At 70.7% G+C, this 115343-nt stretch carries 100 protein-coding genes and 1 tRNA gene (1 of these 101 running past the window's edge); 33 read left to right on the top strand and 68 right to left on the bottom strand.

The annotated features are described in order from the left end of the window. Positions 1-82 precede the first annotated feature (82 nt). From FHU40_RS15805 to FHU40_RS15770, 8 genes are all read right to left on the bottom strand, one after another. Positions 83-1855: an ABC transporter ATP-binding protein gene (locus FHU40_RS15805; protein ID WP_183593233.1), complete on the bottom strand. Its 1773-nt coding sequence runs from the start codon at positions 1853-1855 to the stop codon at positions 83-85. Further along, entirely contained in the window at positions 1852-3618 is a 1767-nt protein-coding gene (locus FHU40_RS15800; protein WP_183593232.1) for an ABC transporter transmembrane domain-containing protein, read from the bottom strand. The genes FHU40_RS15805 and FHU40_RS15800 overlap by 4 nt, the downstream gene beginning before the upstream one ends. After that, the gene (locus FHU40_RS28335) at positions 3608-4798 is read right to left on the bottom strand and encodes an alpha/beta hydrolase-fold protein (protein ID WP_183593231.1); all 1191 of its coding nucleotides are present in this window, start codon (positions 4796-4798) and stop codon (positions 3608-3610) included. Before FHU40_RS28335 ends, FHU40_RS15800 begins: the two co-directional genes overlap by 11 nt. Continuing rightward, on the bottom strand, positions 4795-5568 hold the full coding sequence (locus FHU40_RS15790) for an ABC transporter ATP-binding protein (protein ID WP_343057886.1): 774 nt from the start codon (positions 5566-5568) through the stop codon (positions 4795-4797). Before FHU40_RS15790 ends, FHU40_RS28335 begins: the two co-directional genes overlap by 4 nt. Positions 5569-5660: 92 nt before the next feature. After that, on the bottom strand, positions 5661-6719 hold the full coding sequence (locus FHU40_RS15785) for a FecCD family ABC transporter permease (protein WP_183593230.1): 1059 nt from the start codon (positions 6717-6719) through the stop codon (positions 5661-5663). Continuing rightward, complete coding sequence (locus FHU40_RS15780; protein ID WP_343057885.1) at positions 6716-7759, bottom strand: FecCD family ABC transporter permease; 1044 nt, start codon at positions 7757-7759, stop codon at positions 6716-6718. Before FHU40_RS15780 ends, FHU40_RS15785 begins: the two co-directional genes overlap by 4 nt. Continuing rightward, positions 7756-8613: an ABC transporter substrate-binding protein gene (locus FHU40_RS15775; RefSeq protein ID WP_221199858.1), complete on the bottom strand. Its 858-nt coding sequence runs from the start codon at positions 8611-8613 to the stop codon at positions 7756-7758. The genes FHU40_RS15780 and FHU40_RS15775 overlap by 4 nt, the downstream gene beginning before the upstream one ends. Before the next feature lie 173 nt (positions 8614-8786). Continuing rightward, the gene (locus FHU40_RS15770; protein WP_183593228.1) at positions 8787-10652 is read right to left on the bottom strand and encodes a siderophore-interacting protein; all 1866 of its coding nucleotides are present in this window, start codon (positions 10650-10652) and stop codon (positions 8787-8789) included. A gap of 177 nt (positions 10653-10829) precedes the next feature. Here FHU40_RS15770 and FHU40_RS15765 point away from each other — a divergent pair, with 177 nt between their 5' ends. Next, the gene (locus tag FHU40_RS15765) at positions 10830-12356 is read left to right on the top strand and encodes a helix-turn-helix domain-containing protein (RefSeq protein WP_183593227.1); all 1527 of its coding nucleotides are present in this window, start codon (positions 10830-10832) and stop codon (positions 12354-12356) included. 143 nt (positions 12357-12499) lie between these two features. Here the strand turns inward: FHU40_RS15765 and FHU40_RS15760 are convergent, their stop codons facing one another. From FHU40_RS15760 to FHU40_RS15745, 4 genes are all read right to left on the bottom strand, one after another. Further along, positions 12500-12937 carry a hypothetical protein gene (locus FHU40_RS15760; RefSeq protein WP_183593226.1) on the bottom strand — a complete coding sequence of 146 codons (438 nt, stop codon included), beginning with the start codon at positions 12935-12937 and terminating at the stop codon, positions 12500-12502. Further along, complete coding sequence (locus FHU40_RS15755; protein WP_183593225.1) at positions 12934-15054, bottom strand: integrase; 2121 nt, start codon at positions 15052-15054, stop codon at positions 12934-12936. Before FHU40_RS15755 ends, FHU40_RS15760 begins: the two co-directional genes overlap by 4 nt. After that, positions 15039-16796 (bottom strand): hypothetical protein, encoded by a 1758-nt coding sequence (locus FHU40_RS15750; protein WP_343057884.1) that lies wholly within the window; start codon positions 16794-16796, stop codon positions 15039-15041. Before FHU40_RS15750 ends, FHU40_RS15755 begins: the two co-directional genes overlap by 16 nt. Positions 16797-16879: 83 nt before the next feature. Beyond that, complete coding sequence (locus FHU40_RS15745; protein ID WP_221199857.1) at positions 16880-18439, bottom strand: site-specific integrase; 1560 nt, start codon at positions 18437-18439, stop codon at positions 16880-16882. Between the two features lie 79 nt (positions 18440-18518). Here FHU40_RS15745 and FHU40_RS15740 point away from each other — a divergent pair, with 79 nt between their 5' ends. The 3 genes from FHU40_RS15740 to FHU40_RS15730 all read left to right on the top strand — a co-directional run bounded on the left by FHU40_RS15740 (position 18519) and on the right by FHU40_RS15730 (position 20702). Then, on the top strand, positions 18519-18839 hold the full coding sequence (locus FHU40_RS15740) for a thermonuclease family protein (RefSeq protein ID WP_183593835.1): 321 nt from the start codon (positions 18519-18521) through the stop codon (positions 18837-18839). 391 nt (positions 18840-19230) lie between these two features. Then, positions 19231-19788, top strand: coding sequence for a type IV toxin-antitoxin system AbiEi family antitoxin domain-containing protein (locus tag FHU40_RS15735; protein ID WP_221199856.1), 558 nt, complete (start codon positions 19231-19233; stop codon positions 19786-19788). Then, positions 19785-20702: a nucleotidyl transferase AbiEii/AbiGii toxin family protein gene (locus tag FHU40_RS15730; protein WP_183593222.1), complete on the top strand. Its 918-nt coding sequence runs from the start codon at positions 19785-19787 to the stop codon at positions 20700-20702. The genes FHU40_RS15735 and FHU40_RS15730 overlap by 4 nt, the downstream gene beginning before the upstream one ends. A gap of 404 nt (positions 20703-21106) precedes the next feature. Here the strand turns inward: FHU40_RS15730 and FHU40_RS15725 are convergent, their stop codons facing one another. The 12 genes from FHU40_RS15725 to FHU40_RS15670 all read right to left on the bottom strand — a co-directional run bounded on the left by FHU40_RS15725 (position 21107) and on the right by FHU40_RS15670 (position 32669). Further along, positions 21107-24343 (bottom strand): LysM peptidoglycan-binding domain-containing protein, encoded by a 3237-nt coding sequence (locus FHU40_RS15725; RefSeq protein ID WP_183593221.1) that lies wholly within the window; start codon positions 24341-24343, stop codon positions 21107-21109. A 25-nt stretch (positions 24344-24368) separates the two neighbouring features. Then, the gene (locus FHU40_RS15720; RefSeq protein WP_183593220.1) at positions 24369-24794 is read right to left on the bottom strand and encodes a pilus assembly protein TadG-related protein; all 426 of its coding nucleotides are present in this window, start codon (positions 24792-24794) and stop codon (positions 24369-24371) included. After that, positions 24791-25507 carry a TadE/TadG family type IV pilus assembly protein gene (locus FHU40_RS15715; protein ID WP_246390613.1) on the bottom strand — a complete coding sequence of 239 codons (717 nt, stop codon included), beginning with the start codon at positions 25505-25507 and terminating at the stop codon, positions 24791-24793. Before FHU40_RS15715 ends, FHU40_RS15720 begins: the two co-directional genes overlap by 4 nt. After that, positions 25504-25917, bottom strand: coding sequence for a TadE/TadG family type IV pilus assembly protein (locus FHU40_RS15710; protein WP_183593219.1), 414 nt, complete (start codon positions 25915-25917; stop codon positions 25504-25506). The genes FHU40_RS15715 and FHU40_RS15710 overlap by 4 nt, the downstream gene beginning before the upstream one ends. Positions 25918-25967: 50 nt before the next feature. Next, on the bottom strand, positions 25968-26165 hold the full coding sequence (locus FHU40_RS15705) for a hypothetical protein (protein WP_183593218.1): 198 nt from the start codon (positions 26163-26165) through the stop codon (positions 25968-25970). Between the two features lie 36 nt (positions 26166-26201). Next, the gene (locus tag FHU40_RS15700; protein WP_221199855.1) at positions 26202-27101 is read right to left on the bottom strand and encodes a hypothetical protein; all 900 of its coding nucleotides are present in this window, start codon (positions 27099-27101) and stop codon (positions 26202-26204) included. Positions 27102-27106: 5 nt separating this feature from the next. After that, complete coding sequence (locus FHU40_RS15695) at positions 27107-27982, bottom strand: type II secretion system F family protein (protein WP_183593216.1); 876 nt, start codon at positions 27980-27982, stop codon at positions 27107-27109. Beyond that, the gene (locus FHU40_RS15690) at positions 27982-29478 is read right to left on the bottom strand and encodes a TadA family conjugal transfer-associated ATPase (protein ID WP_221199854.1); all 1497 of its coding nucleotides are present in this window, start codon (positions 29476-29478) and stop codon (positions 27982-27984) included. The genes FHU40_RS15695 and FHU40_RS15690 overlap by 1 nt, the downstream gene beginning before the upstream one ends. Next, the gene (locus FHU40_RS15685) at positions 29478-30314 is read right to left on the bottom strand and encodes a hypothetical protein (RefSeq protein ID WP_183593214.1); all 837 of its coding nucleotides are present in this window, start codon (positions 30312-30314) and stop codon (positions 29478-29480) included. Before FHU40_RS15685 ends, FHU40_RS15690 begins: the two co-directional genes overlap by 1 nt. Beyond that, positions 30314-30934: an SAF domain-containing protein gene (locus tag FHU40_RS15680; protein WP_343057883.1), complete on the bottom strand. Its 621-nt coding sequence runs from the start codon at positions 30932-30934 to the stop codon at positions 30314-30316. The genes FHU40_RS15685 and FHU40_RS15680 overlap by 1 nt, the downstream gene beginning before the upstream one ends. A 158-nt stretch (positions 30935-31092) precedes the next feature. Further along, complete coding sequence (locus FHU40_RS15675; protein WP_183593212.1) at positions 31093-32052, bottom strand: hypothetical protein; 960 nt, start codon at positions 32050-32052, stop codon at positions 31093-31095. Continuing rightward, entirely contained in the window at positions 32031-32669 is a 639-nt protein-coding gene (locus tag FHU40_RS15670) for a hypothetical protein (protein WP_183593211.1), read from the bottom strand. The genes FHU40_RS15675 and FHU40_RS15670 overlap by 22 nt, the downstream gene beginning before the upstream one ends. Before the next feature lie 527 nt (positions 32670-33196). On the opposite strand from FHU40_RS15670, the gene FHU40_RS15665 reads away from it, so the two are divergent. Then, positions 33197-33547, top strand: coding sequence for an ArsR family transcriptional regulator (locus FHU40_RS15665; protein ID WP_183593210.1), 351 nt, complete (start codon positions 33197-33199; stop codon positions 33545-33547). A 552-nt stretch (positions 33548-34099) separates the two neighbouring features. On the opposite strand, the gene FHU40_RS15660 is transcribed toward FHU40_RS15665, so the two are convergent. Next, positions 34100-34447: a hypothetical protein gene (locus FHU40_RS15660; protein ID WP_183593209.1), complete on the bottom strand. Its 348-nt coding sequence runs from the start codon at positions 34445-34447 to the stop codon at positions 34100-34102. 163 nt (positions 34448-34610) lie between these two features. On the opposite strand from FHU40_RS15660, the gene FHU40_RS15655 reads away from it, so the two are divergent. From FHU40_RS15655 to FHU40_RS15630, 6 genes are all read left to right on the top strand, one after another. Next, positions 34611-34778: a hypothetical protein gene (locus FHU40_RS15655; protein ID WP_183593208.1), complete on the top strand. Its 168-nt coding sequence runs from the start codon at positions 34611-34613 to the stop codon at positions 34776-34778. Then, the gene (locus FHU40_RS15650) at positions 34775-35515 is read left to right on the top strand and encodes a hypothetical protein (RefSeq protein ID WP_183593207.1); all 741 of its coding nucleotides are present in this window, start codon (positions 34775-34777) and stop codon (positions 35513-35515) included. The genes FHU40_RS15655 and FHU40_RS15650 overlap by 4 nt, the downstream gene beginning before the upstream one ends. Before the next feature lie 321 nt (positions 35516-35836). Beyond that, the gene (locus tag FHU40_RS15645; RefSeq protein WP_183593206.1) at positions 35837-35989 is read left to right on the top strand and encodes a hypothetical protein; all 153 of its coding nucleotides are present in this window, start codon (positions 35837-35839) and stop codon (positions 35987-35989) included. 259 nt (positions 35990-36248) lie between these two features. Then, positions 36249-37310 carry a DUF4192 domain-containing protein gene (locus tag FHU40_RS15640; RefSeq protein WP_183593205.1) on the top strand — a complete coding sequence of 354 codons (1062 nt, stop codon included), beginning with the start codon at positions 36249-36251 and terminating at the stop codon, positions 37308-37310. Positions 37311-37329: 19 nt separating this feature from the next. Then, a complete protein-coding gene (locus FHU40_RS15635) occupies positions 37330-37488 on the top strand; it encodes a hypothetical protein (protein ID WP_183593204.1) in 159 nt (52 codons plus the stop codon). Between the two features lie 191 nt (positions 37489-37679). After that, entirely contained in the window at positions 37680-38606 is a 927-nt protein-coding gene (locus tag FHU40_RS15630) for a hypothetical protein (protein WP_183593203.1), read from the top strand. 220 nt (positions 38607-38826) lie between these two features. Here FHU40_RS15630 and FHU40_RS15625 read toward each other — a convergent pair whose 3' ends face one another. Continuing rightward, positions 38827-43602 (bottom strand): DEAD/DEAH box helicase, encoded by a 4776-nt coding sequence (locus tag FHU40_RS15625; RefSeq protein ID WP_183593202.1) that lies wholly within the window; start codon positions 43600-43602, stop codon positions 38827-38829. 91 nt (positions 43603-43693) lie between these two features. Further along, on the bottom strand, positions 43694-44986 hold the full coding sequence (locus FHU40_RS15620) for a DUF1173 domain-containing protein (RefSeq protein WP_183593201.1): 1293 nt from the start codon (positions 44984-44986) through the stop codon (positions 43694-43696). Positions 44987-45343: 357 nt separating this feature from the next. Here FHU40_RS15620 and FHU40_RS28330 point away from each other — a divergent pair, with 357 nt between their 5' ends. The 7 genes from FHU40_RS28330 (at position 45344) to FHU40_RS15590 (ending at position 56159) form a co-directional block, all read left to right on the top strand. After that, positions 45344-45610, top strand: coding sequence for a hypothetical protein (locus FHU40_RS28330; protein WP_246390611.1), 267 nt, complete (start codon positions 45344-45346; stop codon positions 45608-45610). Positions 45611-45747: 137 nt separating this feature from the next. Beyond that, the gene (locus FHU40_RS15615; protein ID WP_343057882.1) at positions 45748-50907 is read left to right on the top strand and encodes an SNF2-related protein; all 5160 of its coding nucleotides are present in this window, start codon (positions 45748-45750) and stop codon (positions 50905-50907) included. Between the two features lie 156 nt (positions 50908-51063). Continuing rightward, a complete protein-coding gene (locus tag FHU40_RS15610) occupies positions 51064-51405 on the top strand; it encodes a hypothetical protein (RefSeq protein ID WP_183593199.1) in 342 nt (113 codons plus the stop codon). A gap of 789 nt (positions 51406-52194) precedes the next feature. Further along, positions 52195-52689 carry a hypothetical protein gene (locus FHU40_RS15605; protein WP_183593198.1) on the top strand — a complete coding sequence of 165 codons (495 nt, stop codon included), beginning with the start codon at positions 52195-52197 and terminating at the stop codon, positions 52687-52689. 113 nt (positions 52690-52802) lie between these two features. Further along, positions 52803-54209: a hypothetical protein gene (locus FHU40_RS15600; protein ID WP_183593197.1), complete on the top strand. Its 1407-nt coding sequence runs from the start codon at positions 52803-52805 to the stop codon at positions 54207-54209. A 324-nt stretch (positions 54210-54533) separates the two neighbouring features. After that, on the top strand, positions 54534-54875 hold the full coding sequence (locus tag FHU40_RS15595; protein ID WP_183593196.1) for a helix-turn-helix transcriptional regulator: 342 nt from the start codon (positions 54534-54536) through the stop codon (positions 54873-54875). Between the two features lie 102 nt (positions 54876-54977). Beyond that, positions 54978-56159 carry a tyrosine-type recombinase/integrase gene (locus FHU40_RS15590; RefSeq protein WP_183593195.1) on the top strand — a complete coding sequence of 394 codons (1182 nt, stop codon included), beginning with the start codon at positions 54978-54980 and terminating at the stop codon, positions 56157-56159. Positions 56160-56356: 197 nt separating this feature from the next. Here FHU40_RS15590 and FHU40_RS15585 read toward each other — a convergent pair. The 7 genes from FHU40_RS15585 to FHU40_RS15555 all read right to left on the bottom strand — a co-directional run bounded on the left by FHU40_RS15585 (position 56357) and on the right by FHU40_RS15555 (position 63104). Next, positions 56357-56430, bottom strand: a tRNA-Met gene (locus FHU40_RS15585). Between the two features lie 51 nt (positions 56431-56481). Next, positions 56482-59673, bottom strand: a complete 3192-nt coding sequence (locus tag FHU40_RS15580; RefSeq protein WP_183593194.1) for a UPF0182 family membrane protein — start codon at positions 59671-59673, stop codon at positions 56482-56484. 39 nt (positions 59674-59712) lie between these two features. Beyond that, positions 59713-60294 (bottom strand): PPA1309 family protein, encoded by a 582-nt coding sequence (locus tag FHU40_RS15575; RefSeq protein WP_215524938.1) that lies wholly within the window; start codon positions 60292-60294, stop codon positions 59713-59715. Further along, positions 60291-61346 carry a YlbL family protein gene (locus FHU40_RS15570; protein ID WP_183593193.1) on the bottom strand — a complete coding sequence of 352 codons (1056 nt, stop codon included), beginning with the start codon at positions 61344-61346 and terminating at the stop codon, positions 60291-60293. Before FHU40_RS15570 ends, FHU40_RS15575 begins: the two co-directional genes overlap by 4 nt. Before the next feature lie 42 nt (positions 61347-61388). Further along, positions 61389-61631, bottom strand: a complete 243-nt coding sequence (locus FHU40_RS15565) for a hypothetical protein (RefSeq protein ID WP_183593192.1) — start codon at positions 61629-61631, stop codon at positions 61389-61391. A gap of 45 nt (positions 61632-61676) precedes the next feature. After that, complete coding sequence (locus FHU40_RS15560; RefSeq protein WP_183593191.1) at positions 61677-62102, bottom strand: molybdenum cofactor biosynthesis protein MoaE; 426 nt, start codon at positions 62100-62102, stop codon at positions 61677-61679. A 9-nt stretch (positions 62103-62111) separates the two neighbouring features. Beyond that, positions 62112-63104 carry a zinc-binding dehydrogenase gene (locus tag FHU40_RS15555; RefSeq protein WP_183593190.1) on the bottom strand — a complete coding sequence of 331 codons (993 nt, stop codon included), beginning with the start codon at positions 63102-63104 and terminating at the stop codon, positions 62112-62114. Positions 63105-63202: 98 nt separating this feature from the next. Here FHU40_RS15555 and FHU40_RS15550 point away from each other — a divergent pair, with 98 nt between their 5' ends. Next, the gene (locus FHU40_RS15550; protein WP_183593189.1) at positions 63203-64516 is read left to right on the top strand and encodes a zinc-dependent metalloprotease; all 1314 of its coding nucleotides are present in this window, start codon (positions 63203-63205) and stop codon (positions 64514-64516) included. Then, positions 64513-65064 (top strand): NUDIX domain-containing protein, encoded by a 552-nt coding sequence (locus FHU40_RS15545; protein WP_183593188.1) that lies wholly within the window; start codon positions 64513-64515, stop codon positions 65062-65064. Before FHU40_RS15550 ends, FHU40_RS15545 begins: the two co-directional genes overlap by 4 nt. A gap of 135 nt (positions 65065-65199) precedes the next feature. Here FHU40_RS15545 and FHU40_RS15540 read toward each other — a convergent pair whose 3' ends face one another. From FHU40_RS15540 to FHU40_RS15530, 3 genes are all read right to left on the bottom strand, one after another. After that, positions 65200-65739: a M48 metallopeptidase family protein gene (locus tag FHU40_RS15540; RefSeq protein ID WP_183593187.1), complete on the bottom strand. Its 540-nt coding sequence runs from the start codon at positions 65737-65739 to the stop codon at positions 65200-65202. Positions 65740-65748: 9 nt separating this feature from the next. After that, positions 65749-66777, bottom strand: coding sequence for a PHP domain-containing protein (locus FHU40_RS15535; protein ID WP_183593186.1), 1029 nt, complete (start codon positions 66775-66777; stop codon positions 65749-65751). Between the two features lie 340 nt (positions 66778-67117). Continuing rightward, positions 67118-67912, bottom strand: a complete 795-nt coding sequence (locus tag FHU40_RS15530) for an enoyl-CoA hydratase/isomerase family protein (RefSeq protein WP_183593185.1) — start codon at positions 67910-67912, stop codon at positions 67118-67120. A 211-nt stretch (positions 67913-68123) separates the two neighbouring features. Here FHU40_RS15530 and FHU40_RS15525 point away from each other — a divergent pair, with 211 nt between their 5' ends. Then, the gene (locus FHU40_RS15525; RefSeq protein ID WP_165821076.1) at positions 68124-68282 is read left to right on the top strand and encodes a DUF5679 domain-containing protein; all 159 of its coding nucleotides are present in this window, start codon (positions 68124-68126) and stop codon (positions 68280-68282) included. A 141-nt stretch (positions 68283-68423) separates the two neighbouring features. After that, positions 68424-69185, top strand: coding sequence for a hypothetical protein (locus tag FHU40_RS15520; RefSeq protein WP_183593184.1), 762 nt, complete (start codon positions 68424-68426; stop codon positions 69183-69185). A 16-nt stretch (positions 69186-69201) separates the two neighbouring features. Here FHU40_RS15520 and FHU40_RS15515 read toward each other — a convergent pair whose 3' ends face one another. The 6 genes from FHU40_RS15515 to FHU40_RS15490 all read right to left on the bottom strand — a co-directional run bounded on the left by FHU40_RS15515 (position 69202) and on the right by FHU40_RS15490 (position 72920). Further along, positions 69202-69366, bottom strand: a complete 165-nt coding sequence (locus tag FHU40_RS15515) for a hypothetical protein (protein ID WP_183593183.1) — start codon at positions 69364-69366, stop codon at positions 69202-69204. A gap of 169 nt (positions 69367-69535) precedes the next feature. Further along, the gene (locus FHU40_RS15510) at positions 69536-69742 is read right to left on the bottom strand and encodes a hypothetical protein (protein WP_183593182.1); all 207 of its coding nucleotides are present in this window, start codon (positions 69740-69742) and stop codon (positions 69536-69538) included. Positions 69743-69779: 37 nt separating this feature from the next. Beyond that, the gene (locus FHU40_RS15505) at positions 69780-69944 is read right to left on the bottom strand and encodes a hypothetical protein (RefSeq protein ID WP_183593181.1); all 165 of its coding nucleotides are present in this window, start codon (positions 69942-69944) and stop codon (positions 69780-69782) included. 61 nt (positions 69945-70005) lie between these two features. After that, positions 70006-70344: a WhiB family transcriptional regulator gene (locus tag FHU40_RS15500; protein WP_183593180.1), complete on the bottom strand. Its 339-nt coding sequence runs from the start codon at positions 70342-70344 to the stop codon at positions 70006-70008. Between the two features lie 124 nt (positions 70345-70468). Further along, on the bottom strand, positions 70469-70702 hold the full coding sequence (locus FHU40_RS15495; protein WP_183593179.1) for a hypothetical protein: 234 nt from the start codon (positions 70700-70702) through the stop codon (positions 70469-70471). Between the two features lie 166 nt (positions 70703-70868). Then, on the bottom strand, positions 70869-72920 hold the full coding sequence (locus tag FHU40_RS15490; protein WP_246390606.1) for an ATP-dependent helicase: 2052 nt from the start codon (positions 72918-72920) through the stop codon (positions 70869-70871). Positions 72921-72971: 51 nt separating this feature from the next. Between FHU40_RS15490 and FHU40_RS15485 the strand changes: the two genes are divergently transcribed. Then, positions 72972-73226, top strand: a complete 255-nt coding sequence (locus tag FHU40_RS15485) for a mycoredoxin (protein ID WP_183593178.1) — start codon at positions 72972-72974, stop codon at positions 73224-73226. Between the two features lie 851 nt (positions 73227-74077). Here the strand turns inward: FHU40_RS15485 and nudC are convergent. The 6 genes from nudC to FHU40_RS15455 all read right to left on the bottom strand — a co-directional run bounded on the left by nudC (position 74078) and on the right by FHU40_RS15455 (position 80861). Continuing rightward, on the bottom strand, positions 74078-74986 hold the full coding sequence (gene nudC / locus FHU40_RS15480) for an NAD(+) diphosphatase (protein ID WP_183593177.1): 909 nt from the start codon (positions 74984-74986) through the stop codon (positions 74078-74080). 75 nt (positions 74987-75061) lie between these two features. Beyond that, positions 75062-76114, bottom strand: coding sequence for an LLM class flavin-dependent oxidoreductase (locus tag FHU40_RS15475; RefSeq protein ID WP_183593176.1), 1053 nt, complete (start codon positions 76112-76114; stop codon positions 75062-75064). Between the two features lie 34 nt (positions 76115-76148). Next, a complete protein-coding gene (locus FHU40_RS15470; RefSeq protein ID WP_343057881.1) occupies positions 76149-77690 on the bottom strand; it encodes an APC family permease in 1542 nt (513 codons plus the stop codon). After that, positions 77687-77980: a hypothetical protein gene (locus FHU40_RS15465; protein WP_183593175.1), complete on the bottom strand. Its 294-nt coding sequence runs from the start codon at positions 77978-77980 to the stop codon at positions 77687-77689. Before FHU40_RS15465 ends, FHU40_RS15470 begins: the two co-directional genes overlap by 4 nt. Beyond that, entirely contained in the window at positions 77977-79488 is a 1512-nt protein-coding gene (locus tag FHU40_RS15460; protein ID WP_183593174.1) for an FAD-binding oxidoreductase, read from the bottom strand. The genes FHU40_RS15465 and FHU40_RS15460 overlap by 4 nt, the downstream gene beginning before the upstream one ends. After that, entirely contained in the window at positions 79485-80861 is a 1377-nt protein-coding gene (locus FHU40_RS15455; protein ID WP_221199853.1) for a (Fe-S)-binding protein, read from the bottom strand. Before FHU40_RS15455 ends, FHU40_RS15460 begins: the two co-directional genes overlap by 4 nt. A gap of 193 nt (positions 80862-81054) precedes the next feature. Here FHU40_RS15455 and FHU40_RS15450 point away from each other — a divergent pair, with 193 nt between their 5' ends. The 3 genes from FHU40_RS15450 to FHU40_RS15440 all read left to right on the top strand — a co-directional run bounded on the left by FHU40_RS15450 (position 81055) and on the right by FHU40_RS15440 (position 84006). Continuing rightward, positions 81055-81804 carry a GntR family transcriptional regulator gene (locus tag FHU40_RS15450; protein WP_221199852.1) on the top strand — a complete coding sequence of 250 codons (750 nt, stop codon included), beginning with the start codon at positions 81055-81057 and terminating at the stop codon, positions 81802-81804. A 12-nt stretch (positions 81805-81816) separates the two neighbouring features. Beyond that, entirely contained in the window at positions 81817-82551 is a 735-nt protein-coding gene (locus tag FHU40_RS15445) for a cache domain-containing protein (RefSeq protein ID WP_183593172.1), read from the top strand. A gap of 162 nt (positions 82552-82713) precedes the next feature. After that, positions 82714-84006 carry an FAD-dependent oxidoreductase gene (locus FHU40_RS15440; protein ID WP_343057880.1) on the top strand — a complete coding sequence of 431 codons (1293 nt, stop codon included), beginning with the start codon at positions 82714-82716 and terminating at the stop codon, positions 84004-84006. Here FHU40_RS15440 and FHU40_RS15435 read toward each other — a convergent pair. Then, positions 83967-87188: an ATP-dependent helicase gene (locus FHU40_RS15435; RefSeq protein ID WP_343057879.1), complete on the bottom strand. Its 3222-nt coding sequence runs from the start codon at positions 87186-87188 to the stop codon at positions 83967-83969. The genes FHU40_RS15440 and FHU40_RS15435 overlap by 40 nt on opposite strands. Beyond that, positions 87185-90433, bottom strand: coding sequence for an ATP-dependent helicase (locus FHU40_RS15430; RefSeq protein ID WP_183593171.1), 3249 nt, complete (start codon positions 90431-90433; stop codon positions 87185-87187). The genes FHU40_RS15435 and FHU40_RS15430 overlap by 4 nt, the downstream gene beginning before the upstream one ends. Positions 90434-90547: 114 nt before the next feature. On the opposite strand from FHU40_RS15430, the gene FHU40_RS15425 reads away from it, so the two are divergent. Further along, positions 90548-91714: a CaiB/BaiF CoA transferase family protein gene (locus tag FHU40_RS15425; RefSeq protein WP_183593170.1), complete on the top strand. Its 1167-nt coding sequence runs from the start codon at positions 90548-90550 to the stop codon at positions 91712-91714. Positions 91715-92114: 400 nt separating this feature from the next. On the opposite strand, the gene bar is transcribed toward FHU40_RS15425, so the two are convergent. From bar to FHU40_RS28325, 5 genes are all read right to left on the bottom strand, one after another. Further along, the gene (gene bar, locus FHU40_RS15420; RefSeq protein WP_183593169.1) at positions 92115-93209 is read right to left on the bottom strand and encodes a barbiturase; all 1095 of its coding nucleotides are present in this window, start codon (positions 93207-93209) and stop codon (positions 92115-92117) included. Positions 93210-93236: 27 nt separating this feature from the next. Further along, complete coding sequence (locus FHU40_RS15415; RefSeq protein ID WP_183593168.1) at positions 93237-94172, bottom strand: carbamate kinase; 936 nt, start codon at positions 94170-94172, stop codon at positions 93237-93239. 64 nt (positions 94173-94236) lie between these two features. Further along, entirely contained in the window at positions 94237-95544 is a 1308-nt protein-coding gene (locus FHU40_RS15410) for an ArsB/NhaD family transporter (protein ID WP_183593167.1), read from the bottom strand. Beyond that, positions 95541-97046, bottom strand: a complete 1506-nt coding sequence (locus FHU40_RS15405; RefSeq protein WP_343057878.1) for a potassium/proton antiporter — start codon at positions 97044-97046, stop codon at positions 95541-95543. The genes FHU40_RS15410 and FHU40_RS15405 overlap by 4 nt, the downstream gene beginning before the upstream one ends. Beyond that, entirely contained in the window at positions 97033-97575 is a 543-nt protein-coding gene (locus FHU40_RS28325) for an SPFH domain-containing protein (RefSeq protein ID WP_246390604.1), read from the bottom strand. Before FHU40_RS28325 ends, FHU40_RS15405 begins: the two co-directional genes overlap by 14 nt. Before the next feature lie 147 nt (positions 97576-97722). Between FHU40_RS28325 and FHU40_RS27735 the strand changes: the two genes are divergently transcribed. Further along, positions 97723-98658 (top strand): sensor histidine kinase, encoded by a 936-nt coding sequence (locus FHU40_RS27735; protein WP_252274674.1) that lies wholly within the window; start codon positions 97723-97725, stop codon positions 98656-98658. After that, positions 98655-99332, top strand: coding sequence for a response regulator (locus tag FHU40_RS15395; protein WP_183593164.1), 678 nt, complete (start codon positions 98655-98657; stop codon positions 99330-99332). The genes FHU40_RS27735 and FHU40_RS15395 overlap by 4 nt, the downstream gene beginning before the upstream one ends. A gap of 4 nt (positions 99333-99336) precedes the next feature. Here FHU40_RS15395 and FHU40_RS15390 read toward each other — a convergent pair whose 3' ends face one another. Beyond that, positions 99337-100080, bottom strand: a complete 744-nt coding sequence (locus tag FHU40_RS15390; RefSeq protein WP_183593163.1) for an SDR family oxidoreductase — start codon at positions 100078-100080, stop codon at positions 99337-99339. A gap of 227 nt (positions 100081-100307) precedes the next feature. Here FHU40_RS15390 and FHU40_RS15385 point away from each other — a divergent pair, with 227 nt between their 5' ends. After that, positions 100308-100484 (top strand): hypothetical protein, encoded by a 177-nt coding sequence (locus tag FHU40_RS15385; RefSeq protein ID WP_183593162.1) that lies wholly within the window; start codon positions 100308-100310, stop codon positions 100482-100484. On the opposite strand, the gene FHU40_RS15380 is transcribed toward FHU40_RS15385, so the two are convergent. After that, entirely contained in the window at positions 100477-100977 is a 501-nt protein-coding gene (locus FHU40_RS15380) for a deaminase (protein ID WP_183593161.1), read from the bottom strand. The genes FHU40_RS15385 and FHU40_RS15380 overlap by 8 nt on opposite strands. Before the next feature lie 321 nt (positions 100978-101298). Here FHU40_RS15380 and FHU40_RS15375 point away from each other — a divergent pair, with 321 nt between their 5' ends. Together FHU40_RS15375 and FHU40_RS15370 are read left to right on the top strand one after the other, a co-directional pair. Then, positions 101299-101667, top strand: a complete 369-nt coding sequence (locus tag FHU40_RS15375; RefSeq protein ID WP_183593160.1) for a VOC family protein — start codon at positions 101299-101301, stop codon at positions 101665-101667. 193 nt (positions 101668-101860) lie between these two features. Then, a complete protein-coding gene (locus tag FHU40_RS15370; protein WP_183593159.1) occupies positions 101861-102538 on the top strand; it encodes a TIGR00266 family protein in 678 nt (225 codons plus the stop codon). 21 nt (positions 102539-102559) lie between these two features. Here the strand turns inward: FHU40_RS15370 and FHU40_RS15365 are convergent, their stop codons facing one another. The 6 genes from FHU40_RS15365 to FHU40_RS15340 all read right to left on the bottom strand — a co-directional run bounded on the left by FHU40_RS15365 (position 102560) and on the right by FHU40_RS15340 (position 110314). After that, positions 102560-103237, bottom strand: a complete 678-nt coding sequence (locus FHU40_RS15365; protein ID WP_183593158.1) for an SDR family oxidoreductase — start codon at positions 103235-103237, stop codon at positions 102560-102562. A gap of 9 nt (positions 103238-103246) precedes the next feature. Next, positions 103247-103924 carry a hypothetical protein gene (locus tag FHU40_RS15360; RefSeq protein WP_183593157.1) on the bottom strand — a complete coding sequence of 226 codons (678 nt, stop codon included), beginning with the start codon at positions 103922-103924 and terminating at the stop codon, positions 103247-103249. A 268-nt stretch (positions 103925-104192) separates the two neighbouring features. Next, positions 104193-106175: a hydantoinase B/oxoprolinase family protein gene (locus FHU40_RS15355; RefSeq protein WP_183593156.1), complete on the bottom strand. Its 1983-nt coding sequence runs from the start codon at positions 106173-106175 to the stop codon at positions 104193-104195. Next, the gene (locus tag FHU40_RS15350; RefSeq protein WP_183593155.1) at positions 106175-108262 is read right to left on the bottom strand and encodes a hydantoinase/oxoprolinase family protein; all 2088 of its coding nucleotides are present in this window, start codon (positions 108260-108262) and stop codon (positions 106175-106177) included. Before FHU40_RS15350 ends, FHU40_RS15355 begins: the two co-directional genes overlap by 1 nt. A gap of 49 nt (positions 108263-108311) precedes the next feature. Then, positions 108312-109544, bottom strand: coding sequence for an amidohydrolase family protein (locus tag FHU40_RS15345; RefSeq protein WP_183593154.1), 1233 nt, complete (start codon positions 109542-109544; stop codon positions 108312-108314). A 104-nt stretch (positions 109545-109648) separates the two neighbouring features. Then, the gene (locus tag FHU40_RS15340) at positions 109649-110314 is read right to left on the bottom strand and encodes a lysophospholipid acyltransferase family protein (RefSeq protein ID WP_183593827.1); all 666 of its coding nucleotides are present in this window, start codon (positions 110312-110314) and stop codon (positions 109649-109651) included. 919 nt (positions 110315-111233) lie between these two features. Here FHU40_RS15340 and FHU40_RS15335 point away from each other — a divergent pair. After that, positions 111234-111890, top strand: coding sequence for a hypothetical protein (locus FHU40_RS15335; RefSeq protein WP_183593153.1), 657 nt, complete (start codon positions 111234-111236; stop codon positions 111888-111890). 11 nt (positions 111891-111901) lie between these two features. Here the strand turns inward: FHU40_RS15335 and FHU40_RS15330 are convergent, their stop codons facing one another. From FHU40_RS15330 to cutA, 4 genes are all read right to left on the bottom strand, one after another. Next, positions 111902-112480, bottom strand: a complete 579-nt coding sequence (locus tag FHU40_RS15330; protein WP_183593152.1) for a DinB family protein — start codon at positions 112478-112480, stop codon at positions 111902-111904. Between the two features lie 424 nt (positions 112481-112904). Further along, on the bottom strand, positions 112905-114290 hold the full coding sequence (locus tag FHU40_RS15325; RefSeq protein ID WP_183593151.1) for an amidase: 1386 nt from the start codon (positions 114288-114290) through the stop codon (positions 112905-112907). Between the two features lie 115 nt (positions 114291-114405). Further along, positions 114406-115059 (bottom strand): SRPBCC family protein, encoded by a 654-nt coding sequence (locus FHU40_RS15320; protein WP_183593150.1) that lies wholly within the window; start codon positions 115057-115059, stop codon positions 114406-114408. Continuing rightward, a protein-coding gene (gene cutA, locus FHU40_RS15315) for an aerobic carbon-monoxide dehydrogenase large subunit (protein WP_246390602.1) crosses the window boundary here: on the bottom strand, positions 115056-115343 show its 3' portion. The gene runs 2178 nt beyond the window's last position; 288 of the gene's 2466 nt are visible here — the last part of the coding sequence; its start codon lies off the right edge, out of view; the stop codon is at positions 115056-115058. Before cutA ends, FHU40_RS15320 begins: the two co-directional genes overlap by 4 nt.

Here is a 115343-nt window from a genome sequence, read left to right as displayed (position 1 = left end):
CTCCATGCGCGCCGACGCCGCAGAGGGGAGGCCGGGAGGGTGGCCTACGACGGACCTGAGAAAGCGCATGAGCATGGCCGTTTCACCGCCCGGACACCCACGCTGCCCACAACCCGGCGTACACGCCGCCGGCAGAAACCAGTTCATCTTGGGTTCCTGATTCGATTATCCGGCCGTGCTCCATCACCACGATCCGGTCGCAGCTGGCAGCCTGGGAGAGCCGGTGCGCGATGACCAGGCCGGCCCGTCCCGCCAGGACGGCGAGGACGGCGCGGTCCAGCTGCTGGGCGTCGGCGGAGCCGGCCTCAGCGGTGGCCTCGTCGAGGACGGCCAGCTCTGGGTCGGCGAGCAGCACCCGCGCGAGGGCGAGCTGCTGGGCCTGGGCGTCGGTGAGCGGGTGCCCGCCGGTGCCGACGACGGTGTCCAGTCCGTCGGGCAGCCGGGCGAGCAGGCCCGCAGCACCGGTGGCGTCGAGCGCAGCGCGGATGTCGCGGTCGGTGGCGCCGGGGGCGGCGAGGGTGAGGTTCGCGCGCACGGTCCCCGCGAACACGTGCACCTCCTGGGTGATCACGGCGACGTGACCGGGTCTGGCGACGTTGCCGGTGTTTGGAGGGTGGATGCCCGCGATCACGGCGGCGAGCGTGGTCTTGCCGGCTCCTGAGGCGCCGACGACGGCTACGTGCTGGTGCTCGCGCAGGTCCAGTGTGATGTCGTCGAGGACGAGGGGACCGTGGTCGTAGCTGAAGGTGACGTCCGTGAGCCGGACAGCGGTGCCGGCCACCGCAGTGCCCGCCATCGCAGTGCCCGACACCGCGGTGGCGGTCGGCTCGCTCGCGTCGGGGACCGTGAGGACGCCGATCATGCGACTTAACGACGCGAGGGCGGACTGGAGGGTGTCGAACACGAGCAGCAGCTGGTTGAGCGGTCCGAGCAGGCGCAGAACGAGCAGCATCGCGGTGGTGGCGCCGCCGACGCTCGAGTCTCCACGCTCGATGAGGACGAACCCGACGACGAGCACTGCGGCGAGGCTTAGGAACTCGCCGAGGTTGAGGCGGCCGCTGAGCATGCTCTGTACGGTGCGTGCCCGCATCGATTGCAAGGCGACAGCCCAGGACGTCGTCAGCACAGCACGATGCCGCTGCTCGGCGAGCCCGAAGCCGAGGACGGTCTCGTAGCCACGCTGGGACTCCAGGATCTGCTGGGCGCGGGTGCTCATCGCCGCTCGCTCGGCGCGGTACGCCTGCGGGCCGGCCCGGTGGTACCACCGGAGCGCGACGGCGTAGACGGGCAGTACGACGGCGAGGGCGGCCGCGTAGGGCCACTCCAGTGCGGTGAGCCCGCCCAGCGACACCACAATGGTGAACACCGTGACGGTGAGCACCGGGATCACGGCGGGAGCGGCATCCGCGACGGCGGTGACGTCGTCGCTCGAGCGGGAGATCAGGTCTCCGGTGCCGGCTCGTTCGACGAGGTGCTGCGGGAGGGTGAGCGCGCGTTCCACCAGCCGCTCACGCAGTGCGGCCAGGATGGTGTGGTAGGTCCGGGTGCCCAGGACGATCGTCAGCGCGGTACCTGCCGTGCCGAGGACCGCCGAGAGCGCCATGACCGCTGTCGCGGTCAGTACGGTGCCGAGGCCCGCGGTCCCGTCCTGCACGCGATCGACGAGCAGCCCGATGGCGACGGCCGGGATCAGATCCACGGCGGTGCTGACGATCCCCAACGCCGCCACCGCGACGAGCTTGAGCCGGTGGCCGCGGCTGAGCCTCCAGACCTCGGCGGCCGTCGCACGGCCGTCCGCGACGGGAAATCCGCCCTCGGGTGGCAAGGTCCCGGTCGCCGTATCGGCGTCGCTCATCGCGTCGCCCTCGCCGGCACGGGTGCGGTGTCCAGCAGGTCGACGACACGGTCGCAGCAGCCGAGCAGCGCGGGGGAGCTGGCGATCAGCAGGGTCGAGCGGCCTGCGCGTACGCCGGGCAGCCGTCGTGCGATCGCCTGTTCGGTGACCGAGTCGACCGCGGTGGTCGGGTCGTGCAGCACGAGCACCGGCGCATCGCTCGCCAGCGCACGGGCGAGTGCGACCCGCTGCCGCTGGCCGCCGGAGAGGCGGTTGCCGCCCTCGCCGACCGGGACGTCGAGATCGTCCGTGAAGTCGTCGCACGCGGCGGCCGCGAGGGCGGCGACCAGCAACTCGGGCCCGGCGTTGCTGGTGGGGGTGGCGAGGTTGTCGCGGAGTGTGCCGCTGAACAGGGTGGCGCGATGCGGGGCGACGGTCACCCTCGAGCGGTACGCCGCCGGGGACATCTCGCCTGCCGCGATCCCGTCGAGTCGCGTGTGCACGCCGTCATCGACGCCGTCGTTGACCCCGTCGTCGAGGCGGGGGTCTAGCAGCGCCTCGACGATGCGGGCGGCGGTCCGGTCGTCGGCATGTACGCCCACGAGTTCGCCGGGCTCCACTCGGATCGTCGTACCGCGCGCGGATAGGTCCAGCACGGGCGGTGCCGCGCCGGCGGACAGTGGCGCGACGGCCCGGCGAGTGACGTCGGGACGGCGGGTGCGGGCGGCATTTCCCTGGAGCAGCTCGAGGAGGCGCGCCGACGAGGCTCGGGCTCCGGCGAGGTTGGGGATGGAGGTGCTCGCGATGAACTGGATCTGCGGGAGCAGCGCCTGGGTGAGGCCGACCGCGGCGATCAGCTCACCGACGCTGAGCTGACCGTCCACGGCGAACCAGCCGGCCAGACCCATCACGGCGGCGACGAAGGTGCCGCTGACCACGCCCGATCCCAGGAGGAATCGACCTAGCAGCCCGGCGTTGCGCCGGGCGCCGACGAGCGTGTCCTGGCTGGCCGCCCGGTACCGCCGGGTTGCCTCGGCCTCGGCGCGCACCCCCTTGACAACCCGGTAGCCGGCGACCAGGTCCGAAGCCTGTCCGACCGTGGAGGCCAGCAGGCCCTGGTACTCCCGGGTGTCGTGCGAGAGCCGCTCGCTGAGCACGCCCATCATCCAGACTGCCACTGGAGCGCCCACCACCACGACGAGTCCGAGCGGCCAATGGGTCGCCAGCAACGATGTGGCGATGAAAGCGATCGCGGCGATCCGCGAGATCGGGATGACCAGCAGGATCACCGCGTTGGCCAGCCGGGCTACGTCGCTGGTCATCACGGAGACGACGCTGCCGTCCGGCGCTCGGGCGGCACCGCCGACCGGATGCAGCACAGCCGTGGACAGGGTGCTCCGGAGCCGGTGCTGCAGCAGCTGCACCGCATAGGCGGTGAGACGGTTCGAGAGCCTGGCCGCCACGGTCAGCGCGACGTACAGGGCCAGGAGCACGCCGAGCCACAGCGCGAGCCGCCCGGCGTTCCCGGTCGCCAGGGCCTGGTCGATCGCCAGGCCCATGACCACCGGGACTGCCGACTCGCCCACCTGCCACACGATCGCCGCCAGCATCGCCGGGACGGTGACTCGCTTCACCGACCCGATCACGCGGAGCAGGAAACGGTCCGCCGTGACCCTCCCGACCTCGAAGGTCGGCGCCTCCGCCGGCTCGGCGGGGCCATGCAGGAGCACCGGCAGCCAGCGGGTCAGCGGTCCGCGGCCGAGCCCTGCCGGATCACTCTGCATGGCGCGGGAAACACCAGAGGAGGGCGTCGGCGAAGAGTCCGCGCCACCAGGCGTAGTCGTGCCCGCCGGCGAACTCCCGGTACCTGGTGTCATAGCCCTTCTCGGTGAGCACGTGGTCCATCCAGCGGCTGTGGGTGATTGAGCCCTCCAGTTCGCCGACATCGTGGAAGACGCGGACCGGTGCGGTCTCTGCGGCCAGGAAGTCGGCGATCAGCGTCGGGACGGGTGAACGGCGCAGCAGCTCGCCGGCGCCGGTGCCCCACGTGAGGTCGGGGTGGTACCCGCACGAGGGGGACTGGAGGATGGCGTTGCCGAACGTCGTCGGGTGATGCAGCGTGGTCCATCCGGCGCACAGCCCGCCGTAGCTTTCACCGGCCAGTGCCACGTCGCACGGGTCCGTTGAGAGCGGATACCTATCGCGCAGCCAGGGCACCAGCTCCTCGACCAGCATCCGGGAGAACGCCGGATCGCAGAGCAGCTCTGCGTAGCGCTGCAGTCCGAGCGATTCGAGGAGTACCACCACGCAGGGCCGGATCAGTCCCGCCCGGACCAGGGCGTCGCGGACGCTCGGTGCGCTGTGGTCCGGCGTTCCGTCAAGGTGGATCACGAACGGCAGTGCGCTCCGGTCCGAGAACTCACCGGGGGGCATCGAGACCCAGATGCGGCGTTCGTTGCCCAGGATCTCGCTTGCCAGCACGGCGGTATCGATGGCAGGGGCCGGCTGCGCCTCGGCCTCATCGAGACCGGGCAACGGCGCGGCATCGGGCAGCACCGTCACCGAGGCTCCGGAGAACCTCTCCACCGCGCACTCAGAGAACCTGGGGGGCGGATTGAATGGGTCCGGCACCTGTTCCTCCTCCCCCTTTGGACCACGTCGCGTGAAGACGTACGAGAAGCGCAGGTCGGAGCGCATCCGCAGGGTGAGGGTCCGCAACGGCGTCCCTGGCACCGCCGAGAATTCCGTGTCGATCGCGTTGAGGCCGATCCTGGGACCGATCACGACCGAGATGGTGACTGTCGTGTCGTCCCCCGGCTCGTCGACGAACGTCACCTCCACCTCGCCCGCCGAGGCCTCCTCGACAAGCGGGGCACCCATCTCCTTGAGATGCCGTTTGAACCTTTCCGGACTCCACTCACCGGTGAGGAGCTTCTCGACGAACGGATTGATCGTTGGGCTCACAACGTCTCCTCCCTCCGAGCGAGAGCGTGGGCGGCATCGCCAACGGACTTCGGTCGGCTTCGTTCGCGGCCGAGCGGTACCACCTGTGGGCTCCGGGCCACCGGATCGGGCACCACCAGGCAGCGCAGACCGAACACCTCCTCGACCAGCTCGGCCGTGACAACCTCGTCCGGAGCGCCCTCGGCGACAACCTGGCCGTCCTTCATGGCGATCAGGTGGGTGCCGTAGCGAGCAGCCTGGTTCAGGTCGTGCAGTACGGCGACCAGGGTGTGGCCGACGAGGTGCAGGTCGGTGAAGAGCTCCATCAGCTCAATCTGGTGAGTGATGTCGAGGAAGGTGGTCGGTTCGTCGAGGAGCAGGATGTCGGTGTGCTGCGCGAGCGCCATCGCAACCCACACCCGCTGCCGCTGGCCACCCGACAGCTCGTCCACCAGACGACCGGACAGGTCGTTGACCGCGGTCTGGTGCATGGCCCTGAACACGGCCTGTTCGTCGGCCTCGGTCCACTGCCGCATGAACCCCTGATGCGGATATCGGCCCCGGGCCACCAGTTCGGCCACTGTGATCCCGTCTGGGGCGATCGAGGTCTGCGGCAGCAGCCCGACCCGCCGCGCCACCTCCTTGGTCTTGAAGGAGTTGATGTCGGCACCGTCGAGGACGACCTGCCCAGCCGATGGCTTCAGTAGTCGGGACAGGCCACGCAACAGGGTGGACTTGCCGCATGCGTTCGGCCCGACGATGACCGTGAACGACTCGTCGGGGATCGCCACCGAGAGGTGCTCGGAGATGACCCGCTTGTCGTAGCCGATTGTCGCCGACTCCACGTGGAGGCGAGCAGTGCCGGTCGGGTCGGTCGTTGCGCTCACAGGCGTCTCCTCGCTTCGGTGAACAGCAGGTATCCGAGGTAGCCGCCGCCGAGCACGACGGTGACGATGCCGACCGGCAGTGGGGTGGGTGCGACGTGCTGGGCGAGGTAGTCCGCCGCAAGGCACACCAACGCACCGACGAAGGCGGCGGGAGCGAGCGTGATCCCGGCGGTTCGGGCAAGTCGGCGTCCGATCTGCGGGGCGACCAGGGAGATGAACGCGATCGGCCCCGACGCGGCTGTGACCGTCGCCGTCAGCGCCACGCCCACCACGATCAGGCCGAGGCGTACGGGCGAGACGCGAATCCCTTGCGAGGCGGCCGCGTCGTCACCCAGCTCCATCTGCCGCAGCGGCCGGCTCAACATTCCCGCCAGCAGCAGGAACACGAGAACGCAGGCGCCGCCGACAAGCACCTGGCTCCAGGACACCCCGTAGAGCGACCCGGCACCCCACGCAGCGGCGGCCATCGCCTGATCCAGGTCCGCCTTGATCATCAGCCACGTGTTCAGGGACCCGAGCAACGCCGAGACCCCGATGCCGACGATGATCAGCCGGAACCCCTGCACCCCTCGCCGGTAGGCGAGCATGTAGACGGCCACTGCGGTGGCCATCCCGCCCAGCAACGCCCCGCCGACCAGCTGCAGGTAAGTGCCGTTGACGACCAGGATCACGATCAGCGCGCCGGTGTAGGAGCCCTGGGAGAATCCGATGATGCCGGGGTCGGCGAGCGGGTTGCGCAACAGGGACTGGAAGACCGCTCCGCTGACCCCCAGGGCAGCGCCGAACACCACCGCCGCGGCGACTCGGGGTAGCCGCCACTCGACCACGATGGCATGGATCAGTTCGGACTCGCCGCCGGCGAGCGCGGAGACGACCTGGGCGGCGCTGAGGTGGTAGGAGCCGGTCATCAGCGCAAGCACCGCCATGCAGGCGACCGCGGCCGCGAGTACCGCGCAAACAATGACCGAGCGCCGGTCGAGGCGTACGGCGAACCGCCGGCGTCGCAGCACCAGCACCCGATGCCCGAAGTCGACCCGCGGACTGTCTGCGCTCATAGTCCGCTCGCCTTCTTCCGTCGCGCCAGCGCGATCAGAACGGGGGCGCCGACGAAGGCGGTGACGATACCTACGGGGATTTCGCTCGGTCGCATCACGATGCGGCCAAGGATGTCGGAGACGAGGAGCAGGCTCGGGGCGAGAAGGATGCTGTAGGCGAAGATCCAGCGTTGGTCCGGGCCGACGATCCAGCGAGCCACGTGCGGCACCATGAGCCCGACGAATCCGATGGGGCCGGCGATCGCGGTGGCTCCACCGGCAAGCAGGGTGAGGGCGAGCACCGAGAGAGCCCGGGTGCGCACCAACTGGACCCCTTGGGCGGCCGCCAGTTCGTCACCCAGAGCCATGGCATTGAGCGGTCCGGACGCCGCGAACGCGAGGACGAGCGCCACCGCGAAGAACGGCAGGATCGGCCACACCACATCGAGCGGTCGACCCACGACCGAGCCGGCGTTCCAGTACCGCATCGCGTCGAAGGCCTCTGGGTTGGTCAGCTGGAGCGCCTCCCTGGCGCCGCCGAGAACCGCGCCGATGCAGACGCCGGCGAGCACGAGGACCACCGGCGAGGAGCCCTGCCGCGTCGACCCGAGTGCGAGCACCATCAGCGTGACAATCAGCGCCCCTGCGAACGCGAACCACATGTAGCCCTGGACGTCGCGGACGCCGAGCAGTCCCACAGCCACTGTCACCGCGAAGGACGCACCGGCATGGACGCCGAGGATGCCCGGATCGGCCAGTGGATTGCGGGTGAGCGCCTGAATCAACGCGCCCGACAGGCCGAGCGCGACGCCGACGACCAGGCCCACGATCGTGCGCGGCAGCCGGTAGTCGCGGATCGCGAACTCGTCGATGCCGGACGAGGAGTGGAACAGCGCATCCCACACCACTGACGGCGCGATCGACGTCGATCCGATCATGACGCTCAGGACCAGCAGTACCGCCAGCAGCGCCAGCGCGACGGCCAGGCCGAGCAGCCGACGACGCGGTCCGGGCACCGCCGAGGTGCCCGGACCGTCTTGCCTCAGAGCGAGGGCGGTCACTCCTCGGCTGGGAGGGTCGCCAAGGCGCTGTCGAGCGAGTCGAGGTAGCGGATCGCGGCGCCATAGGAGTTGTTGCCGGGGCAGAAGACTCCGAGTGCGCGACCGGACTTCACAGCATCCAGCGCCTTCCACGTGTTGCTCTCGACTACCGGCACGAAGGGCTCGGTCGGCTGGCCCTCGGCGTCGACAGGGTAGGTGATCACCTCGTACTTGGACAGCTCACCGATCTGCTCGAACGACAGGGACTCGTAGGCCAAGGGGTCCGCGCCCTCTGCGGCCTCAGGGAGGTCCAGGCCGACTTCGTCCCGGGCGATCTCGGAGCAACCGATGTCCGCGATGTAGAACGTTCCGGGATCGTTGAAGTCCCCGCGGGAGATGTCGACGAACGAGGTGCCGTCGATGACCTCGCCGTAGGTCTCCTGGATTTTCGCGACCTTGTCCCCGAACTCCTTCTTCTGCTGGCTGAGCGCATCCGCCACGTTGCCGGCATCCGCGATTCCGTCAGCGAGGGCCTTCCACTCGGCGTCGAGCCCGAAGAACACGGTCGGGGCGATCAGCTCCAACTGCTTCTCGATCGCCTCGAACTCAGCATCGGGGATCTGGACCAGGATGAGGTCCGGCTTCAGGGTTGCGAGTTCCTCCAGGTCGACCTCGTCGGCGCTGGTAGCGAGGATCTTGGCTGACGCGTACGTCGCCTGCTGGTCCTCGGGCAGCCGTGCGACATTGGTGGCCGACTCCTCCGTGACGCCGATCGGTTCCCCTCCGAGGTCGATGAACGGCAGTGTCGTGTTGCCGATCGTGGCGACACGCTGCGGGTCGGCGGGAACCTCGATCGTGCCGTTGTCGGCCTGCACGGTGCGGGTCTGGGCGGTCGGGTCGCCGGTGTCGTCAGCGTCGTCACCGTCACTGCCGCAGGCGGTGAGGACGAGCGTAGTGCTCAGGAGTGCGGCAACCAGGGCCGCGCCGCGCCGTCTCAGGGGTGTCGTGGTCATGCGGTGTTCTGCTTTCTCTTATTTGGGTGGTGGGGTCAGTGGGTGTCAGCTGGTACGAGTTCGTGGACGGTGGTGCCCCACCCGACCGTGTGTTTGGTGCTCCGAGAGAGCCCGGCTTTGGTGATCACGGTGTCGAGCTCGGTGGGTGTGCGGAGGCCGGAGCCGTGGACGGTGAGGGCGAGCAGGTCGGCTTCGCCGTCGTGTTCGTCGAGGTCGTCGGTGTCGAAGGTCTCCTCGATCAGCAGCACGCGGCCACCGGGGAGGAGGTTCTCGGCCGCTCGGCGCAGCGCGTGGGTGGCATCGGCGTCGGGCAGGGACTTGAAGGCGCGGCTGACGAGCACCAAGTCCGCTGCGGGGCTGGGTTCGAAGACGGACTGCTCGACCACGCTGACCCGCGCGCGGTGCGCCTCGTCGGGGATGGTGTCGGGCAGGTCGCGGTGCAACCAGTCGGCCTGGGCGGGCAGGGCGCAGATCGTCACGCGCAGGTCGTCGTGGGCGGCGACGAGTTCACCGGCCAGGACGCCCGCGCTGCCGGAGTGGATCACCACGTGCCGGGCCCCGGTGAGCAGGTCGGACTCGGCGATCGACAGGGCCAGTGCGGGTGCGAACCCGGCCAGGCGTTCGAGGTAGCGGTCCTCGTAGTCCTGATAGGTGCGCACCTCGGCGAAGGTCTGACCCGTGACGGAGGGATAGGCGGCACGGCCCGTGCGGATCGACTCGGTGAGCCCATGGATGCCGAGTGCCTCCCGACCGACCACCCCGGTCGAGTGCAGGGCGTCGGCGAAGAAGTCGACGGTCAACACCTCACCCAGGGAGGTCAGGCGGTAGTTCCCGGGTTCGGTCTCGGCGAGGAGGTCGATCGTCTGCAGGTAGCGCAGCAACTTGCCCAGTGCCCGCTCGTCGGCATCGGCCTTGACGGCAAGGTCCGGCACGCTGGTGACGCCGCGGGAGATCAGCTCGGGAACGCCGAGCTCGACGGCGGTACGGATCGCGATCGGACGGATCAGCTCGGTCAGGTCGTGAACCTTTTCGAACGGGGTCTTCGTCTTATCGGGGTCGGGCACGGCGCCGTCGGTCTCCAGGACGACGACCTCGCCGCGACGCCAGTACCCGGAGAACTCGACGTCCTCCTTCCGCACTCCCCGGTCCTCGACCAGATGGCGGCGCAGGTCCCGCACGGCGGTGCGCTCCCCGGCCACCCAGGCGAACGGTCGGCCGTCCCACCAGTCGGTGTTCTTGACGGCATCCACGAGGTGGGTGGTGGTGCCCGCCTCGGCGCCGTCGCGTACCAGCCAGGTGACCTCGACGTGCGGCAGCGTTCGCAGTTCCAACCGGTGGCCGTCCTCGGCGACTTCGATGAACACCTGCGCCCGCACGTCGTCCGGGAGGTCCTCGAGCAGGCGGGCGATCGCCGGGATCGCCGTGTCGTCACCGGCGACAAGGAGCCAGTCCGCATCGCGGGGCAGCGCCCGCGACGAGGAGGGGCCGTAGAAGTGGATGCGGTCGCCGATCTCGGCGCGGTAGGCCCAGGTGGCGCCCACCCCGATGCCGTGCTTGACGACGTCCACGTCGAGCTCGCCCGACTCCGGATCCCACCGACGCACGGTGTAGGTCCTCGACAGGGGTCGGGGATCTCTACGCAGGTCCAGGCGGTGCTCCTCCTGCACCGGCAGTACCGGGACGTCCTGGCCGGGGTAGCAGAACACCAGACTGATGTCGTCGTCGAAGCCGGACGATTCGAACGCCGGCTGCGGAAATCCGTTCGCCGAGGTGAACGCGCGCAGCTGCTCGCCACCTAGCGTGACCCGCCGCATCCCCGGCGTCAGATCGGCCATCCGGACGACCTCGACCTGGCGCAGCGTCGGCGGGTGCACGGTGAGCCGGCGTGAGGTCTTGGGCATAACGGGAGTGGTCTTCCTACGTCTTGAGAACAAGGGCGCTGCTAAGGTTAGGCAAGCCTCGCCTACAACGGGGTGCGCAGCCTGCCATATGGTTAGGACGTGACGCGCGTCTCCTCGTACGCTCCCAAAGCAGGCAACCCGCAGCCGATCCCGGCAGCCCGGTTGAGCGGGACCCGCGTGCCAGCCCGCTCACTCCTGCTCTGGGTCCGCGCCGGTACGGCACACGTCCACCTCGATGGCAGGGCCGCCCTCCGCCTGTCCGCCGGCACTGGCGTCTGGATCCCCGCCGACGGCTGGATGGACCGCGACATCGTCACCGAGCCCGGCACCGTCGCGTTCCCGCTGTGGCCGCACGCCAGCGTCGGCAGCCCGGGGTTGTCGGCGCCGACCCAGTTCGATGTCCCCGAGAGGTGGCAGGACTGGCTGATCCAGCTCTTCAACCTGCAGGTCACGCCATTCAACGGCCGCGGGTACTCCCCGGACGCGATCACCGACCTCATCCGCCGACCCGCCTCACGGCCGCCGGCCCCCGCGCCGATCGAGCACGCAGCCACGTTGCCCGGTCCTGCACTAACGGTCATACCGCGAGCCCGCGGAGCACGTGCCGTGGCCGAGGAGCTCCTCCGCGACCCGGCGCTGGACCTCACAGTCGAGCAGTGGGCGGCGCAGGTCCTGACCAGCCCGCGCACCCTCCGCCGCGACTTCATAGCCGACACCGGGCTCACCTTCGACCAGTGGCGGTCGGGGTGCCGGTTGGGCGCTGCGGTCGAACTCCTCGCCGCCGGGTACGACACCGACCAGGTCGCCGCACGGGTCGGCTTCGCGAGCCGCAACGGCCTGACCCGCGCGTTCAAGGGTCGGTTCGGACTGACCCCTCACGAGTTCGGCCGACAGTTCTCAGCCCGTCCAGCCTCGGGGGACATGACGCCGCGCGCACGGGCTGCGCGCCAGGCCGACGACCTGATGCGACTGATGCGCGGGGACGACACCCCGGCCGCACCGGAGATGCTGCCCGCGACCTCGACCCCTTCGCACACCAACGACATCCACGTGCTCAGCTGGGTGTACCGCGGCAGCGGGTACCTGGACATCGGCGCGGACCGCTACGAGCGCGAACGAGGCGTCGCAACGTGGATCCCGGCCGGACTCGAGCACGTCACCGGCCTCCGCGAGAACTCCATCTCCCTGCCCCTGGGCAACGCCAGCACCGCCGACCTCCAGTTGACCGGTCCCATGCAGGTGCGGTTCCCCTCGGCCTGGGACGACTTCCTGATGTTCTGCTCGGTCAGCGCCCGGTCCGGGCTGCGGCCGCCCGACCACGACCCCGCGCATGTCGTCGACCTCTTCACCGACCAGGTCGCGGCCCAGCGCGCCCTGTCCGTGCCGATGCCCACCGATGCACGCGCACACTCTGCGGCGATGGACTACCTGCGCAGGATCGGCTCCTCCGACCTGCCCGGCCCCGACGTGCCTCCCGACATACACCGAGCGTTCCGCGAGGAGACAGGCATGACGGTGACCCGGTGGCGCTACGCCGCCCGCATGCGCGTCGCCCGCGACCTTCTCGCCAGCGGCGCCAAGCCCCACACAGTCGCCCGCCGCGTCGGCTACGCCCACCTGCCGACGTTCAGCACCGCCTTCTCCCGCTTCCACGGACTCTCTCCACGCGAATACCAAGAACGCGACGCCGAGGGTGACCGCTAGACGATCGACATCTGGCGCGCGGCCCCGTTCAGCTCGGGTGTTGGAGACGCCAAGCTGCCTGGCCCCCGTCGGTCCGCTCGGCGCGCTGATCCAGCGGGTGCACCGCGACATGCAGGGCACAGCCGGTCACTCGGCGAATCCCGTCAGGCCCCAGCGCGCTGGGCCGACGAATGCGCGCCGATGTGTGGGACCTGTTGTAGTGAGGTGAGTCCTTCGCGTGCTTGGTGGAGTTCGAGGGAGAGTTCGCCAATGATCTTGGTCAGCGTCTTGGTGGTCTCGTGCTCTTCGGCGAGCTGGCGCTTGAGAGCATCGTTTTCGTCCCTGAGCGCGCGGTTCTTGTCGGCGACTCTTGCGATCGAGCTGGGCGTGGCGTGCTGCGCTTTGACGCGGGCCGTGAAGTCGTCGACGAGGTTCTTGTGGTCGCCGTAGACGACGTCACGTCGTAGACCGGACTCGGTGATCAGCTGTGTGCCGTTGAGTTTGCCGGTGGTCGAGCGCAGCGGGGTGCCGGCCAGGAGCCGGTCCGCGGCGGCGGCCAGGTCGCGGCGTTCGGCGTCAAGGTCGCGTCGCCTGCGGGTCATGGTGTGCGCCCTTCGGTGGGTGCTGCCTGGTGTCGTGTGAGGACGGTGCGGATCTGCTCGGCTTGGGCGCCTGCGCGGTCGCGCAGCGGCGTCGGCGCCATCGAGTCGTCTGCGGCGGTATTGAGGACGGTGAGTCGTTCGGCCAGGCGGGCGATGTCGCGGTCGGTGTAAGCCAGGTTGACGCACCCCGCCTGGCATTCTGCCTCGAGGGGGCCGTCATCGATCGGCAGTCCTTGGGCTTGGCGGCTGGTGCGGCAGACGGCAGTCTCGGCTCGGTACACGCAGGTCATCCCGTCGCCGTGGTGGATGCTCGGGTCGGTGTGTTGCAGGAGGCGTTCGACGTTACGGACGCGGTTGACGACTCGCCCGGCGAACCGGTGGGCAGCCGCGACCCGGTCGCGATAGTCGGTGGCGGCGGGGCCGCTGACGTGTTCTCCAGCGGCCAACAGCGCGTGGTCGTGCTGGTTGTGCTCGAGGATGGCCTCCAGGCGTTCGACGGCCAAGTCGTCGAGCCACCCGGTGTCGGCCTTGCCGCTATAGCTGAGTGTCACGGTGGTGGACACGTGCCCGTACTGAAGTGCGGCGGCGATCAACCCGCGGGGACGACGCACGATGAAGTAGGCCAGGGTGCGGCGAAACCGGCTGGCGTAGATCCGACCGGCCGGATCAGGTGGGATCACGGCGTCGCCGTCGAGCCGGCTGAAGGTGGCATTGACCCAGGCGATGAAGTTTCCCAGGTCGCGGGTCATCTCGCCGTTTCGGCGGGCATGCCGGTCGGCGGGTCGGATCGCGTGCGGTTTGTGGAGGCTGGACGGGAACAGGAAGGGTGAACCGTCGGTCAGCCGCTCGAGCAGAGCGATGGCTTGGTGGACAGGGCGCACCACCACCCAGGTGCGCTCCCAGGGGTCGTCTCCGAGGGTGGGGCGTGGAGTGCGGGCGTGCCCTTTGCCGTAGCGGCCGGCCACCAGAAGCTGGCCGGTCGTCTCGTCCTGGCGGGTGCAGCCGCGGCGTAGGTTGAGGACTTCGCCGGGTCGCATGCCCGACAGGTAGCTGATGATGACGAAACAGGCCACGGACAGGTGAGAGACCAGGCCGGGGAGCTCGTGTGTCGTCAGGGGCCGTTCGCGCCACGGGTGGCCCTGGACGAGGCCGGTGATGGTACCCACGGGTGAGCCGTCGTCGATGGGAAGGCCGCTAGCGAGGATGACCGGCTGCAGGCTGGGGGGTACGTGGCGTTGCGGCAGTTGCAGCATCCTGGCGAGCTGGCTCCAGTTGATCCGTGGTTGTTCCTGCGAGTTGCGGCGGGGATGCCCGGGCAGGGCATGACCCCGCTGGATCGCGTCGGCTGCGAACGCCTGGAGCCGTTGCCGGGAGGTGAGCCCGTCGAAGGCGCGTTGGCTGGGATGGGTGCCGGCCTCGATCTGGTCCTGTTCGGCGCGGGCCGCCACGATGTCGGGGCCGATCACCTCGACCATGCGCAGGCTCCAGGCCAGCAGGGCTTCCATGGTGGCCGCGGCGACGCGCGGGGTTGTGTTCTCCGTGCCCGCCGGCCGGGACGCTGCCGCGGCCAGCCGAGCCGGCGGCATGCCGCCCCACGGACTGTGGGTGTTCAGGCGACAGTGTGGGGGAAGGCGGCCGCGGTAGTCCCACACGGTGCGGACCGCGATGAACAGGTTGCTCTTGTGGTGGGTGCTGGCCTCGAGGCGGAGCACGTGCTGGCGGTAGCGGTCCAACTGCTGGTCGGTGACCTCGTGCAGGTTGGGCAGGTGTTGCTGGCTCATCCACTCGGCGAACTCGCGCAGCATGCGGAGCCGGTACGCAAGGGTGCCGATGCTCATCAGGTCTCCGTCGCTGGTGACGGTGACGCTGCGCGGTGTGGGGTGTTCCAGGAAGGCCAGGGTGACGGGCTTGAACACGTCGACCAGCTCGGCGGGCCAGTGGTCCCATCGGATCGCGTTGATCTTTGCGTGGGCGTCGGGGTGGGCGGGGGCCAGGTGCCAGACCGCGTCGTCGAAGCGGGACAGCTTGCCCGGCAAGGTCCCGGGGCGCACGGTGCGCTGGCGCAGGATGAGCTCGCCGAAGCGGCCGGCATCATCACTCGTCAGTGGACGTCCCATCGGCCCTCCAGGAGATCGTTGATGCGGTGACGATGCTCGTCGGTGATCTCGGCCTTGGCTCGGTCGATCTCGGCAGGCTGGAAGCCGGTGGTGATGTCTTGCAGCTGGTCCAGGCGGGGCGCGTACCGGCGCGCCCACAGGGCCGGGGGGAGGTGTGGACGCAACTGCTCCAGTGCGTCGATCGCGGCCAGCTGGATCGGTAGCTGGTGCGGCAGGACGCGGGCGTTGGCGCAGTCCAGGCAGGCCAGGAAGGACGCCGAGCAGGCGACCCCGGGCGGCTCGTACGGGCTAGCCCGGTGGTCTTGGCAGGACGCCAGGACGGTGTCTTGACTCCCTTCGATCAGCCCGGCCAGCTGTCGGATGGTCATGCCGGCCCGTGTGGCGGCGGACTGTGGGTCGCGCCGGGCGAGGTCGACGAAGCTCTGGGTGAAGACCGGGACACGGGCATGGTCGCGGGCCTTGCTCACCTCGTTGTCCAGGGCGGCCGCGACAATGGCGTGGGACTCGGCCTGGACGGCGGGTTGGGGCATCAGGTAGCTATCGCGCATGGTGGTCGCCGTGTGCGCCACTGGGCGACGGCGCCGCTCGATCGCGGTCAGCCGCAGCCTCCTCACGGAGACCACCGGCTTCCCGGCAGGGACCGCGAAGGTGGAAGTGGGGAAACCGCGGGCGGCGGCCCACCGCTGCACATGCTGGCTAGTCAGCGTGGTGATCCATGGGCTTGGAGTATGAACGGTCTTCTTGGCGATCCGGCCGACGAAGAGCCCTTGGCTGTTGCTCAGGCGGCGGGCGGTGTCGCCGAGGTCGAGCAGCATTCGGTACACCCGCAGCGGCGACCGGGACCATCGTTGGTCGGGGTCGCCGCCGGTGACGAGGTCTTCCAGCGCGATGACCATGTGTTCCCGGTCGGGTCCGCGGCGCGGCTTGCAGGCCTCTACCAGGGCCAGGCCCTCGTCGGTCAGCCCGCCGTCGGGGCGGAAGTGCGCCGCCGGCCAGGCCGCGATCGTGCCGTAGTTCTGCCCGGTGAGGGAGATCAGGAGCAGCGCGAACGCGGCGAGTTCGTCCGGGGATAGGCACAGCATGCCGGCGACCTTGACCAGTCCGCCACAGCGGTGCACCTCCGGCGTGGCGTTCGTGTCGAACTTGCGGGGCAGCTGGCCGGTACGTTCGAAGCCATCCAACAACCGGCCAAGTGTCATGTCCTCGCTGCCGGTCGGAAGCTCCCCGCTCCGATACCGGACAAGGAGTCGCCGCGCGGCGTGGATGCGGTCGCGGGCCGCCCGCACGTCGTGTCGTAAGGCGGTCAGGATCTCCTGCCACTCGGTGTCGGTGTAGCCCCGGTTGCTGATGTCGCGGCGACTCATCCCGCGTACCCGGATCGCGGCCAGCCCGGCCCGCGCGTCGGAGCTGAGACGCTCGTCGTCGCGCAGCAGACCTCGCAGGTTCTCCACGTAGCCGCTCATCGTTCGTGGTTTCAGGTGCTCGTATCGGCGCCGGAAGTCCAGCATGTGCTCGCCGACGACGTCCTCCGGCTGCCGGACCGGGTGCTCGGAGAGCACGACCGCGAAATGGCGAGCGGTGTCCACCAGCGACCTGGCGGAGGGCAATCGCTTGACCGTCGAACGGGTGGTGAGCCGGCGGGCGACACGCTCGGCCAACCACCGGCGGAGAGGTTCGGCCACCGGCAGATCGGCGAACTCGAACAGCGTGCTGCGTCCACTGGATTCGTCAATGAACAACACACTTTGACCATCGGGCCCCAGGCGTGGGCGCGGCGCCCACCCGGCGGGTGGCAGGGCCGCGGGTTGTCCTCCCTGCGCGCCGCTCACCGGGACACCTCGCCGGTGATGGTGATCGGCTGCACCGTGCGCCCGCCTCCGTGGGCGAGGGTGCGCAGCAACGCATCGACTCCGACGGTCTCCTCCTCGTCCAACATGGCCATCAGGTAGTCGATTTCCAGGCCGGCGAAGGGTTCGAGATAGATGTCTCGCGTGGTCATCGGGTGGGCGTGGCCCATCAGCGTGGCCAGTTGATACCAGATGTCACCCAGCTGGTCGCGCAGGTCACGTGTCTCCTCCTCGGACAGGCCCGTGACCCGGGTCCGCCAGACCGCCGAGAGTATCGAGTACCACTTCAGGCAGAACGAGTGCCGCAACATGTGCGGCCGCGCCCACAGCGGGCACTCGTCCGCGTCCCTCCCGTCACCGACGGTCTCGGCCCACGCTCGGGCGATGCGGTGATTGGCGTGATCGAAGGTGTCCTCCCACCCGTAGGGCTTCTTCGGCAGCCCATTCGGGGCGAGCCACAGCCACAACGGCGCAGTCCCGTCCGGGGTGCGTCGGAACAAGCGGCGTCGCTCGTCCGGGCCGAGCACGTCCAGCGAGACCGGCACCGGGTCGCCCGGGCCCTCGATCAACAGCCGCCGACTGTGCGCGCGGTAGCCGGCCACGACCCGGATGCCGGGCAATTGCTGGTAGCGGCCAGCCCGCTGAGCCCGTCGGACAACCTCAGCCCGGGAGCCCTCTGCCGGGTCGGTGTAGGCGGCTACCGCATGCAGCACGCTGCGCGGGATCCGATACGTCCGGCCGGACTTGCCACCCTTGAGGCATGCCGCCGAGAGATGCGCCGGCGCGAACCGGGCCGCGCCCGGTGTGGGGATCTCCACGTCGAGGACGCTGGCCCACTCCGCCAACCGCAGGCCCGTCCCGTACAGGCCATCGACGAACGCCGCATCCCGGTCCTCATTGATACCGCGCCAGCCAGGGCGGCGCAGTCCATCGAAACCGTAGCCACACAGCCCGATGTCGCGCCACTGCTCGAACGCCGACCGGAGCATCCACTTGACCTGCCGCCGCGTCGAGCCAGCGGGCCGCAACGGATCCCGGCCCACCGATAGGCGACGCAGCGCCTCTTCGCCTGGCCGAACGCTGCGTCGGGGGCCCACGCCGGCGGTAGCGACCGGATTGGCCACGCCATACCGCTGGCCGGCCCACGAATAGAAGGAGTTCAACGCCGACCGATCCGTGTCGAAGCTCGTCGGCTGCACCCGCCCGGCATTATCCAGCGACGTCAGCCGCCACTCCTTGAACGCTTCCACGTCACTGACCGTCGCCTCCACCCAACCACGGCCGACCACGTGCAGATAGTTCAGCCACACCACCAGGGCGTAGGCATACCGGCGCCACGTTCCTGGACGGGCCTCGGCCATCGGCCCGGTGCGGAAGAAGAGATTGACCCGCGGGTCAGGCCACCCACCCGGCCCGATCAGCACCGGTGTGCCGTGCCGGGCACCATTGGCCGCAGCGCGAGCATGCACCTCCCCGAAGCCCGACAAGGACTCAGCGTCGGGGGTGGTCACGGACGCAGTGAAGTCGTAGAACGTCACCGTCCACCCTTCCAAACCAGCAGGCAAGAGCGCTCCCCAACCAGGTCATGACCGACAGTTCGGGAGAGCCTAGAGAAGGATCAGCGCTCCCGAGATCCCGCATCCGGGCAAGCCAGCGGAGTGCTACGGCTCTGCGTCCACGCGATACCTCAGGCAGCTCCTGCCGGTCGGCACGCAGGTCACCCTCGTGAGCGACCCGACGCAGGACGACGTCGACAGCTACGCGCGCTGGCTGCGCTACGTCGAGGCAGGTGGGCGCGACATCGGACGGGCGCAGATCCGGTCCGGTGCCGCCGCGGCCCGGGACAGCTCAGACCCCGTCTCGCGCCACGCAGCGTACTTGCAGGTCGAAGACCAGGCCCGGGAACGCGGGGCGGGGATGTGGACGGCATGTCGCTGACCAACACGCCGGGACTGATGACCGCGAAGGGGTTGCAAGCGGTATAGGGGAACTGTCCGGCCGGCGCACAGGATTGACGTCTGAGCGTCGTGGTGCTCTCGGAGGAGATCGACGGCGCCTGAGTGCAGGTCGACGGGACCTGCGAGGGGATCGACCGCCGGTATAAGGAGGGTTCACCTCAGCGGCGCGGGTAGCAGGAACAAGACGACGAGGATGACCAACAGGAAGTAGAAGAGCGGCACAAACACGTTGAGGAACGCGCGGGCGGGTCGGTCGTCCGTCGCGGGCGCGCGCTCGGTGCGTCAGCGGAGCCATCCCATTACCAAAGGTGGCGGAACAAACTGTTTACAGGTATGGTTATCTGTGCACGGAATGATTCAAGGGGGAAGCGATGGAGACCCTGCACGCCAAGCATGCCGGAAGCCTCGGCATGTCCCGCAGTGCGCTGTACCGCGCCATCCGGGCGGGCGAGTTCGACCGCATCGCCCGCGGGATCTACCGACCGGCCGACGCCCCGCCCGCCGACTTCGACTGGATCGAGGCCGCCACTCGACGACCGGAGGCAACGATCTGTCTGACCTCCGCGCTGGCCCACTACGACCTCACGGACGCCATCCCCGCCGCCTTGGACATCGCGATCCCGAGAGGGACACGGGCGCCCGCCACCACGTCGGCCATCGCCTGGCACCATTTCGCAGCCGAGACCTTCGAGCTCGGGCGCACCGAGACCACGATCCCCGGCTCCGAGCTCACCATCGGCATCTACTCGCCGGCGCGCTGCATCGCGGATGCCTTCCGGCTGCGCGGGGACTTGGGCTACGAGATCGGCCGCGACGCTCTTCGCGAGTGGCTGCGCCAAGGCGGAAAGCCCGCCGAGCTCATGGCGATCGCTTCGAAGCTCCCGCGGTCCAAGAGTCCGATCCTGCACGCATTGGAGCTGCTGTCGTGAGAGACGGCGATGAGGTCTTCCGCAAGATCCAACGGCAGGCCCGCTCCATCGCCGACACCGAAGGGCGGCCCGCCCCCACATCCGAGCTTCTGACGCGGCATGCACTCGAATCCTTCCTGGACCGGCTCACACAAACTGACCATGCCGACGACTTCGTGCTGAAGGGCGGCATCCTGCTCGGCGCCTACGACGTTCGGCGACCCACCAAGGACGTCGACGCCGAGGCGGTTAGCGCCGAGGTGTCCGCCGAGCACGTCGCCCAGGTCGTGCGCGACCTGTCGGAGGTCGACGCCGACGACGGCCTGCTCTTCGACCTCGGCTCGCTGAGCGTGCAGGAGATCCGTGAGCACGACGAATATCCGGGCCTGCGCGTCCGGGTGAAGGCCTGGCTCGGCACCCAGACCTGTCAGATCTCCTGGGACATCTCCACCGGTGACCCTATTGTCCCGTCGCCGCGGCGCGTGCGTGTCCCGCGCGTGATGGGAGCAGACGTGGAGATGTGGGGGTACGCCCCCGAGACGATCATCGCCGAGAAGGGCGTCACGATCCTCGAACGAGGCATCACCAGTACCCGCTGGCGCGACTATGTCGACATCGTGCGACTGGCCGACACCCAGGAGCTGGACCCCGACGAACTACGCCGCTCCGCCGAAGCCGTTGCCCGCCATCGAGGCGTGGATCTACAACCCATCGGGGACGCCGTCGACGGGTACGGGGCCGTCGGTCAGGCGAAGTGGGCGGCCTGGAGACGCAAGGAGAGGGTGGAAGGCATCAGCGAAGCGGACCTCGACGAGCAGATGGCCCACGTCGCGGCCGCGCTCGATCCGATCTTCGACAACGACCCCGCCCCGGCGTCCCAGGACCCGGCGCTCGCGCCGATGGTACGGGTACTGCCACCACCGACCGCGACCTGAGGCGCAGCCGACGAACGACGGCGGATGAGGCCACGGACTGGCACAGCGAAGCCAGCACCCCAGATCTCGTCCTTGAGCGCCTGCGTGTCGCAGGCTGAGCCATCACCCGCCGTGGGCACATCAGGGTTCCTGCACGTCGAGGACCACAGGTACTTGGGCAAGAGCTGACCATGCGGATCTTGCGACCTATCTGCGGGTGTTGCCGCTGAGCGTAAACCTCGCCGGAGGCACGTGGGCGCGCGGCTTGCTGACCGGCCTGCCTACGACTGCACCGTCACGAGTCAACGGCGCTTCGCGTCGCTGCGCGACGGCCTCCGGCCGCCCTGGATTCGCGAGCCTCCGCGCCCTCGTGCTCGCAGGCCGAAGCCATCCTGAGAGTCCGTCGGTCAGCAGCCAGCGCTCAGTTACCCGGTGGCACCCCACTCGCGCTGTTCCACGACGGCCTCCGAGCGCGGCGGCAGGTCCTCGTCGTACCGGTCGAGGACCTGCTCGCGGATGAGCTCGCCGGCGGCGTCACGACCGCTCTCGGCTTCGGTGGCCGCGGCCTCGTCGAGCCACGCGATGTCACTATGAGGGCTGGCCTTCCGGGCTGCGTCGCAGGCCACCCGGACCAGGTCGGTCCGGCCAGCGGTGACCGCCCGCGTCGCCAGGATGTGGGCCGCGTCATGGATGGCTCCCACCAGGATCTCGTCCCACCGCTGCTGCCCCGGCTTGAACAGCCACTTGAACCGGTGCTCGGTGGCCGCCTCGAACGGGGCACCAGTCACCAACGACAGCGCGGTCACGAGGTCCTCCTCGCAGCCGTCGTCACCACGGCGCTCGGCGCGGTGCTTGAGCCGAACGAACAAGTCCGCACTGTTGAGGACCCCGCCGGTCCCCCGCACCAGCTCGTAGGTGGGGCTGCTGCCCAGCTGAGCGCCAGCGCTCATGCTTGCGTCCGGCAGCCAGTCGCTCCCGTCGGGCCGGGTGCCCAACAGGAAGCGGGCGTTGGTGGCACGGTTCTGAACCGTCTTCTGCGTCTTCCATCCGCACGCTACGGCGGCACGCTCCCCGGTGACCCCTTGGTCTTGAACGGCCAGGTAGGCGATGAAGGAGACCGTGCCTCCCGCGTTGTCGATCGACGCGGGGTCGCCACCGTTGAGGGCGGTCACCGCGACCGGCCCGAGCAGGTGCACCTTGGGCCGCGGCGAAGACTCGTCGAACCAGTCAGCGACGTCTTGGTCCAGCGTCGGATCGAGTGCCGCGATTTCAGCGCGGACCTCCTCGGGAACACTCGGCGCGGCCGCGGCGAGGTCCTCGGCGGTCGTAGCCGCGGTGGCCAGGTAGACCTCGTCGGCATCGGGGAGCATCGAGGATGGGTCGTTGCCCGCTGTGCGGCGCGGCTCGGTGTACTCCTCCCGCAGCGACCCGTCGGCCCGGGCGTACTTGCCCAACGGCCCTTCGTCGGACTGGGCGGCCGGGACCGGCTGGTCCTCGAGGTTGCGGGTCGAGGCCATTAGCGCCGCCATGGCCTCCGCGTCGGATCTCGGCAGCGTGGAGGCCTTGACGCTGATGCCCCACATCGGCAGGAACGCCATCCCATCGCCGGTCAGCTCGACGGCCGGCGACTCCTCATCACCGTGCACGACCACGACCCGGGAGCGGTCCCGATCCTGGATGTCGGCGACGAACTCGCCCTCAGGGCGGGAGGACACCACGACCACCACCGGGTTGGTGCTGTCCAGCAGCAGCCCGTCTCGGCGACGAGTCAACACGTCAGCATCCAGGTTCTGCTCGACCTCGCCCATCTCACCGGTCAGCACCGCGGCCCGGGCCAGGGCGTCGCTGCGCTGGACCTGCCGCAGACGGGCGGGGTTGAGACCGATCGTCTCGGCGCCGAAGTGGTCGGCCACCAGCACCTCACTGCCCTCCGACCATGCGTTGACCGCCAGCTCGGCCACCATGAACCGCGCCAGGTCAGCCACCTGCTCGGGATCGCCGCCGATCCCGCACATGCCCAGCGTCTCCAGGTCAAGCAGCCAGGTACGACCGCCCTCGTCCTGCCCGATGCTCACCAGCGCCGGGTACGGGGCCGGCTGGCTCTCGAGGTCCTCCTCGAGGAAGGTCCAGCGCGGCAGCATCCAGGCGCGGGCGTCATCGGTCGCCGTCCAGCCCTCCGGCACCTCCCCGGGCGCGGGGTGGGTAAAGAGCAGCGTCAGGTCCTCATCGCCCAACACGGCGGCGCCCAGCTGGGGAAGCCGGCTGCCGGCCACCTTGCAGGCCCCGGCCACGTGCCGAAGCGCCCGGTCGAGGAACGCGACATCTTCCTGCGCCTCGGAGCCGTGCTCGATGATCGCCTGCTCCACCTCCACGAGCTCGTCGGGCGTCGAGGCAATCGTGCGACCGATCCTGCGGCGACGGAACTGGCGCCGCCGGTTGGCCGCCACCAGCCCCAGGGCTCCGACCGACAGACACGCGGCGGTGGCCAGCAGCGCCCGCAGGCCCGTGATCCCGCCCTCGTCGCTGGCCTCCTCCGCACCGTCGGCTGCGGCCGGCATCTGCTCCGTACTGCCCGGGGCCTCCTGAGCCGATTCCTGCGACGGTGCGATCGGGATAGCCGGCTCCGCGGGCGTCTGCTGTTCGTCCTGCCCAGCCGCGTCGTCGGCTCCCGAGGATCCGTCGGCCCCCGTGTCGTCCGCCTGCTCGTCCTGGCCGCTGGTGGACTTGCCGGGCACGTGCTCGCGCTCTCGCTGCGGCGCCCGGTCCGTGCCCGGGTCGACGTCACCAGTGCCCGGCAGAACGAGGACCTGCCCGGGGTGGATCAGGTCAGGGTCGCTGCCGATCACGTCCTTGTTGGCCTCGTACAGCGCCTGCCAGTTGTCGGAGGAACCAGTGGCCTCCTCGGTAATCCCGGTCAGCGTTTCACCAGGCGCGACGACGTGCTCGGACTCGGGGGCCTGGTCGCCGGGCAGGTTGGTCGCATCGGCGGGCAGCAGCAGCTCCCAGCCAGGCTCAATGCTGCGCGGGTTGTTGAAGGTGCGTCCGTCGGCCATGCCCCGCCCCTGGTTCAGGTCCGCGATCTCCTGCCAGCGGAACCCGTCGCCCAAGTGCTTCTCGGCCAGGCCCCACAAGGTGTCGCCCTTGTCGGTAACGATCCTCGGAGGGTCGGCCCGGTGGCCCTGGGTGGTGTCCGGGGCGGACGTGACCGGCGAGGCGGCGGGACTGGTCTCCGGGTTCACGGCCGGAGCCTCGTGCGCCACATGGGTGACAGGCAGCCGTGTGGCCGGGGCAGCCTCAGAGGTGGCTGTGTGCGAACCGAGCAGCGTCGTCGAGGTGACTCCGACCGCGAGCACGGTGTGGACCAGCACCCGGATGAACCTCTGCTGGCCACCGACCGCGATCGGCAGCCTCGAGGCCCCCTCGGTCTCGTGGCGCAATGCGGGCGGGATCTCCCACAGGGTGCACAGCAGCAGCTGTGCCCACACGAACCAGCCCACCAGCGAGACGATCCCGAGCACGGCCGAGTTGCTCATGAGCGACAGCTCGTTCAACCCCCCGTCGGGCCACGGGTTGCCCACAGCCGCGAGCAGCAGGGCAGGAAACCCGACGAGGAGGCCCAGCAGCAGTGCGAGGGCTCCGAGTCGCTTGACCAATCCCAGCATGATGTTTCTTCTCTCTCCCGGGAACCTAGTTCGGGCCCGTGATGGACGTTGCGGTGCCGGTCTCGTCGACCGGGAAGCTTGTGAAGCCGAGGACGTTGAGGAACGCGTTGTCCGATTTACCGGTCACCCTCACCGTGACGTCGAGGCCGTCGATGTTCACGGTGCCGCTCCAGCCGGCCTGCTGCAGGATCTGGTTGGCGCGGGCCGTCGCGGTCGCCTGGTTGATTCCTTCGGTGCCGTCACGGACGCCGCGCATCTCGTCGGCGGCCGCACGAGCGGCCTGCTCCGCGGCGCGGTGGGCCGCGATCCGCTGATTCATGGCGTTGCCGCCGTCATAGACCAGGCCAAGCAGCACCAGGAACACCCCCGAGGCCATGAGGATCGTCCACGTAGAGACCACACCCCGCTCATCGCGCCGACGCCGCAGCCGTCGGATCAGCCGCGAAATCATGGGAGCCGCCGGTACTGCTCGATGGGGACCACGGCCGTGCTGGTGAAGTCCTTGGCGCCAGGCAGGCCGAACCCGACGACGTCGCTCAGGTTCGCGTGGCAGGTGACCTCGACCCTCACGTGGCCCGAGGTGCGGAAGTCGGTTCCCGCGAACGACACGGTCAAGCGGGTGCAGGCCTTGCCCCGATCTGCCAGCGCATCCTCCGCAGCGTCTCGGCCGGCGATCTGTCCGGCATCGAAGCTCGATTCCAGGGATGCTGCCCGCGCGGCCGCGTAGGCAGCGTCATCAACCTGGCTGTTCGAGTCGACGATCCGGCCGCCGCCGACGACGACGGTGATGAAGCCGACCAGCACGGTCGTCATCGCCAGCAGCTCGACGGCAGCGTAGCCGCGCTCGTCCCGGGGTGCGCGAAGACGCCCTCGCCAGGAACGGCCGTGGCGCGGGTAGCGGTGGCGGGAGGAACGGAGCGACTGGACCACGACCCACGGCGAGGCAAGGTTCCTGTCACGTCCGACGCGCCAAGACCCATCTGTCTGGCGGGTGACGCTCTCCCCGCCGATCTTCAGCGGCTCGTCGTCGGGCGTCAGCTCCTGGAGGGCCGCCATCAGGTCCGGATGCTGGGCTGCGAGCACTTCATCGCCGCCGGGGCCGTCGTGGCTGAAGGAATCGATGGCGTCTCGCCAGTCTGCTGTCGCGCTCGTCGGCCGGGTCATTCTGCGAACCTCTCCCTTGGCACGGTGGCAGTGGCGGAGACCCGCTTGGTGAAGCCGGGCAAGAGAGTCATCACCTCGCCGGAGACGGTGACGGTGACCTCGGTCGCCCCCACCTTGATCTTGACGCTGGTGTTGGACAGGTCGCTGCCGGAGTCGGCCAGGTACTCGTTGGCGGTCTGCCTGCCTGCGTCTTCGGTGCCTTCCCAGGAGGCGGCGTCGACCGCTGCCTCACGGGCCGCGGCGTGCACGATCCGGTCGTTGTACAGCTGCACCGACCACTGCACCAGCATCAGGAGGATCAGCATCACCAGCGGCATGACGACCACGAACTCCGGGGCCGCGATGCCGCGCTCGTCGCGGCGGCGCGGCAGCAGGCCCCACAGGGGCCGGAGGCGCTTCGGGATGGTCATGGCTGGTCTTCTCGTTCGGCGGTGTCCAGTAGCAGGGTGGCTTTGCGGCCCTACTTGCCGTTGAGCTCGTTGCCCTTGTTGGTGACGAAGGTGCGCACCGCGATGATCGCCAGCGCCGCGATCGCCAGGATGCCGAGCAGCAGCACCAGGTACTCCGGTGCCGAGGCTCCGCGCTCGTCTCGCTGGGCGACCTTCCAGCGGGAGCGCCAGTACTCGAGCACCATCTGCAGTTGGGTGAACTCGTTCATGAGGTGGTTCCCTTCTTCAAGGAGTGAACGTTTGGGTTAGGCGGTGAACAGGAACAGGACGCGGGCGAGGATCACGTAGGCGGCGGCCACCAGCGCCATGACCATCAGGTTGTTGCGCATCGCGTCGGTGGACTTGTTCGCGCGGGCGTGGGCATCGGCGAGGCGGGCATCGCGCATCGACTGGGCGCGGGCGATGAGGGTGTTGCGGATGCTGGAGCCCTCGTCCTGAGCCAGGTTCAGCGATGCCCGCAGATCGAGGAGCTCGACGACGCCGAATCGCTCACCGACCTCGCCCAGTGCCTCCCACGGGGTCATGCCGTTGGGTCGGGCGTTGTCGATCGCGTCGTAGAGGGCGTGGAAGGCCCAGCCGGTGCCGATCTGCGCGACGGTGGGCAGCGCGTCGGCGTGGCTGCGGCCGCCCTCCATCGACATCACGACCAGGTCGAGGAAGTCTGACAGCGCGTCGCACAGTTCGGCGCGTCGCTTCGCAGCGTTCTCCCGTAGTTCCCTGACCTCGCCGATCACCGCGACAACGGCACCCACGAGACCCAGTGCGGGAGCAGCAAGCATCGGGATCCCGAGGCCGGCGGCGTTGCCCAGCAGGACCAGGGCGATAGGGCCGAGCAGTCCGATCAGGAACCACACCAGCAACTTGGCCAGCCACTCCTCCATCGGCTGACCCGTGACCGCGAGGTCACGCTCGTAGGTCTGCATGTCGTCGGGTCGGCGCGTTCGCAGATTCTCGGCGAACCACTCCGCGGCCCGCTTCGACCAGGTCTGGTCCTCGGGGGCGATGTCCAACCGGGCGCGGCGGCCGGCCCGGGCGCGTGCCCGCTCCCACCGTGCCGCCTGGTCGGCCAGCGGCGGCGCGGCGGGGAACGCCAGCCGGTACAGCCGCAGCAGCCCCACGCCCGCCACCGCCGAAACGACCAGCATCGGAATCACCAGGCCACCTCGCGTCCCGTGGCCTGCGCCAGAGCCTCCGCCCCGGACAGGAATCTGGGGTGCGGCTCGGGTTCGGCCAGACGCTGGAGCCGGACGAGCAGGCCCACGTAGACCGCGGCCAGCACAGCGAGGACCATCTGCCCGTACACCGTGCTGTAGGGCTCGACCCAGCCGCGCAGGAAGACTGCCTGCAGGCCTGCCACGGCGAGCAGGCCGAGAGCGACCTGGTTGGACTGACGTCGTACCCCGTTGCGCTCGGTGAGCACCTTGCGGCGCATCTCTAACTCGGCGCGAGTGTTGGCGGCCAGGGTCGTGAGGACCCGCTTGAGGCTTCCGGCGCGCTGCTGGGCGGTCAGCGAGAGGGCGATCACGACCTTGTCGGCGCCGCGGTCGTCGACCTCGTCGGCGAAGTGCGCCAATGCGACCGGCAGCGGCGTACGCAGGTCCAGGGCGTTGACTAGGTTCCGCAACGGTCGGCGCAGCAGCGCCGGCGCACCGTCCAGGGTTGCCGGCAGCGCCTGCTCCAACCCCGACTCGGATGCTGCGGCATCGCGTAGCGACTCGGTCCAGTTCGCGATCGCCTCGATCTTGGCGACGCTGTGCTTCTCGACCGCACCCGACCGCGCCAACTTCGGCCACAAGATCACCACGGCGACCGCCATCAGGCCGGCCACCGGCCAGCGGGTCAAGATCCCGACTGCGACGCCGACGATCAGCGCGATCGTGCCCTGCCGGGCGGTCTGCTGGGGGTCGGCCACCTTACGTCGGGCGGTGGTAACCCGGGCCGGGAGCAGGTTCTTGCCGTGGGAGGCGCGGATCACCCCGATGATGCCGAGGCATACCGCCAGGATGCAGGCGACGAAGGAGGTCATCAGATTTGCCACCCCTCATCGCCGTTGGTGCCGGTCGGCTCGGCGAACCTGTTCAGGTCCGTCGCGCCGTCGGGGTCCCATCCGACATCGAGGAGCGCCTCCTCGCGGATGATCGCCTTACGGGTGAACTCGGTACGGCCGGTGGCCTTGTTGTACTTCCACAGCTCGGTCGTCTTCACGCCGTCCTCATCACGCCCGGCGACCTCACGGATCGACTCGATGATTCGGCGCTGACCGCCGTCCTCGGTGCGGATCCGGCGAAGGAACACGATGAAGTTCAGTGCGTTCGCGATCAGGCCGTTGGTGGCCTCGAACGGCAGCCGCTCTTGTGCCTGCAGCGCGTAGGTCTGGATCTTGGCAATGACGTCGCGCGATGAGTTGGCGTGGATAGTACTTAGCGAACCGTCGTTGCCCTGCTGCATGGCGTTGAGCATCGTGATGACCTCATCACCCAAGACCTCGCCCACGATCACCCGAGAGGCGCTCATCCGCAGGGAGTCGCGCACCAGGTCGGCCAGGGAGACTGCGCCCTCCCCCTCGACGTTCGCCAGCCGCTCCTCGAGCGGCACGATGTCAGGGTGTCGCTCGGGGTCCTCGTGCAGGCCGAGCTCGATGGACCGCTCCACGGTGACCAGACGCTCGATCGGGTCGATCTCGGAGGCCAGCGCCCGCAGGAGCGTGGTCTTCCCCGCACCCACCGCCCCGGCGATCATGAGGTTCTGACGCGACTTCACCAGCGCCGACAAGAACGCGGCGAGGTCATGGTCAACGGTCCCCTCACTCAGCAGGTCCTTCGTGCACAGCGACGCCGGGACGCCGGCGGCTCGCTCCCGCTCGGCCAGCCCGGGAACCGGAAGCAAGGTGGCCCTCAGGTGGCGGTGCTTGCGGATCGAGATCGACAACCCGTTCGCGCTCACCCCCTGGACCGCGTGCAGACGTGACCCGTCGGGCAGCCTGAGGGTGACGTGATAGTTGATCAGGTCGAAGGGCCGGGTCGACAGGCCGTCGTGAGCCGAGATGGTCTTGACGATCTCCTCGAGCTCCTTGTCCGAGGACGCCACCGGCGGAAGCTGCGCCTTGCTGCCGTCGGCGTAGGTGACGAACACGCTCTGCCAGCTGTTGATCACGATGTCCTCGACCTCGGGATCCTCCAGCAGCTGGTCGAGGTTGCCCGCGCCGAACAGCTGCGCCTTCAGCGCAGCCTCGAGCCGGTCCCGGGCGTCTTCCTCCAGCGGCGGGCGGCCGTCCTCGACCAGGTCGGACTCGTACTCGGCCAGCACCGAGGCCAGCAGTGCCTCGGTGTGCTGCCGAGCGTCCTCCCCCTTCGGGATCGGCTGGCCTTTGCGGCGGAACTCCTCCAACGCCTTCCCGCGACGAGCACCCACCCGGGACTGGAGACGCTTGACCAGCACCTGGTCAACCGGCACGAGCTGCTTCAGCTGCATCCCGTTCACGGGCGCACCGCGCCCGTTCGAGCTGAGGCCGTTGGTCTCCATCACGCCTCTTCCCCGTGGCCGGCATACGCGTCGACCTGTGCGGCCTCAGGCGTGCCGTACGGCCCGACACCCGCGGCTTGGTTGATCTGGTCGTTGAGGACGCCGGCAGACTTCAGCAACGGCGTACGCGCGTTCTTCTTGCCGCCGACCTGGCCGGCGTGCATCGCCTCGACCCCGGTCGGGTCCAGCGCGATCCAGCCGATCCCGGCGATCACGCCGGCGGCGTTACTCGGCGCCAGCATCCGACCGACGTGCTCGAGCACCGCCCCGGCGAACCGCTTCGGCGTCACCACCACCGGCACCACCACCGGCGGTGCGTTGCGGATGTTCGCCAGCACCGGAGCAAGCCGCTCCAGCCGGTCCTTGAGGTGCATCACCGCACCCACCTCCGGGCGGGTCACCATCACGACCACATCAGCGGCCGCCGCGACCGGGATGGTCGGCGAACTGGAGTGGATCCGCCCCAGATCGGCAACCACCCGCGACGCGGAGGCGCGCAGCGCCTCCGCCAACGGAGCCCAGTTCTTCACGCCTGCGGCCTGCTCGGCCGAGAAGTGCCCCGGCACGACCCGTGTCGACCCAGTGAACTCGTGCGCCTTGCCGGCCGCCAGGCCGGGGGTCACCGTCGTACGGGCCTCGGTCGCCAAGGTCAGCACCGTCGGAGTCGGCGGGAACGCCTCACCATGGCCACCGGGTGCGACACACCGCAGCGCGAGGTCACCGCCATACGGGTCAGCCTCGACCACGATCGTCGGCTCCGGCGTCGAGACGCCCAGCGCCAACGACGTCGTCGTCGACCCCGGGGCGCCACGGTCGCAGCACACAGCGATCAGCATCAGCCCTGCCCCCCGGTGGTGGTCCCATCGTCCTGCGGGGCGGAGTCAGCCGGATCACCCTCGGTGATCGGGGCCTGCAGCAGGGTCAGCTGCCCCACCGCGCCGTACGCCGCCACCGTCTTCGCATCGGTCTCCGAAATCAGGATCGTCACCACCACCGTGCCGTCCGGCGACGTCTTCGAGGAGTACACCGTGGCGCCGGCCGAGAGCACCACCGGGTCATCGAGAGCCTTCGGGTCGCCCGCCTGGCCCTCCTGCGGCACCGCGATCGCGTCGACCACCGAACCAGGAGCCAGGGTCTCCGGAACGCGACCTGCCGGGAGGTTCACCGCGATCAGGCGCTTGCCCTCCTGCGGCAGCAGATCACCGGTCAGCGAGTCCTCGGTCAGCACCTGACCCGGCAACAGTGCGACCGTGGTGCGCTGCCCGAACACCGAGTCCACATCGGAGACCAAGATCGCCCCGTCGACACCGGAAACGCTCCGTGAGACCAACAGCGGATCCCTGGACGTGCGGACGTCGTCTTCCGTGATCGGATGCCCGACCGGGATCGGCTGGGCCACCACCAGCACCTCCGCCACGCCGCCCTTGTTGACGTAGAGCCAGCCACCCGCGATCACTGCCGCGATCACGACCAGGAAGCTGATCAGCATCTGCCCGTACCTGCGCGGAGCCTTCGACACAGCCTTCGAGAGTGAAGCCGCACCGGGCAGGCCACCCGCCGGCGGCGCCGCACGTCGGTCGTCGGCCCGTCCTGAGGTCCGAGAATCCAGGCTCGTCACTTCTTCTTCACCACCGTCTGTCGCTGGTACACCGTGATCGCGGTCGAGTCACCGGCCGCGGCAAGCTGCGAGCCGAGGTCTCCACTGGTCGCGCCGCCACAGTTGCCCGTGCACGTCCACGCCAGCGTGTAACTGATCTGCGCCGACACGGTCCACGTGTCGCCCTCGGGGTCTTCCATCTCGTCATAGGCGTACGAGCAGTTCGTCGGAGCGTTCTCCGGCATCCCCTTCAGCCACTCACGCCCCGGACCGACACAGGAGGCCGTGTCGCCGTTGCCCATCGTCCACTCGACGTAGGACGGGGTCGCGATCAAGGTGACCGTGGCTCCGCGCAGCGACTCGGTTGCCGAGACCGTGTGCCACTGCCCGGACTCGACCCACAGCCAGTTCTTGTAAGAGATGTAGGTGTGATAGGTCGGCGGCGGCGCGATCTTCGCGTCCGCGAGCTCATACGGGATGGTCACCATCAGCTGGCGGGCGACCGCAGCCCCATCTACCGGCGCCACACCTCCGCTAACCCACCAGACCGCAAAACTCACCGAGGTCCCGCTTGCGCCGGTTTGGCAGGTCCACCACATGCCGTTCTCGTCCTCATGGCCTCGAGGCGGTGGGCCCTGTGGATCGTCGGGCTCGGCGTAGCACCAGTGCGGGCTACCCCACCACGTCAATCCGTCCTTCGTGCACGACACCTCACTGCCGTCCTTGTCGCGGCACACTGTCTCGCCCCCGCCGGGGTTAGGCGCCTCGCCGGGACCAGGCGTTTCCTCGCCAGGGATCTCGATCTGGATGCAAGCCCCGAGGTTTGCGTTCCATCCCGTGCCAGGAGGGCAGTCTTCCGGACCATCTGCCCAGGCGCTTTGGCTGGACGACGTGGCGAGCAGGAGCGCGGCCGCAGCGAGGGCGAGGCAACTGGTCGCCGTGGTCGCGGCCTTCGTCAGGGTGCTGTTGGCGTGCATGCCTTCACTCCGCTGTTCACGTATCCCCGCTTCTTCCAGCCCTCAGACGTCTTCTCCATCTGCACCTCGATGAGGCGACGGCTCGGATCGCTGATCTGGGTCACCTGCCCGTTGGTGGTGATTCGAGCGTCCGTGTAGTCGAGGCAGTAGTTGAAGATGACCGTCGTCCGTCCGATCTTCGATGCGCTGGTCCAGAGCACTTTCGGCGGTACTTCCATCCGGGCGCCCCCGCGGACGTAGGTGTCAAGGAACTCTGAGCGCTCACCTAGCGGGCTCAAGGAGTACTTCTCGAACATCGCCTTCAGGCCAGGGGTGTCAGCACCCGTGCGGGCGGCCGCGGTGTAGGCCTCCCAGAACTCCAGCCAGCGGTCGCGTGCGGCGCGGTAGCGCTTGAGTTGTGCGGGGCTGTACTTGTCATCCCACGTCGGCTCGGGCGTAGAGGTCTCGGAAGCCGAAGGCGAGGCCGATTGCGTTGGTCTAGGGTCTACCTTCGGCTCGTCGTCACCCCCGCATCCGGAGAGAGTTCCCGCCAGAGCGAGAGCGGTTACAGCAATGAGAATGAGTTTCATGAGCGTCCTTCCTGAGCCCGAGTCGCCCGACGCGTTGGCCTCGGGCACCAGTCCTGACGAGATGGCCGACAGCCTGCCGACCTCGCCGTATTGCGAGTCTGGTTCAAGGTGACGTCCTTACATCCGGGTTGCGCTCTACCTAGTGAAGGCAACCGCCAGCGGAGCGGATCGGACATCGGCGGGCACTTCTCGTCGGGACGAGCGCTAAAGCGCGTCAGTCGAAAGGGGCGACGCAGTGACGGTTGGATCGTCGAGTCGCCAGGCTTGAGCGGCAGCGGGGGGCTGTCTCTGTCAGCTCTCCGTCGATCTGCAAACGGGGAGATCGACGCGCCGCGATCCGCCGTGGGCGTCTGCGCCCCCGGTGGCTTCTGCTGACGCATGCCCATGACGGCGTTCTCTTCTCTCCCGGCCCGAACCGGAACATCCATTCTGCGTTGCGTCGTCAAGCCCGACGCCCCTGGCGTGACTTTGCCGGCTTCTGCCGCCAGGCCGAGTTCCGCACTACCAAGCATGCCATATGAACGGCGCTAACGGCAGTTCTGGCCGCAATCTCGCGCTCTTCGCGGTCCGGCACAATGCGGCTTGTGCCACGACTGTCGAAGCCGCCGAACATGCCTGGGGAGGTGCTGGGGATCATCGGCGCGATCGGTAACAGCGCGCGCACCGAGATCCTGCGGTGTCTCTCGGTGCGGCCGATGAGTACGACAGAGTTGGCCGAAATGATCGGGATTGACCACAGCCGGGTGCTTCGACACTTGGCCGTTCTCGAGGACCTCGCCCTCGTCGCTGCCGACCACCCCCGCGGCTCACGTCGTGGCGTCGGGCGCGTGGTGAGGTGGCACACGAATCAAGAGCGCGTCAACGAGGTCGCTCAGATGTGGAGGGCGTACTCAACCAGCCATGCAGACCCGCCCAGGGACGAGTAGGAGTCATCGGGGCACGCTCAGCCCTTGCGCGAGTCCGGCGACATCGGCCGGTCGTCACGGCCGGTGACCCACCCCCGTGAGAAACCCATCTGCGATTGCGTTGCGCTGGGCCATGCGCAGCAAAGACGTCTTCCCCGGGCCGCAAGGGGCATGGAAGGCGAGCAGCGGTCCGCCGGGGGGACCGAGCATGCTCAGCCGCGAGACCTTGTCGCGGATCCGATCGCGCTCGCGGCCGCGAGGTACCCCGGAAGAGAACCGGGTGCGTGCGGACTCGGCTCCATGGGCCGCACCTCTCGCATAGGTCCGTATAGCTCACCCGAGGTATACCCACCTACACGGGGCCGGATGCAGATCCAGCACCCAAGCCGCGCCGCGACCCAGATTGTCGTGACGCTGTCGCGAGAATGAACGGTCCGCCCCCCGGCCTGGATCGACCTGTTGGGGCCTTTGCTCGTCGTGAAGGGCGGCTTCGGCGAATGCCGGACGTGTGTCGGTGGGTCGTGCGATGCCCCCGCATGAGAGCCCGCTGGCGACCCGAGACGCCGCGGGCTCTCAGCCCATCCAAGTACCAGCCGAGGAAGACAGTGCGGTCCGGGTGCTCGCACTCCCCAACGATGTGCTTCCAGCGTGGGACGCGGCAGCGGCATCGGCGGGCGCCGCCTTTCGGATCTGGGCAGTGACGTGGGCGACGACCTCGTCCAGCGTGAGCGGTGCCGAGTTATCTGCCAGCTGGTCGAGCAGTTCTTCGGCGGGTTCTTCGAGTTGCGGGCCGGCGTAGGCATCCCACTCGTCAGTGGCAGCGACGAAGCGGCCGTAGGCCTCGGTTTCGGCCTTCGCGTGGCGCCAGGCGGATGCCGCCATGGCCACGTGCCGCTCGAGTAGGACCGCCTCGTCATCCATGGCCAGCAAGTGTCGACCACCCGTCGCCGCTGCGGAAGACCCCTTGCTCCCCGCCGGCCCGCCTGCTGCCGTGGGCGATGTTGTTCCGCTGTGGTTGTCCGATCCAGGGCGCGACCGGTTGCTTCTCCACGCCAGAGCACACATCTCACGAGGAGAACGACCGATGAACCAGTTCCCGAACAACTCGTCCGGCGCCGCCGGTAATCCACAGGCTCATCCGGTGGTCGCGCTGCGCGACCAGCTGACGCAGACCATGACGGCGGCGAACCAGCTCAAGTCCACCCTCGCCACGGTCGATGACCCCGGGCGCAGGTCCGGCGAGATCCGATGAAAGGGCGCGAAGTGCTCGCGGCCGCCGACGCCGTCTTCGACGCGGAGCGGGCGCTACGGCGCGCGGCTGAGACGGTGGATGAGCTCAGCGACGTCGCAGCTTCGTCGCTACGGGTCCTGCACGACGCCGCCTCCGACGCCTTCTACGCCCACCAGGAGGAGCGGAGGGACTTCCATCTGGAGTCCGCCGGCGAACACTTGGGGCGGCTTCGCAACAGGTCCGGCGTGATGAACGAGCTCGGCGACGACCTCACCCGCCATCTCACCGCGGCCAGCGGCGCGATCGAGCGCGCCGGCGACGAGCTCGGCCGCGGCAACGACGTCGACGACCGTGACGTCGAGATCCGGGCTTTGCGGACTCAGATCGACGTCCTCGCCGAGGTCGTGGCGCTCGCGCGCCCCGTGGCAGATCAGATCACCCGCCACGCACAGCATGCGGCCGAGTCGGCGACGGCGACCGATGCGCTGATGCTCTTGGATTCGCGTGTCCACGACGTCAGCCAGGAGGTGACCCGGGCCGACCAGAGCGTGTCGATGATGCGCTCGGTGATCGAGAGCGCGCAGTCGAGGGCGCGGACCTCAGCCGCACTGGCCGGGTCACTGAGCTACGCGGCCGCCCATGCGCCTGCCTGCACGTCGGGGGGCCGGGACACAACCAGTCAGCCGTGGTCCAGCAGCGGTCCCCCGCAGCAGACCCACCAGCCAGACAAGCCGGGCCACTCCGGCATCACCATCTGAACCACGGAGAGAGGTCCTCGTGTCGTGGGGGATCGCACACCGATTGAAGCCATCGTCTACTCCTGCCCGCCGGAGCGGGTGAATGCCCTCCTCGAGGTCTTCGAGGAGTTCGGGCTGGGACACGAGTTCGTGCTCCCCTGGCGACCCAGCGCCGGGGCCCGCCAACGCCAGCCGCCAGCCGCCAGCGCAGGCTCGAGTTATGCCGCGGGTACGTCCACAGCGAGATCTCGGCCGGCTCCAGCGCGGAGATCGCCGAGACACTGCCCTCCGACGCAGCATGGAAGGTCTGGGGAGGACCCGAAGTTCGAGCACCTCGGCGAGGTGCACCTCAATCACCACCCCGACCTGGGCCTGTTCGTCGCGGACTGCGACGCGCAGGGTCGCCCCGTGTTCACCAGTGACGCGATCGACCGCCTCGTCGAGCGCACCGACGCCGACCGCGTACAGCTGGGGCACCTGACAGGCCGCACCTGAGGGATGGCGCTCGAGCAGCTCGGCGCGGCGAAGAAGGGGATCGTGATCCCAAGCGATGCCCCTCCCGGATCGGCGCCTCTGCAAGCTGTCGCGCTCAACCAGCTCGCGTCCGGACCATCGCGGTGGATGCCCGCCGACGCCCCCGGACAGGCCCGGTCGACAACGGCCCCAGATCGGTAGCGGCCACCTGTCCGATCCGGCGCGTAACCGGTTGCTTCTCCGTATGAACGTGCCCTCCAACCCGAGCAGGTGATCGTCGATGACCAACGTTCTCAAGATCAGCTCGCACGACGAGCTGATCTCGTCCATCCCCCACACTCTGGGATTCACCCCCGTATCGAGCATGGTCTGTTTGGCTCTCGGGGACGGTCCCACCGCCCGCCTCGACATTCCCGAGTCCCCCGAGGAGATAGGTGAGTTCCTCCAGGCGCTCACCGACGTCTACCTCCACCGACACCACCCTGACCGCGTCGCCCTCGTGGCGTACGGCGAGGACGGCCGCGCCTGCGTCCAGGCGCTGGCTGCCTTGGGTGAGGCTCTGGTCAACAGCGAGGTCCGCGGCCCCGACGTAGGGCCGATGCTGTGGGTCAACGGCGAGGAGTGGACCGACGTTCTCGAAGGCACCCACGGAACCGTCGACCCCGGCGCCCGCACCCGGATCGACGCGGAGTTCGCACTGATGGGCCGGGTCATGCCCGTCGGCCGGCGCGAGGACCTCGCCGCCGCGATGCAGGGCGACCCCACCGCGGTTGCCGAGCACCTGCCTGCCGCCGAGGCCCGCGCACTCGACATGGATGTGGCTGCCCGCCGGTCCGAAGTCGGGTGGCTGGGCGCGCGGCTCGACCAATTCCGCCGTGACCGGGAGTACCTCTCCGACGGCGACGCGGCCCGGGTCCTGGCCGTGCTCCACGACAGCAGCGCCCGGGACGCGGCGGTGTTGAGCATGAGCCGTGAGGACGCGCCCGTCTTCTCGGAGTTCTGGCAGGACCTTGTGCGGCGGGCGCCGCGTGAGGTGCGTGACAGCCCGGCGACGATGCTGGCGCTGAGCTCGTTCCTGGAGGGCAAGGGAGCGCAGGCGTGGACCGCCCTTGACCAGCTCTCGGAGAGCGACCCGTTGGCGGACCTGGTGGTCGCTGCCCTCGAGCAGGCCGTGGACCCGCGTGAGTGGGACCGTGCGGTGCCCGCGGCCGCCGGTGCTCTGATGCAGCAGGCGGCTTTGCGCGACACGGTCGCGCAGGAGCGCCGTGCCCACGACCAGGACGCCCGCAACGCCCCCGGCGTCAACGGTGCCGGCCCGGAGTCGTCGGCCCCGGGCCGCTGAGAAGGACGGAGACAGACCCGTGCAGAACACTCGCTCGCGACTGGAGAAGCGTCTCGCGCTGCTCCTCGCCGCCACTCCCCCGCTCGCTGCTCGGCACACGGCGGGACACACGAAGGTCGACTTGGTCTACCTCGACGAGGAGACCCAGGACCGGCTGAACAGCAGCCCGCGTGAGTAGACCGCTGCCGCAGTTGTCAAGGTTCCGGCCGACGGCCTGTGGATAGAGATTCGCTATCCACAGGCCGTCGGCGGTGCGGTTGCGCTGTCGGTGGTTCGGTGAACACTCAGAGTGGCAGTGTCGGCACGATCGGGTCGTGCCGGCTGGGCGGGGATTCATGATGGGTCCCGCCACGAGGGGACGTGAGGAACATGCGGACGTCGACCAAGTTGATCCGCCTGTGCGCCGTCGTGCCGGCTGGTCTCGCCGGGAGCTTCGTCGCGGTCATCGGCCTGGGCTTCCTGCCCGGCGCTGGCCTGGTGTTCGCGTTCCTGGGCACGCTGCTGGTTTCGCTCGTCTTGGCGTGTGGCTGGTTTGAGGCTCCCGCTGCCCGGATCTTCGGATGCGCCCGCGGCCTTCGCCCCGGGCAGCGCGCCGTGCTCGAGCCGACGCTGGCCCTGCTCGAGAAGCTCGACCTCGCTCCCGGGCGAGTGCTGGTGCGGCTGGACGACGACGCGCGCCTGCCCGCAACGCCGATCGGGCGTCGTACGGTGATCGTGGAACCGTGGCTGGTGCAGGGCCTCTACGAGCGGCGGCTGACGACCGAGGATGCCGCGACGGCGATCGGGCACGCGGTCGAAAGCCAGCGGGTCGGGCCGTCCCGGTTCGACCTGGCGGCGCGGCTGTGGGCGCTGCCTTGGACGCTGGTGTTCGTGGTTGTGCGGCAGATCGCGCGCATCTTCTCGTGGGTGCCCGCCGGCGGGTTCGCGTGGCATCTGCGGATCGTGGTCGGTGCCATCGTGGTCTTCCAGGGCTTCCAGCCGGGCGGCGATCCTGCGATCGGGATCGCGGCCGGCGTGCTGGTGGCTATCAGCTACGTCGCACCGGCTGCCGACCGGGCCTGGCGCTCGGTTGTACAGCGCGACGCCGACCGCATCGTTGCGCAGCGCGGGCTGGCTGGCTCGTTGATCCAGCTTGCGCAGTGGCAACACGGCTCCGCCTCGCTGGAGCGGGTGCAGCGGATCCGTGCAGCTGCGGCCGAGCGCGTCTCGTCCACGCCGCCGGAGCCCGCCGAGGCACCGGCGGTCGAGGCGGCGTCCGGCGCTCGGGTGCTGACCCTCCCCACCGCACGACGGTGAACTAGGGAGGAGACGACGACCGTGGATGCTTGCACCTGGAGGCCGACCGGATCTTCGGGCCCTGCAACGACCCGACGTGCCCAGGTTCCAGGCTGGCAACGGGCCGCGAGGCGCGCCTCGACCTCGACTGGGCCGGGCGGGGGCATCTTCGCCTGGTCCGGGACGGCCAGGATCGCGCCGTGGGAAGCGACGGCGACGAGTAGCAGGCCACCAAGGAACCCTACTGCTGGTCGCGGATGTCCAGTGGCGGCAGGGAGTCGACGATCGTCATGGTCTCCAGCGAGACGGTGACGACGCGGCCCAGCAGGTCGAGGATGTAGCGCGGGTCGCCGACTTCGCGGGACCAGACGTTCGGGTCGTTGACGATGCCGGAGTTCTTGTCGGTCTTCACGTGGTAGCGGTCGATGATCCAGTCCACTGCGGATCTGCTGCCGAGCCGGTAGCGGTGCGCCTCCTCGGGGATGCCGGCGAGGGTGATTCGGTCGTTGAACCGGATCGAGCTGTGGTCCTTGTCGGCGCCGCTACCGACGTACCGCATCTTCTTCTCGCCGACGGCGTAGAACTCGTAGGGGTTCCCGACGGGGCTGGTGTTGAGGCCGTCGAGCGGGTAGGGCTGCGCGGTCTCGTAGCCCCGGTGCAGCTGGTACAGGTCGCGGCCGGCGGCCGCGAAGCCGGCGAAGTCCGCGACCAGTGGGATCCGGGGCAGTGACTTCTTCAGGTCGGCGGCGTACGCCTCCCGGTAGGTCGGGGAGTGCAGCACTCCGTAGACGTAGTGGAAGACGTCGTCCTTGGTGATGTCCAGGCTCGGGTACGTCTGCTGGAAGCGCTGGCGCGCGGCGTCGGTGATGTTGTCGATGCGGCGGTACCCGTCGAACGTCTCGCCGGTCTCCTCGGTGGTGCCGAAGTCGAGAGTCCCGTCGTCGGGTTCCGCGATTGGCTCGTAGCGCCAGCGAGCGAAGAACTGGCCGGTGTCGAGGAGGTGGAGGTCGGGGATCGCGTCGGTGGCGATCGCGCAGAACTCGTAGTGCGAGGAGACCCCGGTGAGGAGCACACCGTGGTTTGCGTGTGCGGGGGTGGGGAACGCCTCGGGCAGCCGGCGCCGGTCCTCGTTGAGGTCGGAGGAGAAGTAGACGTGCTGGCGGAGGAAGGGCCGGTAGAGAGCGACCCTGTGGGCGTCGGCGGCGACGCTGAGGGGCTGGCGCTGGGCGTACTTGCTCAGGAGGCGCCGGGACCAGCTGATCACGTGGGGATCGCGGGGAACCTCGCTCTGGGGAACATCGGCTTGGAGCGACCGGGTGTAGGTGCCGACGAGGGTTTCGACGCTGGCGGAGACCGCCTCCTTGCTGGCGTTGTAGACCCACACGTCACGGTTGGTCGTCAGTCCCTTGGAGGTGCTGCCGAAGATCGAGGGCCCGCCACGGTCGTAGAGGGGCATGAAGGTGCCGAAGTCGCTGCGGCGCTGGTTCAGCCAGTCGCCGTGCTCGTCGGGGACGATGGTGTGCGGGTTGGTGCCGAGAATCGAGCCTGCCTGGACGATCTCGGCGACCTTCTCGTGGGCGGTGGTGAAGTCGCTGACCTGGGCATAGCGGAGCGTGCATCCGCCGGATCGTGTGTCGTCTTTGACCATGACGATGATGGCGATTCCTGCGATCGAGCCGCCGGACCCCTTGGCGTAGGCCTCGAAGATGGGGCGGCCCTCGGCGCCGGCGTTGCGTCGGTTGCCGCGCAAGTTGAAGACGTGGATGGCGGTGAACTCGTCGTACAGCGACTTCCTCATGCCGTCGGCGGAGTTGGAGGTGAGGAAGCCGCCGTTGGTCACGTAGGCGATGACGCCGCGGGACCCGATCCTCAGCGAGGCCCACTTGATGGCGCGGACGTAGGAGTCGTACAGGCCGCGGATCGAGGTGGTCGCCGACTGCGCGGCATAGGTCGCGCGGATGGCAGCGTCGATGGTGGGGTAGACGGTGTTGGCGTTGTCGTCGTTGGCTGAGGTCTGACCGACCGAGTACGGCGGGTTGCCGACGATGACGGTGATGGGCAGCTGGCGCTGTCGGGTTATCCGTTCGTTGTTCTCGGGGAAGATGTCGAGGTCGTCGCGGTCGCTGTCCTCGTAGGACTGGAAGGTGTCAGTGAGGACCAGCCCGGGGAAGGGGGCGGCTTCGCCGGCGCCGGCGTTCTCGGCGTAGGTGGTCTCGATGTTGACGGCGGCGATGTAGTACGCGAGGAGCAGGATCTCGTTGGCGTACTTGCGGGCCAGGTCGTGCTGCGTGACGAGTCCGCTTTGCAGGAGTCGGACGATGAAGGTGCCGGTGCCGGTGAAGCCGTCGAGGATGTGTACGCCCTCGCTGGTCAGTCCTTGCCCGAACTCCTGGCGCAGGACCTCGTCGACGGAGCCGAGGATGAAGTCGACGATCTCGATGGGGGTGTAGACGATGCCGAGCCTGTCGACGGTCTTCTTGAACGCGGTGGCGAAGAACTTGTCGTAGAGCTCGACGATGACACGCTGCTTGCCTGTCGCGTCGGTCACGCCCTCCACTCGGCGGCGCACGGAGCTGTAGAACTTCTCGAGCTGCTGGTTCTCGGCCTCGAGCGCGTGTTCGTCGAGGCTGGCCAGCATCAACTCCATGGTCTTGGCGACCGGGTTGTGGGCGGTGAAGTCGTAGTTGGCGAAGAGGGCCTCGAATACCGGGCGCGTGACAAGGTGCTGGGCGAGCATCTCGATCGCCTCGTGGGCGGTGATGGACTCGTTGAGGTTGCCGCGCAGGCCCTTGAGGAACTCGTCGAACTCCTTCGCTGCGGGTGAGCCCGGGTCGGTCAGCAGCCCGTGGATGCGGGTGATGTGGGCCTGGGCGATGTCGGCGACGTCCTTGGCCCAGGTCTCCCAGTAGCGGCGCTCGCCGACCTTGCGCACGATCCGGGCGTACATCGCGTCGCGGAAGCCCTCGAAGCCGTAGTCGAGCGTCAGCTGCTGCTCGGCCCCCGGTTCCCGGTCCGCGCCTTCGCCGTTGACGTTGACGTCGTCCTCTGTCGATGGACGCGGGGTGACGTCGACGATGTCGAGCCTTGGGGACTTGCCCTTGTTGAGCTCGATGCTGTTGATCATCGCGTGGAAACGGTCGTCGTGGGACCGCAGCGCCTGCAGCACCTGCCACACGACCTGGTAGCGCTTGTTGTCGTTGAGCGCCTCTGACGGCGCCACCCCGGACGGTACGACGACGGGCAGGATGATGTAGCCGAGCTTCTTCCGACCGGATGGGTCCTTGCGCATCACTCGGCCCACCGACTGGACGACGTCGACCTGGCTGCCGCGCGGGGTGAGGAACATGACCGTATCCAGCGCGGGCACGTCGACGCCCTCGGACAGGCAGCGGGCGTTGGTGAGCACCCGGCAGCTGTCCTCGGTGGGCTCGGCCTTGAGCCAGTCCAGGTGGGTGTTGCGTTCGTGGACACCCATGGTGCCGTCGACGTGGACCGCCTGCACGCGGACGTGGTTTCTGTCCTCCGTTGCGTCCTCCAGCGCCCGTTCGACCAACGCGGGGAACGCCGCGGCCGCTGCCTTGGAGGAGCGGATGTCCTTGGCGAAAGCGACCGCCCGGCGCATCGGGCTGCGATCTTCGCCTTGGCTGTGTTCGGGGCCGTAGTTCTTGGCCAGGCCGTTCCAGCATCCGATCAGCTTCGCGGCGTCGCCGAGCTGGATCTCGCCGCCTTGTGCCATAGCGGTCTGGAAGTTGCCCGCCACGTACGCCTCGTCGACGGCGAGCACGAGCACCTTGTAGTCGGTGAGCAGGTCCTGCTCGACGGCTTCGCCGAATCCGAGGCGGTGGAACTCGGGGCCGAACATTGTCGCGTCGCCCATGTCCGCGAGGACGGCCTCGGCCTCGGTGGCCTTGCGCTTCACGTCCTCGCCGAACACCCGTGGGGTGGCGGTCATGTAGAGCCGCCGGTCGGCTTTGAGGTAGTCGCCGTCGTGGACCTTCACGAAGTGCGATTCGTCGGCGCCCGCCAGGGTGACGCCCGTGGTCCGGTGGGCCTCGTCGCACACGATCATGTCGAACCCGCCGAGACCCAGCTGTTGGGCCTGCGCGACGACGTCGATCGACTGGTAGGTGGCGAAGACGACGGTCATGCGTTCCTTGGCGTGCTTCCCGGCCTGGGATCGCTGGTAGAGCATCTGGGCGTCGGTGGTGGCCGGCTCGGTGAGGTCGACGGTCGAGAGGTCCCCGTCGTCGGCCTTCGCCGTACGTCGGCCGACGCGCACATCGGAGCAAACCGCGAACGGCCGGATGTCGACCGCGGCCTGGGCCATCCACTCCCGCAGCGACTGGGAGAGCAGCTGAATGGAGGGCACGAGGAACAACACGCTGCCGCCCTCGCCCACCAGCTGTTCGGCGATCTTCAGGGACGTGAACGTCTTGCCGGTACCGCAAGCCATGACGAGCTTTCCCCGATCATGCTCGGCGAACCTGTCCCGCACCGCCTCGATCGCCGCCTCCTGGTGGGGCCGCAGCCGGTTGGCGGCGCTGACCACCACCCGGTCGGGCTTGCTCCAGGAGTACTGGGACCAGTCGATCCGGGCGTCGTCAAGGTAGTTGATGTCGACGCGCTGAACGACACCCTCGAGCGTCTCCTCAGCGTTGCCGGTCCAGCCAGCGGCCGTGTCGAACACGTACCGGGCAGTGAACTCGGTCCGGGCGGACGCGGAGACGAACGAGTCGATGTCGGACTTCGCGACCTTATGGCCGGCCTCGTACAACTTGCACTGGATGGCAGCGAGTCCGTCACGGTCGCGGTGCTCGGCCACCAGGTCGATCCCGGTGTCGGTGCGCCCCTGACGGCCCGGCCACTCGGTCCACAGCCACACGTTGGAGAACCTGGTCGTCCACTCGGGGTCGGTGGTCAGGTACGCCTTGATGAGTCGTTCGAACTTGTCGCCCTTGTCCCGCTCGTCGAGCGAGGTGGCGCGCAGTTCGCCCAGAACGTCGTGGATGGTGGGCATAGTCGGCAGTTTCTCAGGAAGGTCGCGGTGGGCGCAGCAGCATCCCCGCATCCGGGAGTGTCCACGGGTCGTCGGTGTGGCATGACGCTGCTCAGTGGTGGTCAGTACTAGGCCCGGTACGCCGATGGTCGGCGGCAGGAGGGAGGGACGGCATGTCCTCGGTGATGACCCACGTCCAGAGCTCGGTTCCAGTGGCGGTGGCGATCTCCGCGACCGCTTCGCGGTCGTCGGCGCTGGTGAGCAGGAAGGCGGCAGTGGGGGTCTCGGTGTCGGTGAATACCAGGGAGGCCATGGGCTTGTCGGGGGCGAGGTTGTAGCGCAGAGACTTGGTGAACCGGCGGCGTGCATCGAGTGCGGTGTCGAGGAGCAGCTTGTCGAACAGCGACTCGTAGGGCAGCCAGTGGCGGTCGGTCATGACCAGGGAGATCTCTTCGGCGGTGGCCAGGCCGGCGCGGCCCACGGAGAAGGTGGCGATGACCATCAGGTGGCCGTCGTCGTCGGTCTGGGACAGTTCGATCTCGTCGGCGAACCGCTCGTTGAGGCGGGCCAGGAGCGTGTCGTTGACCATGAGCGGCGCGTCGGGCAAGTGCTTGATGACCAGCTTGTGCCCGAACCGGGCCGGGTCGATGGACTTGAGTTCGCCGATGAGCATCATGAACTGCTGGGCGGAGCCGTGCTGCTGCATCGGCGCCCACGCGGAGAGGCGTCGTGCGGCGATCTCGGTCTTCTTCTCGGCGTTGAACGGCTCGGGGACGTAGAGGCGGGTGGCGAGCGGCTTGCCCTTGGTGAACTTGCCGCGGGCGGCCTGGCGCAGGTACCACGACACGATGCGCCAGTTGCGTTTGCCGTCCATGCCGGGCGTCCAGGTCGCGAGGTCGGCTTCTTGCCACAGGTAGTGCAGGACGGCGCGGAGGGTGAGGCGGTTGGGGTCGGCGGCGACGGAGTCGGCCACTCCCCCGCCACCGGCTCCGTTCGGGGCTGCTCGCTCGGCCTTGGACATGCGGAACCCGAGCTTGATGGCGGTTAGGCCGCTGTCGGCTTCCTCGGTGATCGCGCTGCCGAGGACCTGGCCGAGCCCGGAGAGCTGTTCGGGCGGTAGGTAGGAGGCGCAGCGGTGCGCGTGCTCGAGGCCGGAGTCGGGCATGCGTTTGATGACGTACTTGTCGGGGCCGATCTTGGCGACGTACATGGTGACGCCGGCGGGGCGGCACATGCACAGGGGCCGGACCCGGTCGGTGTGCGCGGCAGCGAGGAGCTGCTGCACGTCGCTGTTGTTGGTGTGGGCGATCCGGCGACCGTAGAGCTCGAAGGTCTGCCGGGCACCGGCGTGTTCGCTGGTGTGGTCTGCTCGGCCTGGGGCCGGGGCACTCTGTGTAGTGGTCATGCCCGGAAAGGCAACGAGCCGCCGTGCGGATCGGACGCCTTCGTGCACGATGGCGGGCGATTTTCCACAAGGTTCTCGCCGAGTGTCCGATCTGCGCTCTGGGTGGGTGCCTTTCGTGGTGAGGGCGGTGGTGAGCCGTGGCGTGGGTGCTGCGGCCGGCGTCCTCACCAACGGGTTGGAGGTGCCGGGGCGTGGCGCGACGTCGTGCGAGTGTTGCTGACTCTGATCAGCTGGCGCTGTGGGATCTTGGTGAGGAGCCAGGTGACCCGGCCGATGAGGTTCCTGTCGGCGCCGGTGAGGTCACCAGCGAGCGTGACGACCCGGCTGGCAGCTCACTGAGGGAGGAAGGGGCTCGGGATGAACCCGTACGGGACGCGGATGCGGGAGCACTACGCGAAGCATCGGGCCACGGAGTTGGCGGCAATCGCCGATCCGGAGGACTTCTTCGAGCAGCTGGGGCTGCAGATCTCGGAGGAGGTCAGGAGGCTGGCGGACCAGATCGCGGGGCCGTCGAGCCCGTCGGAGGGCTACGTGGAGCGGCTGGGCCGGTTGACGGAAGCGAAGGCGACAGCGGAGTCGGAGGTCCTGCGGGAGTACATGAAGCCGGGCCTGTCCCAGGGCTGACCACTCTCCCGCCGGCGGCCGCCGCCACTGCGAGCGCACCGGATGGGCTGATTCCGGCCGGCGAGCTGTTGCGGTTCCAACCCGGCTCGCAGCAGGACCTGGCTCCGACGACGACGCGGGAGCGGTTGAAGGCGAACGTGTCCGTGCTTGAGCTGCTGGCCGAGCTGGACGCGGAGAACAGGCTCCCGTCTGCTGAGGAGCAGGGGGTGTTGGCGCGCTGGTCGGGCTGGGGGTCGCTGCCGGAGGTCTTCGACGACACCGCTGATCACGCAGAGCCGGCGCTGCGGGCGCGCGAACTGCTGGCGGGTCGTGTCCGCTCGGCCGCGGCACGCACCACGCTGAATGCGCACTACACCGACGCCGCGCTGGTGAAGGCAGTGTGGTCGGCCCTCGGCGAGGCTGGGTTCGACGAGGCCGCCGGCGGCCGGGTCCTGGAGCCCGGCTGCGGCTCGGGCACCTTCATCGGGTTTACGCCCGCCCATGTGCGTGATGTGGTCGGAGTCGAGCTGGACCCGACCACCGCACGGGTGGCGTCTCTGCTCTATCCCGCCGCGGACATTCGCGCGGAGTCGTTCGCTGAGACCCGGCTGCCCGAGGGGAAGCTGGACCTGGTGATCGGCAACGTCCCCTTCGCCGACGTCGTCCCGCACGACTCGACGTACAACCGGCTCGGGCTGAGCCTGCACAACTACTTCATCTACAAGAGCCTGCACCTGGTCCGGCCCGGAGGGGTGGTGGCGGTGCTGTCGTCGCGGTGGACGATGGACGCGGCGAACCCGGCGGCCCGGGAGGCGTTCGCCGATATGGCGGACCTGGTCACGGCGCTACGGCTGCCGAACCAGACCCACCACCAGGCCGCCGGCACCGACGTCATCACCGACCTGCTGGTGTTCCGGCGCCGGGTCGAGGGCGAGGGACCGCTGGAGTTGATGCCCAGTTGGCGCGGTCTGGAGCCGCTGCCATCGTTCCGTGCGGGGACGGGGCTCGAGGACAAGGAGGTCATCCTCAATGCGCTGTTCGTGCAGCAGCCGGCCCGGGTGCTGGGTCGCCTGACCTCACGCTCGGGCCGGTTCGGGCCCGAGGTCGCGGTCAGCCCGCCGCTGACGGCCGATAGCCAAAGCCTCGCCGAGCGGGTCGCAACCGACCTGCAGCGCAAGCTAACTTTCGACCTGACCAACTACGCCGACGTCCGGCCTCTGTTCACCCCTCCCCCGGTCGCGACACGGCCCAGTGCCAACCCACCGGCGCGTACGCCGGTCGCACGGCTTAGCCGGTCGCCGCAGCAACGGGGCGAGGAGGAGCCGCTGGTGCTGCCCGATCGGGTGGTGCGCGCCGAGGGGCACATCAGCGTGGACGAGGACGGAGGTTGGCAGCACGTGTTCGACGGCGTCCCAGAGCCGTTGAAGGTGCCGAAGTCCCAGGCGAACGAGCTGCGGATGCTCACCGAGCTCCGCGACACGGTCGTCACGTTGCTGGAGGCCGAGGCGACAACTCCCCTGCCCGGTGACCTGCCGACGGCCGCCAATCTGACCAAGGACCCGTCGGCCGCTGGTGAGGAGCAGATGACGGCGCTGCGGGAGCGGCTGAACCGCCAGTACGACGCCTACGTCAAGCGGTACGGGCCGATCAACCGCGTCACCAGCCGCCACACCGGCCGGATCGACCCGAAGACCGGCGCGCCCGTGCTCGCCCAGGTGCGTCCGCGACAGGGCGGATTCGGGGACGATCCCCACTCCCCTGCCGTGTTCGCGTTGGAGCACTACGACTCCGCGACCGGGACAGCCCGCAAGGCCGACATCTTCACCGAGCGTGTGGTCGCGCCACGGGTGCTGCGCACCCACGCGGACTCCCCGGCCGACGCCGTGTCGCTGTGTCTGGACACCTACGGCGAGCTGCGCACCAGCGAGGTCGCCCGGCTGCTCGGTGTTGACCAGACGCAGGCCGCGGCCGAGTTGGAGTCGTTCGCGTTCGTCGACCCCGACACCGTCAAGCGCACCGAGGACGGCTGGACGGCCGACTGGGTGCCGCGGGCTGAGTTCCTCTCCGGGAACGTGCGCGCCCGGCTGACCAGGGTCGGGGAGGTCCTCGAGCAGCTGGTCGAGGGCGCGGCCGCGACCGTCGACCAGTCGGCACAACCGATGGTGCGCCGCCTCCAGGCGGCCGAGACCGCGCTGGGTGAGGTGCTGCCCGAGGACCTGGGGCCCACCGAGATCGTCTCCCAGCTCGGCGTGCCGTGGGTGCCGGCGGAGACCGTGGAGCAGTTCCTGCGCGAGACGCTCGAAGACCGCACCGTGGAGGTGGAGCATCCTGGCGGGTCGGTGTGGTCGGTGCGCGGAAACCGACACTCGGTGGCCGCCCGGAACACCTGGGGCACCGAACGCGCCTGTGCGATCGACATCGTCCAGGCGTGTCTGGAGCAGCGGCAGATCCGGGTCACCGACGAGACCCCGGACGGTCGGCGGATTCCGAACGAGACCGCCACGTTCGCCGCGCAGGAGAAGGCAGAGGAGCTGCAGGAGCGGTTCGCGACCTGGCTGTGGGAGGACCCCGACCGGTGTCAGCAGCTGGTCCGCGCCTACAACGACAAGCTGAACGCGATCGTGCTCCGCTCCTACGACGTCGACGAGGACAAGCACTACCCGGGCATGGCACGTGTCCAGGACGGCAGCCCGCTGCGGCTGCGACCGCATCAGCACGCCGCGGTGGCCCGGATGGTGGCCCAGCCCTCGGTGCTGCTGGCCCACGAGGTCGGCGCGGGCAAGACCCTCGCCGCGGTGACAGGTGTCTCCGAGCTGCGTCGGCTGGGCCTGGTCCGCAAGCCGGCGGTGGTGGTGCCTAACCACATGCTCGAACAGTTCTCGCGGGAGTGGCTGCAGGCCTACCCGCAGGCCCGCATCCTCACCTGTGGCACCGAGGACCTGGTCAAGGGCAAGCGACAGCTGTTCGTCGCCCGAGCCGCGACCGGCGAGTGGGACGCGGTCATCCTGTCCCGCTCGGCGTTCGAGAAGATCCCGGTCTCCAAGGACACTGAGGAGGCCTACCTCGACGAGCAGCTGACCCAGCTGCGGATGTGGCTGGCCGCCTCCGAGTCCGAGCGCGGCCTGTCGGTGAAGCGGCTGGAGGGCACGCTGGCGCGGGCCGAGGAGCGGTTGAAGAAGCTGCGCGACGTCGAACGCGACCCCGCGATCACCTTCGAGGCCACCGGGATCGACTACCTCTGCGTGGACGAGGCGCACGGCTACAAGAACCTCCGACTGGCCTCCAACATCCCGGGGGTCGCTGTCGACGGGTCGAACCGGGCCACCGACCTGGACTTGAAGATGTCCTACCTGCGCGGCCGCCACGGACGCCGGGTGTCGACGTTCATGACCGCCACCCCGATCGCCAATAGCGTGGCCGAGGCGTACACGATGCTGCGCTACCTCGCCCCCGCTGACCTGGAGGCGGCGGGGATCAGCGACTTCGACACCTGGGCGGCCACCTTCGGGCAGGTCGTCACCGACCTCGAGCTCTCCCCGTCCGGGACAGGGTTCCGGATGAAGGCCCGGTTCGCAAAGTTCAACAACGTCCCCGAGCTGCTGCGGCTGTGGCACCAGGTCGCCGACGTGAAGACCGCAGACGACCTCCACCTGCCCACCCCCGACCTCGATGGCGGCCAGCCAGAGACAGTGGTGGTCCCGCCGAGCCAGGAGCTGGTCGACTTCATGGCGCTGCTGGCCAAGCGGGCCGACGCAGTCTCCTCGCGGTCGGTCGATCCGAGCGAGGACAACATGCTCAAGATCAGCGGCCACGGCCGCGCGGCCGCGCTCGACCTGCGGCTGGTCGACCACCAGATCGACGGCCTGGGGGCGTTCTTGGACCGAGAGCCCTCCAAGGTCGACGCGGTCGCCGAACGTGTCGCCGGTATCTACCACGACCACGCCGACGTCGTCTTCGGTCAAGACCCCGAGCCGGGTGCCCTGCAGCTGGTGTTCTGCGACCTGGGCACGCCAACCGGCGCGGGCTGGAACGCCTATGAGGAGCTCAAGGCCCAGCTCGTCTCCCGCGGCGTCCCGGCGGCCAAGGTTCGGTTCATGCACGAGGCCAACAACGACCGCGCGAAGGCGCGGCTGTTCGAGCAGGCCCGCACCGGCCACGTCGCGGTGCTCATCGGGTCGACGGAGAAGATGGGCGTGGGCACCAACGTGCAGCGCCGGGCGGTCGCCCTGCACCACGTCGACTGCCCGTGGCGGCCCGCCGACCTGGCGCAGCGCGACGGCCGCATCATGCGGCAGGGCAACCTGAACGAGTCCGTCCAGGTGTACCGCTACGTCACCGAGTCCTCCTTCGACACCTACCTGTGGCAGACGGTGGAGCGGAAGGCCAAGTTCATCAACCAGCTGATGCGCGGCCGGCTCGACGTGCGCGAGATCGAGGACATCGGCGACTCCGCGCTCTCCTACGCCGAGGTGAAGGCCCTGGCCTCGGGTGACCCGCGGATCATGGAGCTGGCCAAGGCCGAGACCGACACGACCAAGCTGGAGCGTCTGGAGCGGGCCTGGGCGGCAGCCCAGCGCAGCCTCGGGGCGACGATCCGGGAGGCCGGGCCGCGTCTGGAGCGACTGGAGACCGACCGCGAGCAGCTGCTGGCGGCGATGCCGCTGCGCCGCGACACCGACGGCGACGCGTTCTCAATGAGGATCAACGGTGCGGCCTACGGCAAGCGTGCCGATGCCGCCCCCGCGCTGCAACGGGCCCTGCAAACGGTGCAGCCGTACCAGCGCGACCCACAGCCGCTCGGTGACGTGGGCGGGCTGCACCTGCAGGCGACTGCGGACTCGTGGCTGGGCCAGCCCCGGTACGTCGTCTCGCTTGTCGAGGTCCCGCGTGTACACCTGCTGGTCGAGGCCGGCGACGTGCGTCAACCGAACGTCGGCCTGGTGACGCGGGTCGAGAACCTCCACCGGCGCCTGGAGCGGGTGCTCGACGACGTCGACATGGACACCGGCAAGATCACCTGGGAGGCAGAGAAGGCCCAGGCGGGCCTGGTCGACGTTTTCCCGCGTGCCGGCGAACTCGCCGAGGTTCGCGCGACGCGGGACCGGCTCTCGGCCGAGCTGGCAGCCGGCAGCGCCGAGAAGGCCGCCGGCGAGCACGCGACCGAGCACGGACCCCAGCCCAGCACCCCAACCCGCCCGCCCGGTCAGCCGGGCCAGGCGGGCCAGACGGGTCGCCCCGCGATCGCGCCTCCGCCTCCTCCCCCGCCGCGGCCTGACGTGGGTCCGCGGCCGCCCGGCACACCGGGGTGGTCGCGATGAGCCCGGCCGGGAGTCCGGTTCCTGTCCACAGGCGGGGCCCTGCGGCGCCGTTCTCCACCGGTTCGGGCGAGCCGGGCGTGCTGTGCTCGCCTGTTCTGTTCCACTGGGTGGCGGGGTCGGGTCCGCTGCCGACCTCTCTCGAAAGGACGACACCTGATGCCTGTTCCCACCACCGATCGCGCCGGTGACGTGTACGACGCGACCCCGGACTTCGTCTATGCGGTCTCGCTGCTCGCCGCGCTCGAGGGCGCGACCGGGCAGGACGGGCACGCCATGGTGTTGCCGTTCCTGGGCATGGCCCGCGCCGAGCTCACCGACTTTGGGCAGCGGCGCCCGGCCCGCTACGTACCGGTGCAGATCGGCGACCTTCGGTCCGGGCTTGCCGACCTCGAGCAGCGCCTTACCGCGCTCCTGGCGGACTCGCAGGTGCTCCAGCACAGCCTCCGCCTCGACTCTGCTCGCCGGCTGCTGCGCCGCGGCGTGGCCGCTGTCGCCTAGGAACCCTGCGATGACCGCGGCCGGGTCCGCGAGGTCACCGGCAACCTGCTCGACCAGCCGGTCGGGGCGCTGGTAAGGCCGGTGGAACCGAAACTTCGTTCCCCACGGGTGGTACCGCGGCGCAATCGTGAAGCGGTGGACCGGCGGGGTCGAGGCCGCCGCCGATCGCGACTTTGTCCAGCCTTCACAGGCACGGCACCCTGACCGTGGCCGCGGAGTTGTGTCGGACCTGTCGGGAACACTCAGGGGCCAACGAAGGAGGCCGACCATAACTACCACGGACACTCGACGGATGCGCCTCGCCTGGCATCACGGCCGACGACGGCGCGACTATCTCTCGCTGCAAGCCACTATCACGCCTTTGGCGGCCGATGGAGATCACACTGCCCTCGCCAACGTGATCGTCGCGGTAATCGAAGAGTGCCTACCCCGCGACGTCGGCCCGACGGGCACTCCGCCCTCCTTCTTGGAGACTGGGAGGAGATGACGGGCTCCCCCTCCAGTACCCGAAGGACGCCACCGACCTCGCCCCTTGGCATCAGGTCGAGTGCTCACCCAGCACGGCCTCAGCCGGGACGACATCACCGGGGTCGTCGGCTACGCCCGATCCCGCTGGTGGAAGCCCGCCACTGCATGGGAGAAGCGCGTAGCGGAGAGCGAGCAGTAGGCGGAGGGGCACGGCCACCTCTCCCCCACCGCCTCGCTCACGGCGCTCCGCCGCAGCCTCGACTGTAGTCACGTCAGGGTCAAGGTGTCCGATCCTGCACGTCGGAGGTTGCTTCTCCGGACATGACCAACGCGCTGCCAAACGATGCGACCTGGACCGACTATCTCAACGCGCACGGCGGCCCCGAGGCGCCGGGATGGTGGGTGACCCTGCGCTGGTTCGCCGACTCGGTGCACCCGCGGCCGGAAGTCGTGGGCCCGTACTCGTCGTACGAGCAGGCGGTGGCCGCCATGCAGGACTCGCCCCTCATCGACGGCTTCGCCGAGGACACCAACCGCAACGAATGGCTCGATGACGTGTACGTGGCCACGGATCCGGCCTCGATCGCCAAGATGTGCGCCGACTACGGGCACCGGGTCACGCTGATCGACCCGGGTGACCCGAGCCATTTCGGGGACCCCGACCCCACCCCGCCGCGCAACGCCGCCTCAGTGACGGCCCGTCGCGGGCTGCTGCAGGCCGGCGCACTGCACCCACCCGGCTCGGATGAGAGCCGGCCGGACGCCGAGGGCGTCGCGGAGCCAGGAGACCGCCCCCCCAGCCCGCCGGGCAGGTAGTCGCCCGTCTCCACAAGCATTTCCCGCCGCGGTGTCCGATCCGACACCGCGGCGGTTGCTTCTCCGGGCATGGCAACGACTTGGCCCGTACGGCGGCCGGCTGGTGGCCCGCGATGACGGTCTCCACCTATGGCGAGCACGCCGAGAACGCGGCGCAGGCGCTGAACAACCTGATCCGCGATGCCGGGATCCCAGCCGACGAGGCCGCAGTCGACCAGCTGCTGCATTGCCGCGAGGCCGTGGTCGACGCGCTGCGGCAGCGGCTTTACGACGTCGGCCAGGACAGCTGGTACCCGCCGCCGGACCACCTGCCGGCCCGCACGCCGAAGCCGACACTGGCTGTGCTGGACGAGAAGCTGGCGACGCTGGTGGACAACATCGCCTTCGCACTCCCCACGCTCCCCCTCGACGAGCGCCGCTCCCCGGCCGACTACCTCGCTCCCGCCTCGATGGATCCGACGGTCGAGGCGTGGCGAGCGGCGGCCATCGAGCTGCTGGCGGCCTCTCATGCGCTCTCGGCGGCCGCCGAGCAGCCTTGGCGCACCGATCCGGGGGCCGGCTGGTGGGTGATGCGCGACGTGTCGGTGGCCCTAGAAGCGGTCGTCGTGCTCGACTCCCGCCTTGAGGAGGTCGGCCTGCTGGCTGAGCATCAGCGACCGGATGACGCGATGAGGCTGGACGAGAAGCGCATGGTGCTCTCCCAGACAGCCCGGGTCGCGACGTGGCATGCCACGAGCGCGAGCCCCGAAGCGGCCACCCCTCGCATGCGGCAGGCGGCGCCGTCGACGGTGGTGGAGCTGGTGTCGCTGGTTTCGACGCCTGACGACCTGGCGGACGCACAGCAACGCCTTGCCCGGTTCCTGCGCCCACTCCATGCCTCCGACGCGTTCTACGCCGCTGAGCCGGAGATCACCGCCGACTCCGCGCGGCAGGTTACGGCCAGCCAGCTCTACCTGTGTCGTGCGTTCGCGAAGGCCGCCGGCCAGTCGGTCAAGACCGGCAAGTTCGCGGCGCTCTTCGAGGAACGCGCCGAGGTGCTGGAGTCGTTGCAGCCCCAGATCAGCCACTTGCTCGACGTCTCCGAGGAACGGGACCCGAACATGCGCCGCTTCTGGCAGCAAAGCGAGCTCACGACCGCGGTGGCCCGGATGGAAGACCAAGGCGTGCCGATCCGGCTGCAGCCCACGCAGATGGTCGAGCTGGCCAAGGCAACCCACGAGGTCACCCACAACCTGGGCAAGGCACTGCGCCGCGAACTGCTACGTACCAACAGCAACCTGCGTGATGGCAACCCTCGTCACGCGGACGGGCCTGTCCGGGTCGGACGACGCTCGCGGCTGGAGGCCACCCTCACCGATCTGATCAACATGCCAGCACCCAAGTTGCCGGTCGCACAGTTCAACAACCCGCCGCAACGGGCCGCTCTGCGTCGGACCCTCGACATGACGCCGACCGCGTCGCAGCCACCGTCCCCATTCCCCGCCGCGCGCAGCCTCGGCACGAGCGGCTACGGCCAGTGAGAGAGGGGACCTGCCGTGTGTCGTCCGTCCAAGGCCGAACTCCAGGCCCGCCGCCGAACAGTCGGCCAGCAGCCTCCATCGAGCTCGACTGGCATCACCACGACGGCTGCCAAGCCGGGGAAGACCACGACTCAGCGCAGCCATCCCCCTCCGGAACAGCGCCCCGCGCATCCGGTCGCCATGCCGGTCGATTCCGACGGAGTTGCCCAGTTCGACCCGTTGCTGGCAGCGGATCAAGTTGCCCCGTGGCTTGCGCCAGCCGAAGGCCAACCGGGAACACGTAACGACAGCCCGGCTGGCGCTGGGATGAGGGACTGAACCACCATGGCACGACCAACTGCGGCACAGAGGCAGGCACGAGCGGTACTCGATGCGCGAGAGAAGTCAGCCACGGAGAGGGCGGAGCAGGCCCACTCGGCGGAACTCTCGGCACCGACCGGCGCGCCCGGCCGGTCAGCGTCCCCGTCGACGTACGGTCCCGCCTACGACCCGCTCCTGACCGTCGACCAGGTGTCGGACTGGCTAGGCGTCCCCAAGGGCACGCTGTACCAGTGGCGGAGCCGAAGCCGAGGACCGCGCGCGATCAAGGTCGGCAACGGCATCCGGTACCGGCGCAGTGAGATCGAGAACTACCTCGACCTCCACACCGACGCGCGCCCCGCCTGATCTGGGTACGATTTCGATCAACCACCGCCACGGAGAAGTCACCATGTCTCGTAACTCAAATGCCCTGGGAGTCAGCTCGTTGCGTTCGCGTGAGGCCGGCCGGTGAGCGGTCGGCCGCCGATGCCCCCTGGGACCTGGGGGAAGATCAGCGTCACGCGGACCAAGACCGGGACCTACCAGGCCGAGGCTCGCTATGCCCTCTTCAGTGGCCGTGTAGCCAAGCAGCGCGCTCGCGCTCACAGCGAGTCGGCCGCCCGAACCGCCCTCATCCAGAAACTGCAGGCCCTGAAGGGTTCAGATGTGGGGGACGGCGAACTGACCCCACAGAGGTCGATCGCCGAGTTGGCCGCCTTTTGGCTGAAGGAGAAGGAGGTCGACAACAACGTCAGCGCCAATTCGCTGCGCGCCTATCGGAGCGTGGTGAACAACCAGGTGCTTCCGGCAATCGGGCAGCGGAGAATCGCCGACTGCCGCACAAGTGTCATCGACCGAGTCATCAAGGACCGCGCCGCGACTGGAGCGGACGTGACGAAGCTGCGGAACGCGCTGCACCAGATGTTCGGCGTCGCAGTCCGGCATGACGCCATCCCGGCGAACCCGGTCAAGGAGGTCGCTCGGATCTCACGGCCGCGGAAGGAGATCACCTACCTCGACCTCGAGCAGGTCAACCAGGTCCGTGCGCTCATCGACACCGAGATGAAGCGCAAGCGACCCGGGCCGCGGATGTCGGCCGACCTCCGCGACATCGTCGACCTGATGCTCGCCACTGGATGTCGCATCGGCGAAGCAGCCGGCTTCATCTACCCCGAGATTGACCTCTCCTCCGAGACCCCGACCCTGACAGTGTCGGGCACGATCGTCACCGAGACCGGTAAGGGGACGTTCCGCCAGCCTTGGACGAAATCGGACGCCGGCTACCGGACCCTGTTTCTCCCACCATTCGCCGTCGACATCCTGATGCGCCGGATGATCGAGAGTCCCGCGAATAGGAACGGCGCGGTCTTTACGACCCGCAACGGAACGTGGCGTCAGGTCTCCAACTGGGAACGGTTGTGGAACCGGGTAGTCGATGGCACCGCCTACGACTGGGTCACGTTCCATACTTTCCGCAAGTCGGTCGCGACGCTGATCGACCAGACGGTCGACTCGAAGGCGGCGCAAGCCCAACTGGGTCACGCCAACGAGGACATCACGCTGGAGCACTACATCCACAAGGCCAAGGTCGCGCCTGACCTGACCGACTACCTCGAACGGTTCCGGCCGCCCATTACGCCAAAGACGTGACGAGGCCCACTCGGCGCCCGCCCACTCGAGAGTGCCCTCGCTGTGTTCACGGCGAGGGCACTTGCATGTTCGCGCCCGGGGGGACGCGCGCTAAGTGCCCACACAAAGAGCCCAATTTCCGCCCACTTATCGCTTTTGGTCAGAATCCTGAAAGGCCCTCTGACCAGCGTTTCCGCTGGTCAGAGGGCCTTTCTTCGTAGCGGGGGCAGGATTTGAACCTGCGACCTCTGGGTTATGAGCCCAGCGAGCTACCGAGCTGCTCCACCCCGCGTCGGTGAACCCAACCTTACAGACCGGGGTGGAGCACGCCAAATCGGGTCCGTCAGGACGACGGGCTCGGGGACTCCGTGGGCTCCGGCGAGCCGGAGGGCTGGGCGGGTTCGGTGGGCTGACCACCCTGGCCGCCCTCCCCCGCCGGCGGCGACTCGGGCAGCTGGTCGGCGAGCTCGACGGCCTGGCTGACGAAGTCCTTGCCGCGGTCCATGAGCTGCGCCCAGCGGACGGTGTTGCCGGCCCGCTGCGCCTGGTCGGCCGCCTCGAAGGACGCCTCGGCCTTCGCAAGCAGGACGGCGATCTGCTGGGAGATCGTGCCCTGCGGCTCGCCGCCACCGCCCTTGCCGCCGCCCTTGCCGTTGCCGCCGCCGTTGTTGCCGCCCGGCGTGACGTTCGCGTTCTCGACGCCGAGGGCGTCGGCGAGCGCCTCACGCAGCGTCTGGCCGATGCCGACCTGGTCGCCGTACGAGACCAGCACGTACTGGAGGATCGGATAGCCGCCGGTGGACCCGGTCCGCTGGGCATAGACCGGCTCGACGTAGATCAGCCCGCCCTCGACCGGGATGGTCAGCAGGTTGCCGTAGAGCGGTGGGTTCCCACCCTGCTGGAAGGGCAGCAGCGCGTTGCGGACGTCCTGGTTGCCGGCGAACTCGCTGGCAATCAGGGACGGTCCGTTCGTCTGCGCGTTCTGGATCTCGAGGACCCGGAACTTCCCGTAGTTCTCGGGGTCGGTCGCGTCGGAGTCGACCGACACGAACGCCGCGAGGTTGCTCTTGCCGTACGGCACGAAGTCCGTGGTCAGCGACCAGACGTTCCGTTGCGCACCGTCAGCGGCGGCCTGGTTCACGAACAGCCGGTACGGCGGCTGCAGGAAGCTGCCCCGCGAGTTCGGGTCCTCGGGGACCTCCCAGCGGTCGTTGCCCTGGTAGAAGTCGCCCGGGTCGGTCACGTGGTAGCGGGCGTACTGGTAGCGCTGCGCCTTGAACAGGTCCTGCGGGTAGCGCAGGTGCGACAGCAGGTCCTCGGGGATGTCGCTCCTCGGCTGGACGGTGCCGGGGAAGGCGCTCTCCCAGGCCTTGAGGATCGGGTCCTCCTCGTCCCATTCGTAGAGCGTGACGGTGCCGTCGTAGGCGTCGACCGTCGCCTTCACCGCGTTGCGCATGTAGTTGACCTCGTCGGTGGGCAGGGTGCGCAGCCCGGTCTTGTCCTGCAGGGAGTCGTCGGTCATCGTCTCGAACGACTCGCGCTGCGAGTTCGGGTAGCGGTCGGTGGCGGTGTAGCCGTCGAGCACCCACAGGATCCGGCCGTCGACGATCACCGGGTAGGCGTCACCGTCGATGGTCAGCCACGGCGCGAACTTCTCGACCCGGTCGCGCGGGTTGCGGTTGTAGAGGACCTGGCTGTTCTCGTTGACGCGCTCGGAGAGCAGGAAGTTCGGCTCGCCGAACTTCACGGCGTACATCAGCTTGTTGAAGAAGCCGCCGATGTGGACGCCGCCCTTGCCGTCGTACGTCGTGGTGCGGTCCTCGGCGTCGGTGTTCCCCGTGGTGTCCTCGGGGGCGACGGACGGCGTCTCCGAGGCCGAGTCGGTCGGTGCGTCGGACGGGGTCTCCGACGGCGAATCCGTAGGCGCGTCCGAGGGCGCGTCGGCGGAGCCGGTGTCGGCAGCCTCGCCGCCGACCGAGAGGTCGAGCTCGACGGACGGGTCGCTGGGGGCGGCCTTGCCGACGATCGAGTAGTCCGGGCTCTGCTCACCGAAGTAGACGCGGGTCTCGTAGTCGCCGACCGCCTCGGAGAGCGTGCGCTGGCTGTTGTTCTGGATGCCCTCGGCCCACTGGATGTCGGTCTTCTCGGGCCCGTTGTCGGCCGGCCGCTGGTTGGCGTAGGCCGCGATCACGCCGTTGCCGTGCGTGTAGACCGTGTGCAGGTTGGACCAGTTCTTGTCGCCGGTGTTGATCTTGTCCTGGTCGAGCTCGCGGACCCCGAGCACCAGCGCCCGCTCGGTGTCGTCGATCGTGTAGCGGTCGACGTCGAGCACGTCGGCGACGGAGTAGTAGACCCGCGCCTGCTGCTGCTGCTCGAAGGTCTGCCGCACCAGCTGCGGGTCCACCAGCGGCGCCGAGCTGGTCTGCCCGAGCAGCGACGCGAACGCGTCGGCCGTCGCATCGGTGCTCTCGGCCTTCTTGGTGTACTCGGTGACCTCGACGTTGTCGTCGTCGATGGCGTACGCCTCGCGGGTGGCCTTGATGTTGGCGTCGATGTACGGCGCCTCCTTGTCGGCCTCCGACGGCTTGACCTGGAACTGCTGCACGATGCCGGGCCAGATCAGGCCGAGCAGGATCGCGGAGACCGCGAGCAGCGCCAGGCCGACCGACGGCAGCAGCCAGGTGCGGCGCCACACGTTCACGAAGAACAGCACCGCGCAGATCACGGCGATGCCGAGCAGGATGTTCTTGGACGGCAGGATCGCGTTGTGGCCGGTGTAGTTCATGCCGGTGACCAGGGAGCCCGAGCGGGTGACCAGGTCGAAGCGGTCGAGCCAGTAGTCGGCGGCCTTCACCAGCACGAACAGCCCCAGCAGCACCGAGATCTGCACCTGCGCCGCTCCGGAGAGCCGGTCGCGGGAGGTCTGCAGCCGGATGCCGCCGTACAGGTAGTGGACGACGACCGCGGCGATCAGCGCGACGACCAGCACCGCCATCGAGTAGTCGATGAGGTAGTGCAGCCAGGGCAGGTCGAAGACGTAGAAGCCGATGTCCTTGTCGAACCACTCGTCGCGCTGGCCGAACGAGCCGCCGTTGCGCCACAGCAGGTAGCTGCGCCACTCCCCGATCGCCGAGCTGCCGGCGAAGGCACCCAGCACGACGGAGATGCCGACCAGCAGCCAGGTGCGGATCGGCGTCACCGCGTCGCGGTAGCGGTCGAGGCCGGTCTGCTCGGGCGAGTTCGGCCGGAAGAACGGGCGGAACCGGAAGGCGAGGTAGATGTTCAGGCCGACGACGAGGCCCATCACCGCGCCGAAGACGAGGAACAGGCCGGTGCGGGTCCAGAACAAGGTCGTGAAGACGCCGGAGTAGCCGCCGGCCTTGTACCAGAGCCGGTCGGTGTAGAGCGACGCGAAGGTGGACAGGCCGAGGAAGGCGAGCACCAGGACGATCGCGGTGATGATCAGCGCACGCGAGCGCCGTGACCCGCGCGGCGGCGGGGCCTCGCGAGACTCCTCGTCGAACAGCTCACTCATGCCTTGTCTCTCCCTGTTTCCTCAACCACGTCAACCACGTCAGCCCTGCGGCTCCGGGTCGTCCTCGAGCGTTGCGACCAGCAGCTCCAGCAGCCCCGGCACCAGGTCGGCGCCGCCGACCACGGACTGGTCGTCGTCGTGGGAGCGCAGCCGCAGCGCGCAGTACGTCGCCCCCGCGCGCGTGGCGCCCGCGACGATGCGGACCTCCTGCCGGTCGGGGTGCTCGCGCGCGAACTCCTCGGCCGACGCCGGGTCCTCCGGGATCTGCTCGTCGGCGTCCGGCGGCAGCACCAGCCGCTCCACGACCGCCGCGCAGCCGGCGACGCCGGGCGGCCAGCTGACCGCGCGCAGCGACTCCTCGAACGGCCGGTCAGGGGCGAGCTGCTCCTGCTCGATCGGCGTCAGCGACCCCTCGGCCGAGGAGGAGTCGAGGCCCATCGCCGAGGCCAGTGCCGGCTCGCGGGCGACCAGCGAGGCGGTCTCGACGAGGCCGTAGAGCCTCGCCGGCTGGTCCCAGCCCTCGGCGGCGATGTGGCCCTCGATCTCCAGGACGGCCGCCGCCAGCGCGGGGTCCACGTTCTCGAAGCCCGGCAGCGCGGAGTCGTAGTCGTCGTCGCTCATGCAGCATCGTCTCCACAGGTCGGCAGGTCGGCGTCGGGGTCCTCGACCCAGGTCTTGATCGACCGCAGCGCGCTGTGGGTCGACGGCGCCTCGACCAGGCGCATGTCGCCGTTCGGCGCCTGCACGGCCTCGTCGCAGTTGGCGGGCGGCACCAGGAACAGCTCGGCACCGGCCTCGCGCGCGCCGACGATCTTCTGCTGGATGCCGCCGATCGGGCCGACCTTGCCGGCGGCGTCGACCGTGCCGGTGCCGGCGATCGTCCGGCCGTCGGTCAGCGAGCCGTCGGTCAGGGTGTCGTAGATGCCGAGGCTGAACATCAGCCCCGCGCTCGGGCCGCCGATGCTCGGATCGATCGCGATCGTGACCTCGAAGGGGAAGTCGGTGGTCTGGGTGCCGACCTGGACGCCGACCTGCGGCCGGCCGTCGGTCTCCTGCGGCGTCACCGTCAGCGTGTGGCGCTTGCCGTCACGACGTACGACGAACTCGATGGGCTGCCCCGCGCCCGCCTCGGTGACCGCGGTGACGACCTCGTCGGAGTTGAGCACCTTCTCGCCGTCGACCCGCAGGATCACGTCGCCCCGCTCGAACACCCCGTCGGCGGGCGTGCCCTCCTCGACGCCGCCGACCACGGCCTCGGTGACGTCGTACCCGAGCTCGGTGAGGGCGGCGGCGGTCGCGGCGTCCTGCGAGGACGTCATCTCCTGCTTGCCCTCCTGGCGGTTCTGCTCGGCGGTCTCGTCCTTGCGGTAGATCGCGTCGTAGGGATAGACCGCGCTGGAGGAGCTGACCCAGTCCTTCATCAGCTCGAAGAGCGTGTTGTGCGCGTCGGGCTGGGAGACGTAGACGGTGGTCATCCGCAGCTGGCCGTCGTCGGCCCAGGTCTCGTGCCCGTCGACCTGGATGATCGGCTTGCCGTCCTCGTTGTCACCGAGGACGTTCACGGTGATGCCGGGCTCGTAGGTGACGTAGGGCAGCGACTCGAGAGCAGCCACCACCCACAGCGCGATCACCAACGGCACGGCGAGGAGGCCGGCGATGGTGCGCTGCGTCATGGCGCCAAGCCTGTCAGACGGCGCCAACGTCCGCGCGCGCGGTCAGGACGCGCGACGCGAGGGTCGTACGGCGATGCCGGTGCTCCGGTCGGGCTCGGGTCGCGGCGCGGCGTACCCAGGAGCCGGGCGCCGCCGCCGTTGGTCGGGCTCGAGCGCGCCCGCGAGGCGGCGTACGGCGACGTCCCGATCGACCTCGCCACGGCCCTCGCGACCCAGCCAGCCCACCCACAGCATCGCGACCACGGTCGCGATCGCCGACGGCACCAGCCAGAGCAGGATCTCCACGGGTCGAGGGTAGGCGGCCGGGCCACCCCACCCCGGGAGGCGCGCTCAGGGGGTGCCGACCCACTCCTCGGTGCCGTCGCCGAAGCGCTGGTGCTTCCAGATCGGCACCTCGGCCTTGAGCGTGTCGATCAGCGCGCGGGAGGCGTCGAACGCGACACCCCGGTGGGCGGACGCGGTCGCGACGATCACCGCGACGTCGCCGATGGCGAGCGTGCCGACCCGGTGCACGGCAGCGACGCCGTGCACGTCGTACGACGCGGCGATCCGCTCGCAGACCTCGCGCATCCTCTCGAGCGCGGTCGGGTGGGCGGAGTAGTCGAGTCCGTCGACGTCCTTGCCGCCGTCGTGATCGCGCACCCGGCCCACGAACAGCGTCAGGCCGCCGGAGGCGTCGTCGTCCAGCGCGGCGACGACCTCGGCGACGTCGAGCGGGGTCTCGCGCAGGTCCACCAGGCGTACGACGGAGGTCACGTCAGGACCTTAGACCGTGATGACCACCTTCGCGGCGGCGTGGTCCTCCTCGAGGTAGCGCATCGCCTCCGGAAGGTCCGCGAGCGGGTAGGTCCGGTCGATCACCGGGCGCAGCGTGCCGGCGGCCACCATCGCCAGCAGGTCCGCGACCATGGCGGCGCTCGGCTCGGCCCGGAAGGCCAGCAGCCGTTGCGGCCGCACGAACCTGGCCCGGACGCCGGCCACGGCGAAGAGACGCATCGGCCCGAACAGGCTGCCTCCCTGCGACGTCCCGCCGCCGGAGAGCAGCAGCGCGCCGTCGGCGGTCAGCACCCGGCGCAGGTCCGCGAGCGAGCGGTTGCCGACCAGATCCAGCACGACGTCGTACCGCTGGCCGGAGGCGGCGAAGTCGGACCGCGCGTAGTCGACGACGTGGACGGCGCCCAGCGCACGGGCCTGGTCGGCGTTGCGCGCACTGCACACCGCGGTCACCTCGGCGCCCAGCGCGGCGGCGAGCTGCACGGCGAAGGTGCCGACCCCGCCCGAGGCGCCGTTGACCAGCAGCCGGTCGCCAGCGGCGAGACGGGCCTCCCGCAGGCCGGTGAGCGCGGTCGTCCCGGCCAACGGCAGCGCGGCCGCCTGCTCGAACGGCAGGTCCGCCGGCTTGCGCGCCAGGACGTCGGCGGGCGCGGCCACGAGCTCGGCGAAGGCGCCCTCCGCGAGCACCTCGCCGACCACCTCGTCACCGACGGCGAGGTCGGTCACGCCGGGGCCCAGCGCCGCGACCACGCCGGCCAGGTCGCGGCCCCGGATCGGTCGCTTCGGGGCGCGCCAGCCGAAGGTCGTGCGGTCCAGCGCGCGTACGACGTAGGGGTCGCCGCGCATCAGGTGCCAGTCGGCCGCGTTGAGCGAGCTGGCCCGCACCCGGACCAGCACCTCCCCGGGCCCGGGCACCGGATCGTCCACCGTGCGCAGCGCGAGCACCTCCGGCCCGCCGTACCGGTCCTGCACGAACGCCTTCACGACCAGCACGCTAGCCAGCCGCGGTCGTGCCGAACATCAGGGACGACCCCGGGTTCTCCCCCCACCGCCGGTCAGGCCGGGCGCGTACGGTTGGGGGCATGGACAAGCCGGGCGAGACCCCCGACGACGGCGGCCAGAACCCCTTCAAGGGGACGCCGTTCGAGCAGATCTTCAGCGCGATGGGCGGCGGGAGCGGCGCCATGCCGGACCTGAGTCAGCTCCTCGGCCAGCTCCAGAGCCTGCTGCAACCGTACGACGGCCCGCTGAACTGGGACTTCGCGATCGACCTGGCCCGCAAGACCGTGGCCCAGTCGGCCGACCCGAGCCCGGGGCAGCGTCAGCGCGATGCGGTCGCCGACGCGCTCCAGCTCGCCGACCACTGGCTCGACGAGACCACGGCGTTCCCCTCCGGCGTGACCTCGCCGGCCGCGTGGAGCCGCGCCGAGTGGGTCGTCGGCACGATCGACGTCTGGAAGGTGCTGGTCGAGCCGATCGCCGAGTCCTCGGTGCAGGCCCTCGGCACCGCGATGCCGGCCGAGGCCCGCGAGATGTCCGGCCCCCTGATGGGCATCCTCGGCAAGGCGATCGGCGGCATGCTGGCCAGCCAGATCGGCTCGGGCCTCGGGGCGCTGGCCTCGGAGGTGCTGAGCGTGTCCGACATCGGGCTACCGCTCGCGGCGCCGGGCAAGGCGGCGATCGTGACCGCCAACCTCGAGGCCTTCGGCGCGGACCTCGACGTCGGCGCCGACGACGTCCTCCTGTACGTCGCGCTGCGCGAGGCCGCCCACCAGCGGCTGTTCGCGCACGTGCCGTGGCTGCGCGATCACCTCATCGGTGCCGTGGCCGACTACGCCCGCGGCATCGAGATCGACGCCGAGGCCATCCAGTCCCGCGTCGAGGAGCAGATGCGCGGCGTCGACCCGACCGATCCCGAGTCGATGCAGCAGCTGCTCGAGGGCGGCATGTTCGACCTCCCCCGCTCCCCCGGTCAGGAGGCCGCGCTGCAGCGGCTCGAGGTCACCCTCGCCCTGGTCGAGGGCTGGGTCGACGAGGTCGTCGGCCAGGCCACCGCCGAGCGGATGCCGACCGCCGGCCGGCTCCAGGAGATCTTCCGACGCCGGCGCGCCGCGGGCGGGCCGGCCGAGCAGACGTTCGCGACCCTGGTCGGTCTCGAGCTGCGGCCGCGCCGGCTGCGCGACGCCTCGACGCTGTGGGGCTCGCTGCGCACCCGTCAGGGCACCGAGGCCCGCGACGGCGTCTGGATGCACCCCGACCTGCTGCCGACCGCTGCCGACCTCGACGACCCGCTCGGCTTCCGCGAGGACGCCACGGCGCTGCCGCAGCTCAGCGACGAGGACTTCGACGCCGAGCTCAAGAAGCTGCTCGGCGGCTCCGACCAGCCCGACGAGTGAGCCTGCACGCCGATGCGCTGGCCGTGCTCGACGGCTGGCGCGCGCCCACCCACGACCAGGAGCGCCTCCGGCAGCGGTACGCCGAGCACCTGCGGGCCCGGCCCGACGGCATGTGGCGCGAGTGCCGGCCCGACCATGTCACCGCGAGCACGATCGTCGTGGACGCCACCGGCGAGCGGGTGCTGCTGACCCTGCACGCCAAGGCCCGCCGCTGGTTCCAGCTCGGCGGCCACTGCGAGTCCGGTGACCGGACGCTGGCCGGTGCCGCCCGGCGCGAGGCGACCGAGGAGTCCGGCCTGGCCGGCCTGACCCTCGACCCGGTCCCGGTGCAGCTCAGCGAGCACGAGGTGCCCTTCTGCGGAGCGGACCCCTCCGGCCGCCCGGTGCACCACCTCGACGTCCGCTACCTGGCCATCGCCCCCGACGGGGCCGAGCATGCCGTCAGCGTCGAGTCGCTCGACCTCCGCTGGTGGCCGGCCGCCGCGCTGCCCGACCCCGAGGCGGACCTGGTCGAGCTGGTCGCGTTGGCCCGGGCCCGGCTGGGCTGACCGGCCGGCCGGGTTTCGGCTGCTGGCAGCCGATCCCGGCACGACACGCCGGTCGAGCGCGGCGTGTCGTGCGGCTTTCGGCTGCCGACAGCCGAAACCCGCACCACGTCTGGCAGCTGCCGGGGAAACGAGGGGTCAGTCGACCTCGTCGCCCACGACCTCGCTGGGCGGCGGGTCGAGGCGGGCGGCCGCGGACCAGCCGATCAGGTAGCCCTTCGCACGCTCGGCGTTCGGGTACCGGTCCACCCAGGACCAGAACCGGTCGTTGTGGCTGGCCTCGAACAGGTGCGCCAGCTCGTGGATCAGCACGTAGTCGATGACCCACGACGGCATCCCCTGCAGCCGCGCGGACAGCCGGATGGTCCGGTCACCCGGGGTGCACGACCCCCAGCGGGACGCCTGGTTCTCGACCCAGCGCACCGACTCCGGCAGGGCCAGCCCGCCGAGATAGCGATCGCTGAGCGCTCGGGCCCGCTTCATCAGGTCCTCGTCGCTGGGCTTGCGCCGGCGCTCGGACTTCTCGAGGCGGGCCAGCATGGTCTCGACCCACTCGGCCTCCTCCTTGCGGGAGAGCGAGGCGGGGATCATCACCACGACGCGGTCGCCGTCGCGGTACGCCGACACGGTGCGGCGCCGCCGCTTCGAGCGGCGTACCTCCACCTCCGGCCTGGTCATGGATCGAAACTAGCCGTTCGCCCAGGCCAGCAGGCGCTCTCGCGGCCAGGTGTTGACGATCCGGTCGGGATCGATGCCCGCGTCCTCGGCGCGCTCACAGCCGTAGACCTGGAAGTCGAGCTGCCCCGGGGCGTGCGCGTCGCTGTCGATCGAGAAGAGGCAGCCGACGTCGCGGGCGAGCTCGAGCAGCTTCGTCGGTGGGTCGCGACGCTCGGGTCGGGAGTTGATCTCCACCGCGGTGTTGCTCTCGACGCACGCCTCGAAGACCGCGCGCGCGTCGAACTGCGAGCCCGGCCGGGTGCCCCGGTTGCCGGTGATCAGGCGGCCGGTGCAATGGCCGAGCACGTTGGTGCGGGGATGGTGCACCGCGGCGACCATCCGCCTGGTCATCGCGGCGGCGTCCATCTTCAGCTTCGAGTGCACGCTGGCGACCCGGATGTCGAGCTGCGCGAGCAGGTCGTCGTCCTGGTCGAGGGACCCGTCGTCGAGGATGTCGACCTCGATGCCCTTGAGCAGCGTGAAGCCGCCGTCCAGGTGGTCGTTGACCGCGTCGATGACGCCGAGCTGACGGCGCAGCCGCTCCGGACTGAGCCCGCGGGCCACCGTGAGCCGGGGCGAGTGATCGGTGAGCACGAGGTAGTCGTGGCCGAGCTCGATCGCGGTGAAGGCCATCTCCTCGATCGGCGAGCCGCCGTCGGACCAGTCGGAGTGGCAGTGCAGGTCGCCGCGCAGGGCAGCCCGGAGGTCGGCGCCGCCGCCGGTCAGTGGACCGCCGTGCTCACGCTCGAGGGCGGCCAGGCGCTCGGGCAGCTCGCCGCGGACCGCCTGCTCGATCACCTTCGCCGAGCTGGCGCCGACGCCGGGCAGCCGGGTGAGCGTGCCGTCCGCGGCGGCCGCCGCCACCTGCTCAGGCGGCAGCGGCAGGATCGCGGCCGCGGCCCCGCGGAACGCCTTGACCTTGTAGGTGTCCTCACGGCCGCGCTCGAGCAGGAACGCGATCCGTCGCAGCGCCGCGACCGGACCTCCGTCGTACGACACGCCGACACCTCCCGAACTCGGTCGTGGTTTCTTTCCTCCACAACCAGTGGACAGCCATTGTGGCTGGTCAGACCGACAGTGCCCGCCGTACGCCGCGCTCCGTCCACAGACAGATCCCGTGCCAGGACGCTTTCCTCCACCACACTGGTGCTTCCTCCACAGGTTTCTCCACAGCACTGTCCACAGGTTGTGGCCGGCTCGCGTTGACCGCCGCGCGCCGCGGCTCCTAGCGTCGTCCCCGACGAGGCCCCCGGGCAGCCGTTCGACACTCGCAAGGGGAAGGTGAGTGTCGGATCGGCGATCCGGGGGCCTCTTCCTCGGCCACCAGGGCCAAGACGGCCTACCGGCCGGTGAAGACGGGCGGACGCTTCTCCCGCGCCGCCCGGATGCCCTCCTGCAGGTCGGCCGTCGCGAGCGTGATCGGCTGCGCCATCGCCTCCCACTGCAGGCACGCCTCGACGTCGGCGTGACCGCCGTCGCGCAGGGCCAGCTTGGTCAGCTTGCTCGCGATCGGTGCGGTGGCCGCGATCCCGGCGGCGGTCTCGAGCACCTCGTCGAGGAACGACGCGGGCTCGACGACCCGCGAGACGAGCCCGAGCCGGAGCGCCTCGTCGGCGTCCACGATCCGCCCGGTGAGCAGCAGGTCGCGCGCGTGCGCCTCGCCCACGACGTTCGGCAGGAGGAACGTCGCCGCCATGCCCGAGTGCATGCCCAGCTTCACGAACGGCACCCCGAGGCGGGCCCCCGCCGCGGCGTACCGGACGTCGCAGGCCAGCGCCAGGCAGAGCCCGGCGCCGATCGCGTGGCCGTTGACCGCCGCGATCGTCGGCACCTCGAGCCGCCGGATCGACAGCCAGGCCCGGTAGAAGGCGAGCATCCGGGTGCGCAGGTAGTCGACGGAGGCATCCGGCTCGCTGGCGATCCACGAGGTGTTGCCGCCCGAGCTGAACGCCGTGCCCTCACCGGTCACCACGACCGCCCGCACCGACGGGTCGGCGGCGATCTCGTCGACGGCCGCGACCCACGACGAGGTCATCTCGTCCGACATCGCGTTGCGCTGGGCGGGGTTGTCGAGGGTCAGGAGCACCACGCCGTCACGGGGGCGCTCGAGGCGAAGATGGCTGAGTTCGGACATGCGGACAACGTACTCAGCGGCCTCCCGCGGCGCCGTGACCGACCGCACGCTCGAAAACCCTCGAGAATCGGCACGCGGTGTGCCTTCGCCACGCTCAGCCCCGCGTGTCGTAGGGTCTGATACGGCCCGGCGGCACCCCGGCGGGCTCCGGCGGGTCTTCCCCTTCGCCCCGTCGCGACGACCGAGAAATGAATTAGGCAAGGAGGCCGTCATGGCGGAGACCTGGAGCGGCGAGTTCTACTGCGTGAAGTGCAAGGAGAAGCGCGAGGCCGAGGGCGAGGTCAAGGTCAACGACAAGGGCACCAAGATGGCCAAGGCCGTCTGCCCGGTCTGCGGCACGAACCTCAACCGGATCCTCGGCAAGGCCTGACGCGCACTCGCGCGTAGCGCCCCACGAGTTCGACGGCGGCGTCACCCCGGTCACCGGGGTGACGCCGCCGTTGCTCGTGGGGCACCCATCGCGCTGTGGATGACCGTCCACGGCGCTCCCACGCCGGGTAGACCTCGGGGCATGAGCTCCCCCAGCAGCCTCCTACGCCCCGGCCTGCACGTCGTACGCCGCGACGACCGGCACCTGCAGATCGGCCTCGACCCGCCGTGGCGCGTGATCGCCCCGGACGTCCCCGACGTCCACCTGGTGCTCGCCCACCTCGCATCCGGCTCACCGCCGGCGCCGGCCACGACCGATGGTCACCGCCTGCTGCGCGACCTGACGGCAGCCGGCATGCTCCGGCCGGAGCCGCCGCCGGCCGGACGCGTCGCGCTCACCGGCACCGCCACCCTCTGCGCCGAGGCGGGCCGGCTGCTCGCGGCGGGGCCGGTCCGCCCGGTCGACGACCCGTCGCACGCCGACGTGGTGCTGGTCCTCGCGGCGGGCGAGCCGTCCCGCGACCTGGTCGACGACCACCTTCGCGACGGGCGCCCGCACCTGGTGACCGGCGCGGGTGCCCGCGGCCACCGGGTCGGCCCCTTCGTCGTGCCCGGAGTCACCGCGTGCCTGCGCTGCGTTGACGCCCACCTGGCAGAGCGCGACCCGCGCCGGGCCGTGGTCGTCGAGCAGCTGAGCGGCGTCGCCGCGGGGCCCGACGACGCCGTCCTGGCGGCCCTCACCGTGGCCTGGGCGGTCCGCGACGTCCAGGCCTACCTGGCGGGTGAGTGCCCGACGACCTGGTCGGCGACCGTCGACCTCGATCTCGCGCTGTCCCCACGTCCGCGCGAGTGGCGGCGGCACCCCTGGTGCGGCTGCGCCTGGGACGCCGTGGCGACGGGTTGACGGGCGACCGGTGACCTCACCACCACTCGCTGTCGAGCTTGCCCTCCATCGCCCGCAGGTTGGCCCGGGAGCACTCGTCGCAGAAAGTGCGCCGGCGACCGTTCTCGACCGCGGTGGTCCAGGTCAGCGTCTTCGCGTCGTCGGTCTCGACGCGTCCACAGAAGTCGCACGTCGCCGTCATCACCCCAACCTAGTGGCCATCGCCGGAGGTTCTTCGGGTGGCCCGAGGAACTTCCAGCGACGACCACTAGCCATCCCGGCCCGCAAACGCCGGGAGCCGGCCCCGACGTACGAACGTCGGGACCGGCTCCCGGTCTCAGGTCACCCGCGATCAGGTGAGGATCTGCATGTCAGAGCGCGCGGGCGAGGGCCAGACGCGCCTGCTGTGCCGCCTCCTCCGCCTTGCGGCTGAGTCGGCGGGCACGGGCCAGCCGGTAGCCCAGCTGGAGCTGTTGCGCCTCTCCCAGGCGCGCGGACATTTGCGCGCGGGCGAGATTTTCGTGGAGAAGATTCATGGCGGTGAGTCCGTTCGGGTTGGTCTGCTGGTGCGTGTTCATCGGAGTCGGTTCGACTTTCTGATCTGCGGTGGCTCGCTCAGAGCGACCGGGCGATGGCGAGACGGGCCTGCTGAGCGAGCTGCTCGGCCTTGCGGCCGGAGCCGAGCAGGCGGGCCAGCCGGCGACCTCGCCGGCTCTGCTGCGCCTCCCCCAGCCGAGCGGATACGTGCGCTCGAGCCAGGTCCTGGTGGCTGAAGTTCATCTCGGTGTCCTTTGACGTCGTTGTCGAGAAGGTGGATCGATGGATGGGTGGTGGGCTGCTGCTAGGCGGCGACCTCGTTCTTGCGGGGCCGGCCGCGGGGCCGCTTGCGCGGGATCACGACGCCCTGGAGGAAGAGCTGGCCGCCCCAGACGCCCCAGGGCTCACGCCGCTCGAGAGCACCGTCGAGGCACATCGTCCGGACCGGGCAGTCCAGGCAGAGGGCTTTGGCGTACTCGACGTCGCTGGGCGACTCCGCGAACCAGAGCTCGGGGTTGTTGACCCGGCACGGGAGCAGCTCCTCGTCGACGCGTTGCGCCTCGTCGTGGAGCTGGCCCAGCGTGGGCTCGGGGAGCCTCGCCTCGGCAGTCCCATCGGTGCGGACGAGTTCACTGATGGTCATGTTTCACCTCCTTCTTCGTTGACCTGATCGCTGTGGGTGGTGCGGTTCGGTTCCGGAGAAACAGAAAGGCCGCGGATCCCGGTTCGGGTTCCGCGGCCTGGAGGCTGCCGATGGCTGTTGGGTGTCAACAGGTCGGTGGTCTCCAGGCACTGGTCCCCGGGAAGTAGGACTGAGCAAGGCCCAGCTGTCCCTTGGTGCCGCCCTCGGTGGCCGTGATGACCGCGCGCTCACGCACGACAGTCGTCGTGGCGATGCGGGCATCGGTCGCCGGCGCGCAGGCGCCGAAGGCGTGGCCGGAAATGGGCATGCCGAAGCGGAACGGGGTCTGAGCCGTCAGCCGGAGCTTGATGCTGTTCATCAGGGCCACCTCCTTCGGTGAGTCATGCGCTGGTCGTGCCAGGACCGTGCTGCGCGAGCGGGTAGTGACAGGAAACTATCGGGTCACCCGTGTAATGGGCAAACCATTTAGTGCCTATTTCCCGAAAAGTTTCTGCCACTCGCCTCTTGCGCCCGCCGATCGGCGCTCAGCCGACCAGGTCGAGCACGTCGTCGCCGTACTTCTCGACCTTGGACCGGCCGATGCCGTTGATCCGCAGCAGCGCCTCGGGGGTGCGCGGCTTGTGCTCGGCGATCAGCTGCAGCGTGGCGTCGGTGAAGACCACGAACGCCGGCTTGCCCTCCTCGCCCGCCCGCGCCTTGCGCCACTCGCGCAGGCGCTCGAAGAGCTCCTCGTCGTACGACGCCGGGCAGTCGGCGCAGCGGCCGACCTTCTTCTCGGCGCCCGTGCTGAGCGGCCGACCGCACTCACGGCAGCGGGCGACCTTGCGGCTGCGCGGCTGCTGCGCCTCGGCGCGCGCCGACTCGGGCAGCAGCGGGTCGAGGAAGCGGGAGGGCTTGCGGGAGGCCCGCCCGCCCGGGCTGCGGGCCAGCGACCACGAGAGCGCGAGGTCGACGCGGGCGCGGGTCATGCCGACGTAGAGCAGCCGGCGCTCCTCCTCGACCGCCGCCGGGCTCTCCGCGTAGGTGATCGGCAGCGTGCCGTCCTGGAGGCCGCAGAGGAAGACGGAGTCCCACTCCAGGCCCTTGGCGGCGTGGAAGGTCGCGAGCGTGACGCCGTCGGCCACCGGGGCGTGCTGCTCGGCGGCCCGACGGTCGAGGTCGTCGACGAACGCGTTGAGCTCGGCGCCCGGCGTGGCGGCGAACTCGGCCGCCTGGTCGACCAGCGCCTGCCAGGACTCCCACCGGTCTCGGGTCTGGCCGCGGGCGGTCGGCGCCGTGGGCGTCCAGCCCATGCCGGCGAGGATGCCGGTCACCGACTCGACCAGGCCGTCGCCCGCCGCCTCGCCCGACCGGGCGGCCCCGCGCAGGCGGGTGACCGCCTCACGCACCTCGGCGCGGTCGAAGAAGCGGGCGGCGCCGCGCACGACGTACGGGATGCCGCGCGCGGCGAGCGCCTCCTCGAACGCCTCGGACTGGGCGTTGATGCGGAACAGCACGGCCACCTCGCTCAGCGAGCGCCCGGAGTCGCGCAGCCGCGCGACCTGGGCGGCCACGGCCTCGGCCTCGGCGACCTCGTCGGCCCGCGGCGTGTAGGAGACGGTGGGCCCGGACGGCCGCTGGGCGCGCAGCTCGACGCCGCGACTCGACGAGGGCGCGAGCAGCGTGTTGGCGGCCTCGACCACCTCGGGGGTCGAGCGGTAGTTGCGCACCAGGTCGATCGAGACGGCCTGGGGGTACTCGGTGCGGAAGTCGCGCAGGTAGCGCGCGTCGGCGCCCGCGAAGGAGTAGATGGTCTGGGCGGGGTCGCCGACGACGCACAGCTCGTCGCGACCGCCGAGCCAGAGCCGCAGCAGCGCCCACTGGATCGGGGAGACGTCCTGGAACTCGTCGACGACGAACCACTTGTACTGCCGGCGCACCTGCGCGGCGACGCGCTCGTCGCCGTCGAGCAGGCCGGCCGTCAGCAGCAACACGTCCTCCATGTCCATCCGGCCCTGGGCCCGCTTGACCTCTTCGTACGACGCGAAGATGCGCGCCACCGTGTCGTGGTCGTGGCCGGAGACCGCCCGCCCCCGGGCGCGGGCGACCCGCGCGTAGTCGTCGGGGTGGACGTTGCTCACCTTGGCCCACTCGATCTCGGAGGCGAGGTCGCGCAGCAGTGCCTGGTCGGCACTGAGCCGCTGGCGCCGGGTGGCGGAGGCGAGCATGCCGATCTTGGACTCGGTCAGCGTCGGCAGCTCGGTGCCGTGGACGCGCGGCCAGAAGTAGCGCAGCTGGCGCAGCGCGGCCGAGTGGAAGGTGCGCGCCTGCACCGAGGCGGCCCCCATGGTGCGCAGCCGCGCCCGCATCTCCCCCGCCGCCCGGGTCGTGAACGTCACCGCCAGCACCTCGGTCGGTGCATAGACCCCGGTCGCGACGCCGTGCGCGATCCGGTGCGTGATCGCCCGCGTCTTGCCGGTGCCGGCTCCCGCCAGCACTCGGACCGGTCCACGCAGCGCCTCCGCAACCTGGCGCTGCTCGGGGTCGAGGGCGGAGAGCAGGTCGGGCATCTGCGGGAACAACTCCTGGGCGGCCATGGTTGGATCGGGCGAGAACCACACCCTAGACGTCGGAGGGGACAGCCCCAGATGAGCAGCTCTTTCACCATGTACACCACCCCCTGGTGCGGCTACTGCCACCGACTGAAGAGCCAGCTCGACCGCGAGGGCATCACCTACGACATCGTCGACATCGAGCAGGACCCGTCGGCCGCGCAGATCGTCGAGTCCGCCAACGGTGGCAACCAGACGGTGCCGACCCTGGTCTACGCCGACGGCACCGCCCAGACGAACCCGTCGCTGGCGCAGGTCAAGGAGAAGGTCGCAGCGCTGGCGTCGGCTTGAGTGCTGCGCTTGCTGCGGGTTTCGGCTGCCGACCCCGGTGACTCGTGGGCGCGCGGGTCGGCCACCATGTGTCCCGACCGCAGGTCGGCGTCCGCTTGGACGACGAAGCTCCCGCCGGGACGATGAAGGTTCGTCGTCCCAGGAGGAGTTTCGTCGGCCGGCCGACGAAACTCCTCCGTCGCCGCTGCCCCGGAGTCAACACCAGTCGCAGGTTCATCAAGGGATGACGGTCAGACCACGCATCCCTCGGCGAGTTGAGCCAGGGAAGCGCAACGTCAGCCTCATCCCTTGATGAACCCCCCAGCCCTCACGCACCGGGCCGGTGGTTTCGAAGCGTCTCGGGCCTGGCGGCCCTCACACCTCAACCACCGTGTGAACCCACGTGACAGGTGGTTTCGAGACAGGCGCTAGCGCACCTTCCTCAACCACCGGGACCAGATCGGCGGTTTCGAGACAGGCGCTAGCGCGCCTTCCTCAACCACCGGGATCCCGGAACAGGGGTTTCGAGGCTCGGGCCTGGCGGCCCTCGCACCTCAACCACCGTGGGCGAGGCCAAGCAGACCGACCACAGGTCGGCGTCCTCCCGATAGGCGCCAACTGGGTGCGCGGGAGGAGCCGTCAAGGGCGCGAAGCGGCGCAGCGGACCCTTGACGGCGCAGGACGCGCACCCACACTGGCGCCGCCCGGGAGGACGCCAAAGTCGCTCGAGCGGAGCGGTGGTTTCGAGGCTCGGGCCTGGCGGCCCTCGCACCTCAACCACCGTGACCCCGGCGACGGTGGTTGAGGTGCGACGAGCGCCAGCGAGGAGCCTCGAAACCACCACCAACGCGGCCCGAGCACCGACGCCAGGGTCACCAGCTGCCGGGGAGTTCTCCGCCGTACCAGTGCTCGACGAGCGAGCGGCTGATCGAGACGCCGCGCGGGAGGACCAGGGTGCCGGCCTCGGCGAGCTCCCTCATCTCGGTGCGGGTGAACCAGCGGGCGTCGTCGAGCTCGTGGTGGTCGACCTCGATCTCGGTGCTGACGGCACGCCCGACGAAGCCCAGCATCAGGCTGGCCGGCAGCGGCCAGGGCTGGTTGCCGAAGTACTCGACGTCGCCGACGACGACCCCGGACTCCTCGTGCACCTCCCGGCGGACGGCGTCCTCGAGGGTCTCCCCCGGCTCGCAGAAGCCGGCCAGGGTCGAGTAGCGGCCCTCGGGCCAGACCGCCTGCCGGCCGAGCAGGCAGCGCTCGTCCTCGGCGCCCGGCTCGCCCGAGGTGACGATCATGATCACGGCCGGGTCGGTGCGCGGGAACTGGACGTGTCCCTCGGGGCAGACCAGCTCGTGGCCCGACGACCGGGGGCTCAGCGGCCCACCGCAGCGCGGGCAGAAGCGGGTGACCCACAGCCACTCGGCGAGGCCGAGCGCGTGGAAGACCAGCGGCGCGCCCGCGAGGGCGTCGTCGGCGAGGAAGGGCAGCAGGCCACGCAGCGGCGTCCACTCCGCCTGGTCCGCCTGGGAGACCTCGGCGTCGACGATCACGGCGAACCACGCGTGGCCGTCGTGCTCTCCGAGCAGCACCCGGAGGCCGTCGGGAGCCTCGCTCGGAGCCACCCAGTCCAGGGCACCGTCGACCGGCCTGATCCGGGTGCCCGAGACGACCAGGACCCGGGTCCGCGGGTCGGCCCAGTGCTCGGCCAGCCAGGCGTCGTCGGCGCGGTGCGCCCCGGAGCGGTCGTGCGGGTTCGCGGAGAGGCGCTCGTGCTGGTAGGTCACGTGGGTCAACACTAGAAGCACCTCGACCGTCCGCGGGGCTACGCGCCGATCGGCGGGGCGTTGGCTGCGACGGTGTCAGGCGGCGAACGCCGGCATCACCCGGTCGTGGACCAGCTGCAGCTGGGAGTTGATGTCCGGCACGCCCTCGAGCTCGCGCCCCATCAGCGCCTTGACCAGGGCGGCGTCGGTGATCGCGAGGATCATGTGGTTGACCCCGGTCGGCTCGACGTTCTCCTTGATCTTGGCGGTGACCTCCTCGGGCGTCCCGGCGATCGAGAGTCGCTCCGCGAGGTCGGGGGTGGTGAGCTCGATGCCCTTCGCCATGTCGCCGGCGCCGATCGCCGCGATGACGGGCGCGACCTCCTCGGGCTCGACGCCGTTGCGGCGCAGCTGCTCCTCCGGCATCGACGAGGCGTACAGGCCGACCATGCTGCGGGCCGCGTCCTTGGCGATGGCCGAGTCCTCCGCGACCGAGAAGACCACCCACGAGCCCATGTCGAGGTCCTGGACGTTCTTGCCCGCTCGCTCGGCCCCGATGGTGCAGTGCTCCATCATGTACTCGTAGGCCTCACGGGTGTAGCTGAGCGCGTGGTGGCAGCCGTCGGAGAACTCGGCCGCCGCCTCGAAGGACTTCGGCCCGCGCATCGCGCCCATCTTCACCGGCAGGTGCTCCTGCACCGGGCGGGCGAAGGTGAACAGCCCGCTGTAGTTGAAGAACTCGCCGTCGAAGGTGATCACGCCGTCGTCGAGCAGCGTCCGGATGACCTGCACCGACTCCTTGACCCGGGAGAGCGGCTTGGTCTGCGCCCAGTCGATCCGGTACTGCGCGAGCAGGCCGAAGTTGCCGCTGGAGACCGCGACCTCGGCCCGTCCGTTCGTCAGCTCGTCGAGGGTCGCCGCGGCCTGCGCGATCAGGGTCGGCTCGCGCAGGCACACGCCGGAGATGCTGGGGCCCAGGCGGATCCGGCTGGTCGAGGCGGCCGCGGCGGCGAACAGCAGCCACAGGTCCTTGTGCCAGGTCTCGTCGGCCGCGTAGACGGCATGGAAGCCGAGCTCGTCGGCCTTCTGGATCGATGCCAGGGACTCGCTGAGCGGGTAGTCCGGGAGCATCGCGTAGCTGAATCTCATTGGTCTGACCCTTCTGGATGGACTCGATTGGTCGTCACGGTTCGTCACCGGCGGCGGCCGGCTGGGTGGACGCGGCGACCCGGCCTCCGACCGCGTCGCCCGAGATCGCGTCACTGCGCTCGTAGGGCCGCACGATCACCATGTAGATCGCACCGATGCCCGCGCCCACCGCCGCGGAGAGGGCGACGAGCCAGTTGTCGTACCACGGCAGCTCGGGCGTCCGCGGCCACGCCATGTTGACCATCGCGAGCACGCCGTAGGTCAGCGCCGCGATGTTGACCAGCAGGCCCCACCGGCCGAGGGTGAAGCTGCCGCTCGGCACCCAGCCCTTCAGCCGCGCCCGCAGCGCCGCGAGGGTGACCATCTGGAAGCCGAGGTAGATGCCGAGGGTGGCGAAGGAGATGATCGACGTCAACGCCTTCGTGGAGGCCACCGACCCGAGCACGATCACCGCCGGCACCAGCGCCGCGACCAGCATGGCGTACGGCGGCACGTGCCGCTGCGGCAGGAACTTCCGGAACAGCGCCGACCCGAGGATCATGTCGTCTCGCGCGTAGGAGTACATCAGCCGGCTGGCGGCCGCCATCAGGCTGAGCGCGCACGAGAGGAACGAGATCATCACCACGGCCAGCACGACCTTGGTGCCGCCCTCGCCGAACGCGCTGTGCAGCACCGTGGTGACCGGATCGGCGTCCGTGCCGTCGATCACCGCGGCGTAGTCCTGGACCGCGAGCAGCAGCGAGAGGCACACGAAGATCGCCGCGGCACCGCCGACGTAGATCGTCATCCGCATCGCCTTCGGAATCTGCCGGGTCGGGTCGGGCACCTCCTCGGCGACGTCGCCGCACGCCTCGAAGCCGTAGTACTGGTAGATCCCGATCAGCGCCGCGGCGAGGAACGCCGAGAGGTAGCCGCCGCTGTGCCCGACGACGCCCTCGGTGTCGAACAGCACCGACAGGTTGTGGTGGCGCTCGGTGAACAGCAGCCACGCCCCCACCACCAGCGCGCCGATCAGCTCGGCGGAGAACCCGATGATCGCGGCCATCGCCAGCCAGCGGGTACCCATCAGGTTGATCGCGAGGGCCACGGCGAGCAGGATCAGCGCGCAGGTGATCGTCGAGGACGTGCCGGGCGTGAAGCCGAGCAGCTGGGCCAGGAACGGCCCCGATCCGTAGACGACCCCCGCGATCGTGGTGAGCAGCGCGACCAGGTAGATCCAGCCGGTCATCCACGCCCACTTGCGGCCCCACAGCCGGCGGGCCCACGGATAGACGCCGCCCGCCACCGGGTACTGGGAGACGACCTCGCCGAAGACCAGTGCCACGAGCAGCTGGCCGAGGCCGACGATCACCAGCCACCAGATCATGGCGGGCCCGCCGGTCATCAGGCCGACCGCGAAGAGCGTGTAGATGCCGACCACCGGGGAGAGGTAGGTGAAGCCGAGCGCGAAGTTGGCCCAGGGGCTCATCTCCCGCCGGAACTCGGAGGTGTAGCCCAGGGTCCTGAGCGCGGCGGCGTCCGCGTCGTGCTCGTGGTGGTGGTGCGACCCCTGGCCGTCGTGGACGGCGCTGCTCACGGTCGGTCCTCCCGCTCGACCTCGGCCAGCAGCTCGGAGCCGGTCACGACCCGGTCTGCGAAGTGGCGGTGCATCCACGCGAGGTGGTCGTGCCGGCTGTTCATGATCCGGAGGCTGTCCCAGTTGGGGAACTGCTGCTGGAGCACCCATCGCTCCATCAGCCTGGAGTCCACCTCGAAGACGTGCTCGAAGGTCGTGACCGCGACGTCCGAGGCCCGGACCGGGTCCGGGGGCTGGTGCTGCTCGGCGTACCGGTAGCCGATCCGCCGGCCGTCTGGCTCAGCGCTCATGGCCGCTCTCCCGTCTCGTAGGCCCGGTCGAGGAGGTACTTGCCGGGGTTCATGATGTTGTGGGGGTCGAGGGTGCGCTTGAGATCGAGCATCACGTCGAAGCCGCGGCCCAGCTCGTCGGGAACCAGGTCCACCTCGCCGGCCCGGCAGGACCCGTGGCACGCGCTGATGGATCCCTGGTGCGCCAGGGCGACGGCGGCGATGTCGCGCTTGGCCCGGACCCACAGCTCCCAGGCCCGGTCGTCCAGCTGCTGCTCCCAGATGCCGACGTCGATCTCGGTGAGGTAGTCGACGCCGGTGTCGGCCGAGGTGTAGGCGAACATGCCCCAGTCGTCGAAGACGTCGGTCTGCCGGCGGAGGCCGGCGACGATCTCGTGCCAGGCCCGCGAGAGCGACGGCAGGTTCGTGTAGTTGACCGCAGCGTCCTCGCAGTGCCAGCTCATCGGCACCACCTGACCGTCCTTGGTGCGCCCGTGCAGCGGCGTCGCGTAGCGGTCGTGGCGCGCGGCCCAGTCGCCCTCGGAGATCTCGTCGCCGAGGTAGCGGGCGCCGTGCTCCTTGGCGATCCGGAACAGCCGCCGGCCCGCCGGACGCACCTCGTCCTCGTAGCCGTACATCACGGCGCAGACCAGGGCCCGCACGTCGCCGGGCTGGGGGATGTAGGCCTCGTCGTCGCGACGCAGGTAGGCCACCTTCCACTCGTCGAACAGCACCGCGCCGGCGAACGTGGCGACGCCGGCCCGCGCGAGGGCGCCCACGCAGCGGTAGGCGTCGTCGTAGTCGTCGAACGCCCAGAACGGCGAGAGCTCGGCCTCCGGCTTGGGGTAGAGCTTGAGCGTGGCCTCGGTGGCGACGCCCAGGGTCCCCTGGTGGCCCATGAACAGGTGCTTGAGCTGGTAGCCGCTCGAGGACTTGCTGATCTTGTGCCCGATGCCGTCCCCGACGTGCAGCACCTCACCGGTCGGCAGCACGTGGTCGAAGCTGAGCACCAGGTCACGGGTGTGCCCGTAGCGCGAGCCGATCAGCGACCAGCCGCTGGTCCCGATCCGGCCACCGACCAGGGAGCAGGGGTACGACGCGGGGTCGTCGGGATAGAAGAGCCCGTGCCGCGCGAGCTCCTCGTTGAGCTTGAGCATGTTGATGCCGGTGCCGACGGTCACCGTGCGGTTGTCGAGGTCGAGCTCCTTGATCCGGTTCATCCGCTTGACGTCGAGCAGGATGCCGCCGTGCAGCGGCACGGCGCCGTCGGTGAGGCCGGTGCCGCCGTCGCGGGGCACCACCGGGATCCGCAGGTCGTTGGCGATCCGCAGCACGCCGGCGACCTGCTCGGTGCTGGTCGGGAGGACGGCGAGGTCGGGCACCCGCTCGGCCCACCGGTGCACGGGGAACGGTGCGGGGACCCGGGCCCGGTTGAAGCGGTCGGTCTTGGAGGTCAGGATCTGGTCGTCGGCGAGCACGGTGCGCAGGGCGGCGACGACCTCGTCGACACGCTCGGCCTGGAGGGTCATGACGCGCCGCCGTCGGTGGTGCCGCCGACCTCGATGCCGAGGCTGACGGCGAGCAGCTCGTGGATGTCGACCACGTCGATGTCCTGCCCCTCGCCCGCGGCCGAGAGCGGCCGCTCCGACCAGGGACAGGCGCTGACCAGCGTGTCGACGTCGAGCCCGGCCGCCTTCTCCATCCGGCGCTCGGAGATCGCAGCGGTGAGCTCCGGCTTCTCGACCGGGAGCCCGCCGCCGCCACCGGAGCAGTAGGACCACTGGGTGACCCGGTCGACGTCGTTGAAGGTGAGGCCGGGGATCGCCCGCAGGATCTCGCGCGGCTCCTTCCAGATGCCCTTGCGCTTGTTGAGCCGGCAGGGGTCGTGGTAGGTGATCGTGCGCTCCACGGGGACCGACGGGGTGAGCCGTCCTTCCCGGATCAGCTGGGCGAAGAGCTCGACGACCAGCACGACCTCGATGCCGGCGTACTCGTCGCCGAAGTAGCGCGGGTAGTCCTCGGTGAACGAGATGTAGTCGTGCGGGTCGAGCACCAGTACCCGGGTGGTGCCGGTCGAGCGCCAGTCGTCGAGGTTGTGGCGGGCGAACCGCTGGGCCTGGTCGACGTACCCCATCTCGGCCGCCGGGCCGCCGCAGCACCACTGCTCCCCCATCAGCCCGAACTCGTAGCCGGCCAGCCGGAGGATCTGCGCCACCGCGCGCGGCACGGAGGTGCGGTAGAACGCGGCCTCGCAGTCGACGAACAGCACGGTCTCGCCGCCGATGGGCAGGTCGAGGCCCGCGCTCCAGTCGCGCACGTGCTCCTGGCTGACGGGGACGTCACCGAGCACCGGCTCGTGGGTGCGCTCGTCGGTGCGGGCGTTCCAGGTGCGCCAGCCCTCCTGATGGACGCCTTGGTCGACGGCGAGCGCGCGCACGGCCTTGACGACGTCGACCGTCCGGGTGCGGAAGCGGTAGAAGTCGCCGGTGAAGAGCGTGTTGGGACAGCGCAGCTCGCAGGCGCCGCACTGGGTGCAGTTGACGTAGTCGGCGGCGACGTCCGCGACGGAGAGCTCGCCCTTCTCCATCGCCACGACGTTGGCGTGGAACGCGGTAGGGGTCCACGACTCGTTGCGCGTCACCTGCATCACCGGGCAGACCTCGCGGCAGAACTTGTGGCCGGAGGAGAAGCAGTTGTAGGCGGCGTTGCGCCACTCCGCGGCGAACTCCTGCTCGGGGGTCGGTGGCTCGTCGTGCCCCGGCTCCCCGTCGACGAGCGGCAACGGCCGGCCGACGATCCCGTCGACGTACCGCCCGAGCTCCTCGGGGTTGTCGCGCATGCCCGGTGTGAACGGCGACGACAGCGCGTCCGCGCCGCCCGCTCCCCTGTCCGTCTGGGTCATCGGTCAGCTCCCGCCTCTCGACATGGATCGGAGTGAAGTCAGATGTGAGTCAGATCACGTCGGGTGGTGGCTAAACCTATGGGATTGAATGTTTACTGACAACCCCAGTTCCGGGCGGGCCGGGCATACGATCGGGCGGCCGGACCCACGGACGGGGCGGACCGGACGGGTCGCGGGCGGGGAGGAGGCGGTGGTGCGACTGCTCTCGGGCGACGCGCGCGACGCCCTGCTCACGCCCCTGGACGGGGGCGGCCGGAGTCAGGCCGTCGCGCGTCGCCTCGGCAGCGCCATCGCGCTCGGTCTCCTCGAGGACGGCGAGCAGCTGCCCTCGGAGTCGCAGCTCGCGGCCACCCTGAACGTCTCGACGCTCACGCTCCGCGACGCGCTGGCCGAGCTGCGCTCCTGGGGACTCGTGGAGACCCGGCGCGGTCGCGGCGGCGGCAGCTTCGTCCGGATGTCGCAGGCGGCGCTGGCCCGGCTGTCCCACGACCGCCTTGCCGAGGTCGGGGTGAGCGACCTGCGCGAGCTCGGCGACATGCACAGCATGGTGGCCGGCTCCGCCGCGCACAAGGCGGCCGAGCGCGCCTCGCCGACGGAGCTGGCCCGCCTGCGCGACCTCGTCTCGCGGATGGCGGACGCACGCGACGCCACCGAGCTGCACCGCCTCGAGAGCCGTTACTACATCGAGATGGCGGCGGCCGCGCAGTCCGCACGACTGACCCGACTGGAGATCGAGCTCCAGGGCGACCTGGCGCAGGTGATGTGGCGACTCCAGACGGACCGGTCGGCGGCCGCGGTGGCGGCCGGTCGCGCCGCCGTGGTCGAGGAGGTGGCCCGGCACCGGGGCGACCGGGCCCGGCGACTGACCGAGGAGCAGGTCGCCGACGACACCCGGCGGTTGATCGACGACCACATCGCCACGACCCGATCGAGCGCGAGCTGAGGAGCGGTCCGGATGCCCATCACCCAGACGCCTGATCCGGCCAGCGTGATCAGCGAGGCGATCGAGGGCATCTTCGCGACGGTCGCCGAGGTGCGGCGGCTCGCCCTGGCCAGTCACGCCGCTGCCGTCGCCGAGGGGCGCGCCTTCCTCGACCCCGACGTCCGCGGTCTGGCACCCGCTTTCGTCGACCTCCTGGAGGCTCCCGACCAGCTCGCGGTGGGCCTGGGCATCATCCTCGAGCCGGGCACGCTGCCCAGCCACCCGCTGCGGCTCGAGTGGTGGCAGCGGTCGACCGGCCGGGACGCCCCGGTGCCGCTGGAGGTCGACCTGCACCCCGACAGCGTGGGCTTCTACGACTACATGGCGGCGGACTGGTTCGCGGTGCCCCGGCGGACCCGGGCCCGGCACGTCGTCGGTCCCTACGTCGACGTGCACGGCACGGACCGCTACCTGCTCACCCTCACGATGCCGATGGAGGCCGACGGGCGGTTCCTCGGCGTCGCCGGCGCGGACGTGCCGATCACCGGGTTCGAGACGGTGGTGCTCCGCCGGCTGGGCACCGCGGAGGCGATCCTCGTGAACGACGAGGGCCGCGTGGTGGTGTCGACGACGAGCCGCTGGATCACCGGCTGCCTCCTGCCCGACCACGAGCGCCGGCCGGGCGTGCCCCTCGCCGAGCTGCCCTGGGAATTGCTGGAGCCGCCGCTGCCCGAGCCCGCGAGGGCAGCGAGCCGCGGCGAAGGTTGAGGAGCGTCGGCTCGGACCGGAGCGGAGCGACGGAACGAGCGACGCGTCTCGAAACCCGGTGAGACGTGAGTCGGCCGCAACCACCGAGATACGACCGGAGGCTTCGACACGTCGCGAGACCCGCGAGCGGACTAACCCGCCCACCGCGGGCGTTGTCCGGACGTGGAGATCCTCGACTCGGTGGTGATCGGTGCGGGCCAGGCCGGCCTGTCGACGTCGTACCACCTCAAGCGTCGCGGCCTCTCGCACGTCGTCCTCGACGCCAACGCCGCGCCCGGCGGCGCCTGGCAGCACCGGTGGGACTCGCTGAGCATGCACGACGTGCACGGCGTCGCGGCGCTGCCCGACGCCGACTCCCCCACGGGTGAGCAGGGCCGCGCCAACGTCGTGATTCCGGCGTACTTCGGCTCCTACGAGCGCGAGCACGACCTGCCCGTGCTCCGGCCGGTGCGGGTCGACCGGGTGGAGTCGGCAGGCGACCTGCTCGTCGTGCGCGCCGGCAATCGGAGCTGGACGACCCGGACGATCGTCAACGCGACCGGCACCTGGTCGCAGCCCCACCTGCCGTACTACCCCGGCATCGGCAGCTTCCGCGGCGAGCAGCTGCACACCCGTCACTACCCCGGCCCGGAGCACTTCCGCGGCCGGCGGGTCGTGGTGGTCGGCGGTGGGGCCTCCGCGGTCCAGTTGCTCGGCGAGATCGCGCCCGTCGCCGCGGACACCCTGTGGGTGACCCGGCGCGAGCCGGTCTGGCGCACCGACGACTTCACCCCCGACCGCGGCCGCGAGGCGGTCGCACTGGTCGAGGACCGGGTACGCCGCGGGCTCCCGCCCACCAGCGTCGTCAGCGTCACCGGGCTGGCGCTGCGCGAACAGGAGCGGGAGGCGGAGCGGCTCGGCGCCTACCGGCGGCGGCCGATGTTCACGCGCATCGAGCCCGGCGGCGTACGCATGCCCGACCCTCCATCAGACGACGGAGTGCTGTGGCCGGCCGACGTGATCGTGTGGGCGACCGGCTTCCGCCCGGCGATCGCCCACCTCGCGCCGCTGCGGCTGCGCTCGGAGCGCGGCGGCATCCAGCTCGACCGCGGCGGCACCACCGCGGTGGCGGACCCGCGGGTGCAGCTGGTCGGCTACGGGCCGTCGGCGAGCACCATCGGCGCCAACCGGGCCGGGCGGGCCGCCGCGCGCGGGGTGGCGGCGTGGGTTTCGAGACAGGCGCCAGAGCGCCTTCCTCAACCACCGGGGCGACAGGCGCCAGAGCGCCTTCCTCAACCACCGGGGCGACAGGCGCCAGAGCGCCTTCCTCAACCACCGGGGCGACAGGCGCCAGAGCGCCTTCCTCAACCACCGGGGCGACAGGCGCCAGAGCGCCTTCCTCAACCACCGGGGCGACAGGCGCCAGAGCGCCTTCCTCAACCACCGGCCGTCGTCAGCAGCGCCTCGAGCGCCTGACGGTCGGGCAGGTCGCCGGGCTCGACGACCTCGCCGGTGCGCACGTGGTAGAACGCCACCCGCACGCTCTCCAGCGGCACGCCGTGCAGCTCGGCCCAGGCCAGCCGGTAGACCCCGAGCTGGAGCGGGTCGGCGCCGGCGGCCCGGCCGGTCTTCCAGTCGACGAGCAGGAAGGTGCCGTCGTCCTCGGCGTAGACGGCATCGATGCGCCCGCGCACGACCTGGCCGCCCCCGTCCGTCCCACGCAGGACGAGGGCGAACGGCGCCTCCACCTGCAGCGGCGTGCGGGTCGCGAACGGCCCCGACTCGAAGGTCGCGATCAGCTCCTTGAGGTCGGCGTCGTCGTCGATGCCAGCGTCGCCACGGCCCGGCAGGTCGCCGTAGTCGAAGAGGTCCTGCTGGCCGAACCGCGCCTCCACCCACGCGTGGAAGCGGGTGCCGAACCGGGCCGCCGACGACGGCGGCCGCGGCATCGGGCGGGCGAGCTCGCGGGCGAACTCCTCCGGATCGTCGCGCAGCCGGCCGAGCGCGGTGGCGGAGAGGCTGCTCGGCAGCGGGACCGCGAGGTCGCTGCTGCGCTCGGCCCGGGCCTCGCCGACCAGCCGGTCGAGCTCGGCGTCCCACTCCGCCACCTGAGCGGCCTCGATCATGTCGAGCCCCGCGTCGGCGGCAGCGGGGTCGACCTCGCGCACCCGGCGCGCGGCCTCGATGCGCAGCGCCGCCTCGCGGCCGGTGCCGGTCGGCGGCCACGGCCGGGACGGGTCGACGGCGTCGTAGGGGTTGGGGTCGCCCTTGACGGGCTTGTCCTGCCAGCCCGTCGTCGGCTCGCCCCACGCCTCGAGCTGATCGCGGACGACGGCCTGGTAGACCGACGGCCCGAACGGCGTCGCCCGCGGGCTCCAGAGGTACGACGTGACCGCCAGCCGGCGGGCCGCCCGGGTGAACGCGACGTACCCGAGCCGCAGCTCCTCCTCGGCGTCGTGCTCACGAGTGGCGGCGCGGTAGGCGTCGAGCGCGGCCTTGTCGTAGCCGGCCAGCTGGGGCAGGTCATGCGCGTCACCGCGCAGCGGCGCCGGCAGGATCGCGGGCGAGGACGTCCACAGCGTGCGGGACCGGTTGGACGGGAAGCGGGTCTCGCAGACGCCGACCAGGAACACCGAGTCCCACTCGAGGCCCTTGGCCCGGTGCACGGTGAGTAGCTTGACCGAGTCGGCCTCGGTGGGCGTCGCGACGTCGAGCCCGTTGCCCTGGTCGTCCTCGGCGGTGAGGTAGGCCAGCAGCGCCGGGAGGGTCACGTCGCCGTCGACGGCCTGGAAGTCGGCCACGGCCTTCACGAACAGGTCGAGGTTGTCGCGGCGCGCGGCGGCGGCCGGGCTGACCGCCGAGGCGAGCTCGACGTCGGTGCCGCTGGTGTCGATGATCCGCCGGACGATGTCGAGCAGCGGCTCGCCGACGTAGGTGCGCAGCATCCGCAGCTCCGCGGACAGCAGCGCGAACCGCTCCAGGGCCTCCGCGGAGTACGCGAGCTCGCCCGGGGCGGCCAAGGCGTCGTCGAGCGAGGGCAGCTCGGCCGGGTCGATGCCGTCGGCGATGTCGAGCAGGTGGTCGGTGATCGACTCCGGCGTCGCGCCGCGGCCCCGGCGGCCGGCGATCTCGAGGGCGCGCTGGCTGAGCAGCCGTAGATCGCGCGGGCCGATCACCCAGCGCGGCCCGGTCAGCAGGGTGAGCAGGGACGCGTTGGCGGTGACGTCGTGCAGGAGGTGGAGCGTAGCGACGACCTCGGCGACCTCGGGCAGCCGGAGCAGGCCGGACAGGCCGACGATCTCGACCGGGATGCCGGCTCCGGTCAGCGCGTCGAACACGTCCTCGGCGTGGGCGTTGTCGCGGGTCAGCACGCCGATCCTCGCCCACCCGCCCTCGACGTCCGGGTCGTGCGCCGCCCGCACCGCGTCGGCGAGCCAGGCGAGCTCGTCGGCGTGGGTGGTGAAGACCCGGGTGGTGACCTCACCCCGGTCGGCGTCGGGCTTGGCGACCAGCGGCTCGACCTGGCCGAACCTCTCGTAGAGCGGCTCGGCCAGCCGGTTGGCGACCTCGAGGATGCGCGCGTCGGATCGCCGGTTGACGGTGAGCGGGTACGTCGGCACCGCTCCCCCGTCGGCGGCGGGGAAGGTCTCGGCGAAGCCGAGGATGTTGGACACCGACGCGCCGCGCCAGCCGTAGATGGCCTGGTTGGGATCGCCGACCGCGGTGACCGGGTGGCCGCCCGAGAACAGCCGGGACAGCATCACGGCCTGGGCGACCGAGGTGTCCTGGTACTCGTCGAGCAGCACCACCTTGAACCTGGCCCGCTCGTGCTCGCCGACGTCCGGCTGCTCGGCGGCCAGCCGGGCGCCGAGCTCGATCTGGTCGGAGAAGTCCATCAGCCCGAGGTCGCGCTTGAGCCGGCGGTAGGACGCGACCAGCTCGAGCAGCTCGGCCCGCCGGTCGATGGCGAAGATGGCCTTCTCGACGGCCTCGCGGTAGGTGACGCGGTTCTTCCCCGCCACCTCCTCGGCCAGTGCGCGCTCGAAGCCGGCCCGGGCCTCCGCGTCGAGCTCACGCACCCGGTCGGGGCCGACGAGGTGCTCGCTCATCGCGCTGTCGAGCGCGAGGAGGTTCTGGATCACGGTCGCCGGGTGGTCGGTGAGGTGCCGGATCTCGCCGGTGAACCGGTCGACCGCCCGGGCGCCGAGCTGGTAGCGCGCCGCGTCGGTGATCACCCGGGTGTCGGGCTCGTGGCCGATCCGCAGGCCGTGGTCGGTGAGCAGGCCGGCGGCGTACGCGTTGTAGGTCGCGACCGTCGGCTCGAGGACGTCCTCGCCGTCCTCCAGGTCCGCCGGCTCGTCCAGGGCACCGGCGGCCTCGAGCGCACCGCGGATGCGGTGCCGCAGCTCGCTGGCGGCCTTGGTGGTGAACGTCAGGCCGAGCACCTCGTCGGGGCGCACCTGCCCGGTCACGACCAGGTAGACGACCCGGGCCGCCATCAGCGTGGTCTTCCCGGACCCGGCGCCGGCGATGACCACCGCGGGCGCCAGCGGGGCCGAGATCGCGGCCCACTGCTGGGCGCTCGGGGAGTACGGCGTGCCCATCACGGCCGCGAGCTCGTCGGGCGTGCGGATGTCGCGGGCGGTCGGGCTCGTCACTGGTTGGTCACCGATCCTGCGCTCTTGATCGGACAGATCGGCACGAAGCCGCAGTCGCGGCAGTGCTGGCCGGCGACGGCCGGGAACGACTCGGCGCGCAGCAACGAGGCGGTGTGCTGCAGCCGGTCGCGCAGGACGGCGCGGCCCGGGCCCTCCTCGGGCTGCACGTCCTGGGTCTGCACGACCGCGGCCCCGCCGCCGTCGGTGAGCCCGAGCTGGATCAGCTCGGCACCACCGGCGCGGGCCCCGGGGGCGATCTCGGCGAGGGCGCCGTGGTCGACGGCGTACTGGTAGAGCCCGAGCTGGACGTGACCCTCGACGGCCTTGTTGCTGGGCTTGGTGCGGCCGGTCTTGAGATCGACCACGACGATTCTCGGCGCTTGTCCTGAGCCTGTCGAAGGGTCGAGCTCGAGGCGGTCGGCGTACCCCGTGAGCCGCACCTCCTCGCCGTCGTCGAGCCGGACGACGGTCGCGAACTGCGCCTCGGTGCCGACCAGTCGGCGCGGGTTGGTGGCGTGCCAGTGCAGGAAGCGGCCGAGGGCGGCGCGGACCCGCTCGTACTCGCGGGCCTTCGACCAGGGGGTGCGGAAGTCGAGGCGGTCCCAGACGGCGTCGACGTGCTCCATCAGCACGTCGACGGCGGGCTCGACCTCGCCGGTGGCCACCCGCTGGGCGAGTGCGTGCAGCAGCTCGCCGAGGTTGGCGGACTGGTGGGCGCGGGCGGAGCCGCCGGCCTCGCGCTCGAGGAACCACTGCGTCGGGCAGACCATCATCGACTCGAGCACGCTCGCCGAGACCGGTACCGGCTGCTCGGGGTCGCGCACCGGCTGGACCGAGCGGGTCGCCGAGCGAGTGCCCCACCAGGTGGACGGGTCGGCGCTCGGCACCAGCGCCCGGGTGCCGACGGTCTCGCCCGCGAGCCGGGCCAGGCGGCGGGCGGCTGCCTCGCGCAGCGGCGCGCTGGTCTCCGGATCGGCGACGGTGCGCCGCAGCTCGCTGACCAGTCCGGCCATCGACAGCGGACGGCGCGGCCGGCCGACCACGCGGTCGACGCCGACGCCGAGCTCGTCGAGGAACCGCGACGGCTGCTCGCCGTCGTCGTCGGCCGACGCGACCGCGGTGACGACCAGCCGCTCCCGCGCGCGGGTGCACGCGACGTAGAAGAGCCGACGCTCCTCCATCAGCAGCTCGCGCGCGGAGACCGGCGGCACGATGCTGTCGGTGCCGATGCGGTCGGCCTGCAGCAGCGTCGAGCGCCTCCGCAGGTCGGGCCAGCCGTCCTGCTGCACGTGGGCGACCACCACCAGCCGCCACTCCAGGCCCTTCGAGCGGTGGGCGGTGAGCAGGCGTACTGCGGCGCCCCGGGCGCCCCGCTCGGCGAGCGTGTCGGCGGGGATCTGCTGCTGGACCAGGGTGGCGAGGAACGGCCGGACGCCGACGTGGTCGCGCTGTTCCTCGGCGCGGGCGGCGACGTCGAACAGCGCGCACACGGAGTCGAGGTCGCGGTGGGCCCGCCGGGCGGCACCTCCGCCGAGGTCGACGGAGCGGCGCAGTCGGGCGGGCCAGCCGGTGCGCGACCAGAGCGTCCACAGCAGCTCCTCGGCCGACGCACCGGCGACCAACGCGGCGCGGGCGTCGAGCAGCAGCTGGGTGAGCGCCCGGGCGCGGCCGGCCTCGGGTCCGTCGAGACCGTCGAGGAAGCCCGGCTCGACCACGGCGAGCCGGACCAGCTCACGCGACTGCCGGGGCGGGCGGCCCTCGGCCTTGCTCTGCTCCTTGTCGCGGGCGCGCAGCAGCCGGGCCAGGCGGCGTACGTCGCCGGCGTCGAGGCCGCCGAGCGGGCCGAGCAGCAGGGCCTCGGCGCGGGCCGGATCGAGGTACTCGAGGTGCTCGGGGTCGTCGTTCTCGAGGTTCACGACCGCGCGGAGCGCGTCGAGCAGCGGCAGCACGGCCGGGTCGCGGACCAGCGGCACCTCGTCGCTGGCGACCTCGACGGGGACGCCGGCGGCGCCGAGCGCACGGCGCAGCGGCGGGATCGACGTGCGGCCGGAGCGGACCAGGACGGCCATGTCGTCCCAGGCGATGCCGTCCTCGAGGTGGGCGCGGCGCAGTAGGTCGGCGAGGTGCTCCGCCTCGGCGCGCTCGGTGTCGAAGGTGCGCACCAGCACCCGCCCGTCGCCGAGCCCGGACCGGGACTCGGGGGCGAGGAAGGCGGCCCGCGCCTCCTCGGGGATGCTGCCGGGCAGCGCCAGCCGGCCCGCGACCCGCTGGGAGGCCACCAGCAGGCGCGTCCCGAAGCGGCGGGTGGTGCGCAGCGCGACGACGTCCGCGGGCGAGTCGTCGGCCCGGGGGAACTCGGCCGGGAAGTCGAGGATCCCGCGCACCTCGGCGCCGCGGAAGGCGTAGATCGACTGGTGCGGGTCGCCGACGACCGTGAGGTCGCGCCCGTCGCCGGCCAGCGCGCGCAGCAGCGCGACCTGGCCGGGGTCGGTGTCCTGGTACTCGTCGACGAAGACGTGCCGGAGCTGGGCGCGAAGCTCGTCGCGGTGGGCCTCGGCCTCGATCGTGGCGCGCCGGATCAGGTCGGCGTAGTCGGTGGCCCCCTGGGAGTCGAGGTTGGTGAGGTACTGGTCGAGGAAGAGGCCGGCGGCGACGTACTCGGGCAGCCCCTCGGAGTCGCCGAGGGCCCGCAGTCCCTCGCCGTCGAGTCCCTTCTCGCGGGCCCGGGACAGCACCGCGTGGACCTCGCGGGCGAAGCCGCGGGTGCCGAGCGCGCGGCTCAGGGAGTCGGGCCAGGCGACCGACTCGGGGTGGTCGGTGAGCAGCTCGCGGAGCACGACGTCCTGCTCCGGCGCGGAGAGCAGGCGCAGCGGCGCCTCGTAGAGCTCGGCCGGCGAGTAGCGCCGGATCAGGCCGTAGGCGAAGGAGTGGAAGGTCGAGCTCAGGGTGGTCGACATGGTGCGGCCGAGGCGGGCGGTGACCCGGTCGCGCAGCTGCTCCGCGGCCTTGCGGGAGAAGGTCAGCGCCAGCACCTCGTCGGGGCGCGCACCCCGTCGCTCGATGCGGTCGACGATCGCCTCGACCAGCGTCGTGGTCTTGCCGGTGCCGGGGCCGGCCAGCACCAGCAGCGGCCCGCCGGGGTGGTCGACGACGCGCTGCTGGTGCTCGTCGAGGGTCGGGACGACGACCGCGGTGTCGGAGCGGACCAGGTGGCGGGTCGGCTCCGGTGTCGTCGGGGTCGCCATGGGCCTATTCGACCACCCGGCGCCGACAGCCGGTGCGCCAGCACCACGGGCCGCCCGCTCCCTTGGCACGTATCGCCATAGGGGCCATGCGAGCACGCTCGATAGCGTGCTCGCATGGCTCCGTCTTCCGAAGGCCCGTTGTCCGACCTCACGGTGCTCGACCTGACCCGCGCGCTCGCGGGTCCGCACGCCGGCATGATGCTCGGCGACATGGGCGCACGCGTGATCAAGATCGAGTCACCCACCGGTGACGACACCCGGGGCTGGGGCCCGCCGTTCGTCGGCGAGGACGACGAGCGCGAGTCGACGTACTTCATGGCGGCCAACCGCAACAAGGAGTCGCTGGTCCTCGACCTGAAGTCCGACGAGGACCGCGAGGTGCTCGCGCGGCTCGTCGAGCGGGCCGACGTGCTGATGGAGAACTTCCGGGTCGGCGTGCTCGACCGGCTCGGCTTCCCGGTGTCGCGGCTGCACGAGCTGAACCCGGGCCTGATCGTGCTCTCGATCACCGGCTTCGGGCACGACGGGCCGGAGGCGACCCGCGCCGGCTACGACCAGATCGCGCAGGGCGAGGGCGGCCTGATGTCGATCACCGGCACCGGACAGCCGACCAAGGTCGGCGTGCCGATCGCCGACCTGATCGCCGGGATGAACGGCGCGTTCGGCGTGCTGGCCGCGCTCCACGAGCGCTCGCGCACCGGCCGCGGCCGGGTCGTGCGCACCTCGCTGCTGGCCGGCATGATCGGCGTGCACGCCTTCCAGGGCACGCGTTGGACCGTCGCCGGGGAGGTCCCAGGCCTCGCGGGCGACCACCACCCGTCGATCGCGCCGTACGGCATGTTCTCGACGAAGTCCGCGCCGGTGCAGATCGCCTGCGGCTCCGAGGGCCTCTGGCGGGCGCTGTGCGGCGCCCTCGGCTGGGACCCCGCCGAGGACGGCTTCGCCACGAACGCCGAGCGGGTCGCCCATCGGGACGCGCTGATCACCCGGATCGAGTCGCTCTTCGCCGCCGAGCCCGCCGAGCACTGGCTCGCGCTGCTTTCCGAGGCCGGCGTGCCGTCGGGCAAGGTGCGGTCGATGGACGACGTCTACAGCTGGGACCAGGTGCTCTCGCAGGGTCTGCTGCTCTCGGTCGAGCACTCCACCCAGGGTGAGCTGAAGCTGCCGGGATCGCCGATCCGCTTCGACGACAACCCCTTCTCCGGCGGCCGCTCCGAGCACGTCGCTCCCCCGACCCTGGGTCAGCACAACGAGTCGATCCGGGAGTGGCTCGAGTCCTGAGCCGCGCCGCTGCGGGTTTCACCGGCTGACCGCCGAACCCCGCACGACACGCCGGGGATGCTCGGCGTGTCGTGCGGGTTCTGGCGGCTGGCCGGTGAACCCACAAGCGATGTGACTCCTCAACGGTGGAACATCCACCGCCGGACGATCGGCTCGGCTCGGATCGGATCGGATCGGATCCGACGGCGGTGCAAGATCCACCGACTCTCGGACTACGAACGGTGGAGCACCCACCGCCGCCCGCCGGACCCGAGCCGGCGTGTCTCGGTGCGGAGAAGACAAAGTGCCCGAGGGTCCCACGCGGGACTTTCTCGGGCACTTCATGCGCTTCTCGGGCGTTGCACACCGCGAGATGTCCAGGGATACCCGGTGAACCGGGTATCCCTGGACAGGCCGGGACTCAGCCCAGGTCGACGATCGCGGCCACGGGGCCGCCACCCTCGGGGCCCTGGTGGGCCGCGGAGACGGACACGAACACGGCCGGGTCACCGGTGACGGCCGCGGTGACGCCGCCGACGCAGGACTTGATCTGGCGGTGCCAGTGCACGTCGGAGTCGTCGAGCATCGCGTTGCGGCGACCGCGGACGGTGCCGTCCTGCGAGGCCTCGCACTTGAGGAACACGTTGACCAGACGGCCGTCGAGGTCCGAGCTGTGCGGGCGCTCGGGCAGGTCGAGGCCGGCGTCCTTGATGGCCTCCCAGATGCCGTCCTGGTCGAGCGCGTCCTTCATGACCGAGTGGCCGATCCGGTAGCGGCCGCCGACACCCGGGGCGTTGCCGACCACGACGACCTGCGCCTGGTCGAGCTCGACGCCGGAGGAGCAGGACGCGACCGCGGAGTAGAGGTCGCGGTTGTGCATGACGTCGGCGTCGGTCGGCATCTCGATCTCGCCGAGGGCGACGGCGATGCCGAGCGCGGTGACGCCGTTCGAGAGGTCCATCGACTCGTGGGTGTGCTCGGTCCACACGGTCTTGCCGCGGGACTTGGCGTCACGGATGGTGTGGATGGTCAGCAGCGGGGTCTTGGTCTGGACGTAGTGCACGTCCTTCGGGTCGGTGATGCCCGCGCGCTCCATCGCGACCTTCACCGCGTCGGCGACCTTGGAGACCATCGACGTACGGCCGATCTCCTCGGGCAGCAGCTGCTCGCTCATCGCGAAGCCGACGGTGAGCCGCGGCTCGTCGGTCGGCTCGGCGTCCACGGTCGCGAAGATCGTCGCGTGGGGGCTGATCACGCCGTCGGTGCCGCCCGACCAGACGATCGGGACCTGCTTGACCTGCTCCTCGGGAGCGCCCTTCTCGATCAGCACCTCGCGGAACGCACGGTCGGCGATGATCCGGGTGTAGTCGTTGACTCCGCCGTTGCCCTCGGTCTTGCCGATGATCGCGATCACCCGCGAGGCCTCCATGACCCCGTCGTCGATCAGCTTGGCGAGCTCACTGGCGTCGGCAACCGAGTGGATCGGCACCTTGCGTACTTCGATGGCGCTGGGCATGGACTCCTCTTTCCGGTGTGGTGCTGTTCAGTTCGGTACGACGACGGTGCCGGCAGCGCCGGTCACCGCCTCGGAGATGTGTGCGAGGTCGGTGATCACGGCCCGGGCGCCGCCCTGCTCGACGAACGTGCAGGCGGCGTCGACCTTGGGACCCATGGAGCCGCTGGCGAAGTGGCCGTCGGCGGCGTACGAGCGCATCTCGGCGACGGTCACGACGCCGACGTCGCGGGCCTCGGGGGTGCCGTAGTGCAGCACGGCGTGGGCGATGTCGGTGCCGATGACCAGCACATCGGCGTCGACGGTGCGGGCCAGCAGCGCGGCGCCGAGGTCCTTGTCGATGACCGCCTCGACCCCGCCCAGCGAGCCGTCGTCGTGGCGCACGACCGGGATGCCGCCGCCGCCGTTGGCGACCACGACGAGGCCGGCGTCGACCAGCGCGCGGACGGCAGGGGCGTCGACGATCTCCAGCGGCTCGGGCGAGGCGACGACCCGGCGCCAGCCCTTCGCGCCGCGGTCCTCCCAGGTCTCGCCGTGCTCGATGAGCACCGCCGCCTCCTCGGCCGGCAGGAACCGGCCGATCGGCTTGGTCGGCCGGGCGAATCCCGGGTCGGCGGCGTCCACCCGCGTGCGGGTGACGACGGCGGCCGTACGCCGGTCGATGCCCCGGCGGGCGAGCTCGGCGTCGAGCGCGTTCATCAGCACGAATCCGAGCGTGCCCTGCGTCTGGGCGCCGCACCAGTCGAGTGGCACGGGCGGCACCACGGCCGCCGCGAGCTCGTTCTTGACCAGCAGGTTGCCCACCTGCGGGCCGTTGCCGTGGGTGATGACGACCGCGACGTCCTGGCGGAGCAGATCGGCGACGGCCGACATGGCCACCCCGGCCGCGGCGATCTGGTCTTCGGGGCGGGCACGCCCGTCGGCGTTCGTCATGGCGTTTCCGCCGAGCGCGAGCAGAACCCTCATGTGTCCGAACCTAATGACCAACACCCACCCCCGCACATGGCAGGAGTTGCCAAGAGGCGGCGGCTCAGGCGATCACGAAGTACCGGAGCCACACGTAGAGCCAGGCCACGACGAGCGAGGCCGCGGTGACGACGAGCCCGTAGCGGGTGAACCGCCAGAAGCTGATCGGGTGCCCCGCCTTCGCCGCGATCCCCAGGACGACGACGTTCGCACCGGCCGCGACCGCCGTGGTGTTGCCGCCGAGATCGGCCCCGAGCACGAACGCCCACCACAGCGGGCTGCCGGATCCGGCGCTCGGGGACGCCGCCACCATCTCGTCGACGATCGGCACCATCGCCGCGGTGTAGGGGATGTTGTCGACGAAGCCGCCGATGATCCCGGAGCCGAAGAGCAGCACGGTCGACGCGAGCAGCTCGTGGTCGCTCATCGCGTCGGCCGCCCACCGGCCGAGGTCGCCGATCACCCCGACCTCGACCAGCCCGCCGACGAGCACGAAGAGCGCCATGAAGAACGCGAGCGTCGTCCACTCGATCTCGGCGAGGAACTCCTCCGGCTCTGCGCGGGCGACCACGACCATCGCCCCGGCTCCGAGCATCGCGACGATCGACGGGTCGAGGTGGAGCACCGTGTGCAGTCCGAAGGCGACCATGACGACGCCGAGCACCACCAGGCACCGCACGAGGCGGCGTGCGTCGGTGATCGCGTCGGTCGGGCGGAGGTCGGCGATGTCGTTGAAGGTCTCGACGTCGAGCTCGCGGCGGAAGAGGAAGCGGCTGAGGAAGATCAGCCCGGCGACCAGTACGACGGTGATCGGCAGCGAGTGGATCAGGAAGTCGTTGAAGCTCAGCCCGCCGCGGCTCGCGATGATGATGTTGGGCGGGTCGCCGATCAGGGTGGCCGTGCCACCGATGTTGGAGGCGAGGATCAGCGTGATCAGGTAGGGCACCGGCGAGAGGCCGAGCCGGGCGCAGACCGAGAGCGTGACCGGAGCGACCAGGAGCACGGTGGTGACGTTGTCGAGCACCGGCGAGACGGCCGCGGTGATCAGGATCAGCAGCGTCATCAGGCGAGCGGGCCGGCCCCGCGAGGACTTCGCGGCCCAGAGTGCGAGGAACTCGAAGAGCCCCGTGTGCTTGAGGATCCCGACGATCACCATCATGCCGAAGAGCAGGAAGATGACGTTCCAGTCGACGCCGGTGTGGTGATCGAAGAACGCGCTGTCGGCGTCGACCAGTCCGATGACGGTCATCGCGGCGACACCGCCGAGCGCCGCAGCGACCCGGTGCACCTTCTCGGTGGCGATGAACGCGTAGGTGATCGCGAAGATCGCCACTGCGGCGAGGGTGACCGTGTGGTCACTGAGGTGGGTCACGAAGCAGCTCCTCGGTGGGGTTCGGCGTACCAGCCGGCCAGGCGGCCGGCATCGCTGACGGCCCGCAGCCGGCTCTCGACGGCGGCGTGGTGTTCCCGCGCGGCGGCGACGAGCACGTGGTCGCCGGTGCGCAGGACGGTCGAGGGGGACGGCGCGAAGATCTCGCCCTGCCGCAGCACCAGGGAGACCGCGGCCGGCGGAGGCAGCCGCAGCTCGGAGATCTCGACGCCGGCGAGCCGGGAGCCCGGCTCGATCGAGAACTGGAGCAGGGTCGCGTCGAGCTCCTCCAGCGGCGCCGACTCGATCGCGACCGCCCGGGGCTGGTGCTCGACGGCAGCGCCCAGCCTCCTGGCGACCCAGGGCAGGGTCGGACCCTGCACCAGCGTGAACACGACGACGAGCAGGAAGACGACGTCGAAGATCCGGTGGGCGGCGGGCAGGCCCTCGCTCATCGGGATCGTGGCGAGCACGATCGGGACCGCGCCCCGCAGCCCGGCCCAGCTGATGAACGCCTGCTCGCGCCAGGGCACCCGGAACGGCGTGGCGCACAGCAGCACCGAGACCGGCCTGGCGACCAGCGTGAGCGAGGCGCCGACGACGAGCGCGTAGGGCAGCGCGTCGATGAGCCGGCCGGGGCTGACCAGCAGGCCGAGCATCACGAACAGGCCGATCTGCGCGAGCCAGGCCAACCCCTCGGCGAATCCGGCGGTGGCGGCCCGGTGTGGCAGCCGGGCGTTGCCGAGGCTGAGCCCCGCGACGTAGATCGCCATCAGGGCGCTGGCGCCCGCCACGCCGGCCAGGGCGAACGCGAGGAACGCGATCGCGAACGTCGCGATCGGATAGAGCCCGGACGCCGGGAGCGCGCTGTGCACGAGCACCCACTGGCCGGCGCGGGCGACCAGGAACCCGACGACCATCCCGACGACGAGCTGGTAGCCGACCAGGCCGGCGATCTCGATGCCGTTGGCCTCGGCCCAGGCGCTGGAGGTGACGACGGTGACGAGGATGATGACCGGCGGGTCGTTGAACCCCGACTCGGCCTCGACGATCGCGCGGAGCCGGCCCTGCACGGGCATCCGCCGCAGCACCGCGAACACGGCGGCGGCGTCGGTGGACGAGGCGACGGCCCCGAGCAGGATCGCCGTCCGGACGTCGACGTCCAGCAGCAGGTAGACCAGGCCCGAGGTCACGGCGACCGAGATCGCCACCCCGAGGGTCGCCAGCACGCCGGCCAGCGGTGCCACGGGGCGGACGGTCGCCCAGTCGGTCGTGAAGCCGCCCTCGGCGAGGATCACCGCCAGCGCGATGGTGCCCAGCACCTGGGTGAGCTGCGCGTCCTCGAAGTCCAGGCCGAGCCCGGACTCTCCGACCGCCAGGCCGATCGCGAGGTAGATCAGGAGCGTCGGCAGGCCGACGCGGGTCGAGATCCGCACGGCGGCGACCGCAGCGAGGAGCAGTGCCGCCGCCGCGAGCACGACGAGGTTGAGATCAGTCGGGTCCACGGGCCGTGAGCTGCTGCTGGGACATCTCGTCCAGGCGGATTCCGACCTCGACCAACTCGAGATCGTGGAGCCGTACGCCGAAGTCGTCGACGGCCGACTCCACGGCGTCTCGGATCGGGCCATGGGCGGCGGCGGCCGTCTGCGTGAGCTCGGCCGCCGCCCACCCCGTCACCGAGCGGGTGATCGCGTCCTCCGCGGCCCGCTCGGCCCCTGTCCACGGATCGACGTACCGCGTGCCCGGCACCGGCCGGGGCACGGAGACGGTCGCCTCCGCCAGCACCAGCAGCGGTACGCCGTCCGTGGTCGTCGCCCGGGCGCCGACCGGCGCCTCACGTCGCGCGTCGAGCTCGGGCTCGAAGCGCTCGACGAACGGCCAGCGCCAGGCGAGCCCGGACGCGTGGACCCGGTGGACCACGCCACCCCGGGTCACCACCGTCCACCGGTCCGCGGCGACCAGCCGCGTGCAGGTGGCGGCCCAGCAGGCGACGAGCACCGCTGCGGCCAGCAGCAGGAGCGTCGTCGTGGTCATGCTTCAAGTCTTCGGGGCGGACGGCGCCCAGCGAATGGGTGCTACCACCCATTTCGTCGCCGGACGCGGGTGCCCCGGCCGGTGCACAGGCCGGCGGACGCCACCACGACGCGCGCTCCCGTTGCCGGCACATGCGAGGCTGACGGTGTGCGGTTGTACTGGAGGGTGCTGGTCATCAACGGTGCCGTGCTGACCGCGGCCACGCTGGCGCTGGTGGTCGCCCCGGTCAGCGTCTCCCGGCATCCGGTGGTCTCCGAGGCGGCGGTCCTCGGGTTCGGCCTGTTCCTGATGGTGGTCACCAACGCGCTGCTGCTGCGGTCGAGCCTGGCGCCGCTGGACCGGGTGGTGCGCGAGATGGCGAGCGTCGACCCGCAGCGGCCCGGCCGGCGCCTGAAGCCGCCGGACTCCGGACCCGGTCGCGACCTCGTGCTCGGCTTCAACGCGATGGTCGACCGGCTCGAGGAGGAGCGCTCGATGAGCAACGCCAAGCAGCTCGCGGCGCAGGAGGCCGAGCGGCACCGGATCGCCCGGGAGCTCCACGACGACATCGGCCAGCAGCTGACGGTGGTGCTGCTCGGTCTCAAGCAGGCCGAGCAGCGGGCGCCCGCCGAGCTCGCCGACGAGCTCGCGGCGCTGCGCGAGAGCACCCGCGACGGGCTCGACGACGTACGCCGGGTCGCGCGCCAGCTGCGTCCGGGCGTGCTCGACGACCTCGGCCTGGCCAGCGCCCTGGCCTCGCTCACCCACGACTTCGCCGAGCACAGCAGCGCATCCGTGCGCCGGGTCGTGGCCCCCGGCCTGCCGCCGCTCTCCTCCGACACCGAGCTGGTGGTCTACCGGGTGGCGCAGGAGGCGCTGACCAACGCCGCCCGGCATGCCGGGGCGAGCGCGGTCGAGCTCTCGCTGACCAAGGTCGGCGACCGCGTCGTCCTGGAGGTCGCCGACGACGGCCGCGGCTTCGACGTACGCCGCGACGGTGCAGGTCTGCGAGGCATGCGGGAACGGGCCCGTCTGGCCGCCGGTGACCTCACGGTCACCAGCTCACCGGTCGGCACGACCGTGCGGCTCGAGGTGCCGGCATGAGAGCCGCCACGAGCCCCGCGCCGGCCCGGATCCTGCTCGCGGACGACCACGCGCTGGTCCGGCGCGGCGTCCGCCTGATCCTCGACCAGGAGCCGGACCTCACCGTGGTCGCCGAGGCCAGCGACGGCGCCGAGGCCGTCGACCGGGTGCGCGACACCGAGATCGACCTGGTGATCCTCGACATCGCGATGCCCCGGATGACCGGCCTGCAGGCGGCGCGCGAGATCGGGCGGCGTACGGCGCGCGGAGAGCCGCCGAAGGTGCTGATGCTGTCGATGCACGACAACGAGCAGTACTTCTTCGAGTCGCTCAAGGCCGGGGCGTGCGGCTACGTGCTCAAGTCGGTCGCCGACGAGGACCTCGTCAGCGCGTGCCGGGCCGCGCTGCGCGGCGAGGCGTTCGTCTACCCCGGGGCGATGGGCGCGCTGGTGCGCGACTATCTGGACCGGATGCGCCGCGGCGAGCGCGTCCCCGAGACGGTGCTGACCGAGCGCGAGGACCAGGTGCTCAAGCTGATCGCCGAGGGCAGCTCGTCACGGGAGATCGCCCGCGCGCTGACGATCAGCATCAAGACCGTCGAACGGCACCGCGCCAACATCCTGGCCAAGCTCGGCATGCGCGACCGCACCCAGCTGACCCGCTACGCGATCCGGGCCGGCCTGATCGAGCCGTGACGGGTCAGCGCCCGCCGGCCACCCGCAGCGTGGTGCCGGTGACGTACGACGCCTCGTCGCTCATCAGCCAGCCGACGGCATCCGCGACCTCGCTCGGCTCCCCCACCCGGCCGAGTGGCACCCGTGGCCCGACCCGGTCGGTCCGGCCCGGATCGCCGGCGTCGGCGTGGATCGTGGTGCGCACGATGCCGGGCGCGACACCGACGACCCGGACGCCGTCGGCCGCCACCTCCTGGGCGAGGCCGTGGGTCAGCGCGTCGACGCCGGCCTTCGCCGCGGCGTACTGGACGTACTCCCCCGGCGCGCCCAGCGTCGCCGCGCCCGAGCTGATGTTGACCAGCACCCCGCCGGGGCCGCCGTACGACGTGCCGAGCGCCCGCGCCGCGGCCCGGGCGACGAGCAGCGCGGCGGTGAGGTTGAGGTCGATGGTGGCCGCGACGATCCCGGGCGGGGTCTCGGCGAGGGGGCCGATGTGCAGCGTCGCGCCGGCGTTGTTGACCACGCCGGTGAGGTGACCGTGCTCCGCGGCGGCGGCGAACAGCCGGTCGACGCCGTCGGGGTCGGTGAGGTCGGCGCGCACCACCGCGCAGCGGGCCCCGGCGTCCTCGGCGGCGAGCCGGGCCTCCTCCGCCGCGCGGTCGTCGCGCGCGTAGCCGAGCACCAGGTCGTGGCCGTCGGCGGCCAGCCGCAGCGCGATCGCGGCGCCGATGCCGCGAGTGCCGCCGGTGACCAGCGTCAGGCGGCTCATGACCGGGGCTCGAGGGGTCGGCGCGGCATGGGCCGAGTCTGCCAGGGTGGCGCTCCCGCGGGTCACGGTCGTCAACCAAGCCCGCTTTATTGGGCCAACGGGTGGCGAAGTCGCGGGAAATCCCCCAAGATCGGGTATACGCGTGACTTGTTCTGCAGATCCGGGTTGGCCACGACGATGGGTCGCGCATGAGCGTCCTTACCCACCGTGCCTCCGAAACCTCCGAGATGACCACCAGCACCGAGCAGATCGTCACCGTGCATGCTGGGGCCGATGTGGCCCTGCGGCTTGCGCTCCTCGACGCGATCGACCAGACCCTCCGCGACCACGGCGTACGCCGGGTCTGGATCGACCCCGACTCCTACCACGACCTCGTGGTCCTGGCCGAGATCGAGGTCAGCTGACGGCGCCCGGGTCCGCCACGCCGTGCAGCCGGGCGTGCAGGGCGCGCACCTCGGCCTCGAGCTCCGCCGCGGGACCGTCGACGGTCAGCCCCGGCGCCACTTCCTGCACGGCCAGCGGCCGCACCGGGCCGGGTGCCACGCCCCACTCCGTCAGCCAGCCGACCAGCTGCTCGGTCGAGGCGGCGTAGACGATCCGGCCGAGACCGACCCACGCGTGCGCGGCCGAGCACATCGGGCAGTGCTCACCCGAGGTGTAGACGGTGCAGGCCGCGCGCTCGTCCATCGGCAGGTGCTCCCCCGCCCAGCGGGCGATGTCGAACTCGGGATGCCGGGTCTGGTCACCGTCCTTGACCCGGTTGCGGTCGGCGTAGAGCACCTCGCCGGCGCCCGAGACCAGGATCGAGCCGAACGGCTCGTCCCCGTCGTCGAGCGCCTCGCGGGCCAGGTCGACGCAGCTGCGGAGGTGGAGGAGGTCGGTGTCGGAGAGCGTCACCCGGCCAGTCTCGCACCGGACGACGTCTCCGGAGGGGACGGTCTCGGAGGGCACGGTCCGGTGGGGACGGTCTCGGAGGGGACGGTCCGGTGGGGTCGGCCGCGCGGCGGTGAGCCAGCAACCGTCTCACCACCGCGGACGGTTGCCTGCTCACCGCCGCCCGCGACCACCGAGCCACGACCACCGAGCCGCGACCACCGAGCCGCGACCACCGAGCCGCGACCGGCGTCGTCCGCGGCTCGCGTTCGCAGCGGTCAGGTTCTGACCTGATTCCGCGGTTGACTCGGAGCCAGGACATTCCACCGGACACAGGAGAGTGCCATGGACTTCAGGATCGAGCTCGTCCCGATCGCGGTCACCGACGTCGACCGCGCGATCGCGTTCTACGGAGAACGGGTCGGCTGGACGGTCGACCACGACCAGCGCGTCAGCCCGGACCTGCGGTTCGTGCAGGTGACGCCCCCGGGCTCGGCCTGCTCGTTCTGCTTCGGCGTCGGGCTGGAGATGCTGCCCGAGGGCTCGTCGCAGTTCATCCAGGTCGTCGTGGACGACGCCGACGCCGCCCTCGCCCACCTACGCGAGCGGGGGGTCGAGTGCGAGGGCGTCGACGAACAGCCATGGGGCCGGTTCGTCTACTTCGCCGACCCCGACGGCAACCGCTGGGCGCTGCAGCAGATCGTGCGCACGTGACCGACCGGGATGGTCCGTCACGGAATGGCTGCCCCACGGCGGCCAGGACCACCAGAACGTGACGGACTATCCCGTCGGCGGCCGGCACGGAGAGGCACGGGTGGGACGCCGCGACTCCACCTCACGGCCACTACGCTCGCCGTACCCACCCGAGCTCGGGACCTGATCACTCGGGTCGTCACCAGGAGAGTCGATGCAGACCGAGATCATGTACGGCCCGGCGTACGCCGCCGCCAAGCTCACCCTCACCGCCGGCGAGACGGTCCGCGCCGAGGCGGGCGCGATGCTCGCGATGTCGCCGGCGGTCGCGATGGAGACCTCGACGCAGGGCGGCGTCCTGAAGGGCCTGCGTCGGTCGATCCTCGGCGGCGAGTCGTTCTTCATGAACACGTTCACCGCCCAGGCCGAGGGCGCCGAGCTGTGGCTGGCCCCCGCACTCGCCGGCGACATCGTGGCGTGGCCGCTGAACGGCACGCTGTTCGTCCAGTCCGGGTCCTACCTCGCGTCGTCGGCGGGCGTCGAGGTCGACTCCAACTGGGGTGGGGCGAAGACGTTCTTCTCGCGCGAGGGCCTGTTCATGCTGCGGGTGAGCGGCCAGGGCGACGTGGTGCTCTCGAGCTACGGCGCGATCCACGCGATCGACCTGCAGCCGGGTCAGACCTACACCGTCGACACCGGCCACATGGTGGCGTGGACCGAGGGCGTCAACTACTCCGTGCGCAAGGTCGGCAGCTGGAAGTCGACGTTCTTCTCCGGCGAGGGCCTGGTCTGCGACCTGACCGGGCCGGGGCGGATCTACCTCCAGACCCGCAGCCAGGACGCCTTCCTCGGCTGGCTGATCCCGAAGCTGCCGCAGAGCAACAACAACTGAGCCGCGGCCACCCGGCCTTCCTCAGGGCCGGCCGAGCAGCGCACGGAGCGGCAGCGTGCCGACCGGCAGCCCGTGCCGGTCGTAGTAGCCGAACATCGCGGTCAGCCACGGATGCGTGCCCGGGTCCGCGACCCGCTCGGCCGTCAGCCCGGCCTCCGCGGCGAGTTGGCGCGTCGTGACCTGCCGGCTCGCGAGCTCGTACGTCGCGCCCTCGTGCCCGCCCTCCAGCAGCACCGTCGCGGCCGCGGCGCCCAGGTCGGCCAGGTCGAGCAGGCCGAAGGGCGCGTCCACGTCGTACGGCACGGAGACCGACGGCCCCGCCAGGTCGAGGTTCTGGACGTAGGCGCCGGGCTGCAGGATCGTCCACGCGAGGCCGGAGCGCCGGACCAGGTCCTCCGACGCGGCCTTGCCGAGGTGGTGCGGCATCTCGGGCACGTACGGCGAGGCGACCGAGTGGTAGACGACCCGGGCCACGCCGGCGGCCGACATCGCGGCCAGCGCCTCCCCGACGTAGGCGGGCTCGTCGGGGTGCAGGTTCGGGGCGATCAGGTACGCCGCGCCGCAGCCCGCGAGCGCACCGGGCAGGTCCGGCCAGGCGTCGCGTCCGAGCGGCACCGCCTCCGCGCCCCGGTCGGCGAGCGCCGCGGCGACCGCCCTCCCCGTCTTCCCGTGTCCGCCCAGGACGGCGATCCGCATCATGGGCCCAACCTACGGGCGCGGCGTGGGCTCCTCCTCGTCGAAGCGCGGGTCGGCCAGGAAGTACTGCGCCATCAGGCCCGGCTTCTTCTTCGGCTCCGGCGCCGGCTCGGGCACCATCCGCCCCTCGAGCGTGTCCCAGAAGCGGTCGGCGGCGTACATCACCTTGCGGGCGACGTTCCCGAGCAGGCCGGTGTGGGGCGTGTAGGGATGCGGCCTGCTCGGGGCGGCCAGCTCCGCGGCGTACAGGCGCTGGGCCAGTACGTCGAGCTCGGAATCGTCGAGGCTCTCGGTGATCTGGTTGCCGAGCACCGCCTCGTGGCGCTGGTGGTCGGTCATCGCCAGGTCGACCCCGTCCCAGACCTCGGGCCAGGAGAACGAGATCTCGTAGACCGAGCCGTACTCGTGCGCCTTCACGTGCGCCAGCACGACCTCGAGCTCCTTGGTCGAGCGGAGGTAGTCGTGGACCAGCGCTCCGCCGTCGGGCACCCTGCGCCGGGCCGGCCGGAGCAGCACGGCATCGACGGCGTGCAGGTGCTTGCTGGTGCTGGACAGGAACGCGTCGATGCGGGCGTACCCGTCCCGGGGCCGGTCGGGTGGGGCCTCCATCTCGCGGGCGTCCGCGAGGCGGTCGGAGAGCCGGCCCTGGGTGTGCTGGATCGAGTTGCGGAGGACATCGGTCGTGCCCATCGGCCTCACCTTCTTCGGGACGCCGTACTCCCATGGTGCGCCTGCCCCGGACCGGTCACAAGGCCGGACATGAAGATAGCCAGTGACGATGTGGCTGTCCCCACCAGCTGGGAACGACCACATCGTCACTGGCTATCGGTCACTGGCTATCCCGCAGGACCGCGGACGGGCCGGACCGGGATAGCCAGCGACGTGATGGCTGTTCCCATCGCCGGGGAACGACCACATCGTCACTGGCTACCCCGCCAGACCGACCTCGGGCCGGGGGTCAGACCAGGTCCACCTCGGCGTACGCCGCACCCGCGGCGAGCTGGGCGTAGCCCGGGCCACGGTCGAAGAACGCCTCGCTCGGCTCCGGCCGGCTCGCGCGCTCCGCGACGGTCGCCGCCTCGTCGTACGCCAGGGTGTCGTCGTCGAGCGTGCCGGTGAGCACCACGCCGTAGTCGGCGAGAGCGGCCTCGGCGGAGACCTTGCGCCACACGACGTCGCGGACGACGAGCGCCGGGTCGCGCTCGAGGGGGTTGCCCCACCCGCCACCGCCGGTGGTGCGGATCCGGATCACCTCGCCGGCCTTGACCGCCTCGGCGTCGGCGAGCGCGTCGATCTCGCGCTCGTTCGGGCCGTCCGGGTCGATCGTCACCTGGAACGGCTTGCCGGCGTGGCCGCCCTTGACGCCCCAGCAGGCCAGGATCGACCGGTCGGCGATCGACATGAAGTGGCCGTCCTTGAGCATCCGGATGTGCTTCTCGTAGCCCAGGCCGCCACGGAACTTGCCCGCTCCCCCGCTGTCGACCGCGAGCGTCAGCGCCTCGACCCGGAACGGGAAGCGCGCCTCGGTGAACTCGGTCGGCAGGTTGCGGGAGTCCGGCACGACGTGGATGGTGTCCTCGCCGTCGGCGTAGTAGCGGCCACCGGAGCCGCCACCGAGCACCTCGCGCATCAGGTAGGACCGGCCCTCGAGGTCCTCGCCGTAGACGCCCGTGTAGCGGATCGTCTCCTGGTCGGCGGGCATGTTGCCGTCGACGGCCTTCGCCACGACGCCGGCGAGCACGCCGAGCAGCCTCAGGATCACGAACGTGCGGGCGTTGGTCGGCGCGGGGAAGACCGGCGTCAGCAGCGTGCCCGGCGGCGGGAACCGCATCTCGATGAGCGGCACGATGCCCTCGTTGACGTCGAGCTCGGCCATCCGCTCGGGGGTGTCGGCGAGGTTGCGCAGGATCGGCGCGAGCCACTTCTTGAGGAAGACGCCGTCGCTGTAGTCGCCGCAGTGGTTGATCGGACCCTTCGCCTGCGGCGAGGTGCCGCCGAAGTCGAGGATCAGCCGCTCGCCCTCGGGGTCGTCGGCCGGCGTGCGGGTCAGCGTGATCCGCTGGGTGTGCAGCTGCGGCTCGTCGACGCCGTCGTGCTCGGCGTAGTCCTCCCAGACCCAGGTGCCGACCGGGATCTTGCCGAGGATCTCGCGCCGATAGGTCTCGGTGGTACGGCTGATGATCGCGTCGAAGCAGGACTCGACGGTCTCCACGCCGTACCGGTCGAAGAGCTCGCCGAGCCGGCGCGCACCCATCAGGCAGGCCGAGCACTCGGCGTCGAGGTCGGCGGCCAGCGACTCGGGCATCCGGGAGTTGCGGGTCATGATCGACAGCGCGGAGCGGTTGGGCCGGCCGGCCTCCCACAGCTTGATCGGGGGGACCATCAGGCCCTCCTCGAAGACGCTGGTGGCGTTGGAGGGCATCGAGCCCGGCACCGCGCCGCCGATGTCGTCGTGGTGGCCGAAGGCCTGCACGAAGGCGACGACCTTGCGGTCGCCCTCCGGGCCGGCGAAGACCGGCACGGTGACGCACAGGTCTGGCAGGTGCCCGATGCCGCCCTCGGACTGGTAGACGTCGTTGTGGAAGAAGACGTCCCCCTCCTGCATCTCCTCGAGCGGGAAGTCCCGGGCGACCGGGTGCACGAGCGCGGAGTAGGACCGGCCGGTGAGCTTGCGCAGCAGCCGGTCGTGGATGCCCGCGCGGAAGTCGTGCGCGTCGCGGATCATCGGGCTGCGGCTGGTGCGGCCGATCGCGGTCTCGACCTCCATCTCGACGCTCGCCAGGGAGCCCTGGACGATCTCGACGAGGACGGGGTCGGCGCTCGCGCCGGCGTCCGCGGTGAGGTGGGTGAACGGGAACTGCGTGGGTGCGCGGCGGCTCTCACCCTCGCTCGCCGTCGCGGCGGCGCCGGTCGTGACGACGCCCGTCGAGCTGGTGCACATCAGTTGGTCTCCTTGGAGTCGATGCGGGTCACGATGATGTTCAGGAACTCGTCGACGCGCGCGGTGAAGCCCGGGTGGATCGGCACGGTCGAGCCGAACTCCTCGATGATCGCCGGGCCGTCGAAGACGGTGCCCGGGGCGAGGTCGGGGCGCCAGAGCACGGGCGTGTCGACGTACCCCTGCTCGGCGTCGAAGCAGACGCTCCGACGGCTCTTCTCGGCGGGCAGGCTGCCGTCGCCGAACGCGTGCCTCTGGATCTCGGGACGCTGGATCGGGCCGATGCCGGAGACCCGGAGGTTCACCCACTCGACCTGCTGGGAGTCGTCGCCGGAGAAGTCGTAGCCGTAGAGCACCTTGTGCTCGGCGTGGAAGCGGTTCGCCACCTCCTCGAGGACGGCGGCGTCGATCGGGCCGTCGGGGACGGGCACGCGGACCTCGAAGGCCTGACCGAAGTAGCGCAGGTCGGCGGTGCGGGCGAACTGGTGCTCGTCCTCGGTGAAGCCCTCCTTCGACAGCGCGACCGTGGCCTGCTCGGTGAGCGCGTCGTAGATGCGGGCGACCGCGGCCGAGTCGAGCCGCTCGGCCAGCGCGACGTGGGTCTGCACGTAGTCGTTCTTGACGTCGACGGTGAGCAGGCCGAACGCCGAGACGTTGCCGGGGTTCGGCGGCACCAGCACGGCCGGGAGGCCGAGCACGTCGACGAGGCGGCAGAGCAGCAGCGAGCCGGAGCCGCCGAACGTCGTGAGCGTGAAGTCACGGACGTCGAGCCCACGCTTGACCGTGACCTGGCGCAGCGCGTTGGCCTGGTTCCACGCGGAGATCTCGAGGATGCCGGTGGCGCACGCCTCCGGGCTCAGACCGAGCTGCTTCGCGAGCGCCTCGATGCCGTTGCGAGCGGCGTCGACGTCGAGCGGGATCTCGCCACCGAGCAGGTGGGGAGGGATCCGGCCGAGGTAGACGTGGGCGTCGGTGATGGTGACCTCGGTGCCGCCCTTGGCGTAGCACAGCGGCCCCGGGTCGGCACCCGCCGACTGCGGGCCCACCTTCAGGGTGCCCTCGGGCGAGAGCCAAGCGATCGAGCCGCCGCCGGCGCCGACGGTGACGACGTCGATCATCGGGATCTTCGACGGGAACGCGCCGACCGTGCCCTCGGTGGTCAGCGTCGGCTCGCCGTCGATCACGACGCTCACGTCGGTCGAGGTGCCGCCGCCGTCGGAGGTCAGCACCTTGTCGAAGCCCGCCACCTTGGCGATCAGCGCCGCGCCGAGCGCGCCCGCGGCCGGGCCGGAGAGCACGGTCGTGATCGGCTGGTGCACGACCTCGTCGGCCGAGAGCACGCCGCCGTTCGACTTCATCACGTAGAAGGGGACGGTGCGGTCGTCGTACTCGGTGAGCCGCGTCTTGATGTTGTTGACGTACGCCGAGAGGCGCGGCTTGACGGCGGCGTCGACCAGCGTGGTCATCGCGCGCTCGTACTCGCGGTACTCGCGCAGCACCTCGCTCGACAGCGACACCACCGCGTCGGGGTGCTCCTCGAGGAGCACGGCACGCATCCGCTCCTCGTGCACCGGGTTGGCGTAGGCGTGCAGGAAGCAGACGCCGAGGGTGTTGATGCCCTGGGTCTTGAACCAGCGGGCGACGGTGCGCGCGCCGTCCTCGTCGAAGGGGCGCACCTCCTCGCCGTTCACGTCGAGGCGACCCTCGACGCCCTTGACGTACTCGCGGGAGACAATGCGGTCGGGCTTGACCCAGAAGTAGGAGTTGCCGTAGCCGTCGGGCACGGACTGGCGGGCGATCTCGAGCATCGCCTCGTAGCCGGTGTTCGTGATGAAGCCGAGGCGGTCGACCTTGCCCTCGAGGAGCTGGTTGGTCGCGACCGTGGTGCCGTGGCTGACGGCGTCGATGTCCGCACCGCCCGCGCCGAGCAGGCCGAGGACCTTGTCGATGCCGGACAGGAAGCCGTCGGCCGGGTTGCTCGGCGTCGACGGGGTCTTGGTGGTGACGAGCTCTCCCGAGTCCTCGTCGAAGGCGACGACGTCGGTGAACGTGCCGCCGGTGTCGATGCCGATCCGGATACGCCGGCTCATGCGGTGGCCCCTTCCAGGTGGTCCATGTGGGTGTCTCTAGGTGGTGGGTCTAGGTGGTCAGGTGGTACGTCGTGCTGCTCGTCGAGGTCGCGACCAGCCGACCCGAGGCGACGACGTACGCCGGCGCCTCGTGATGGCCGACGACCTCGCGGAGGGTCGGGTGGTGGTGGACGACCAGGTCGGCGTTGCCGCCCTCCTCCAGCCGGTGGCCGGTCACGCCGAGGACGTCGGCCGCGGTGGTCGTGACGGCGTCGTAGACGAGGTCGATGCCCGCGCTGTCGACCGCCTCGAGGGCGTGCGCGGCGAGGAACGCGATCTCGACCATGTTGTGCCGGCCGAACGGGTAGTAGGCGTCCTCGATGTCGTCCTGGCCGAGCGCGACCGGCACGCCCATCGCGGTGAGCTCGCGCACCGGCAGGTGCAGCGGACCGGTGTGCGGGTCGCTGACGAAGCCGAGGCCGGCGCGCTTCACCAGTCCGGCGAGCCGCTCGAGGCTCGGGCGGGCGTAGAGGCCGACGGCGCGGGCGTGGTTGGCGACGCCGCGGCCCTCGAGGCCGTGCTCGAGCATCGCCTCGGCGAGCATCTCGGTGGTGCGCAGCCCGGCGTCGCCGGCGTCGTCGACGAGCATCGCCACCCGGCGGCCGTGGGCGGCGGCCAGCGCGCACATGCGGCGTACGTGCTCGCGCGCCTCGGCGTCGGTGTGCTCGATCCACGGGATGCCGCCGACGACGTCGGCCCCGAGGTCGACGGCCTCGCGCACCAGGTCCTCGGCGCCCGGGTCGCAGAGCAGCCCGTCCTGCGGGAAGGCCACGACCTGGAGGTCGACCACGCCGCGGAACTCCTCGCGCAGCGCGAGCAGCGGGATCACTCCCTCGAGGCGCGCCTTGGTGTCCACGTCGGCGAAGGCGAGCACGTGGCGTACGCCGTACCGGACCGCCTGGAGCACCGCGCGGCGAGCGTTGGGCTCGATCCAGCTGCGGTCGTAGTCGGCCTTGACGGCCGAGGCCAGCTCGATGGAGTGCAGGGCGGAGCCCATGTCGCCGGAGGTGTACGCCGTGAGCGCGGCGTCGCCGATGCGGTCGAGCGTGTGCACCTTGTCGAGGTGCATGTGGCCGTTGGCGAAGCTCTCGGTGACGAGCCCACCGGCGGCGTCGATCTCCTCGCCGCCGGTCAGGGTCTCCTGGGTGACGGTCGCGATCCGGCCGCCGTCGATGCCGATCTGCCAGCGGCCCTCACGGCCGCGGAGCGTCGCGTCCGCGACGACGATCTGGTAGCTGGGCACGTCGTCGATTCAACCCGCACGGTGAGCCGTGGGCCACGGCAGAGGTTGCCGACGAAGCCGCACTTCTCCGGCAATCTCTGCCAGGCGCTGGGCCGAGCACGTGGTCAGGCGTCCGGGGCGCGATCGTTGTAGACGCCCGCCTCCTCCTGCCCGGTGAGCGCCTGGATGGCGCGCATGATCTCGTCGGTGAGCTCGCGGCGGGCCTTGCCGAGCGGCAGCCCGTCGTAGCGGCCGGCCACGTCGATCGGCGTACCGAAGCTGACCGCCACCGGCACCACCCGCGGTAGCCGGGTGTCGATGGGCTGGAGGCGCTCGGTGCCGGCCAGCCCCACCGGCACGACGGGCACGCCCGCGGTCAGCGCGAGGTGGGCGACGCCGGTGCGGCCCCGGTAGAGGCGGCCGTCGCGGGACCGGGTGCCCTCGGGGTAGATGCCGAACGCCTCCCCCCGGCCGAGCACGTCGAGGGCCGTGTCGAGGCTGGCGATCGCGGCCCGCGAGTCGTCGCGGTCGACCGGGATCAGGCCCATCCCCTCGAACCACGCCCTCTGGAGGCGGCCCTTGAGACCGGTGCCGGTGAAGTAGTCGGACTTGGCGAGGAAGACGACCTTGCGCGGCGCGACGATCGGGATCACCAGGCTGTCGGCGAAGCTCAGGTGGTTGCTCGCCAGGATGACCGGTCCCGTCCTCGGGACGTTCTCCAGGCCGGTCACCGTCGGTCGCCAGATCAGCCTGGCGACCGGCGGCACGACCGTGTGCAGGACCGTGTACATCACCACGGGCACAGTCTTCCGGTTACCGGCGAGTCAGCCGACACGTGGTCGCGGAGCGAGCGGCGCCGCACGCCGGCCCACCCCGGTCCGGACACGGTCCCGACATAGGTGAAGGGCCCTTGGAAGTATGAGTTCCAAGGGCCCTTCGGATTGACCGGTACGGCGACGCTCCCGGTCGACCGCTCCTCGACTCCGGCCCCGGCGGGCGTCGTCACCTCGCCGCCGCGGGGCTTCCCCGGCACGCCGGTTCCGCTCCGTCCGGACCCTCGTCTCCGAGCTGTCCCGCCTTCCCTTGCGGGAGGACGTGGCAGAAGTTCTATGCCCTGGATCACACCCGGCGCAAGGGCTTTCGCGAACATTCTCGTGGTTCCACCGGAAATCACCGACTCGTCCACAGAATGGGTCTTCGTTTTCCACAGAAAGTGCTCAGATCCCCACAGCTGAGCGGGATTGAGAAGGAACGCAGGAGTCTCGGAAATAGGTGAAGGGCCCTTGCGAGTATGAGTCGCAAGGGCCCTTCGGGTTGACCGGTACCGGTGACGCTTCCGGTCGACACGCTCGTCGGCTCCGGTCCCGGCGGCCTCGTCACCCAGCCGCCGCGGTGCTCCTCCAGCACGCTGGTGGACCACCGTCTGGACCCTCGTCTCCGAGTTGTCCCGCTCCCCGTTGCCGGAGTGCGTGGGAGAAGTTCTATGCCCTGGATCACACCCCGCGCAAGGGCTTCCGCGAACATTCTCCTGGTTCCACCGAAACTGCCTCGTCGCCCACAGATGAGGCCCCGTGATCCACATCCTGCGGCCGAGTTCCCACAGGTTATCCACCGCCCCTGTGGAGAATTCGGAGCGCGGTCGAGACCGCGTCGACGGTGAGGTCCGGAGTTTCCGCCGGGTCCGGCGCCGACCACCGCTACCCTCCCGTCGTGACGTCAGCAGAGGACAGGTCATCGCGGCTTCGCCTCGCCACCCGGGTCGGCGCGCCGGTGGTCGCGACCCTCGGGGTGGCGGCCTCGGTGGTGACCGTCTACAGCCCCAGCCGGACGTGGCTGGAGGAGGGATGGTTCCTCGGCTGGCTGGCGGCCACCGTGCTCGGCGCGGCGGCGTACGTGCTCTGGAGGGCCCCGCACGTGTCGGCCCGGGCCGAGAACGACGTCCTACGCGCGCGCTTCGACGACCTGCGGGCTCGGGTGTCCGATGCGTCATCGCCGACGGCGACCCCCCAGGAGGTCACCCTCACGCTCACGGCGCTCCACAGCGACGACCGGACCGGGGCGATCCAGGCCACGGTGTCCAATCCGTCGCGCTGCGAGATCGACGATCTGGTGGTCACGAGCCTGCACCCGGACGTGCGCGTCACCGACGTGACCCCGACGGTCCTGCAGCCCCTGCAGTTCCCGTTCGGCGTCGACGCCGAGGGCGAGCCGTACGAGCGGACCGACGCCGAGCCACGGATCGACATGGCGATCGTCGACATCGAGTGCGACGGCGACCTTCCCCGCGAGTGGGAGGTGCTGCTGTCGTACTCGGTACGCCGGTCCGCCACCCACACGCACCTGGTCCACACCTCGGCACGGGTGTAGCCGCCGCACGCTCACCCGCTTCGCGGCTCGCCCCCGGCCCGGGTGTGGGCGTACAGGTCGCGCAGCAGGGCCACCTCGGCCAGGTGATGGATCAGCTCGCGATGGATGTGGAGCACCAGGGTGGCGAGCGGCGCGTCGGCGAACGCGCCCTCAGCGGGACCGCAGGGCCGGCCGAGTCCGGCCTCCCCGAGCCCGCGAACGCCGTCGAGCCAGGTCCCGACCTCGCGGTCCAGCTGAGCCAGCGCCTCGGCGGCGGTCCCGGCGTACGGGAACGTCGCGTAGTCGACCGGTGCCCGCCCGAAGTGAGCCGCGCTGCGCATCCCGAGCACGCCGACGATCACGTGGGCCAGCCGCCAGGCGATGGTGGTGAACGGCGCCGGGGTCGGTGGCGGGAAGGCCCAGTCGATGGTGCGATCGCCGGACCCGGCCGCCATCGGGGTGGCGGCGGCGCCACGAGGGCGAAGGCTCCACGCGCCCGCCACCGGCTCCCAGAGGTACTCCTCGTCGGACAGCCCGGCCAGGCGGGCGCGGACCTGGTGCTCCCAGTGCCACTCGAACTGGTCGCGCAGAAGTCGGTTCCACTCCGTCATGGGTCCAGTGTGGGACGACCGACGGCACACCGCCGCCGGTGGTTGAGGAGGTTGCGCCAGCAACCGTCTCGAAACCACCACCCGGGCGCCGACCAGCCGGGTACCGGGTGGTTTCGGCTCAGGCGCTTGCGCGCCTTCACACCTCAACCACCGGGGACCGAAGGGTTTCGAGGCTCAGGCGCTTGCGCGCCTTCACACCTCAACCACCGCGGACCGAAGCCGGTGGTTGAGGAGGTTGCGCCAGCAACCGTCTCGAAACCACCACCCGGGCGCCGACCAGCCGGGTACCGGGTGGTTTCGAGGCTCAGGCGCTTGCGCGCCTTCACACCTCAACCACCGGGGACCGAAGCCGGTGGTTGAGGAGGTTGCGCCAGCAACCGTCTCGAAACCACCACCCGGCGCCAACCCGCCGGCACCGGCCCGGTCAGCTGACGGCGGCCTCGACGGCCGCGGCGACCTCGAGCAGGAACCGGTCGCGGCCGTGCGGGGCGACGATCTGGATGCCGACTGGCAGCCCGTCGGAGGTGTGCCCGAACGGCACCGAGATGGCCGGGCAGCCGGTGACGGTGATGTAGTACGCCGAGCGCATCCAGTCGAGGTAGGTCTCCATCGGCCGGCCGTTGATGGCGGTCGGGAACTCCTGGTCGGCCGGGAACGGCGGCACCTGCGAGACCGGCAGCACCAGCACGTCGTGGGTCTCGAAGAACACCCGCATCCGCTGCGACAGCTGCGTGCGCTGGCTGTAGGCGCGCGCGACGTCGGCGCCGGTCAGCGACTCCCCCGCGCGGATGTTGTCGGCGAGTGACTGCTTGAACGAGTCGGGGTGCTGGGCGAGCAGCGCGCCGAACTTCGCCTGGAAGTGCCACGCGCGCAGCGTGCGGAAGGTGTCGTCGGCCAGGGCGAGGTCGGGGTGTGCCACGGTGACGGACGCACCGCCGTCGGAGAAGACCCCGGCGGAGCCCGAGACGATCGCGGCGACCTCGTCGTCGACCTCGAACGCCCCGCCCAGGTCGACCGAGAGCGCGACCCGGAGCCCGTCGAGCGAGCCCGTCACCGGCGGCGCGAACGCCGCGCCTGAGTCGCCGAGCGCGTGCGGCGACCGGGGGTCCGGGCCGGCGAGCACGGAAAGGAGCAGCGCCAGGTCGCCGACGTTGCGGGCCATCGGGCCGCCGACCGAGGTCGTCTCCCACTGGTTGTACAACGGCCACTCCGGCACCCGGCCGAGCGAGGGCCGCAGCCCGACGACGCCGCAGAACGACGCGGGGTTGCGCAGCGAGCCGCCCATGTCGGAGCCGTCGGCGAGCGGCACCATCCCGGACGCGAGCGCACACGACGCCCCGCCACTCGACCCGCCCGCGGAGCGGGTGGGGTCGACCGGGTTGAGGGTCGTGCCGAAGACGGTGTTGAAGGTGTGCGAGCCGGCGGCGAACTCCGGCACGTTGGTCTTGCCGATGGTGACCGCGCCCGCCCGGCGGACCCGCTCGACGAGCAGCTCGTCGGCGTCGGGCACGTGGTCAGCGTAGAGCGGCGAGCCGTACGTCGTGCGCCAGCCGGCCACCGCATGGGTGTCCTTGAACGCGAACGGCAGCCCGTGCAACGCCCCGACCTCGGCACCACCGGCGAGGGCCTGGTCCGCCTCGGCGGCGCCCGCCCGGGCCCGCTCCTCGTCGAGCGAGACGATCGCGTTGAGCTGCGGGTTGCGCTCGGCGATGCGCGCCAGATGCAGGTCGAGCAGCTCACGCGCGGAGATGTCGCGCCGTCGTACGGCGGCGGCCTGGTCGCGCGCGGTCGAGTCGACGGTGAGACTCATCGGGGGTTCCTCGCCAACTTCTCAGGCTGTCCCTGCACTTCTCGGGGGTTGCAACGGCCGAGAAGTGCCGGGATACCCGGTGCACCGGGTATTCCGGCAGTCGACGCGTAGCGGCTCATCGACGACGCCCGAAGATCGAGCCCACGACCACGCCGAGCACGACGAGGCCGGCACCGACGGCGATGCCCTTGAGGAAGTCGTCCTGCGAGGAGACCGCGGCGCGGGCGGCCGGGGCGGAGAAGGTCTGCCCGGCGGCGGCCGGCTGCGCCGGCTCCCCGGCGGGCGCACCCGCCGGCACGGGCTGACCCGGCTCGGCGACCGGGGCCGGGCCCTCGGCGATCGCCCGGGCCACGTTGCCGAAGAACTCCCCGGCCATCCGCCGGGACACGCTGGTGAGCATCCGCTGGCCGACGCCGCCGACCATGCCGCCGACGACCGCGTCGGCCTCGTAGTCGATCTGGGTCGCGCCGCCGTCGGCCGCGCCGAAGCGCACCTGCACGGTCGCGTCGATGGTGCCCGGCGCGCCGGCACCGGAGAGCCGCATCACCAGGGACTCGTGCTCCTGGAGGTCCGAGAGCACGCACTGGCCCTGGTAGGTGCCCTTGATCGCCGCGACGCCGGCGGTGACCGTCATGTCGTAGGAGTTCTCACCGGTCGCGGTGAGCTGCTCGCAGCCGGGGATGGTGGCGACCAGCACCCGGGGGTCGAGCAGGGCATCCCACACCTTCTCGACGGGGAAGGCGATGGTGTTGGAACCGGTGATCTTCATGCAGGGTCCTCTCGAGTGCGGGGGTTTCGAGACGGTTGCTGCGCAACCTCCTCAACCGCCGCCTGGCGAAGGGTGAACAGCTCGGACGGGGAGATCGGCATCGCGGTGATCGCCAGCCCGGTCGAGGACAGCCGCTCGGCGTCCTCGATCGCGGCGGCGAACACGGCCGCCGACGGGATCACGCCCGCCTCGCCGGCTCCCTTGATGCCGAGCGGGTTCAGCGGGGACGGCGTCTCGAGGTGGTCGATGTCGATGCCGTCGGGGACCTCGGTGACGTAGGGCAT

Source organism: Nocardioides soli, from assembly GCF_014191495.1.
GTDB lineage: Bacteria > Actinomycetota > Actinomycetes > Propionibacteriales > Nocardioidaceae > Nocardioides > Nocardioides soli.
This window is presented reverse-complemented; position numbering and strand designations above follow the sequence as displayed.

What these genes read in the sequence shown, in the direction of transcription:
- FHU40_RS15805 (WP_183593233.1), bottom strand. Translation starts at nt 1,855, where the DNA reads ATGAGCGACGCCGATACGGCGACCGGGACCTTGCCACCCGAGGGCGGA.
- FHU40_RS15800 (WP_183593232.1), bottom strand. Translation starts at nt 3,618, where the DNA reads ATGCAGAGTGATCCGGCAGGGCTCGGCCGCGGACCGCTGACCCGCTGG.
- FHU40_RS15785 (WP_183593230.1), bottom strand. Translation starts at nt 6,719, where the DNA reads ATGAGCGCAGACAGTCCGCGGGTCGACTTCGGGCATCGGGTGCTGGTG.
- FHU40_RS15770 (WP_183593228.1), bottom strand. Translation starts at nt 10,652, where the DNA reads ATGCCCAAGACCTCACGCCGGCTCACCGTGCACCCGCCGACGCTGCGC.
- FHU40_RS15760 (WP_183593226.1), bottom strand. Translation starts at nt 12,937, where the DNA reads ATGACCCGCAGGCGACGCGACCTTGACGCCGAACGCCGCGACCTGGCC.
- FHU40_RS15755 (WP_183593225.1), bottom strand. Translation starts at nt 15,054, where the DNA reads ATGGGACGTCCACTGACGAGTGATGATGCCGGCCGCTTCGGCGAGCTC.
- FHU40_RS15735 (WP_221199856.1), top strand. Translation starts at nt 19,231, where the DNA reads ATGGAGACCCTGCACGCCAAGCATGCCGGAAGCCTCGGCATGTCCCGC.
- FHU40_RS15725 (WP_183593221.1), bottom strand. Translation starts at nt 24,343, where the DNA reads ATGCTGGGATTGGTCAAGCGACTCGGAGCCCTCGCACTGCTGCTGGGC.
- FHU40_RS15720 (WP_183593220.1), bottom strand. Translation starts at nt 24,794, where the DNA reads ATGATTTCGCGGCTGATCCGACGGCTGCGGCGTCGGCGCGATGAGCGG.
- FHU40_RS15715 (WP_246390613.1), bottom strand. Translation starts at nt 25,507, where the DNA reads ATGACCCGGCCGACGAGCGCGACAGCAGACTGGCGAGACGCCATCGAT.
- FHU40_RS15710 (WP_183593219.1), bottom strand. Translation starts at nt 25,917, where the DNA reads ATGACCATCCCGAAGCGCCTCCGGCCCCTGTGGGGCCTGCTGCCGCGC.
- FHU40_RS15705 (WP_183593218.1), bottom strand. Translation starts at nt 26,165, where the DNA reads ATGAACGAGTTCACCCAACTGCAGATGGTGCTCGAGTACTGGCGCTCC.
- FHU40_RS15700 (WP_221199855.1), bottom strand. Translation starts at nt 27,101, where the DNA reads ATGCTGGTCGTTTCGGCGGTGGCGGGCGTGGGGCTGCTGCGGCTGTAC.
- FHU40_RS15695 (WP_183593216.1), bottom strand. Translation starts at nt 27,982, where the DNA reads ATGACCTCCTTCGTCGCCTGCATCCTGGCGGTATGCCTCGGCATCATC.
- FHU40_RS15690 (WP_221199854.1), bottom strand. Translation starts at nt 29,478, where the DNA reads ATGGAGACCAACGGCCTCAGCTCGAACGGGCGCGGTGCGCCCGTGAAC.
- FHU40_RS15685 (WP_183593214.1), bottom strand. Translation starts at nt 30,314, where the DNA reads ATGCTGATCGCTGTGTGCTGCGACCGTGGCGCCCCGGGGTCGACGACG.
- FHU40_RS15675 (WP_183593212.1), bottom strand. Translation starts at nt 32,052, where the DNA reads ATGCACGCCAACAGCACCCTGACGAAGGCCGCGACCACGGCGACCAGT.
- FHU40_RS15665 (WP_183593210.1), top strand. Translation starts at nt 33,197, where the DNA reads ATGCGGCTTGTGCCACGACTGTCGAAGCCGCCGAACATGCCTGGGGAG.
- FHU40_RS15660 (WP_183593209.1), bottom strand. Translation starts at nt 34,447, where the DNA reads ATGGATGACGAGGCGGTCCTACTCGAGCGGCACGTGGCCATGGCGGCA.
- FHU40_RS15655 (WP_183593208.1), top strand. Translation starts at nt 34,611, where the DNA reads ATGAACCAGTTCCCGAACAACTCGTCCGGCGCCGCCGGTAATCCACAG.
- FHU40_RS15650 (WP_183593207.1), top strand. Translation starts at nt 34,775, where the DNA reads ATGAAAGGGCGCGAAGTGCTCGCGGCCGCCGACGCCGTCTTCGACGCG.
- FHU40_RS15640 (WP_183593205.1), top strand. Translation starts at nt 36,249, where the DNA reads ATGACCAACGTTCTCAAGATCAGCTCGCACGACGAGCTGATCTCGTCC.
- FHU40_RS15630 (WP_183593203.1), top strand. Translation starts at nt 37,680, where the DNA reads ATGCGGACGTCGACCAAGTTGATCCGCCTGTGCGCCGTCGTGCCGGCT.
- FHU40_RS15625 (WP_183593202.1), bottom strand. Translation starts at nt 43,602, where the DNA reads ATGCCCACCATCCACGACGTTCTGGGCGAACTGCGCGCCACCTCGCTC.
- FHU40_RS15620 (WP_183593201.1), bottom strand. Translation starts at nt 44,986, where the DNA reads ATGACCACTACACAGAGTGCCCCGGCCCCAGGCCGAGCAGACCACACC.
- FHU40_RS28330 (WP_246390611.1), top strand. Translation starts at nt 45,344, where the DNA reads ATGAACCCGTACGGGACGCGGATGCGGGAGCACTACGCGAAGCATCGG.
- FHU40_RS15610 (WP_183593199.1), top strand. Translation starts at nt 51,064, where the DNA reads ATGCCTGTTCCCACCACCGATCGCGCCGGTGACGTGTACGACGCGACC.
- FHU40_RS15605 (WP_183593198.1), top strand. Translation starts at nt 52,195, where the DNA reads ATGACCAACGCGCTGCCAAACGATGCGACCTGGACCGACTATCTCAAC.
- FHU40_RS15600 (WP_183593197.1), top strand. Translation starts at nt 52,803, where the DNA reads ATGACGGTCTCCACCTATGGCGAGCACGCCGAGAACGCGGCGCAGGCG.
- FHU40_RS15595 (WP_183593196.1), top strand. Translation starts at nt 54,534, where the DNA reads ATGGCACGACCAACTGCGGCACAGAGGCAGGCACGAGCGGTACTCGAT.
- FHU40_RS15580 (WP_183593194.1), bottom strand. Translation starts at nt 59,673, where the DNA reads ATGAGTGAGCTGTTCGACGAGGAGTCTCGCGAGGCCCCGCCGCCGCGC.
- FHU40_RS15575 (WP_215524938.1), bottom strand. Translation starts at nt 60,294, where the DNA reads ATGAGCGACGACGACTACGACTCCGCGCTGCCGGGCTTCGAGAACGTG.
- FHU40_RS15570 (WP_183593193.1), bottom strand. Translation starts at nt 61,346, where the DNA reads ATGACGCAGCGCACCATCGCCGGCCTCCTCGCCGTGCCGTTGGTGATC.
- FHU40_RS15550 (WP_183593189.1), top strand. Translation starts at nt 63,203, where the DNA reads ATGGACAAGCCGGGCGAGACCCCCGACGACGGCGGCCAGAACCCCTTC.
- FHU40_RS15540 (WP_183593187.1), bottom strand. Translation starts at nt 65,739, where the DNA reads ATGACCAGGCCGGAGGTGGAGGTACGCCGCTCGAAGCGGCGGCGCCGC.
- FHU40_RS15530 (WP_183593185.1), bottom strand. Translation starts at nt 67,912, where the DNA reads ATGTCCGAACTCAGCCATCTTCGCCTCGAGCGCCCCCGTGACGGCGTG.
- FHU40_RS15525 (WP_165821076.1), top strand. Translation starts at nt 68,124, where the DNA reads ATGGCGGAGACCTGGAGCGGCGAGTTCTACTGCGTGAAGTGCAAGGAG.
- FHU40_RS15520 (WP_183593184.1), top strand. Translation starts at nt 68,424, where the DNA reads ATGAGCTCCCCCAGCAGCCTCCTACGCCCCGGCCTGCACGTCGTACGC.
- FHU40_RS15515 (WP_183593183.1), bottom strand. Translation starts at nt 69,366, where the DNA reads ATGACGGCGACGTGCGACTTCTGTGGACGCGTCGAGACCGACGACGCG.
- FHU40_RS15510 (WP_183593182.1), bottom strand. Translation starts at nt 69,742, where the DNA reads ATGAACACGCACCAGCAGACCAACCCGAACGGACTCACCGCCATGAAT.
- FHU40_RS15505 (WP_183593181.1), bottom strand. Translation starts at nt 69,944, where the DNA reads ATGAACTTCAGCCACCAGGACCTGGCTCGAGCGCACGTATCCGCTCGG.
- FHU40_RS15500 (WP_183593180.1), bottom strand. Translation starts at nt 70,344, where the DNA reads ATGACCATCAGTGAACTCGTCCGCACCGATGGGACTGCCGAGGCGAGG.
- FHU40_RS15495 (WP_183593179.1), bottom strand. Translation starts at nt 70,702, where the DNA reads ATGAACAGCATCAAGCTCCGGCTGACGGCTCAGACCCCGTTCCGCTTC.
- FHU40_RS15490 (WP_246390606.1), bottom strand. Translation starts at nt 72,920, where the DNA reads ATGGCCGCCCAGGAGTTGTTCCCGCAGATGCCCGACCTGCTCTCCGCC.
- FHU40_RS15485 (WP_183593178.1), top strand. Translation starts at nt 72,972, where the DNA reads ATGAGCAGCTCTTTCACCATGTACACCACCCCCTGGTGCGGCTACTGC.
- FHU40_RS15475 (WP_183593176.1), bottom strand. Translation starts at nt 76,114, where the DNA reads ATGAGATTCAGCTACGCGATGCTCCCGGACTACCCGCTCAGCGAGTCC.
- FHU40_RS15465 (WP_183593175.1), bottom strand. Translation starts at nt 77,980, where the DNA reads ATGAGCGCTGAGCCAGACGGCCGGCGGATCGGCTACCGGTACGCCGAG.
- FHU40_RS15460 (WP_183593174.1), bottom strand. Translation starts at nt 79,488, where the DNA reads ATGACCCTCCAGGCCGAGCGTGTCGACGAGGTCGTCGCCGCCCTGCGC.
- FHU40_RS15455 (WP_221199853.1), bottom strand. Translation starts at nt 80,861, where the DNA reads ATGACCCAGACGGACAGGGGAGCGGGCGGCGCGGACGCGCTGTCGTCG.
- FHU40_RS15445 (WP_183593172.1), top strand. Translation starts at nt 81,817, where the DNA reads ATGCCCATCACCCAGACGCCTGATCCGGCCAGCGTGATCAGCGAGGCG.
- FHU40_RS15430 (WP_183593171.1), bottom strand. Translation starts at nt 90,433, where the DNA reads ATGGCGACCCCGACGACACCGGAGCCGACCCGCCACCTGGTCCGCTCC.
- FHU40_RS15425 (WP_183593170.1), top strand. Translation starts at nt 90,548, where the DNA reads ATGGCTCCGTCTTCCGAAGGCCCGTTGTCCGACCTCACGGTGCTCGAC.
- bar (WP_183593169.1), bottom strand. Translation starts at nt 93,209, where the DNA reads ATGCCCAGCGCCATCGAAGTACGCAAGGTGCCGATCCACTCGGTTGCC.
- FHU40_RS15415 (WP_183593168.1), bottom strand. Translation starts at nt 94,172, where the DNA reads ATGAGGGTTCTGCTCGCGCTCGGCGGAAACGCCATGACGAACGCCGAC.
- FHU40_RS28325 (WP_246390604.1), bottom strand. Translation starts at nt 97,575, where the DNA reads ATGACCACGACGACGCTCCTGCTGCTGGCCGCAGCGGTGCTCGTCGCC.
- FHU40_RS15395 (WP_183593164.1), top strand. Translation starts at nt 98,655, where the DNA reads ATGAGAGCCGCCACGAGCCCCGCGCCGGCCCGGATCCTGCTCGCGGAC.
- FHU40_RS15390 (WP_183593163.1), bottom strand. Translation starts at nt 100,080, where the DNA reads ATGAGCCGCCTGACGCTGGTCACCGGCGGCACTCGCGGCATCGGCGCC.
- FHU40_RS15385 (WP_183593162.1), top strand. Translation starts at nt 100,308, where the DNA reads ATGACCACCAGCACCGAGCAGATCGTCACCGTGCATGCTGGGGCCGAT.
- FHU40_RS15375 (WP_183593160.1), top strand. Translation starts at nt 101,299, where the DNA reads ATGGACTTCAGGATCGAGCTCGTCCCGATCGCGGTCACCGACGTCGAC.
- FHU40_RS15370 (WP_183593159.1), top strand. Translation starts at nt 101,861, where the DNA reads ATGCAGACCGAGATCATGTACGGCCCGGCGTACGCCGCCGCCAAGCTC.
- FHU40_RS15365 (WP_183593158.1), bottom strand. Translation starts at nt 103,237, where the DNA reads ATGATGCGGATCGCCGTCCTGGGCGGACACGGGAAGACGGGGAGGGCG.
- FHU40_RS15360 (WP_183593157.1), bottom strand. Translation starts at nt 103,924, where the DNA reads ATGGGCACGACCGATGTCCTCCGCAACTCGATCCAGCACACCCAGGGC.
- FHU40_RS15355 (WP_183593156.1), bottom strand. Translation starts at nt 106,175, where the DNA reads ATGTGCACCAGCTCGACGGGCGTCGTCACGACCGGCGCCGCCGCGACG.
- FHU40_RS15350 (WP_183593155.1), bottom strand. Translation starts at nt 108,262, where the DNA reads ATGAGCCGGCGTATCCGGATCGGCATCGACACCGGCGGCACGTTCACC.
- FHU40_RS15340 (WP_183593827.1), bottom strand. Translation starts at nt 110,314, where the DNA reads ATGTACACGGTCCTGCACACGGTCGTGCCGCCGGTCGCCAGGCTGATC.
- FHU40_RS15330 (WP_183593152.1), bottom strand. Translation starts at nt 112,480, where the DNA reads ATGACGGAGTGGAACCGACTTCTGCGCGACCAGTTCGAGTGGCACTGG.
- FHU40_RS15325 (WP_183593151.1), bottom strand. Translation starts at nt 114,290, where the DNA reads ATGAGTCTCACCGTCGACTCGACCGCGCGCGACCAGGCCGCCGCCGTA.
- FHU40_RS15320 (WP_183593150.1), bottom strand. Translation starts at nt 115,059, where the DNA reads ATGAAGATCACCGGTTCCAACACCATCGCCTTCCCCGTCGAGAAGGTG.